This window comes from Hymenobacter sp. 15J16-1T3B (assembly GCF_020711235.1).
Lineage (GTDB): Bacteria > Bacteroidota > Bacteroidia > Cytophagales > Hymenobacteraceae > Solirubrum.
Genome location: NZ_JAJFAV010000003.1, coordinates 227,476 through 340,428 on the forward strand (window position 1 = coordinate 227,476; position 112,953 = coordinate 340,428).

At 66.2% G+C, this 112,953-nt stretch carries 97 protein-coding genes (1 of these 97 only partly in view); 49 read left to right on the forward strand and 48 right to left on the reverse strand.

Annotated features, from left to right (window positions below; genetic code table 11):
• Positions 1-193: 193 nt before the first annotated feature.
• From LJ737_RS06905 to LJ737_RS06915, 3 genes are all read left to right on the forward strand, one after another.
• Positions 194-553 carry a winged helix-turn-helix domain-containing protein gene (locus LJ737_RS06905; RefSeq protein WP_227764027.1) on the forward strand — a complete coding sequence of 120 codons (360 nt, stop codon included), beginning with the start codon at positions 194-196 and terminating at the stop codon, positions 551-553.
• Between the two features lie 194 nt (positions 554-747).
• On the forward strand, positions 748-3,345 hold the full coding sequence (locus LJ737_RS06910; RefSeq protein WP_227764029.1) for a TonB-dependent receptor: 2,598 nt from the start codon (positions 748-750) through the stop codon (positions 3,343-3,345).
• 5 nt (positions 3,346-3,350) lie between these two features.
• Positions 3,351-3,878, forward strand: a complete 528-nt coding sequence (locus LJ737_RS06915) for a hypothetical protein (RefSeq protein ID WP_227764030.1) — start codon at positions 3,351-3,353, stop codon at positions 3,876-3,878.
• 43 nt (positions 3,879-3,921) lie between these two features.
• On the opposite strand, the gene LJ737_RS06920 is transcribed toward LJ737_RS06915, so the two are convergent.
• The 5 genes from LJ737_RS06920 to LJ737_RS06940 form a co-directional block, all read right to left on the reverse strand.
• Entirely contained in the window at positions 3,922-5,034 is a 1,113-nt protein-coding gene (locus LJ737_RS06920; protein ID WP_227764033.1) for a serine hydrolase domain-containing protein, read from the reverse strand.
• Between the two features lie 48 nt (positions 5,035-5,082).
• A complete protein-coding gene (locus LJ737_RS06925; protein ID WP_227764035.1) occupies positions 5,083-7,650 on the reverse strand; it encodes a TonB-dependent receptor in 2,568 nt (855 codons plus the stop codon).
• 430 nt (positions 7,651-8,080) lie between these two features.
• Positions 8,081-10,552: a TonB-dependent receptor gene (locus LJ737_RS06930; protein WP_227764038.1), complete on the reverse strand. Its 2,472-nt coding sequence runs from the start codon at positions 10,550-10,552 to the stop codon at positions 8,081-8,083.
• Positions 10,553-10,734: 182 nt separating this feature from the next.
• Positions 10,735-11,166, reverse strand: a complete 432-nt coding sequence (locus LJ737_RS06935; protein WP_227764040.1) for a MarR family winged helix-turn-helix transcriptional regulator — start codon at positions 11,164-11,166, stop codon at positions 10,735-10,737.
• Positions 11,167-11,367: 201 nt separating this feature from the next.
• The gene (locus LJ737_RS06940) at positions 11,368-13,860 is read right to left on the reverse strand and encodes an outer membrane beta-barrel protein (protein WP_227764042.1); all 2,493 of its coding nucleotides are present in this window, start codon (positions 13,858-13,860) and stop codon (positions 11,368-11,370) included.
• A gap of 390 nt (positions 13,861-14,250) precedes the next feature.
• On the opposite strand from LJ737_RS06940, the gene LJ737_RS06945 reads away from it, so the two are divergent.
• Positions 14,251-14,565 carry a VF530 family protein gene (locus LJ737_RS06945; RefSeq protein ID WP_227764044.1) on the forward strand — a complete coding sequence of 105 codons (315 nt, stop codon included), beginning with the start codon at positions 14,251-14,253 and terminating at the stop codon, positions 14,563-14,565.
• Between the two features lie 96 nt (positions 14,566-14,661).
• Here LJ737_RS06945 and LJ737_RS06950 read toward each other — a convergent pair whose 3' ends face one another.
• Positions 14,662-15,918 (reverse strand): pyridoxal phosphate-dependent aminotransferase, encoded by a 1,257-nt coding sequence (locus LJ737_RS06950; RefSeq protein ID WP_227764046.1) that lies wholly within the window; start codon positions 15,916-15,918, stop codon positions 14,662-14,664.
• Positions 15,919-16,065: 147 nt separating this feature from the next.
• On the opposite strand from LJ737_RS06950, the gene tsaE reads away from it, so the two are divergent.
• The 5 genes from tsaE to LJ737_RS06975 all read left to right on the forward strand — a co-directional run bounded on the left by tsaE (position 16,066) and on the right by LJ737_RS06975 (position 20,755).
• Entirely contained in the window at positions 16,066-16,503 is a 438-nt protein-coding gene (tsaE, locus tag LJ737_RS06955) for a tRNA (adenosine(37)-N6)-threonylcarbamoyltransferase complex ATPase subunit type 1 TsaE (protein ID WP_227764049.1), read from the forward strand.
• A 49-nt stretch (positions 16,504-16,552) separates the two neighbouring features.
• The gene (locus LJ737_RS06960; protein ID WP_227764051.1) at positions 16,553-17,785 is read left to right on the forward strand and encodes an alanine dehydrogenase; all 1,233 of its coding nucleotides are present in this window, start codon (positions 16,553-16,555) and stop codon (positions 17,783-17,785) included.
• Positions 17,786-17,923: 138 nt separating this feature from the next.
• A complete protein-coding gene (locus LJ737_RS06965) occupies positions 17,924-18,784 on the forward strand; it encodes a GNAT family N-acetyltransferase (RefSeq protein ID WP_227764053.1) in 861 nt (286 codons plus the stop codon).
• A gap of 85 nt (positions 18,785-18,869) precedes the next feature.
• The gene (locus LJ737_RS06970; RefSeq protein ID WP_227764055.1) at positions 18,870-19,823 is read left to right on the forward strand and encodes a hypothetical protein; all 954 of its coding nucleotides are present in this window, start codon (positions 18,870-18,872) and stop codon (positions 19,821-19,823) included.
• Positions 19,824-19,831: 8 nt separating this feature from the next.
• Positions 19,832-20,755, forward strand: a complete 924-nt coding sequence (locus LJ737_RS06975) for a hypothetical protein (protein ID WP_227764057.1) — start codon at positions 19,832-19,834, stop codon at positions 20,753-20,755.
• Between the two features lie 2 nt (positions 20,756-20,757).
• Here LJ737_RS06975 and LJ737_RS06980 read toward each other — a convergent pair whose 3' ends face one another.
• Positions 20,758-21,687 carry a flavin reductase family protein gene (locus LJ737_RS06980; RefSeq protein WP_227764059.1) on the reverse strand — a complete coding sequence of 310 codons (930 nt, stop codon included), beginning with the start codon at positions 21,685-21,687 and terminating at the stop codon, positions 20,758-20,760.
• A gap of 81 nt (positions 21,688-21,768) precedes the next feature.
• Positions 21,769-23,118 carry a tol-pal system protein YbgF gene (locus LJ737_RS06985; RefSeq protein ID WP_227764061.1) on the reverse strand — a complete coding sequence of 450 codons (1,350 nt, stop codon included), beginning with the start codon at positions 23,116-23,118 and terminating at the stop codon, positions 21,769-21,771.
• Positions 23,119-23,592: 474 nt separating this feature from the next.
• On the opposite strand from LJ737_RS06985, the gene LJ737_RS06990 reads away from it, so the two are divergent.
• Positions 23,593-24,513, forward strand: coding sequence for a M28 family peptidase (locus tag LJ737_RS06990; protein ID WP_227764063.1), 921 nt, complete (start codon positions 23,593-23,595; stop codon positions 24,511-24,513).
• A gap of 8 nt (positions 24,514-24,521) precedes the next feature.
• Here LJ737_RS06990 and LJ737_RS06995 read toward each other — a convergent pair whose 3' ends face one another.
• Complete coding sequence (locus LJ737_RS06995) at positions 24,522-25,028, reverse strand: hypothetical protein (RefSeq protein WP_227764065.1); 507 nt, start codon at positions 25,026-25,028, stop codon at positions 24,522-24,524.
• Between the two features lie 352 nt (positions 25,029-25,380).
• Here LJ737_RS06995 and LJ737_RS07000 point away from each other — a divergent pair, with 352 nt between their 5' ends.
• Positions 25,381-26,874, forward strand: coding sequence for an MFS transporter (locus LJ737_RS07000; protein WP_227764067.1), 1,494 nt, complete (start codon positions 25,381-25,383; stop codon positions 26,872-26,874).
• Between the two features lie 526 nt (positions 26,875-27,400).
• The gene (acs, locus tag LJ737_RS07005; RefSeq protein ID WP_227764070.1) at positions 27,401-29,320 is read left to right on the forward strand and encodes an acetate--CoA ligase; all 1,920 of its coding nucleotides are present in this window, start codon (positions 27,401-27,403) and stop codon (positions 29,318-29,320) included.
• 295 nt (positions 29,321-29,615) lie between these two features.
• On the opposite strand, the gene LJ737_RS07010 is transcribed toward acs, so the two are convergent.
• The 3 genes from LJ737_RS07010 to LJ737_RS07020 form a co-directional block, all read right to left on the reverse strand.
• On the reverse strand, positions 29,616-32,198 hold the full coding sequence (locus LJ737_RS07010; RefSeq protein ID WP_227764072.1) for a T9SS type A sorting domain-containing protein: 2,583 nt from the start codon (positions 32,196-32,198) through the stop codon (positions 29,616-29,618).
• Positions 32,199-32,365: 167 nt separating this feature from the next.
• On the reverse strand, positions 32,366-32,920 hold the full coding sequence (locus LJ737_RS07015) for a hypothetical protein (RefSeq protein WP_227764073.1): 555 nt from the start codon (positions 32,918-32,920) through the stop codon (positions 32,366-32,368).
• Positions 32,921-32,927: 7 nt separating this feature from the next.
• Complete coding sequence (locus tag LJ737_RS07020) at positions 32,928-34,082, reverse strand: zinc-dependent alcohol dehydrogenase (RefSeq protein WP_227764076.1); 1,155 nt, start codon at positions 34,080-34,082, stop codon at positions 32,928-32,930.
• 315 nt (positions 34,083-34,397) lie between these two features.
• Between LJ737_RS07020 and LJ737_RS07025 the strand changes: the two genes are divergently transcribed.
• Positions 34,398-35,000: an SET domain-containing protein gene (locus LJ737_RS07025; RefSeq protein ID WP_227764078.1), complete on the forward strand. Its 603-nt coding sequence runs from the start codon at positions 34,398-34,400 to the stop codon at positions 34,998-35,000.
• Between the two features lie 107 nt (positions 35,001-35,107).
• Complete coding sequence (locus LJ737_RS07030; protein WP_227764080.1) at positions 35,108-36,472, forward strand: MATE family efflux transporter; 1,365 nt, start codon at positions 35,108-35,110, stop codon at positions 36,470-36,472.
• Between the two features lie 56 nt (positions 36,473-36,528).
• Here LJ737_RS07030 and LJ737_RS07035 read toward each other — a convergent pair whose 3' ends face one another.
• Positions 36,529-37,416 (reverse strand): carboxypeptidase-like regulatory domain-containing protein, encoded by an 888-nt coding sequence (locus LJ737_RS07035; RefSeq protein ID WP_227764083.1) that lies wholly within the window; start codon positions 37,414-37,416, stop codon positions 36,529-36,531.
• Positions 37,417-37,542: 126 nt separating this feature from the next.
• Positions 37,543-38,823, reverse strand: a complete 1,281-nt coding sequence (fahA, locus tag LJ737_RS07040; RefSeq protein WP_227764084.1) for a fumarylacetoacetase — start codon at positions 38,821-38,823, stop codon at positions 37,543-37,545.
• A 453-nt stretch (positions 38,824-39,276) separates the two neighbouring features.
• Here fahA and LJ737_RS07045 point away from each other — a divergent pair, with 453 nt between their 5' ends.
• Positions 39,277-40,845, forward strand: a complete 1,569-nt coding sequence (locus LJ737_RS07045; RefSeq protein WP_227764087.1) for a ThuA domain-containing protein — start codon at positions 39,277-39,279, stop codon at positions 40,843-40,845.
• Positions 40,846-40,930: 85 nt separating this feature from the next.
• On the opposite strand, the gene LJ737_RS07050 is transcribed toward LJ737_RS07045, so the two are convergent.
• A complete protein-coding gene (locus LJ737_RS07050; RefSeq protein ID WP_227764089.1) occupies positions 40,931-41,260 on the reverse strand; it encodes a NifU family protein in 330 nt (109 codons plus the stop codon).
• A gap of 57 nt (positions 41,261-41,317) precedes the next feature.
• Positions 41,318-42,415 carry an Mrp/NBP35 family ATP-binding protein gene (locus LJ737_RS07055; protein ID WP_227764091.1) on the reverse strand — a complete coding sequence of 366 codons (1,098 nt, stop codon included), beginning with the start codon at positions 42,413-42,415 and terminating at the stop codon, positions 41,318-41,320.
• Between the two features lie 220 nt (positions 42,416-42,635).
• Between LJ737_RS07055 and dnaG the strand changes: the two genes are divergently transcribed.
• The gene (gene dnaG, locus LJ737_RS07060) at positions 42,636-44,726 is read left to right on the forward strand and encodes a DNA primase (RefSeq protein WP_227764094.1); all 2,091 of its coding nucleotides are present in this window, start codon (positions 42,636-42,638) and stop codon (positions 44,724-44,726) included.
• 120 nt (positions 44,727-44,846) lie between these two features.
• Here dnaG and LJ737_RS07065 read toward each other — a convergent pair whose 3' ends face one another.
• Positions 44,847-45,323 (reverse strand): hypothetical protein, encoded by a 477-nt coding sequence (locus tag LJ737_RS07065; protein WP_227764096.1) that lies wholly within the window; start codon positions 45,321-45,323, stop codon positions 44,847-44,849.
• Positions 45,324-45,542: 219 nt separating this feature from the next.
• Between LJ737_RS07065 and LJ737_RS07070 the strand changes: the two genes are divergently transcribed.
• From LJ737_RS07070 to LJ737_RS07095, 6 genes are all read left to right on the forward strand, one after another.
• Positions 45,543-46,565 (forward strand): potassium channel family protein, encoded by a 1,023-nt coding sequence (locus tag LJ737_RS07070; protein WP_227764098.1) that lies wholly within the window; start codon positions 45,543-45,545, stop codon positions 46,563-46,565.
• A gap of 139 nt (positions 46,566-46,704) precedes the next feature.
• A complete protein-coding gene (locus LJ737_RS27085; protein WP_227764100.1) occupies positions 46,705-47,937 on the forward strand; it encodes a glycosyltransferase family 4 protein in 1,233 nt (410 codons plus the stop codon).
• Positions 47,934-49,109: a glycosyltransferase gene (locus tag LJ737_RS07080; protein WP_227764103.1), complete on the forward strand. Its 1,176-nt coding sequence runs from the start codon at positions 47,934-47,936 to the stop codon at positions 49,107-49,109. Before LJ737_RS27085 ends, LJ737_RS07080 begins: the two co-directional genes overlap by 4 nt.
• 283 nt (positions 49,110-49,392) lie before the next feature.
• The gene (locus LJ737_RS07085; protein ID WP_227764105.1) at positions 49,393-50,004 is read left to right on the forward strand and encodes a helix-turn-helix domain-containing protein; all 612 of its coding nucleotides are present in this window, start codon (positions 49,393-49,395) and stop codon (positions 50,002-50,004) included.
• A 272-nt stretch (positions 50,005-50,276) separates the two neighbouring features.
• A complete protein-coding gene (locus LJ737_RS07090; protein WP_227764107.1) occupies positions 50,277-51,533 on the forward strand; it encodes a bifunctional 3,4-dihydroxy-2-butanone-4-phosphate synthase/GTP cyclohydrolase II in 1,257 nt (418 codons plus the stop codon).
• A gap of 362 nt (positions 51,534-51,895) precedes the next feature.
• The gene (locus tag LJ737_RS07095; RefSeq protein WP_227764109.1) at positions 51,896-52,702 is read left to right on the forward strand and encodes a hypothetical protein; all 807 of its coding nucleotides are present in this window, start codon (positions 51,896-51,898) and stop codon (positions 52,700-52,702) included.
• 6 nt (positions 52,703-52,708) lie between these two features.
• Here LJ737_RS07095 and LJ737_RS07100 read toward each other — a convergent pair whose 3' ends face one another.
• The 7 genes from LJ737_RS07100 to LJ737_RS07130 all read right to left on the reverse strand — a co-directional run bounded on the left by LJ737_RS07100 (position 52,709) and on the right by LJ737_RS07130 (position 58,708).
• A complete protein-coding gene (locus LJ737_RS07100) occupies positions 52,709-53,251 on the reverse strand; it encodes a hypothetical protein (RefSeq protein ID WP_227764110.1) in 543 nt (180 codons plus the stop codon).
• 50 nt (positions 53,252-53,301) lie between these two features.
• Positions 53,302-54,069 (reverse strand): DUF2705 family protein, encoded by a 768-nt coding sequence (locus LJ737_RS07105; RefSeq protein ID WP_227764112.1) that lies wholly within the window; start codon positions 54,067-54,069, stop codon positions 53,302-53,304.
• 16 nt (positions 54,070-54,085) lie between these two features.
• Complete coding sequence (locus tag LJ737_RS07110) at positions 54,086-54,991, reverse strand: ABC transporter ATP-binding protein (protein WP_227764113.1); 906 nt, start codon at positions 54,989-54,991, stop codon at positions 54,086-54,088.
• A 79-nt stretch (positions 54,992-55,070) separates the two neighbouring features.
• A complete protein-coding gene (locus LJ737_RS07115; protein ID WP_227764115.1) occupies positions 55,071-56,834 on the reverse strand; it encodes a M14 family metallopeptidase in 1,764 nt (587 codons plus the stop codon).
• A 54-nt stretch (positions 56,835-56,888) separates the two neighbouring features.
• Positions 56,889-57,500, reverse strand: a complete 612-nt coding sequence (locus LJ737_RS07120) for a hypothetical protein (protein WP_227764118.1) — start codon at positions 57,498-57,500, stop codon at positions 56,889-56,891.
• A gap of 13 nt (positions 57,501-57,513) precedes the next feature.
• Positions 57,514-57,948, reverse strand: coding sequence for a DoxX family protein (locus LJ737_RS07125; protein ID WP_227764119.1), 435 nt, complete (start codon positions 57,946-57,948; stop codon positions 57,514-57,516).
• A gap of 124 nt (positions 57,949-58,072) precedes the next feature.
• A complete protein-coding gene (locus tag LJ737_RS07130; RefSeq protein WP_227764121.1) occupies positions 58,073-58,708 on the reverse strand; it encodes a hypothetical protein in 636 nt (211 codons plus the stop codon).
• A 194-nt stretch (positions 58,709-58,902) separates the two neighbouring features.
• Between LJ737_RS07130 and surE the strand changes: the two genes are divergently transcribed.
• Positions 58,903-59,778, forward strand: a complete 876-nt coding sequence (surE, locus tag LJ737_RS07135; RefSeq protein ID WP_227764123.1) for a 5'/3'-nucleotidase SurE — start codon at positions 58,903-58,905, stop codon at positions 59,776-59,778.
• Between the two features lie 91 nt (positions 59,779-59,869).
• Here surE and LJ737_RS07140 read toward each other — a convergent pair whose 3' ends face one another.
• Together LJ737_RS07140 and LJ737_RS07145 are read right to left on the reverse strand one after the other, a co-directional pair.
• Positions 59,870-60,142: a hypothetical protein gene (locus tag LJ737_RS07140; protein WP_227764126.1), complete on the reverse strand. Its 273-nt coding sequence runs from the start codon at positions 60,140-60,142 to the stop codon at positions 59,870-59,872.
• 73 nt (positions 60,143-60,215) lie between these two features.
• Positions 60,216-60,455, reverse strand: coding sequence for a hypothetical protein (locus LJ737_RS07145; protein WP_227764128.1), 240 nt, complete (start codon positions 60,453-60,455; stop codon positions 60,216-60,218).
• 132 nt (positions 60,456-60,587) lie between these two features.
• Here LJ737_RS07145 and LJ737_RS07150 point away from each other — a divergent pair, with 132 nt between their 5' ends.
• The 8 genes from LJ737_RS07150 to LJ737_RS07185 all read left to right on the forward strand — a co-directional run bounded on the left by LJ737_RS07150 (position 60,588) and on the right by LJ737_RS07185 (position 69,811).
• Positions 60,588-61,580 (forward strand): DUF1028 domain-containing protein, encoded by a 993-nt coding sequence (locus LJ737_RS07150; RefSeq protein ID WP_227764130.1) that lies wholly within the window; start codon positions 60,588-60,590, stop codon positions 61,578-61,580.
• 76 nt (positions 61,581-61,656) lie between these two features.
• Complete coding sequence (locus LJ737_RS07155) at positions 61,657-62,211, forward strand: histidine phosphatase family protein (protein ID WP_227764132.1); 555 nt, start codon at positions 61,657-61,659, stop codon at positions 62,209-62,211.
• A 4-nt stretch (positions 62,212-62,215) separates the two neighbouring features.
• Entirely contained in the window at positions 62,216-63,373 is a 1,158-nt protein-coding gene (locus tag LJ737_RS07160) for a hypothetical protein (protein ID WP_227764134.1), read from the forward strand.
• Between the two features lie 10 nt (positions 63,374-63,383).
• Complete coding sequence (locus LJ737_RS07165; protein ID WP_227764135.1) at positions 63,384-64,583, forward strand: hypothetical protein; 1,200 nt, start codon at positions 63,384-63,386, stop codon at positions 64,581-64,583.
• A gap of 24 nt (positions 64,584-64,607) precedes the next feature.
• Entirely contained in the window at positions 64,608-65,819 is a 1,212-nt protein-coding gene (locus LJ737_RS07170) for an RsiV family protein (protein WP_227764138.1), read from the forward strand.
• 104 nt (positions 65,820-65,923) lie between these two features.
• Positions 65,924-66,835: a universal stress protein gene (locus LJ737_RS07175; protein WP_227764142.1), complete on the forward strand. Its 912-nt coding sequence runs from the start codon at positions 65,924-65,926 to the stop codon at positions 66,833-66,835.
• Between the two features lie 80 nt (positions 66,836-66,915).
• A complete protein-coding gene (locus LJ737_RS07180) occupies positions 66,916-68,307 on the forward strand; it encodes a hypothetical protein (protein ID WP_227764144.1) in 1,392 nt (463 codons plus the stop codon).
• A gap of 112 nt (positions 68,308-68,419) precedes the next feature.
• Positions 68,420-69,811: a M20/M25/M40 family metallo-hydrolase gene (locus LJ737_RS07185; RefSeq protein WP_227764146.1), complete on the forward strand. Its 1,392-nt coding sequence runs from the start codon at positions 68,420-68,422 to the stop codon at positions 69,809-69,811.
• Positions 69,812-69,909: 98 nt separating this feature from the next.
• Here LJ737_RS07185 and LJ737_RS07190 read toward each other — a convergent pair whose 3' ends face one another.
• A complete protein-coding gene (locus tag LJ737_RS07190) occupies positions 69,910-70,353 on the reverse strand; it encodes a hypothetical protein (protein WP_227764148.1) in 444 nt (147 codons plus the stop codon).
• 162 nt (positions 70,354-70,515) lie between these two features.
• Here LJ737_RS07190 and LJ737_RS07195 point away from each other — a divergent pair, with 162 nt between their 5' ends.
• Positions 70,516-71,070 (forward strand): 2'-5' RNA ligase family protein, encoded by a 555-nt coding sequence (locus LJ737_RS07195; RefSeq protein WP_227764150.1) that lies wholly within the window; start codon positions 70,516-70,518, stop codon positions 71,068-71,070.
• Here LJ737_RS07195 and LJ737_RS07200 read toward each other — a convergent pair.
• Positions 71,067-71,501 (reverse strand): hypothetical protein, encoded by a 435-nt coding sequence (locus LJ737_RS07200; RefSeq protein WP_227764154.1) that lies wholly within the window; start codon positions 71,499-71,501, stop codon positions 71,067-71,069. The genes LJ737_RS07195 and LJ737_RS07200 overlap by 4 nt on opposite strands.
• A gap of 287 nt (positions 71,502-71,788) precedes the next feature.
• A complete protein-coding gene (locus LJ737_RS07205; protein WP_227764156.1) occupies positions 71,789-72,616 on the reverse strand; it encodes an OmpA/MotB family protein in 828 nt (275 codons plus the stop codon).
• 159 nt (positions 72,617-72,775) lie between these two features.
• Between LJ737_RS07205 and LJ737_RS07210 the strand changes: the two genes are divergently transcribed.
• The 3 genes from LJ737_RS07210 to LJ737_RS07220 all read left to right on the forward strand — a co-directional run bounded on the left by LJ737_RS07210 (position 72,776) and on the right by LJ737_RS07220 (position 76,173).
• Positions 72,776-74,605, forward strand: a complete 1,830-nt coding sequence (locus tag LJ737_RS07210; protein WP_227764157.1) for a S8 family serine peptidase — start codon at positions 72,776-72,778, stop codon at positions 74,603-74,605.
• A 99-nt stretch (positions 74,606-74,704) separates the two neighbouring features.
• Positions 74,705-75,430, forward strand: a complete 726-nt coding sequence (locus LJ737_RS07215) for a hypothetical protein (protein ID WP_227764159.1) — start codon at positions 74,705-74,707, stop codon at positions 75,428-75,430.
• Between the two features lie 137 nt (positions 75,431-75,567).
• Complete coding sequence (locus LJ737_RS07220; RefSeq protein ID WP_227764161.1) at positions 75,568-76,173, forward strand: hypothetical protein; 606 nt, start codon at positions 75,568-75,570, stop codon at positions 76,171-76,173.
• 144 nt (positions 76,174-76,317) lie between these two features.
• Here the strand turns inward: LJ737_RS07220 and LJ737_RS07225 are convergent, their stop codons facing one another.
• The gene (locus tag LJ737_RS07225) at positions 76,318-77,673 is read right to left on the reverse strand and encodes a M23 family metallopeptidase (RefSeq protein ID WP_227764163.1); all 1,356 of its coding nucleotides are present in this window, start codon (positions 77,671-77,673) and stop codon (positions 76,318-76,320) included.
• Positions 77,674-77,966: 293 nt separating this feature from the next.
• On the opposite strand from LJ737_RS07225, the gene LJ737_RS07230 reads away from it, so the two are divergent.
• From LJ737_RS07230 to LJ737_RS07250, 5 genes are all read left to right on the forward strand, one after another.
• The gene (locus LJ737_RS07230) at positions 77,967-78,677 is read left to right on the forward strand and encodes a helix-turn-helix domain-containing protein (protein ID WP_227764165.1); all 711 of its coding nucleotides are present in this window, start codon (positions 77,967-77,969) and stop codon (positions 78,675-78,677) included.
• Between the two features lie 121 nt (positions 78,678-78,798).
• Complete coding sequence (locus tag LJ737_RS07235) at positions 78,799-79,761, forward strand: hypothetical protein (protein WP_227764167.1); 963 nt, start codon at positions 78,799-78,801, stop codon at positions 79,759-79,761.
• A gap of 72 nt (positions 79,762-79,833) precedes the next feature.
• Positions 79,834-80,694, forward strand: a complete 861-nt coding sequence (locus LJ737_RS07240; RefSeq protein WP_227764169.1) for a hydroxymethylglutaryl-CoA lyase — start codon at positions 79,834-79,836, stop codon at positions 80,692-80,694.
• A 12-nt stretch (positions 80,695-80,706) separates the two neighbouring features.
• Positions 80,707-81,048, forward strand: coding sequence for a hypothetical protein (locus LJ737_RS07245; protein ID WP_227764171.1), 342 nt, complete (start codon positions 80,707-80,709; stop codon positions 81,046-81,048).
• Positions 81,049-81,050: 2 nt separating this feature from the next.
• Positions 81,051-81,788: a (Fe-S)-binding protein gene (locus LJ737_RS07250; RefSeq protein WP_227764174.1), complete on the forward strand. Its 738-nt coding sequence runs from the start codon at positions 81,051-81,053 to the stop codon at positions 81,786-81,788.
• Positions 81,789-81,910: 122 nt separating this feature from the next.
• Here the strand turns inward: LJ737_RS07250 and LJ737_RS07255 are convergent, their stop codons facing one another.
• The 4 genes from LJ737_RS07255 to dapA all read right to left on the reverse strand — a co-directional run bounded on the left by LJ737_RS07255 (position 81,911) and on the right by dapA (position 84,716).
• A complete protein-coding gene (locus LJ737_RS07255; protein ID WP_227764176.1) occupies positions 81,911-82,276 on the reverse strand; it encodes a hypothetical protein in 366 nt (121 codons plus the stop codon).
• 97 nt (positions 82,277-82,373) lie between these two features.
• The gene (locus LJ737_RS07260) at positions 82,374-83,042 is read right to left on the reverse strand and encodes a carboxypeptidase-like regulatory domain-containing protein (protein ID WP_227764179.1); all 669 of its coding nucleotides are present in this window, start codon (positions 83,040-83,042) and stop codon (positions 82,374-82,376) included.
• 263 nt (positions 83,043-83,305) lie between these two features.
• Positions 83,306-83,809: a hypothetical protein gene (locus tag LJ737_RS07265; protein WP_227764181.1), complete on the reverse strand. Its 504-nt coding sequence runs from the start codon at positions 83,807-83,809 to the stop codon at positions 83,306-83,308.
• Positions 83,810-83,849: 40 nt separating this feature from the next.
• Positions 83,850-84,716, reverse strand: coding sequence for a 4-hydroxy-tetrahydrodipicolinate synthase (gene dapA, locus LJ737_RS07270; protein ID WP_227764182.1), 867 nt, complete (start codon positions 84,714-84,716; stop codon positions 83,850-83,852).
• A 126-nt stretch (positions 84,717-84,842) separates the two neighbouring features.
• On the opposite strand from dapA, the gene LJ737_RS07275 reads away from it, so the two are divergent.
• A complete protein-coding gene (locus LJ737_RS07275) occupies positions 84,843-85,787 on the forward strand; it encodes a polysaccharide deacetylase family protein (RefSeq protein ID WP_227764183.1) in 945 nt (314 codons plus the stop codon).
• Between the two features lie 272 nt (positions 85,788-86,059).
• Here LJ737_RS07275 and LJ737_RS07280 read toward each other — a convergent pair whose 3' ends face one another.
• The 4 genes from LJ737_RS07280 to LJ737_RS07295 all read right to left on the reverse strand — a co-directional run bounded on the left by LJ737_RS07280 (position 86,060) and on the right by LJ737_RS07295 (position 90,301).
• Positions 86,060-86,440 carry a rhodanese-like domain-containing protein gene (locus LJ737_RS07280; RefSeq protein WP_227764186.1) on the reverse strand — a complete coding sequence of 127 codons (381 nt, stop codon included), beginning with the start codon at positions 86,438-86,440 and terminating at the stop codon, positions 86,060-86,062.
• A gap of 81 nt (positions 86,441-86,521) precedes the next feature.
• Complete coding sequence (ligA, locus tag LJ737_RS07285; protein ID WP_227764188.1) at positions 86,522-88,570, reverse strand: NAD-dependent DNA ligase LigA; 2,049 nt, start codon at positions 88,568-88,570, stop codon at positions 86,522-86,524.
• A 279-nt stretch (positions 88,571-88,849) separates the two neighbouring features.
• Positions 88,850-89,404, reverse strand: coding sequence for a DUF4920 domain-containing protein (locus LJ737_RS07290; protein ID WP_227764190.1), 555 nt, complete (start codon positions 89,402-89,404; stop codon positions 88,850-88,852).
• A gap of 51 nt (positions 89,405-89,455) precedes the next feature.
• Positions 89,456-90,301 (reverse strand): TapB family protein, encoded by an 846-nt coding sequence (locus LJ737_RS07295; RefSeq protein ID WP_227764192.1) that lies wholly within the window; start codon positions 90,299-90,301, stop codon positions 89,456-89,458.
• Between the two features lie 175 nt (positions 90,302-90,476).
• Between LJ737_RS07295 and LJ737_RS07300 the strand changes: the two genes are divergently transcribed.
• The 3 genes from LJ737_RS07300 to LJ737_RS07310 all read left to right on the forward strand — a co-directional run bounded on the left by LJ737_RS07300 (position 90,477) and on the right by LJ737_RS07310 (position 91,851).
• The gene (locus LJ737_RS07300) at positions 90,477-90,731 is read left to right on the forward strand and encodes a hypothetical protein (protein ID WP_227764195.1); all 255 of its coding nucleotides are present in this window, start codon (positions 90,477-90,479) and stop codon (positions 90,729-90,731) included.
• Positions 90,724-91,062 carry a hypothetical protein gene (locus tag LJ737_RS07305; RefSeq protein ID WP_227764196.1) on the forward strand — a complete coding sequence of 113 codons (339 nt, stop codon included), beginning with the start codon at positions 90,724-90,726 and terminating at the stop codon, positions 91,060-91,062. Before LJ737_RS07300 ends, LJ737_RS07305 begins: the two co-directional genes overlap by 8 nt.
• Before the next feature lie 144 nt (positions 91,063-91,206).
• On the forward strand, positions 91,207-91,851 hold the full coding sequence (locus LJ737_RS07310) for a cytochrome c oxidase subunit 3 (protein ID WP_227764199.1): 645 nt from the start codon (positions 91,207-91,209) through the stop codon (positions 91,849-91,851).
• 118 nt (positions 91,852-91,969) lie between these two features.
• Here LJ737_RS07310 and LJ737_RS07315 read toward each other — a convergent pair whose 3' ends face one another.
• On the reverse strand, positions 91,970-94,216 hold the full coding sequence (locus LJ737_RS07315; protein WP_227764200.1) for a T9SS type B sorting domain-containing protein: 2,247 nt from the start codon (positions 94,214-94,216) through the stop codon (positions 91,970-91,972).
• Positions 94,217-94,401: 185 nt separating this feature from the next.
• On the opposite strand from LJ737_RS07315, the gene LJ737_RS07320 reads away from it, so the two are divergent.
• Positions 94,402-96,471 (forward strand): M1 family aminopeptidase, encoded by a 2,070-nt coding sequence (locus LJ737_RS07320; RefSeq protein WP_227764202.1) that lies wholly within the window; start codon positions 94,402-94,404, stop codon positions 96,469-96,471.
• Between the two features lie 81 nt (positions 96,472-96,552).
• Here the strand turns inward: LJ737_RS07320 and LJ737_RS07325 are convergent, their stop codons facing one another.
• From LJ737_RS07325 to LJ737_RS07340, 4 genes are all read right to left on the reverse strand, one after another.
• Positions 96,553-97,152: a hypothetical protein gene (locus LJ737_RS07325; protein ID WP_227764205.1), complete on the reverse strand. Its 600-nt coding sequence runs from the start codon at positions 97,150-97,152 to the stop codon at positions 96,553-96,555.
• 75 nt (positions 97,153-97,227) lie between these two features.
• On the reverse strand, positions 97,228-97,683 hold the full coding sequence (locus LJ737_RS07330; protein ID WP_227764209.1) for a DUF2147 domain-containing protein: 456 nt from the start codon (positions 97,681-97,683) through the stop codon (positions 97,228-97,230).
• A 131-nt stretch (positions 97,684-97,814) separates the two neighbouring features.
• Complete coding sequence (locus LJ737_RS07335; protein ID WP_227764211.1) at positions 97,815-98,252, reverse strand: DUF2147 domain-containing protein; 438 nt, start codon at positions 98,250-98,252, stop codon at positions 97,815-97,817.
• 823 nt (positions 98,253-99,075) lie between these two features.
• A complete protein-coding gene (locus LJ737_RS07340; protein WP_227764213.1) occupies positions 99,076-99,642 on the reverse strand; it encodes a C40 family peptidase in 567 nt (188 codons plus the stop codon).
• A 189-nt stretch (positions 99,643-99,831) separates the two neighbouring features.
• On the opposite strand from LJ737_RS07340, the gene LJ737_RS07345 reads away from it, so the two are divergent.
• Entirely contained in the window at positions 99,832-101,637 is a 1,806-nt protein-coding gene (locus tag LJ737_RS07345) for a M61 family metallopeptidase (RefSeq protein ID WP_227764214.1), read from the forward strand.
• A gap of 95 nt (positions 101,638-101,732) precedes the next feature.
• Here the strand turns inward: LJ737_RS07345 and LJ737_RS07350 are convergent, their stop codons facing one another.
• Positions 101,733-103,316 (reverse strand): S8 family peptidase, encoded by a 1,584-nt coding sequence (locus LJ737_RS07350; protein ID WP_227764216.1) that lies wholly within the window; start codon positions 103,314-103,316, stop codon positions 101,733-101,735.
• A 228-nt stretch (positions 103,317-103,544) separates the two neighbouring features.
• Between LJ737_RS07350 and LJ737_RS07355 the strand changes: the two genes are divergently transcribed.
• The gene (locus LJ737_RS07355) at positions 103,545-104,003 is read left to right on the forward strand and encodes a hypothetical protein (protein ID WP_227764218.1); all 459 of its coding nucleotides are present in this window, start codon (positions 103,545-103,547) and stop codon (positions 104,001-104,003) included.
• 73 nt (positions 104,004-104,076) lie between these two features.
• Here LJ737_RS07355 and LJ737_RS07360 read toward each other — a convergent pair whose 3' ends face one another.
• From LJ737_RS07360 to LJ737_RS07375, 4 genes are all read right to left on the reverse strand, one after another.
• Positions 104,077-106,050, reverse strand: coding sequence for a KUP/HAK/KT family potassium transporter (locus LJ737_RS07360; RefSeq protein WP_227764220.1), 1,974 nt, complete (start codon positions 106,048-106,050; stop codon positions 104,077-104,079).
• Positions 106,051-106,144: 94 nt separating this feature from the next.
• Positions 106,145-106,696: a hypothetical protein gene (locus LJ737_RS07365; protein ID WP_227764221.1), complete on the reverse strand. Its 552-nt coding sequence runs from the start codon at positions 106,694-106,696 to the stop codon at positions 106,145-106,147.
• Between the two features lie 148 nt (positions 106,697-106,844).
• Positions 106,845-107,468: a BamJ family beta-barrel-assembly machinery protein gene (bamJ, locus tag LJ737_RS07370; RefSeq protein ID WP_227764223.1), complete on the reverse strand. Its 624-nt coding sequence runs from the start codon at positions 107,466-107,468 to the stop codon at positions 106,845-106,847.
• A gap of 164 nt (positions 107,469-107,632) precedes the next feature.
• The gene (locus LJ737_RS07375; protein ID WP_227764226.1) at positions 107,633-108,637 is read right to left on the reverse strand and encodes an alpha/beta hydrolase; all 1,005 of its coding nucleotides are present in this window, start codon (positions 108,635-108,637) and stop codon (positions 107,633-107,635) included.
• Between the two features lie 146 nt (positions 108,638-108,783).
• Between LJ737_RS07375 and LJ737_RS07380 the strand changes: the two genes are divergently transcribed.
• Positions 108,784-109,671: an ABC transporter ATP-binding protein gene (locus tag LJ737_RS07380; protein ID WP_227764228.1), complete on the forward strand. Its 888-nt coding sequence runs from the start codon at positions 108,784-108,786 to the stop codon at positions 109,669-109,671.
• A gap of 142 nt (positions 109,672-109,813) precedes the next feature.
• Positions 109,814-112,953, forward strand: the 5' portion of a protein-coding gene (locus LJ737_RS07385; RefSeq protein ID WP_227764230.1) for an ABC transporter permease/M1 family aminopeptidase. Its footprint extends 532 nt past the window's final position; 3,140 of the gene's 3,672 nt are visible here — the first part of the coding sequence; the start codon lies at positions 109,814-109,816; the stop codon falls past the right edge of the window.

Sequence of the window (112,953 nt, forward strand, 5' to 3'; positions counted from 1 at the left end):
AGTGGACGCAATTTGGTAATCAGCTTTAAACAGGACCACTGGCCGGCTTGAACAAGGGCAGGCGAGGCCACGCGAGTATTCGTGGTTGTCAGACGAGGCAACTCAATGCTTGGGCGGGTTGCCGTCGGCGTTGTGCGCGGGGAAGCGGCCAAGCCGTTATTTTGCCGGCCGGCCCCATCGGCCGCCGATAGTAATGAAAGACCTCTTACCCGACCCCGCCACGTTTCGCATCAACGGCCGCTTGTGGATTGAAGGCCCCGCGGACCGGTTTCTCGGTATCGGGCGGCTGGAATTGCTGCAGCGCATTCAGCAGCTGGGCTCCATTTCCAAGGCCGCGCAGGCCATGAATATGTCCTACAAGCGCGCCTGGGAATTGGTCAGCTCCATGAACGCCCAGGCCCGGGAGCCGCTGGTGAGTACCCAAACCGGCGGGCAGCGCGGCGGCGGGGCCTTTCTCACGGCCGCCGGCGTGCGCGCTGTGGTTGACTTTGAGGCCTTGCAGCTGCGCTTTCAGGCGTTTGTGGATGCCGAAACGGCCCGGCTGCACGACTAATGCAACCCCGGGCAATGGGTTTCGTTATGTTTGCTCGGGAATAACGACCTGCGCCGCAAACCTGCCGCTCCGGTGAGGCATGGCGCAGCCGGTCGTTCCTGCGCGCCCTGAACCACTGACCGGGACCCTGCATGAGTGAAACGCTACGCTGGTGGCGGCCCGCTGCCGCTCTTTCCTGCCTTGTTGCCTGGCCGATGGGAGCCGCCACGGCCCAATCGGCGCCCGCCGCTGGCAGCACACCACTTGACTCGGCCCGGCGCGCTGCTATTGCCCTAAGCGAAGTGGTAGTGGCCGCCTCGCGGGTGGAGGAGAGCCTGCTGCAGTCGCCGGTGACGGTGGAAAAGCTGAACGCGCGGGCGCTGCGCCTGACGCCGGCGCCCTCGTTCTTCGACGCCATCGAGGGCGTGAAGGGCGTGCAGGTGATTACGCCCAGCTTGGGGTTCAAGGTCATCAACGCCCGCGGTTTCACCAACACCACCAACGTGCGCTTCGCCCAGCTCGTCGACGGCGTCGACAACCAGGCCCCGCACATCGGCGGGCCGATTGGGAATGCGCTGGGGCCGAGCGACCTGGACGTGGCCGCGGTGGAAATTGTGCCGGGTACCGCGGCCGCGCTCTACGGGCTGAACGCCATCAACGGGCTGGCCAATTTCAGCACCCGCAGTCCTTTCGCTTCCGAAGGGCTGAGCGTGCAGCAGAAAACCGGCGTCAACCACCTTCGCGACCCGGGCAGCGCGGCCCGGCTGTTTTCGGAAACCAGCCTGCGCTACGCCCGGGCGCTGACGCCCAAGTGGGCGTTCAAAGTCAACGGCACCTACACCCGCGGCTACGACTGGATAGCCAACGACCCGACCGACCTCTACCCGCAGGGCAACGCCAGCGCGGGCCTGCCCGGCGGCCCCGCCAACCCGGCCTACGACCCGGTCAGCGGCTACGGCAACGAGTCGTCGAACCGCAGCACCTTTGCGCTGGGGGGCAAAGATTACACCGTGGCCCGCACCGGCTACCGCGAGCTGGACGTGGTGGATTACCGCCTGCGCAACCTCAAAGCCGACGCTGCGCTGCATTTCCGCCCCGGGGCCCGCACCGAGCTTAGCTACACCTACCGCGTGGCCGGCCTCGACAACGTGTACCAGCGCTCCAACCGCTTCCGGCTGGCCGGCTACACCCTGCAGCAGCACGCCGTGGCGCTGACCACGCCGGTGGTGCAGGCCCGGGCCTACTTCACCCGCGAAAACACCGGCCGCAGCTACAACCTGCGCTCCGCAGCCGAAAACCTGGACCGCAGCTTTAAGTCGGATGCGCAGTGGAAAACCGACTACACCGCCGCCTGGAACGCCGCCGTGCAGGCCGGGCAGTCGGTGACGCAGGCGCACGCCGCGGCCCGCCGCGCTGCCGACGCGGGCCGCCTGCAGCCGGGCACGCCGGCGTTTGAGGCCAAGCTGCGGGAGCTGGCCGGCATCAACAACTGGGACCAGGGCGCGGCGCTGCGGGTAAAGGCCAACCTGGTTCACGCAGAGGCCCAGGTAGACCTGGCCCAGGCCCTGCGCAACGGCCCCTGGTCCGCGCTATCCACCCGCTACGACCTGCGCGCCGGCCTCGACCACCGCACCTACGTCATCGTGCCCGATGGCAACTACTTCATCAACCCCGCGCCGGGCCGCGACCAGTTCAGCAACCTGAGCTACGGCAAGACCGGCGGTTTCGTGCAGGCCGGCGCCCGGCTCTGGCGGGAGCGGCTGCGCCTGACGGCCACCCTGCGCGCCGACAAAAACGATTATTTCGCCCTGCGCCTGAATCCCCGGCTGACCGCGGTTCTTTCGCCCACCGCGCGGCACAACTTCCGCCTGAGCTACCAGAGCGGCTACCGCTTCCCGAGCTTGTTCGAGGGCTTTTCGAACGTGAACAGCGGACAGGTCAAGCGCATCGGTGGGCTGCGGGTAATGTCCGACGGCGTGTTTGAGCGCAGCTACCTGCGCAGCAGCATCGACCGGTTCAACGCCGCCGTCACGGCCGACCTCAACGCCAACACCAGCGCCCAGCCCTCAGCCGAGAAGCGCCGCCTCGCCATCGAGCACAACCAAGGGCTGCTGCGGAAAAATCCCTACACCTACCTGCGGCCCGAACACATTCGCTCCCTGGAGCTGGGCTACAAGGCGGCCCTGCTGCCCGACGGCCGCCTGCTCATCGACCTGGATGCGTACTCCAACCGCTACCAAGACTTCATTGCGCAGGTGGAAGCCTACGTGCCGCTCGACGCCGCCGGCCAGCCGCTCGGCCCCGCCGCCGACCCCAATGCCGTAGCTACGGCCCTCAGCGCCCGCGCCACCCAGGCCCGCTACCGCCTCTGGACCAATTCCCAGAGCCGCGTGCGCAACTACGGCGGCTCCCTGGGCCTGCGCTACGAGCTGCCCGCCGGCCTGCTGGCCGGGGCCAACGCGACCTACGCCCGCCTGCGCCGCACCGAGTCGGGCGACGGGCTGGAAGACGGCTTCAACACCCCGCGCTGGACCTACAACCTGAGCTTGGGCCACGACAAACTGCCCGGTGGCTTGGGCTTCGGCCTGAACTACCGCTGGCAGCAGCGCTATTATTCTCAGACCTTCCTCGTCAACGGCTACGTGCCGGCTTACGGCACATTAGATGCACAGCTAAGCTACACCGTGCCCAAGCCCGACCTGCGCTTCAAGCTCGGCGCCACCAATGTGCTGAACGACTACTACGTGTCGTTTCTGGGTGGGCCAAGCGTGGGCGGCTTGTACTACCTTACGGTGACGTACGGGCTGAATTGACGCTTATGCTGCTGCGATTATTGATCTGGGCTTGCCTGCTTCCGTTAGGTGTTGCCTGCCAATCACCTGAATCACCTGTCACTGGTGCAGCACTCGTGGTACCTCCACTGTTGAAAATGGTCAGGTCGCCAGGATTGACCGTGCTGCCGTACGATTCCGCTGAGTATGGGAGCTTTCTAGAAGGCAAGGCTACCGCATTAAGTGCGCAGGATCTGAATCAAATTGAGTGGTTGCTTCAGGCTTGCATCGGGGAGTACAACCAAGCGGAAGAGCAACGGTTGCAACGACTGGCTCCTCAAGAATCGGTGGACAAATCGTCGCTTATTTGGCTTCAACACTACAACCGACAGGCAGTGCCAGTAACAAACAAGCGCGGTGAGAAAGAAGTATGGGTGAATTGTTTTTGCAAAGGGCCCCGCAACTGGCGTACTCAATTGGTCCGGGCCAAGGACGGTGGCAAATGTTACTTCAGCGTCCGACTGAATCTAGCCACGAATCAGTGGACCGACCTGCTCATCAACGGTGAAGCCTGATACCCATACGATGCCCGCGGGCTGCTCCGCGCCCCTTCATCGCCTAATCCCGCTCAAACTTCTCGATGTCCGGTTTCGGCGGCAGCTCGCTGATGTAAAACGCGGCAATGGCGCGGGCGAAGCGCGGCAGCAGCTCCCCGTCGTTGGAAAGCACAATGAAGGTGTAGCCCTGCTGGGGAAAGCGCCACACGTCGCCGAGGCCGGGGCCACCGCTGTGCCCGCCGTAGGTGGTGCCAGCCTCGGTTTCCACGGCCCAGCCCACCTGCGAGAACCCCGCGTCTGCGGCTCCGATTTTGCCCCGCTGGTAGATGTAAGTGTCGGCGAAGCTGCGCGGAAAAAGCGTGCCGTTGTCCAGGCCGGCGGCCCAGTTGGCCAGGTCGCTGATGGAAGCGAAGTAGCCGCCCGCGGGGTAGGTATACTGCGGGTAGAGGAATTTGTAGGCCTGCGGCTTGCCGTTCAGCTCGTAGTAGGTCGTGGCCTTTTGCGCCAGCACGTCGGTGCGCAGGTACTGGCCCTTCACGCGGTATTCCATGTCGAAGGCGCCGTCGCGCATGCCCAGGGGCGTGGCCACTTCGTCGCGCAGCAGCTGCACGAAGGGCTTCTGGTAAATCCGCTCCAAAATGTAGGAAAGGATCATGAAGTCGGACTGCCCGTACTGTTCCTTGGTGCCCGGCTGAAAGAGCAGGGGTGCCTGTTTGACCAAGCGCACAATGCGGCTGGTGGGCAGGTAGACGTTGCTTTCGTAGTAGTCCGGAATGCCGCTGGAGTGGCTCACCAGGTGCTTGACGCGCACCGGCTGCCACGCCGCGGGCACCGAATCCAGGTACGTACCGATGGGGTCTTCCAGGTTGATTTTGCCGGCGTGCATGGTTTTGAGCAGCAGCGTCGAAGTCAGCAGCTTGGTGCAGGAGGCAATCTGGAAGTTGGTGTGCTCGGTCACCTTGTTCTGCCAGTCCAAGTTGGCGAGGCCGTAGGTGGTTTTCTTAAGGATTTGGCCATCTTTCACCACCGCCACGGCCAGGCCCGGAATGCGCAGCTCGCGCATTTTCTGCTCCACGAAAGCATCCACTCGTTTGCCGGCGGCCCGCTGGGCATTGCGCCCCAGGCCGGGCAAGCTGAGCACGAGGAGGACAAGGAAAACTAAGGCAACTTTCATGGGTAAAATGGTCGGGGAGCAAGGAAGGATGAGGGTTGACCAGGGCCGCTAGCCGTTGCTGCCGCCGCCCTGCTTCTGGTCGTCGTTCTGGATGGTCTTCTTCGGCCGGCTCTGGTTGTCCATCTTGCCGAAGCGGTAGAAGAAGCTCACCCGGATCTGCCGGTTGTAGAAGTAGCTGTTGTTTTCGTAGTCGAATGCGGGCGACACCAGGTCGTTGCGGAAGGCTAGGCGGGCGTTGAATGGGTTGATGACGGCCACCACCACGTTGGCTTTCTTGTCCCAGAACTCCTTCTTGGCCCCCAGGCTGTAGATGCGGTAGCCCGAATTGCGGCCCTGCAAGGTTACTTGGCGCGAGTTGGCGAAGGCGAAGAACTGCGCGCTCCAACCTTTCTCAAACTGCCAGGAGGAGTTCAGGTTCAGGTTGAACATGCCCCCGCTGTTGGTCAGGCCCAGCGCCGGGCTGCTCACCTTGCGCCAGTAGAAGTTCACGTTGCCGCTCAGGCTCCATTTGTCCGTCAGCTTGGTCGAGCCGAAGGCGGAGAGGCCGTAGTTGGCGTTGCGGGCCAGGTTGCGGTAGGTGGTGTAGAGGATGCGCGTGGTGTCGGCGGTGGCCAGCAGCTCGTTGCCGGGCACCAGGCGCGCCACGCTTTCGATGGCGTTGTTGGTCTGCCGCCAATAGCTCGACAGCGTCACCGAGCTTTTCTTGATGAAAGTTGTGTAGCTCAGCTCGTAGGCGTCGGTCAGTTCCGCGTTGAGGGTAGGGTTGCCCGACGACACGTTGCGCCGGTCCGCCGTATTGACGTACGGGTTCAAATACCAGATGCCCGGCCGCTGAATGCGCCGCGAGTAGCTCAGCTTGAGCGTGTGGTCGGGCGTAACTGCCCAGGCCGCCATCAGGTTGGGCGCCAGGTTCGTGTAGGTGGTGCGCAGCGAGGTGCCGCTGCTCCGGAACTCGCCGTTGATGCGGGTGTGCTCCAGGCGGCTGCCGGCCTTGAAAGTCCACTTCTTGCCGAGCGCGAAGCCGTAGGACGCGTAGCCGGCGTACACGTTCTGGTCGTAGCCGAACTCGTTGGAGCGCTGCGGCACCGGCCGGAAGCCGCGCCCGTCCAGCACGGAGTCCGCCTCGATGCGGTAGTCGCTGTCGACGTGGCGCAGGATGGTTTTTACGCCCGTTTCCAGCGTCTGGGTGCTGTCGAGCGGCTGCACGTAGTCGGCCTGCAGGGTGATTTCGCGGTTGTGGTTGTCGTTGCGGCTCTTCTCGCGGTAGTCGGTCAGCTCGCCGCGCTGCTGGTCCAGCTGGTAGCGGGTGCGGCCCAGGTTCAGGCTGTAGAGACCGAGCACGCTCAGCTCCTGCTTGGGCTTGGCAAACTGCTTGGTGTAGCCCAGGTTCACGTCCACGTTGCCGTTGCCGTCGCGCGTGTCGATGTCGCGGTTGTAGGCATCCAGGAACAGCGGCCGCAGCGCGTCGGCCTCGGTGCGAAACAGCTGGTAGGAGGTGTACTGCGACCGGTCGTTGAGAAAGCCGCGGTAATTGCCCTGCACGCCCAAGCTCAGCACGTCCTTCGGGGTCAGGTCGTAGTCCAGCCCCAGGTTGCCCCAAAAGCCCCAGCCCATGTTGGTGAAGCGCCCGTTTTGCAGCAGCAGGCTCTGGGTCGTGTCGGTGAGGTAGTCGCGGCGGCGGGCCGCGCTCTTGGCGATGTTGTAGAAGGGGTTGGCGCCCAGCCCGGTGTTCAGGCCCAGCTTGCCGCGGCGCTGGTTGAAGTTGCCGTTCACGTAGGCGTTGCGGTTGCTCACGCCCGCCCCGAGGTTGCCGTTCTTGCCCTCCAGGTTGTTTTTCTTCAAAATGATGTTGACCACCCCGGCCGTGCCTTCCGCGTCGTACTTGGCCGAGGGCGCGGTAATCACCTCCACCGATTTGATCTGGTCGGCCGGAATCTGCTTGAGGGCCTCGGCCAGGTTGGTGGCCAGCAGGGTGGAGGGCTTGCCGTTCACCAGCACCCGGATGTTGCTGGAGCCGCGCAGCTGCAGGTTGCCGTCGAGGTCCACCGTGAGCAGGGGGGCTTTCTGCAGCACGTCGGCCGCGGTACCGCCCGAGTTGGTCAGGTCCTTGTCGGCGTTGTACACGATGCGGTCCACCTTGCTTTCTACCAGGGCCCGTTCGCCCGTTACTTTCACCTCGCTCAGCTGCGTGGCCGTGGCGGCCAGCAGCACCGGCGGCAGCTCCAGCACCAGCCGCTCGGCCGTCACCACTACCGGTACCCGCTGCGCCTGGTAGCCCACGAAGCTCACGGCCAGCGTGTACTCGCCCACCGGCACGTTGCCGAGCACGAAGGCGCCCTTTTCGTCGCAGGCGCCGGCCAGCACGGCCTTTTCGCTGCCCTGGGCCAGCAAGGCCACCGTGGCAAACTCCACGGGCTGCTTGGTGGCCGCGTTCTGCACCGTGCCCGTGATGCGGCCGGTAGTTTTGGCGGCCGTGCTGCCGGGCGCCGCGGCGGTTTGGGCCGCGGCCGGGGCGGCCGCTCCCAGCAGCAGGGTCAGCGTCAAGCCAGCCGCGCCGGTGCGCGAAACCCGGGCCAGTTGCGCCCACGGTTGGGGAAGCAGGGTAACTCTTTTCATAGCAAGTAGGGCAGGAGTTTGTACGAAGATTTTCGTATAATTTGGTCGGCGGCGGGCCAATGGTCGGTGACCAGGTGGGTTGGAGGTTGGCAAGTGAGGGAAGGGGCGGAGCCTTAACGGCGGCTCAACGCGCAATTCAGGCCAAAGACCGGGAAGTATTTTCGCCGTTGCATATAAACGACGAATAATTTCGTATTATGGGTAAAGCGTTGATTTATAGCTGTAAAAAATGAGTAGTCGGGTGCGAAAGCGCATCACAAGAGCGCATTGCCGCCGGCCTCCAAGGAAACGCCCGGCCCCCGGCCTCAACCGCCAAGCGCAACCACAGCGTCCCGTTGTTCGGGCCGCGGTGGCTGCGCTGCGGGCACTCAGTCCTGAAAAAACGACGGCCTTAAGCTGCTTGACGTCGTGCGTGTTGGCGGCAGGGCGGCTAGTTGCCGCCGGCGCGGCGCTTTTCGTCCTCGGCGCCGCCGCCGCGGCGCTTGGTCGGGGCCACCTTGTCGTTGCCGAAGCGGTAGTTCAACGACAGCGTCACCACCCGCGACTCGTAGCGCTGGTAGAAGCGCTCCACGTAGTTGTCGAAGAGCACCGTTGCCCGGGTTTTGTTGGTGAAGAACACGTCGGTGGCGTTCAGCTTCACGGTGGCCTTGTTGTGCCACACCGATTTCTGTACCCCAAACGACACCTGCCCCTGCGCCCGGCTCACGAAGTACGCGTAGCGGTTTTTGGAGTCGTAGCTCGCGTTCAGGTCAGCTTTCCAGTCGTGGCCGAGCACGAAGGTGCTGTTGGTGTTCAGGTTGAAGGCCGGGCGGCCGGCGTTGAGGCGGGTGCCGGCCAGGTTGCCCTGGAACTGGTTGTAGTAGAGCACCACGTTGTTGTACACGCTCCACCACTTGGCCAGCTCCACCGGCGCGGTCAGCGTCAGGGCGTAGTTGTACTGGCGGTCCAGGTTCTGCGTGGTCGATACCACCACCCGGCCACCCTCCGGCGCCGGCTGCACCGTGCCCACGATGGGCCGGGAAGTGACGGCGTAGCTCACCCCAAGGCTGTACTTCTGGGCGAAAGTGTGGGTCAGCTCCAGGTTGTAGCTGGTCTGCGGGCGCAGGTCGGGGTTGCCAGCCCCGTAGGTTGTCGCGTCGATGTAGCTCTTAAACGGGTTCAGCTGCCCGTAGGACGGCCGGTCGATGCGGCGGCTGAGCGAGAGGCTCGTCTCGTTTTTGTCGGAGAACGTGTGCTTCACCGCCGCCGACGGAAACAGCTGGAAGTAGTGGCGGTTGAAGCGCCCCGAGTCGGCTTCGGGCTTGCCGATGGCGTTGGTTTGTTCCCCGCGCAGGCCCACTTGCAGCGTCCACTGCGGCAGGTTCTGGCTCACGCTCACGTAGCCGGCCAGGATGTTCTCGTCGTAGCGGAAGCGGTTGGAGCGGCGCGGGTCGCGCACCAGCTCGTCGATAGCACCTGCGCGCACCGGCACTTTGAAGAGCAGGTCGTTATCGGCCAGTACCCAGCTGACCTTGCTGCCCGCTTCCAGCCGGCTGGTTTTGCTCAGCGGCCGGGTGTAGTCGGCCTTCACCGACTGAATGGTCAGGTCGTTGCGCTGGTCGCTGGTGAGGCGGTCCAGGGTTTCGGCCGGGTAGGTAAAGCGCGTGTCGAGCTGCTGGTAGCGGCTGGCCTCGTAGCGGGCGTAGTCGGCGTCGGCCGTCAGCTCGTGCGTGCCCAGCGAGTCTTTAAAGGTGTGGCGGAAGTTGGCGTTCAGCGAGTAGTTCGGCAGGTCACCGTTGCGCAGGTTGGTCGATTGGTAGCGGCCCGTGGTGCTCCCGTCGGGGGCGTACAGCTCCGAGTTGTTCGTGCCGCGGCTGTCCGTTTGCAGCGCCAGCCCGTTGGCCACCACGCCCAGCACGGTACGTTCGGTCAGGTAATAGTCCAGGCCCGCTTTCCAGGAGTGGGAGCGGCCGTGGGAGCGGCCTTCGTTGTCCTGGTACGACTTGCCCACCAGCGTTTTCACGTTATCCGGGTAATCGAAAAAGTCCCGGTTGATGGTCAGCGCGTTCCAGTTGCGGCGGTCGGCGAAGGTGTAGGTGCCAAACACGTTCAGCTTCTTGCGCCGGTGGTTCAGCGAGAGGCCCGCGGTGTATTTGCCGTAGCGCCCGTAGCCGTAGCTGGTGTTCAACGAGCCGTTGGTGCCGAGCTTCTGGTCTTTCTTGAGGTTGATGGCAATGATGCCGGCCCCGCCTTGCGCGTCGTACTTGGCCGGCGGGTTGGTGATGAGCTCGATGTTTTTGACTTGGTCAGCGGGCAAGGCGCGCAGGTAGTCGGCCAGCTCCGAGCCCGTCATGGGCTGGCGCTTGCCGTCGATGAGCACCAGCAGGCCCTGCCGCCCGCGCAAGGCCAGGTTGTCGTTGTTGTCCACCGTCACGCCCGGCGAGCGGCGCAGCACGTCCAGCGAGGTGTTGCCGGCCGACAGCGGCGAGTTTTCCACGTTCACCACCGTGCGGTCGGCCAGGCGCTCGAACTGCGGCCGGGTGCCCGTCACTTTCACCTCCTTGAGCTGGGTGGCGGCGCTGGCAACCAAGGTCAGGGCGGGCACCGCCACCTTCGCGCTGCCCACCTCGAAGGGCCGCGACCATTGCCGGGCAAAGCCTACCTGCGAGGCCGACACCACGTACTGCCCCGCCGGCGCCGCCTCAAACGCGAACTGCCCCTTGTCGTCGCTGAATTCGGTTTTGACCACGGTCGAGTCCTGGGCGCGGTGCAGCGTCACGGTGGCGTAGTCGATGACGGCGCCGGTCGAGCTGCGCACCGCGCCGCTCACCGTGGCCGCGGATTGGGCGTAGCTCACCTGGGCCAGACCCAGGCCGGAGAGGAGCAGCAAGGCGGCACGCGGGGAGGAGTAGGAAGTTTTCATAGCTGAGAAAGGTTGGAACAGGTAGGGCATGCAAGCGAAAACTGGGGCGCCATTAAAAGGGCAGGAGAAGAGGAGGGATATCTACGAAGTAATTCGTAGCAAACATACGAATGTGTTCGTATTTTCAAAACAGGTAGTGGCGGGCGGCTGCTTATTTAAGTCAGAAAGCCCAGTCCAAAGCGTTAGGGCGCCGGGGCGCAGTTCAGGGCAATGCGGTCGAGCAGGGGGCGCATCAGGGTCAGTTCCTCCTCCGAAATGCCGGCCAGGGCCTTGGCCCGGTTCTGCAGGATGATGGGATGCACCGCGTCGAGGATGCGGTGGCCTTGCTCGGTGACGCGCAACTGGGTGCGGCGCCCGTCGTGGGGCAGCGGAATGGCCGACAGCAACCCGCGACGGGTGAGCAGGGCCAGAATCCGGGCCACCGACGCTTGGTCCTTGAACACGCGCTCGGCTATTTCGTGCTGGGTCAGGTCGTCGTGCTCCAGCAGCACCCGCAGCACCAGCCACTGGTCGATGGTGATGTCGAGGCCGGCGCGGTCGATGGTGGCCTGGGCCATGCGCCGGTAGCTGCGGATGGCTTTGTCGAGGGCGTAAAAGACGATGGAAGAGAGCATGCGTAGCGGGGGTTGGAGCAAAGACTATGATATGTCATAGAGGTTGCGTGAAAAATAAAAGTTCGGCTGAATGGATGAGCGGACGAGTAGACGCAAAGCGCAGCGGTGGGCAGTATTGCGCGCCGGAATGTTGGCAGCGCACCTCTCCGCTCATTTCTATATCTACTCTTGTCTGTCGTCCGCTCATCCACTCGGCCGCTGTTAGTCGGCCCGGCGTTTTTCGTCCTCGGCCCCGCCCGCGCGCCGCTTGGTGGGGGCCACCTTGTCGTTGCCAAAGCGGTAGGCGAAGCTCAGCGTGACCACGCGCGAGTCGCCGCGCTGGTAGAAGTGCTCCTGGTAGTTGTCGTAGGTAGAGCGGGCGCGGGTGGTGGAGGTATAAAGCAGGTCGGCGGCGCTGAGCTTGAGCGTGCCCTTCCGGTCCCAAAGGGTTTTCTGCACGCCCACGGCCACCTGCCCGCGGGGGCGCAGGTTGAAAAAGCCGTACACCTCGCGCGACTGGTAGCGGCCGTTGAGCTCCACCGACCAGCCCGGGCCAAAGCCGTAGCTGGTGTTGCTGCTCACGTTGAAGGCCGTTTGACCCTTGTTTAAGGAGGTGCCGGCCACCGAGCCGGTAAAGCTGCGGTAAAACAGCACGGCGTTGTTGTAGATGGTCAGGCCCTTCACCGGCTCCAGCGGCACGGTCAGGTTCAGGGCGTAGTAGTCCTGGCGGCCCAGGTTCTGCACCGTGGCCACCACGATGCGGCTCTCGGCCGACTCGGGCTGCACGGTGTTGACGATGGGGTTGGCGGTGCGGCTGTAGCTCAGGCCCAGGCTGTACTTCTGCTTGTAGGTATGGGTAAGCTCCAGGTTGTAGGAGGTCTGCGGGCGCAGCTTGGTGTTGCCTTCCTGGTAGGTGGTGGCATCGGCGTAGCTGCGGAAGGGGTTGAGCTGGTTGTAGGAGGGCCGGTCGATGCGGCGGCCGAGCGAGAGGCTGGTTTCGTGTTGCTCCGAGAAGCTGTGCTTCACGCCGGCCGAGGGAAAGAGCTGAAAGTAGCGCCGGGCGAAGGTCGGCGCGACGCCGGGCTGCACCACTTCCTGCCGGCCCCGGGCCTCGGTGTGCTCCCCGCGCAGGCCGGCTTGCAGGCTCCAGTGCGGCAGCGTCTGGCTCAGGCTGGCGTAGCCGGCCAGGATGCGCTCCTGGTAGTGGAAGCGGTTCGAGCGGGTTTCGTCGTAGCTGGTCACCCCGTTCTGGGCCTGCCAGAAGTCCACGTCGTTGTCGGAGTCGACCCAGCTGGCCTTGGCGCCGGTTTCGGCCCGCAGCGCCTTGCTGAGCGGGTGCACGTAATCGGCCTTGCCCGAGGTGATGGTTAGCGCGCCGCGCTGGTCGCCGTCGAGCTGGTAGGGCGCGCGGCTGATGACGTCGTAGGTGGTGTAGAGGCCCTGCCGGCGCTGCCCATCGTAGCGGGCCACGTCGAAGTCGGCGCTCAGCTCGCGCGGACCGGCCGCCGGGTTCGGCACGGTGTGGCGCAGGTTCAGGTTCAGCGCGTAGTTGGCCGGCGTAGCCGTGAGCCAGTTGCGGGTGTTGAACACGCTGTCGGGCGCGGCCACGGCCGGGCGGCTGAAGGTGGAGCGGTTCGTGCCGTCGACCTCAAAGCGGTTGTACACCCCGCTGCCCACCGCCCCGACCACCGTATGGGGCGTCAGGTTGTAGTCGAAACCGGCTTTCCAGGTGTGCGAGCTGCCGATGGAGTGCTGGTCGTTGTCGAGGTCGGAGCGGCTGAACAGGGGCCGGCTCACGTCGCCGGGCCGGAAAAACTCCCGGTTGATGTCCAGCTTGTTGAACCCCTCGCGGCGGGCGTAGCTGTAGGAACCGAACAGGTTGAGCTTCTGCTGGCGGTGGTTCAGCGAGAGGCCCGCGGTGTATTTGCCGTAGCGCCCCTGCCCATAGCTGGCATTGACCGAACCGTTGGTGCCGAGCTTCTGGTCTTTCTTGAGGTTGATGGCAATGATGCCGGCCCCGCCCTGCGCGTCGTACTTGGCCGGCGGGTTGGTGATGAGCTCGATGTTTTTGACTTGGTCAGCGGGCAAGGCGCGCAGGTAGTCGGCCAGCTCCGAGCCCGTCATGGGCTGGCGCTTGCCGTCGATGAGCACCAGCAGGCCCTGCCGCCCGCGCAAGGCCAGGTTGTCGTTGTTGTCCACTGTCACGCCCGGCGCCCGGCTGAGTACGTCCAGCGAGGTGTTGCCGGCCGCCAGCGTGGAGCCCTCGACGTTGACGATGGTGCGGTCGGCCTCGCGCTCGTACAAGGGCCGCGTGCCGGTCACTTTCACCTCCTTGAGCTGGGTGGCGGCGCTGGTGGGCAGGGCCAGGGCGGGCAGGCTGACGGCCGCGCCACTCACGGCAAAGGGCTTGGACCACTGGCGCACGTAGCCCAGCTGCGAGGCCGATACCAGATACTGCCCGGCGGCCGGCGCTCCAAAAGTAAACTGCCCCTTGTCGTCGCTGAATTCGGTTTTGACCACGGTCGAGTCCTGGGCGCGGTGCAGCGTCACGGTGGCGTAGTCGATGGCGGCGCCGGCCGAGCTGCGCACGGACCCGCTCACCGCGGCCGGCGACTGGGCCTGCGCGGCGGAGCCCAGCAGCAGCGCGGGCAACAGGAAAGCCCAGGCGGCGCGGTGGCGGCGGGCTGCGGAGCGGGAGTAGAAAGCTTGTTCCATAGCGGAGAGACAAAAGGGCGGTTTGGCTTGGCAGCTGGCGGTAAGTGCCGCGGTGCATCCGGCTGAAGTGTCCGGTTTTGCGCCCTGCTGGCGGGTTCTGCTGGGTACATAGCCAAGCGTGATGCCATTTTTGCATCTAGCTATGAGTCAGTTATTTGATGAATAAAACGTCTTTTCGGACCCGCCAAATCTTGTCCGGAAGCGGACAGGGTGTTCGGTCGTGGAAAGCGGAGAGGGCGTTGCCGGGCACCGCCGCCGCGGCTGCGCGGACAGTTAGAGGTCCGGCGGCCGGCGGCTAACATCGTCTTGGCCGCCGGGCGTATTAAGCCACGTAGGCACGTTGGGCCCGCCCGGGTGCCTACCTTTGTCGTCTCTCCTTACCGCGCTGCCATGCCCGCCCACCCCGACGAAGTCCGCGACGAACACGGCTACCTCATCCGCGAACTGCACGGCGTCAAGCTCGCCGAAATCCTGAATTACCTGGTGCAGCACTACGGCTGGCAGGAGCTGGACCGGTTGATCCGCATCAACTGCTTCGCCAACAACCCCACCATCAAGAGCAGCCTGAACTTTCTGCGCCGCATGCCCTGGGCCCGGGAGAAAGTCGAGCAGCTCTACATCGACACCCGCACCGACGAGGTGCTGCGCCAGCGGCGGGAGGACGCAAAAAAAGCCGCCGACCCTGACGGGGCCGGCGGCGAGTAGTGCGGATATAAGAACTAAGAAAACAGAACGTCATTCCGACCTCGTCGAGGAATTTGGCTGCGGTCGGAATGACGTTCTTTTAAGTCCTGCTGCTACTTATTGCAGCGCGTCCAGGGCCGCTTTGAGGCGCGGCAGCGCGGCCTGAATGGACTCCAGCGAGGCCCCGCCCACCGAGGCGCGGAACCACGGCGCCGTGGGGGCCGTGCCGAAGGCGCTGAAGGGCACCAGCGCCAGACGGGCTTCGCCGATGAGGTAGGAGGTCAGCTCCTGCGTGGTGCGCAGCGTTTGGCCGGCGGGCGTGGTTTTGCCGAGCACATCCAGCTTGATGGTGAGGTAAATGGCGCCCATGGGCTCGACGGCCTGGACCGGATAGCCCTGCTGCTGCAGCGCCTGCAGGCCGTGGTAGAGCGCGTCGAGGCTGGCCTGGATTTTATCCCGGAAGCCGCTCACGAAGCCGTCGACCTGCGCCTGCTGGGGCAGGTAATGGGCCGTGGCCACCTGCTCGGCCTTGGGCGCCCAGGCGCCGATGTGGCCCAGAATGGCCTTCATCTTGTCGATGATGAGGCTGGGGCCGAAGGCGTAGCCTACGCGCACGCCGGTGGCGGCCAGGGCCTTCGAAATGCCGTCGATGTAGATGACGTACTCGCGTAGCTCGGGGCGCAGGTTTACCGGGTCGAAGTGCTCGGTGTCGCCGAAGGTCAGCAGCCAGTAAATCTGGTCGTACATGATGTACAGCGGCTTTTCGTCGGGGCCGCGGCGCTGGTTTTCGGCAATGACCAGGTCGCAGATTTCCTCCAGGTCGGCCCGGGAGAAAACTGTGCCGGTGGGGTTCAGCGGCGAGCAAAGGGCCAGCAGGGTGGCACCCGCGAGGTGCGGGGCTACCTCGGCGGCGGTGGGCATGAAGTTGTTTTCGGGCCGGGTTTCCACCAAGCCTTGCTGGGCGCCGGAGAGGTGGCAGTAGTGGTTGTTGTTCCACGACGGCACCGGAAACACCACTTTGTCGCCCGGGTCAATCAGTGCCATGTAGGTGGCGTAGATGAGGGGCCGGGAGCCGCCGGCCACCAGAATATCGTTGGGCGAGTACTGCAGCCCGAGGCGGTCGGCCAGAAACTGGCTGACGGACTGGCGCAAATCGAGCACGCCGTTGGCGGGCGGGTAGTTGGTGTTGCCGGCCTGGTAGGCGGCCGTGATGCCGGCCTCCAGCTCCTGGGGAATCGGGAAAATGCCGGAGTCGAAGTCGCCGATGGTGAGGTTGCAGATCTGCTCCCCCTTGCGGATCATGTCGTTGACCTCGTTGCCGATTTTGATGATTTCGGAGCCAATGAGGCTGCCGGCCATTTTGGAAACTTGCATGAAAATGGGTGCTGGTACGCGTTGCATGCGCGGCGGCCCCGGCCGGGCCACGGCGCCGCAAGTTAGACGCTCAAACGGTTTTCGCCGGGAAAAGTCACGCCGTGCCTGATTCGGCACCGGCGGCGTTTCCCTGATACCTTTGCGCCCATGCTTGCCGATATCGACATTCCGACGCTGGCCGCCCTGCCCGCCGCCGCCCAGCAGCTCAAAGCCGTCCTCGCCACCGCCGACTGCCCGCTGGTACTGCTGGAAGGGGAGATGGGCGCGGGCAAAACCACCCTCATCAAAGCCTTGTGCGCTGCCCTTGGCGTGCAGGACGACGTGAGCAGCCCTACCTTCTCGCTCGTCAACGAGTACCGCGACGCCCGGCAGCGCCCCGTCTACCACTTCGATTTCTACCGCATCGACTCCGTGGACGAGGCCCTGCGCATCGGGGCGCAGGAGTACTTCGATTCCGGTTATCTTTGCCTGATCGAATGGCCCAGCCGCGTCGGGCCGCTGCTACCGCCGGATCGGCTGCTCGTCACCGTGGACGTCACGGGGCCCGAGTCGCGCCGGGTCCGGGTGCAGCGCGAGGCGGACTGACCCCGACCCGTTACGCCCGCCCATCTTCGCTTCGACCACCCCCTCCGCAATGCCCGACCAGCTACCCCCCGGCTTCTCTTCGCTGACCGCGCCCGGCCGGGCCTACGTGCCCCAGGAATCCATGCTGGCCGTCGAGACGCGCAAGCGCCGGCTGTTCATCGGGCTGCCCCGCGAAACTTCGCTGCAGGAAAACCGCGTGGGCCTCACGCCCGAAGCGGTGAAGCACCTCGTCAACGAGGGCCACGAGGTGGTGCTGGAAAGCGGGGCCGGGGAGCCCAGCAAGTACTCCGACCACGACTATTCCGAGGCCGGGGCCAGCATCGTATACACGCCCAAGGAAGTGTACGAGGCCGACCTGATCCTGAAGATTGCGCCGCCCACGCTGGAGGAAATGGAGCACTTGCACGCGGGCCAGACCTTGATTTCGGCCCTGCAGCTTGGCTCCCTGTCGGTGGAATACCTGCTGGCCCTGCAGCGCAAAAAGGTCAACGCCATTGCCTTTGAGCTCATCAAGGACCCCTCGGGCGCCAAGCCGGTAGTGCGGGCCATGTCGGAAATTGCCGGCTCCACGGTGATGCTGGTGGCGGCCGAGTACCTGGCCCTGGGCAACGAGGGCAAGGGCATCATCCTGGGTGGCATCACGGGCGTGCCGCCGTCGCAGGTGGTCATCCTGGGGGCCGGCACGGTGGCCGAGTACGCCGCCCGCGCCGCCATCGGCCTCGGGGCCGACGTGAAGGTGTTCGACAACCACCTCTACAAGCTGCGCCGGCTCAAGCAGAACCTGGGCGCCCCGCAGCTGTTTACCAGCACCTTCGATTCGTACACGCTCAACCAGCAGATTCGCCGCGCCGACGTGGTCATCGGGGCGCTGAACGCCGAGGAGGGCCGCATCCCGTTTATGGTGGCCGAAGACGTGGTCAGCACCATGTCGCCGGGCTCGGTCATTATCGACGTGAGCATCGACCAGGGCGGCTGCTTTATGACCAGCGAAATGACCTCGCACGCCCGGCCCGTGTACCGCAAGTACGACGTGATTCACTACTGCGTGCCCAACATTGCCTCGCGGGTGCCGCGCACGGCTTCCAACGCGCTCAGCAACATCTTCACGCCCATTCTGCAGGAAATCAGCCAGCAAGGCGGCATCAACGAGGCCCTGTTTGCCGACGAGCATTTCCGCTCGGGCGTCTACCTCTACAAAGGCTCGCTAACCAACGCCATGATTGCGCGCAAGTACAACCTGCGCTACAAAGAGCTGGGCCTGATGATTGCCGTACGCAACTAAGCACCGCGAATTCCAGCGGCTTTTCGCGGCCCCTCGAAGCCCGCGCCAACGCGCGGGCTTTTTTGCGCACTACCGGCCCGTCGTTGCTGAAGGCAGTTGCGGGCGGCCGCAATGGCCGGGTTTGTGCAACTTGCCGCCATGACTTTCTCCGCCGACCGCCTTACCTCCCGCACGCTGCTGGACTGCTCCGCCGCCGAGCAAGCCGCGGCCATGAACCGCTCCTTCGAGCAATACATCGTGCCGTTACGCTTCGAAGTGGCCAGCTTTCAGCGCCGCTTCCGCGGGGAGCACCTCGACGCCGAAGCCAGTCGCCTCTGGTACTGCGGCGAGGAGCTGGTGGGCGTGGTGTACATCAGCCGGCGGGGCCACACGAGCCGGGTAGCCGCCATGGGCTTGGTGGTGGAAGCCCGCGGGCAGGGCCTGGGCCGGCCCATGCTGCAGACGGCCATAACCGAAGCGAGGCAGCGCGGCGACCAAAACATCATGCTGGAAGTATTCACCAACAACGCGCCCGCTATTCGCCTGTACGAGCGGCTGGGGTTTCACATCACCCGAACCCTGAGCGGCTTCGCTGCTCCAGCGGAATCCGCCGCGAGTGCCGGCCCGGTAGCCGAAAAGCTGGTGAAAGCCGATCCGGCCGTGGTGGCTCGGCACATCAGCCGGCACGGCGACGAGGCGCTGCCCTGGATGCTGGCCGGCGAAACGCTGGCCGCCACCACCGCGCCCTACGTGCAGGCCTGGCAGCTGGCCGACGGCAAGGCGTTTGCCCTGCTGCGCCCCGAGGCCGATAAGACCGTGCTGCTGAGCCTCGTGGTGCCCGCCGAACTGCGCCGGCAGGGCTGGGGCACGCGCCTGCTGCGGGCGCTGGAGGCGCAGTACGCCGGCAAGCCTTTGCTCATGCCCTGCCTGCTGCCGCCCGGTGCGGGGCAGGAATTCTTGCGCGCTTGCGGCTGGGCGCAGACTGCGCTGGAGCTGCACGAAATGGAACAGGCGCTGTAGCGCGGCTGAACTTCGGGCTTGGTGCTTCCGCCTGGTGTTTGGCAAAAAAGCTATACTGCTGGCTGAATAACCAGGTCAATTGCCGATGAGCCCTCCGCTGTTCTTTCTTCGTGCTCGTTGCCCTGCTGCGGGCCTGCTGCTCGCGGGCCTGCTGGGCGCCTGTCAGGCTGGCCCGTCCGAGGCCGAACTGCGCCAATACCAATCCTTGGACCAGACGCTGACGCTGCTGAATCGGCGGCAGCAGCGGGCCGCCCGGGCTACGGAGCAACGCTTGGCCAAGCAGGTGGAGCACAACCACTGGCTGCGGCAGGACGCGGCCGTGCTCAGCGAGGTGGAGGCCATCCGCACGCGCACCGACAGCTTGGTCGGCCAGCTGCAGCAGCTGCGGCAGCAATTGCAGGTGGGTTCGGGGAAGGCAGCCGATCCGGCGGCTACTGCGCCCGTGGAAGCCCTGCTGGGTGGCCCAGGCGCCGATACGGTGCAACAGCGTTTGAACGCTTACGCCCGCTTTATCCGGCGGTTTGTGCCCCAGGCGGCTCCGCTGGCGTTGGACGTGCGGGACGAGGCGCGCATCGACCGCGCCGCCCGCAAGCAGCTAGCAGCGTGGCGCTTCGGGCAATTATACTTTCGGGGTGCCCCGCTGGCATCCGCGCTGGCCATGCTCAGCCAGAAGGAGGCCGAAATAAGGCGTCTGGAGCATGACGCCCTGGCAGAACTCGATCAAAAGGTCGCGGCCCCGTTCATTGTCTTTGACAAGATCGGGCCCATGGCCGTGCCGGAATCCAACGAAGTACCGGTGGGCGGCACGTACCGGGCGGCTTTGTTTCTGACCAGCAGCGCGGTGGGCATACGCCCAGTGATGCAGGCCGACGGCCGGCCCGTGCCGCTGACGTTGGACGGCCGGGGCCGGGTGGAGTTTGTGGTGCCGGCAACTGCGCCGGCGGGTCCGGCATCCTGGGAAGCCAGCATTGCGCTGCGCCAGTACGGCCGCGACACCACGTTTCGGTTGCGCGTGCCCTACACCATTCAACCCCGCTAGTCCTGCTTATGACCGTCTCGTTATCCGAACTAAACCGGGCCCGGCGTATGGTGCGGGCGGCCGTGTGCGCCGGCCTGATCGGCCTGCTGCTGGCGGGCTGCCAGTCGAAGGAGCGCACGGCTACGCTGCTGCGCCTGCAGTTCATCGATGACACCTTACTCAACAGCAACGACGAGCTGTTGATTGCCAATGGCAACGCGGTGCGCGGTATTCACGCCCAAGTGGAAAAAAACCGCCGTCAGCCGGCCGACACCCTGGTGCTCCGGCAAGCCGAGGCCGTGCACGATGCTACGCGCGCCCTGGTCGACCAACTGCGCCGCCTGCGCGAGCGGCTGCTGCGCCAGACCGATAACTGGCAGCGGTTCGAGCACCTGGATGAGCGCCAGGCCGTGGCCGCGTTGCTGCAGACGGGCCCGCCCGGCGCCCGGGTTGCCGATACGCTGGCCCGCCGCCTACGCGCCCACGCCCGCCTGCTGCAGCCGCTGGTGCCCGCCGCGTCGCCGTTGCCCAGCTTCGACGAGGCTGAGATGCCGGTGGTCGGGGCCCTGGCCGCGTTGGCGGAGCGCGAAGCCCGGGCTCTGCTTCTGGAGGAAACTGCCTTGGCGTATTTAAGTCGGCAGGTATCCTCGGGCACGCTCACAACGCGTTGGCGGCCCATGGTGACGGCCCAGGCCAGCACGGTGGCGCCGGGGGCGACGTACCGGGCCGAACTGATGCTGGCGCGGGTGCTCGTCAGTGCTTCGCCGCGCCTGCTCACCATGACGGCCGATGGCCAGCCGGTGGCGCTGGATTCAGCAGGCGTGGGCCACGTGGCGTTCGGGGCCGGAGCGCCGCGCCGCGCCACCTGGCAGGGCCGCATTTCCTACCGCAACTACGGCCGCGACACCACGTTTCGCATCACAGTGCCCTACACCGTGGGGCCCGTGAAATAGCGTTACGTCAGCAGCAGCGTCTTCCAGGCGTCGAGCAGGCGGCCTTCCTCCAGGAGTTTCTGCCCCAGCAGCTGCAGCTGCCGGTGCTGTTCGGCGGCGTCGTGCTGGTATTTATGGAGCGTATAGGCCACCAGCGGGTCGGCGCGGTAGGCTTGCACGTCTTCGGCCGAGGGCAGGGCCGCCCGCTCGATGTTGGCCAAGCGGCCGAGGTTGTTGCCGGTCAGCACCTCGGAGAGGCGGATGTGGGCCGGTAACTCGTCGATGCCGATGCCCTGGTTGCGGTTGGGCTTGGGCACTTCAAACAAGCTTTCGGGAATGACGCGGCTGTACCAGTCGCCGCCGAGGCGGGCCACCGCGTCGAACTTGTGCGGGTCGACGCCGCCGTTGCCGGGCAGCAGAATGTCTTCGCGAAAATGGCTCTGCACCACCCGGCAAATGACCAAGTTACCGCCGCCGTTGGAGTCGCCGATGGCAATGACCTGCTCGACCACGCACTCGAACGACACCGGGCACTCGGCCACCCGCGGCGGGCGCACCATGTCCGACGGCAGCTCCGTCAGCCCGGCTTTGCCGAATTCGTTGACCTCGCGCGCGTACTCCGTGGAGGCCAGTGACATCTGCTCCACCAGCGGGTAGTCGCAGATGTTGATGACGCACTCGGGCACCTCGTCGCGCACGTTGTAGAGCGTGTGCTTCTGGGTGTTGTCGCGCACGCGGTTGGCCGGCGAGAAGATGAGCGTGGCGGGGTTGGAGCTGAACACGTTGAAAAACGAGAACGGGCTCAGGTTCACGTGGCCTTCCCGGTCGATGGTGCTGACGAAGGCAATGGGCCGCGGGGCCACGGCGCCGAGCATAAACTGGTGCCACTCGGGGCCTTTGAGCGTGCCGGGCGTGATGGTGCGAAACGAAGCGGGGGGAACGGGCAGGGGCATGGCAGCGGGTTGGTTCGGCGGCCGAAGTTCGGAGGTTGGCCGCAATTAGCCCACTCCGCGTCTGCCGGCGCGGCCCGCAGGCTAGCGGGCCAGGCTCAGCGTGCTGCTGCCGGCGGCCACGCGCTTGCCCGCTTTGCGCTGCCCGCGGTGCTGTTTGAGAAAGGCCTCCGCCTCTTCGGCCATGTCCGATGCCGGCTCGGCCTGGGCCCGCACCAAGCTGAAATAGCGCGCCGCCACCGGCCAGTTCTGCTCTTGCTCGGCCAGCTTGGCCAGGTTCCAGGTGGCGTGCAGGTAGTAGCCGCCCTGCGTGTCGCCGGTGCTTTCGGCGAAGACCACGCAGCGCTGGTACAGCTCCTTGGCCCGGGCCGCGTCCTTGTACTTGTACTGCGTCAGGTAGCCCAGAAAGTAGCTGGCGTAGCGGCCGCTGATGGCTTCGTAGCCGGGCAACCCGCGGTTGAGCTTGTCGAGAATGTCGCGGCTGACCTGCTCACACTCGCGGATGTAGCCCTGGTTAAAGCACAGCTGCGCGTAGAAACGCTGGAAGTAGGCGTTGTCGGGGTACTTCGTGGCCAGGGCGCGGGCCAGGGGCAGGGCCTCGTGGGCGCGGTGCTGCTCGAAGCAGGTAATCTGCAGCAGAAAGTACTGCGCTTCCTGGGCCGTGTAAAAGCCGTTGGCGGCCACGCTGCGCAGCTGCTGCAGGCCCAGCTGCTGGTTGCCCTTGGGGAAAAACAGCAGCACCGGCTTGAGCAGCGGATAGTGTTCGGCTATCCAGGGCGCGTAGTAGTTCAGCAGGCCCTGCCCGAACTGAAACTCGGGGCTGAGGCTGTTGGCTTCCTGGTTTTTGGCCAGGTACTCCAGGGCCCGCTTGCTGCTGAGCGTGGCGCGGGTCCAGTTGCGGCGCTCCGCGTTCAGGCGGGCGTCGAAGCTGTAGGCGGCAGCGAGGAAAAAGCTGGCCTCGTAGTTCTGCTCGTTTTGCTCGTAAAGGCGCTCGGCCTTGGTAATGGCCGTGTCCATGTAGGCCAGGAAAGGCCGGTCGTAGCTGCTGCTGCGCAGCTGCGAGGGCAGCATTTTCCACCACTGCTCCAGGCCCAGCAGAAAGTAGGGCAGGGGGTGCTCGGGGTAGCGCCGGCGCAGGGAGCGAAACTGCTTTTCGGCCCGCTCGTGCTTGAAGTTGTAGAGGTTGTCGACGGCGCCCTCCAGCTCCAGGCGGATGTCCGGGTTCAGCAGCAGCCAGCCGCTGACGGCCGTCGGCGCCACGTCGATGTTGGCCAGTTCTACGGGCTGGGCGGGCACTAGTGTGCTGTCGTGCTGGGCCGCCGCGGGCCGCGGGCTTAGCGCCGCCAGCCCCAGCAACACCAGCCAGACGGCGCAAGGCCACCCCTTACCAGCCAGCCAACCACGAAAAGCAACGCACGGGTAGAGTGTACTCATACAGTAACGGGTAAAGCGGGCCGGGTGGGGTAGAAGGTAGGTCGATGCGGTGCAGTTGGTATTTTACCTAGCTGGGTCTGATTGGGGTAGGGCGGAAGAGAAGCCGATAAAGGCCACTTTCGCAGGCAGCACCGTGCAGACACAGTCTTGGTTTTGCAAAGCTAATTACTTGTTTTTGATGTTGTACGGCCTGGCTTCCCCGGAAAGCCAATAAATCAGAAGTTTAAATGATTCCTATAAGTTTATAGGGTAAAAGTCCAGCAAAAGGCACTTGATTCCGCAAATGGGAAATTGCCTTATTTTGGGACAAGGAAAATAGGTTGGGCCAACGCCCGTGGGTAAATGCTCGCATTGTTGGATACTAGGCCGGCGTTCCGGGCGTTCCGCAACGAGCCGCAACCCGCCCCGCTAGCCGGCTGCCGCAGTGCTTACGGAGTTACAGCAACCGGCGGATTTACCTCTTCTACCAAACTGATGAATTGTCGTGTACTGCTGCTGGCGCTACCCCTGCTGGGGGGCCGCCTTGTAGCCCCGGCGGCCCCGGCCGATACGCTTCGCCTGCGCCGGCACCTGACGTATTTGGTGTCTACGCCGCAACCGCGCAATTACCAGCACGTGGCCGTGCTCGATTCGGTGGCGGCCTACCTCGGCCGCGAGATGCGCCGCAGCGGGGCCCGCGTAGCGGAGCAGCCCTACGACGTGGACGGGCGCACCTACCGCAACGTCGTGGCCTCGTTCGGGCCCGAGGCCGGGCCGCGCCTCGTGGTAGGGGCGCACTACGACGTGTGCGGCGACCAGCCCGGCGCCGACGACAACGGCTCGGGCGTGGCCGCGTTGCTGGAGCTGGGCCGCTTGCTGGGGCAACAGCCGGCACTGGCGCAGCGCATCGACCTGGTGGCCTACACTTTGGAAGAGCCGCCGTACTTCCGCACCCGACGCATGGGCAGCTACGTGCACGCCCAATCCCTGCACGCGGCCCGGGTGCCCGTGCGCGGCATGGTAGCGCTGGAAATGCTCGGCTACTACGACGACCGGCCGGGCTCCCAGCACTACCCCTTCGGCCCGCTGCAGCTGCTCTACGGCGGGCGTGGCAACTACGTCACGGCCGTGCGCAAGCTGGGTGGCGGGCGGTTTGCCCGGCAGTTCAGCCGCCACTATGACCGCGCCGCCGGCCTGCCCGTGAAACGCTTCATTGGCCCGGCCTGGTTGCCCGGCGTCGACTTTTCCGACCACCTCAACTACTGGCAATTCGGCTACTCGGCCCTGCTGCTGACCGACACGGCCTTTTACCGCAACCGCAACTACCACCGCGCCGCCGACTCCCTGGAAAAGCTGGACCTCGGCCGCTTGGCCCTGGCTACGGATGCCGTGCTGGCCGCTTTGCTGCGGATGTAACGCGCGGGTCAGGCCGGGGCCGTCCCTACCCACACGAGGCCGCGGTGCAGCCAGTAGAGCGTGTCGCCGTCGGGGCGGGCTTCGGTGAAGTAGCGGCGGCCCTGTAGGTGGCGCGCCAGTGCCGCGGGGTGCTCCCAGTCGGAGGCGTCGAAGCTCGGGTAGTAGTTGTCGTAGGCTTGCCAGCGCAGCTGCCCGGCGCCCGACGTGCGGCGAAGCAGTTCGGGCAGGGGCGGCTGCGGCTCTAGCGGCTCCCCGAAGAACTGCTCGTAGCGCGTCTGCTGCTGCCGAATTGCCACGAGTACTGCGGATTCGCGGAATTCCAGCTCGAACACCCAGACGGCCAGGTAATACGATTCGGGGCATTTCACCAACTCGGCCTGCCAGCGGCTGTATGTTGCCAACAAACCCTGCACCACTTCCACCTGGAACGGCAGCGGTGGGTTGCTGGCGTGCGACATGCCCCGCCACGGAGCCAGGCCTACCCGGGCGTAGTCGTGGTGGTAGCTGGACAACATTGATAGGGTTAAGGGCTGCGGCTGGCTGGCGTCCCGTTGAAACCGGCGGAAGTGACGCCGCAGCCCTCGTACTTTCTTTGGGCGCATAAGCGACAAACATAAGGCAGACCGGAACACATGGCGGTTTCAGCGGCTCGGTTTCGCTTATCTGATGAACAGGCTGCGGGTAGGAAAGCCCCGTTGGCTGACGAGCCGCTTGTAAGCGCCCGGATGCCCACGCAACATCGGCTGCGGGCCTGGCGCAACCGTTTCTGATAGGTTTTGGTAGGCCGAATAGGAGAGTACAGGCGGGTTTGGGGCGGGGCGCGTGTACATTGGTGGGCACGTCCTTTCCACCAAGCACCCGCACTCCATGCATTCCCAGCTCCCGCACCGCGCCCCGGCCACCGAGGCCCGGGCTTCCGGCGCCGCGCCGGCCGCCGCCCACGACAACAACACGGTGCCCGTCGGCAAAATCTGGCAGGTCATCACCGCCTCCTCGGTGGGCACCGTCATCGAGTGGTACGACTTCTACATCTTCGGCTCCCTGGCCGCCATCATCGGGCCGGTGTTGTTCGGCTCGCAGGGCAAACCCGAAGACACCCTGCTCGGGGCCCTGGCCGTGTTCGGGGCGGGCTTTATCGTGCGGCCGTTCGGGGCGGTGTTCTTCGGCCGCATCGGCGACATGATCGGGCGCAAGTACACCTTCCTGCTCACCCTGCTCATCATGGGCGGCGCCACCGTCGTCACGGGCCTGATTCCGAGCTACGACTCCATCGGGGTGGCCGCGCCGCTCATCGTGCTGGTGCTGCGCCTGCTGCAGGGCCTGGCGCTGGGCGGGGAGTACGGCGGCGCGGCTACCTACGTGGCCGAATACTCGCCCGATAAAAAGCGCGGCTACTTCACCAGCTACATCCAGATTACGGCCACCGCCGGCCTGGTGCTCAGCATTCTGGTCATCGTGCTGACCAAGAAAGCCATGCCCGACGCGGCCTTTAAGGAGTGGGGCTGGCGCATTCCCTTTCTGCTCTCGGCCCTGCTGATTGTGGCCTCCTACTACATCCGCCGCCGCCTGCACGAGTCGCCCTTGTTTGCCAAAGCCAAGGCCGAAGGGCGCACCAGCCAGCACCCGCTGCGCGAGTCGTTTGCCAATCCCGTCAACCGCCGCCTCGTGCTCATTGCCCTGTTCGGCGCCACCATGGGGCAGGGCGTGGTGTTCTACACCTCGCAGTTCTACGCCTACTCCTTTATGCAGAACACGCTCAAGCTCGACCTCGTCGACGCGAGCATCGTGCTCGTGGCGGCCATGGTGCTGGCCACGCCCTTGTTCGTGTACTTCGGCTCCCTGTCCGACCGCATCGGGCGCAAGCGCATCATCATGACCGGCATGCTCTGCGCGGCCCTCTTTACCGTGCCGCTGTTCTACGGCCTGCAGGCCTACGCCGGCCCGCTGACGGAAACCACGCCCGCCACGGTGGACGCGGCCGGCAAAACGGTGGCCGCCGTGCAAAAGGCCCTTACGCCCAACCTGCCGATGATGACCGCGCTGACTTTCTGCCTGGTCTTGTTCGTGACGATGGTCTACGGCCCGATTGCGGCGTACCTGGTGGAGCTGTTCCCGACCAAAGTGCGCTACACCTCGCTGTCGGTGCCCTACCACATCGGCAACGGGGTGTTCGGCGGCTTCGTGCCGCTGGTGGCCACCTGGATTGCGGTGTGGGCCAAGGCCCAGCCCGAAGGCTCGTTTTTCCAGCAGCACGCCTCGTTGTCGGGGCTGATTTACCCGGTGGTTATTGCCCTGGTCTGCTGGGTTATCGGCTCGGCGCTGATGAAGGACGTGCGCGGCGTGAAGCTGATTGAGGAATAAGCCCGATGAGACGCATTCTTGCGTCTTCTCATCGTCCACGCCGTGTAGGTGTTGACCGGACCATACCGGGTCGTTCCACGACGAGAGGCCCGGGGCGTCTCTTCATCATTCTGGTAGCCATTTACACAGACGCTTGGGCTTAGTCAACTCATCGTATGAGCCCGCTCCACCTTCTTAAGAAGCGCGCGAGACGCTCTTAGAAGCACGCGAAACCGTCTTAGAAACTGTTGAACGGACGTAGAAGCGAGCGAAACCGTCTTAGAAGCTGTCGGACGTTCTTAGAAGCCTGCGGGTCCGTCTTAGAAGCGCGCGAAACGGACGTAGAAGCATGCGAAACGCTCTTAGAAGCGTGCGCAACCTTCTTAGAAGCCGTTTGACGGACGTAGAAGTGCGCTGAACCGACGTAGAAGTGGGCGGGGCCGCCACGAGCCATTCTGCGACTTCCGCCCCACATTCTGCGACGATTCTTCACCCACGGCCCAGCCGGTTTTTGTAAACTGCCGCCCCCAATACCAATCAACGCCTCATGCCTGCCACTCATCCGCGCATCCGCTCCATCGAAGACTACCACACCGCTTACCGCCGCAGCGTGGACGAGCCCGACGCGTTTTGGGCCGAAGTCGCCGAGCCCTTCACCTGGCGCCGCAAGTGGGATACGGTGCGCGGCGGCGAGTTTTCGCCCGCCGGCCGCAGCACTTGGTTCGACGGCGCCCGCCTCAACATCACCGAGAACTGCCTGGACCGGCACCTGGCCCTGCGCGGCAACAAGCTGGCCATTATCTGGGAGCCCAACGACCCCAAGCAGCGCCACCTGCGCCTGACCTACCGCGAGCTGCACCAGGAAGTGTGCCGCTTTGCCAACGTGCTCCACAACCTCGGCGTGGAGAAAGGGGACCGGGTGTGCCTCTACCTGCCCATGATTCCGCAGCTGGCCATTGCCGTGTTGGCCTGCGCCCGCATCGGCGCCATTCACTCGGTCATCTTCGCCGGCTTCAGCAGCACCGCCATTGCCGACCGCGTCAACGACGCCGAGGCCGCCTTCGTCATCACCGCCGACGGGCTCAACCGCGGCCCCAAGCAGATTCCGGTGAAGCGCGTGGTGGACGAGGCGCTGGTGCACTGCCCCTCGGTGCGCAAGGTGCTGGTGGTGGAGCACCTGGGCTGGCCGGTGCACATGCACGAAGGCCGCGACGTGTGGTACCACGAGGAAGCCGAGGGCGTGGCCAAAACCTGCCCGGCCGAGGAAATGGCCGCCGAAGACCCGCTGTTCATTCTCTACACCTCCGGCTCGACGGGCAAGCCCAAGGGCGTGGTGCACAGCACCGCCGGCTACATGGTCTGGGCCGACTACACCTTCCGCAACGTGTTTCAGGTGGAGGAAAACGACGTGTACTGGTGCACCGCCGACATCGGCTGGGTGACGGGCCACTCGTACCTGCTCTACGGCCCGCTGCTGGCCGGTAGCACCTCGCTCATGTTCGAGGGCGTGCCCACCTACCCCGACGCCGGCCGCTTCTGGGAGGTCATCGACAAGCACTCGGTGAGCATTTTCTACACCGCCCCCACGGCCATCCGCTCTTTGATGGCCGCCCCGCTCGACAACGTGCTCAGCTACTCGCTCGACTCGCTGCGGGTGCTCGGCTCGGTGGGCGAGCCCATCAACGAGGAAGCCTGGTACTGGTACTACCAGCACGTGGGCAAGGAGCGCTGCCCGGTGGTGGATACCTGGTGGCAGACGGAAACGGCAGGCATCATGATTTCGGCGCTGGCGGGCATCACCCCCAGCAAGCCCGCCCACGCCGGCCTGCCGCTGCCGGGCGTGCAGCCGGTGCTGCTCACCCAGGAAGGCCAGGAAATCGAGGGCAACGACCAAGAGGGCTACCTGGCCATCAAGGCCTCGTGGCCGGGCGTCATCCGCACCACCTGGGGCGACCATGAGCGCGCCGAGCAAACCTATTTCCGGCCCTACCCGGGCTACTACTTCACCGGCGACGGCGCCCGCCGCGACGAGCAGGGACTCTACCGCATCATCGGCCGCGTCGACGACGTCATCAACGTGTCGGGCCACCGCTTCGGCACCGCCGAAATCGAAAACGCCATCAACCAGAACGCGCACGTGGTGGAGTCGGCGGTGGTGGGCTTTCCGCACGACGTGAAGGGGCAGGGCATCTACGCCTACGTCATCCTGCAAAACGGCGTGCCTGCCAAGGACACCGAGCGGCAGCACATCGAAGCCAGCGTGATTGAAACCGTGGTGGCCGAAATCGGCAAAATTGCCCGCCCCGACAAGATTCAGATTGTGTCGGGCCTGCCCAAGACGCGCTCCGGCAAAATCATGCGCCGCATCCTGCGCAAAGTGGCCGAGGGCGAAACCAGCAACCTCGGCGACACCACGACCCTGCTCGACCCGGGCGTGGTCGACGAAATCATCAGCGGCCGAAAATAGAAGCCGGCTCACCCCGCCGTCCTTGCGAGCGAACCGAAGGTTGACGTAGTCAAGCGCGGCACCCGCAGGAAGGCGTAGTCAATCCTTCCCCTCGCGGCACAAACGGCACGACTGGCAGGAGCAAAAAAACAGCAGCGCCCGAGACTGATGCTACAGTTTCGGGCGCTGCTGTTTTCGGTCAAGAAGAATTGCGTCGGCGTTGCTTCTAGCGGAAGGATTGGCTACGCCTTCCGGCGGGTGCTTCGGCTCCGTCTCGCAATGACGGCCAGTGCCGCCGCCACGGCGTAGCGGACGGTTAGTGCGTCACCACCAGGCGTTGCTGGTAGAGGCCCGCGGCGCCGACCACCTGCACCAGGTAGAGGCCGGCGGGCACGGTGCTCAGCTCTAGCGTCCCTTCCACTTGGCGAGCCGCCAGGTGGCGCTGCTGCAGCGTGCGGCCCTGCAAGTCGAGCAGGCGCAGCTGCTGGGCACCCGCGGGGAGTTGCACCCGCGCCGCTTGGCGGGCCGGGTTGGGGTAGAGCGTCAAGGGCAGGAGGGCGGTGCTGGTCTTGGTGGCCGTGGTAGTGGCGGTGAGGCGGGCCAGACCAATGCGCGTTTGCCCGGCCACGTAGCGGAACGAGCCGTAGAGCACGGGCTTGCCATCGGCCTGCAGCGCGACGCCGGTCAGCACGTCGTCGCCGGTGAAGATGCTGCCGGGTACGGCTACGGGCGTGAAGCTGGTATCGAGCGAGCCGTCGGCGTTCAGGCGCACCAGTTGGCTGCTGGCGTTGGCCAAGATGTTATTGCCGGTGCTAGCCAGGATCTTGCCGTCGGCTTGCACGCAGCGCGGGGTGTAGTACTCCGTCAGCCCGGAGAACGTGGCATCCACGGCCCCGGTGGGGGTCAGGCGCGTCACGCCGTAGGGCGTGTACTGCCCGTTGAAGCTGGTAAAACTCGAGTTCCAGACGAGTAGCTTGCCGTCGGGCTGGGGCAGCAGGCTGAAGAACGGATACGGCCCCGCGGCGTTGCCCGGGCCCGTGCCGATGGAGAAGGCATTGTCGACGGAGCCGTCGGCGTTGAGCTGGGTCAGGAACAGCTGACTCGAACCCGAATAGGCGCCCCATTGGTAGAGTACTTTGCCGCTGGGCAGCACAAATACCGCCGTCACGCGGCGCAGGTCGCCCAGCGTGGCCGGCAGAGCAGTGCTGGCCGGCGGGTTAAACGAGGTGTCGAGCGTGCCGTCGCCGTTGAGGCGTACCAGCCCGTTGCGCGTGACCCCGTCGTAGGAGCTGAACACGCCGTAGACCAGCAGCTTGCCGTCGGCCTGGGCGGTGGTCCCGGTCAGCAGCACTGGCCCCGAGCTGGCGGTGCCGAAACGGCTGGCCAGCGTGCGCATGGTAAAGCTGTTGTCGAGGGCGCCGGAAGGCAGCAGCCGGCGCACCGTGGCACTGGGGGTGTTGTCGAGCACGTAGGCCCTGCCGGCGTACTGGGCACTGGTCGGGGGCACGGCCAGCACCGAACCGCCCACGGCCGCCGCGTAGGTGGCGTCTAGCGAACCGTCGGCATTCACGCGGCGCGGCAGCGTGGTGGCTCCGGTCAGGGCCGTACCATTAAAGGTGCCGATGTTGCCTTGCACCAGCAGCTGCCCCGTGCTCAGCGGCACGGCCAGCTGCACGGTGCCGCGGGCTTCCACCAAGGGGGCGAAGCCCAGATCGAGCGAGCCGCTGCTGCTGAGCCGGGCCAGGGCCTGCTGGCCGGTGGCATTGTACTGGTTGAATGAGCCGCCGATGAGTACCTGCCCGGTGCTGGTTTCGGCCAGCGTCTGCACCCCGGCGTTGGCGCCGGTACCAGGGGCAAAGGCCGCGTCGAGCACGCCATCGGCCGAGATGCGGGCCACGCGGCCACGCACCACGCCGTTGTACTGCGTAAACGAGCCGCCAAGCAGCACCGAGCCGGAGCTCTGGGCCACCATGCTCGTCACGCTGCCGTTGGGGCCGGTGCCGGGCGTAAAGCTGTTGTCGAAGGCGCCGGAGGGCAGCAGCCGGGCCAGGTAGCTGATGGTGCCGGAGCTGCCCGCGAAAAAGCTGCCGCCCACCAGGATGTTGCCGTTGGGCTGGCGCAGCAGCACCCGCGCCGTGCCGCTAACCAACACGCCGACGGTGCTGAAGCTGGTATCGAGCGAGCCGTCGGCGTTCAGGCGCACTACGTTGCCGCTCGGCTGGCCGTTGAAGCTGGAGAAGGTGCCGCCGGCCAGGATTTTGCCGTCGGGCTGCAGCACCGCCGCGTATACGAAACTGCCATCGGAGCCGGTACCGGGGTTGAAGCTGGGGTCGCGGGTGCCGTCGGCGTTCAGGCGCACCAGCCCCGGGGCGTTTTGGCCGATCAGGCTAATGGAAGTGCCGCTGACCAGGATTTTACCGTCGGCTTGCAGCGCGAGGCTCATCGGCTGCCGCGGCACGTCGGCGCTGGAGCTCGAAAAGGTCGCGTCGAGCGAGCCGTTGGCGTTCAGGCGCACCAGGTTGGTGGTAGCCGTGCCGTTGAAGGTGGTGAAGCCGCCCGTCAGCAGGATTTTGCCGTCGGGCTGCAGCAGCGCGGCCGCAACGAAGCCGTTGGCGCCGGTGCCCGCGTTGAAGCCGGTGTCCACGGTGCCGTCGGCGTTGAAGCGTTGCAGCTTGCCCGTCAGCGTGCCGTTGACGAAGTCGAAGCCACCGGCGGCCAACACTTTGCCGTCGGCCTGCACGGCCAGCGTGCTCACGCCCATTTGCAGCGACGAGGTCGGCAGCGTTTTGAGCACGGATGGCAGGAAGGTGGGGTCCAGGCTTTGGGCCCGCAGGTCCGCGCCGGGGTGAAGCAGCACGCTGGCGCACAGCGCGGCGGCTAGGGTAAAGGTGTTTCGCATACTATAATGAAGAAGATAAAAGCGGCTCCGCGTAGCAGTTGAGCCCGCGCCCAGCAGGTAAAAGTACCATGCTTTATGTCAATTTCGCCGGCGGCCACCGGGCCATTCACGCACAAAGCCCGGCTGGCGAAACCAACCGGGCTTTGTGGCGGGGGAGCGGGGCGGGCCTACTGCTCGTAGTAGGCCCCGCGGTAGTGCTTTTGCTGGCGCTTGGCTTTCTTCTTGTCGCCATCCGACGACAGCCACAGCACCAAGCCGCCGGCCACGGCCGTGAAGGCGGCCAGGCGCAGCACCAGCCCGGTGCGGTCGTGCTTCCAGGAGGCGTTATAGCCCTTTTCTTTCCAGATGTTGGGGAAGGTGCCGTGGGCAATATCTTCAAGCACGCCTTCCACCACGTTCACGCGGTCGGCCAGGATGAGGGGCAGCCAGTGGTTGTACTCGTTTTCGCTCCAGCGGAAGGCCCAGCGGCGGATCATTCCGCTCAGGCCCATGGGGGGCGAGGCCGTGCCGAACACGGCCGTCAGGTTGGGCCGCTCGTTGGAGTGCAAAATTTCCACGTCGGCGGGCTGCTGGGTGGGCCGCTCCCAAGTGTAGCCCTGCTGCTCCACGTCGGTGCGGTTGGGCTTCATGGGGTAGGTCGGGTCGTTGTCCGGGTCGGCATCGATGCCCCAGCCGGGCACCGATTTCGGGTCGATGAGGTACTTGTCCATGGGGTTGGGCATAAGGAGGTTAGCGGGACGTGGGCATGGTCAGCACCGGCTTGATGCAGTTGTCGAGCTTGTCGGAGAAGAGGCGGTAGCCGTCGGCAATGTCTTCCAGCGGGATGCGGTGCGTAATCAGCTCCTTGGGCCGGATAACGCCGTTTTGCACGTGCTCGATCAGGCGCGGCAGCAGGCGCTTCACCGAGGCTTGGTTGGCCCGGATGGTCAGGCCCTTGTTGAGCACGTTGCCGATGGGCACCAGGTTGTCGGTGGGGCCGTACACGCCCACGATGCTCACGATGCCGCCCTTCTTCACCGAGTTGATGGCCCAGTGCACGGCCGTGGCCGAGCCGGCCTGCACCAGCAGTTTGCGCCCGGTGATGGTTTGCATCACGTCGCCGGCGGCCTCGGCTCCCACGGCGTCAATCACGCAGTCGGCGCCGAGCCAGTCGGTCTGCTTCTTGAGGAAGAGCACCGGGTCCTGCATGTCGGTCTTGAAGTTGTAAACCTCGGCCGGGGCGTAGTTTTTCACGAACTCCAGGCGGTAGTCGATGTGGTCGAGCACGATGACGCGGCCGGCACCGAACAGCCAGGCGCAGCGGGCGGCCATGATGCCCACCGGGCCCGCCCCGAACACCACTACCGTGTCGCCGGGCTGGATACCGGCCATTTCGGCGGCCTGGTAGCCGGTGGGCACCACGTCGGTGAGCAGCACCGCGTCGTCGGGGTCCATGCCCTCGGGTATCACCGTCGGGCCGAAGTTGGCGTAGGGCACGCGCACGTACTCGGCCTGCCCGCCGTGGAAGCCGCCGGCGGTGTGCGAGTAGCCGTAGATGCCACCCACGGCCGTAGCCATCGGGTTCGACTCGTGGCAGTTGCCGAACAGGCCCTGCTGGCAGAAGCTGCAGCGCCCGCAGGCAATGTTGAAGGGCACCAGCACCATGTCGCCTACCTTGAGCTTGGTGACTTCCGAGCCCACTTCCACTACTTCACCGATAAACTCGTGGCCGAAGGTGGTACCCACGCGGGTGTCCGGGACGTTGCCGTTGTAGAGGTGCAGGTCGGAGCCGCAGATGCAGGAACGCGTCACCCGCACAATAGCATCCTCGGGATGCTTGATTTCGGGCATGGGCTTTTGGGTGACGCGGACGCGCTTCGGGCCGCGATAATCCATAGCGAGCATAGAATGGGTGTTTTGGGTGAGGGTAGGAAGGAACGGCTGTCGGCCGGGCGCGGCGCCCACGGGGGCACGGGCCGGTCGAAGTCAAGGGAGTAGTACGCCGGGAAAGCAGTAAACGGCGTTTTGGCGGGCCGATTTACGTATTTCTCGCAGGGGCGCCTGTGGTAAATCCGTAGGCTGCCCGGCGGCGAATCAAGGGGAAGCAGCGCCGGCGCAACCGGTTGGCAGCCGCTGCGTTAGGCCCAGCAAACGGGCCGTTAGGGCCGCATCCGGCTTTTGGCTACTATTGCGTTTTCCGCCTGCTGTACTTCCCTCCCCATGATCCATCCCGACACCGAACTGCGCTTCATCTCTCCCGAAATCGGCTACGGCGTGGTGGCCACCCGCTTTATTCCCAAGGGCACCATCTGCTGGATTTTCGACGCCTTCGACCAGACTTTCAGCCCGGAGCGCGTGCGAGGGCTCGACCAGATCCACAAGGACATCCTCAACAAGTACAGCTACCGCGACGCGCAGGGCGACTTCGTGCTCTGCTGGGACAACTCCCGCTTCGTCAACCACTCCTTCAACAGCTCCCTGGTGTCGACGGCGTACAACTTTGAGCTGGCCGTGCGCGACATTCACCCCGGCGAGGAGCTGACCGACGACTACGGCTACCTCAACGTGTGGGAGCCGTTCGACTGCCTGCCCGAGCCCGGCAGCGCCCGCACCCAGGTCTTGCCCGACGACCTGCTGAACTTCCACCCCGAGTGGGACGCCAAGCTGATGGATGCCTTTCGCCGCTTCAACCAGGTGGCCCAGCCGCTGAGCCCGCTTATCGAAACCCGCTACCGGGCCAAGGTGGAAGCCGTAGCCGCCGGCCGCGAAGCCATGGACTCCATCCTGAACTGCTACTATAAAGGTGAAATTGTGAAGCTGTGAACGGGTGAGTTGACGTGCTAGCGTCGCAGCGTTGCTCCATTTGCGCATTTCGCGCCATCAGCACGGCACTCACCACTTCACAAGTTCACCATTTCACTACTTGCCCCATGCCCCGTCGCCGGCGTCCGGCGTCTTACCGCGCCATCCTCGACATTGCGGCGCCCATCATGCTGGGCAGCCTGGCTCAGAGCGCCATTTACCTGACAGATTCGGTGTTTGTGGGGCGGCTGGGGGCGGTGCCGCTGGCCGCGGTGGGCCTGGGCGGGCTGCTGTTTTACCTGCTCACCACCGTGGGCGCGGGCCTAGCCGTAGCCCTGCAGATTCTCACCGCCCGCCGCCTCGGGCAGGGGCGGCGCCGCGCCGTCGGCCGCCTGTTCGACAACACCCTGTACCTGAGCCTGGCGCTGGCCGCGGTATTGGCCGTGCTGGGCTACGCGCTGACGCCCTGGCTGGCCACGCGCCTCGTGGCCGAGGCGGCCGTGGCCGCGCAGATGCAGCTGTACCTGCGGGCCGTGGTGTGGGCCTTGCCGGCGAGTTTTTTGTGGCACTGCCTCGCGGGGTTTTTCACCGGCATCGGCCGCACCCGCATCATCAGCCTGAGCACCCTGCTGATGACCACGGCCAACCTGCTGCTTAACTACGGCTGGGTGTGGGGCGGGCTGGGGCTGCCGCGCCTGGGCATTGCCGGTTCGGCCTGGGCTTCGGTGGTGTCGGAGGCGGTGGGGGCGGCGGTGCTGCTGCTGGCGCTGGGGCGGCCGGGGCTGCGCCCGCGCTACGCCCTGCTGCGCCACGGCCCCATGCGGCTGGTGCTGCGACGCCTGTTGCTGTTCGGGGCGCCCATCGTGGGCAAGCAGCTGGTCGAAACGGCCGGCTGGTTCGGCTTCTTCGTACTGGTCGGCGAGCTGGGCAGCCAGGCCCTGGCCGTGTCCAACATCGTGCGCAGCGTGTACACGGTGGTGAGTTTGCCTTCGTTGGCGCTGGCTTCGGCCATTTACACGCTCACCAGCCGCTACCTGGGCCAGCGCCGGCCCGAGCTGCTGGCGCCCGTCATAGCCCGGACCGTGGCCCTGAGCCTGCTCATCACCTTGCCGGCGGGCCTGGCCATTGCGCTGCTGCCAGTGCACATCGGGGGCCTGTTCACCTCCGAGCCGGCCCTGAACGCCGCCCTGGTGCCCCTGGCCCCGGTGCTGACGCTGATTCTAGCCGTGTTTGCCGCCAGCAACATTCTCTACAACAGCATCATCGGCTTGGGCGGGGCCGGACGGGCGTTTCAGATGGAAGTGCTGGCCATCGGGGCCTATTTACTCGCGGCTTACGCGGCCGTGCACTGGCTGCGGGTGCCGCTGGCCGGGGTGTGGGCCACCGAGCTGGTGTACTGGCTGGTGCTGGGCGGGCTGGCCGGCGGCTTTCTGCTGGTACGCCGCTGGCGCCGGCTGCGGGCCGAGCGGGTGCCCCGGCCGGCGTTGGGCTAGGAAAAATCAGCCTCGCCCAATGCTACGTGCCGCGTGGCCTTCGCCGCGTCCGTCCGCTATTCTTTCACCGTGGCGTACAGGGCCACGGCGGGCCGCTTGCCCAACAAGGGGCCGTTGCTCTTAACCGTGGGCTTGAGCCACTGGCCCTGGCTGGCGAGGCGCACAAAAAGTTGCCCGCCCGATTCCAGAGCGCCGCCGAAGCTGATTTGCTTGGTCAGATCGGGCTGGTCCGCGGACGCAGGCACCTGCACCAGTTCCAGGCCCATCACAAAGTCTTCGTCGAGCACCACCTTCTGGGCGGCGAGGTCCACCGTGAGCACCCCGGCCTGCGGGCCGGCGGTGAGCAGCACGTCGTGGGGCAGCAGCTTGGCGGCAGTCGGGAAGCCTTGCGCATCGAGCCGGTACAGATTCAGGCGGAAGGTCAAGGGGCCGGCTTCGTTCCTGGCCACCACCACGTTCAGGCTTTGCAGCAGCGCCGGGCGTTTGGGCAGGTGCACCAGGGCCCCGAGTTCCGTGCCCAGCTGGTTGGAGAGCAGGTGGATGACAAAGCCGCGGGTCGATTTGGCCAGGCCCACGGTCCGCAGGTCGCAGTAGGCGCTATTGCCCGCCACGGCCACGTCGTCGAGCAGCACCGGCCGGGGCTTCAGCTCCAGGTCGGGCTGGGTCAGCAGGGCGCTCAGCGGCAGCAGCAAGGGCTCAAACCCCAGGCTGGACACGCGCACGGTATCGGCCGCGTACGCGGCTTGGGCCGCGAGTTGGTAGCGCCCGTGCTTGTCGCCCACGGTGCCGAGGTTGCGCCTGGGCAACCCTAGGTTGACGAGGGGCACCGGTTCGTGGGTGCTGGCGCTGCGGATGGTCCCGCTAATGGTTTGGGCTTGGCTGGAAACCGCCCCGAGCACGGTAACGGCCGCCAAGGCGGCACAAGGCAGAAAGGAAGAACGCACGTGAATAGAAAGTAAGTAAACGTGCCCACGCCGCTACTGCTGACGTGGGCACGTGCAATGATAATGCATATGGTACTGCCGACCAGCCGAAAACTGCATTTCGGACCGGGAAAGTCACAAACGGAGCTACTCTGCCGCCGGCAGCACCGTGCCACGCACCTCGCCGAAGCCGATGCGCAAGTCGTCCTTCTGGCAGAAACCGCGCATCACCACCGTGTCGCCGTCCTGAATGAACTTGCGCTGCGAGCCGTCGGCCAGCGTCAGGGGCTTGGTGCCGCGCCAGGTCAGCTCCAGCATCGAGCCGTAGGAATCGGGCGCGGCGCCGCTGATGGTGCCCGAGGCGTACAGGTCGCCGATTTCCAGCGGGCAGCCGTTGCTGGCGTGGTGGGTGAGCTGCTGGGCCATGCTCCAATACATGTCCTTGTAGTTGGTGCGGCTGATAACGGTTTCGGGGCCGCCCTGCGGGGCCAGGCTCACCTCCAGCTGAATGTCGAAGTTGTGGGCGCCGGTTTGCTGCAGATAGGCGAGGGGCTCGGGCTCCTGCGCCGGCCCGGCCACCCGGAAGGGCTCCAGCGCGTCGAGGGTCACCACCCAGGGCGACACGCTGCTGCCGAAGTTTTTGCCCAGAAACGGCCCCAGCGGCACGTACTCCCAGCTTTGCAGGTCGCGCGCCGACCAGTCGTTGAACAGAATCAGCCCGAAAATATGGTCTTCGGCCTCGGCCAGCGGCACCGTTTGGCCCATTTCCGTGGCCTGCCCCACCACCATCGACACCTCCAGCTCGAAATCCAGCTGCTGCGAAGGGCCGAACGTGGGCACTTGGGCGTCGGGCGCCTTGCGCTGCCCGTTGGGCCGGCGAATGTCGGTGCCGCTCACCACGATGCTGCTCGTACGCCCGTGGTAGCCGATGGGAATCCAGCGCCAGTTGGGCAGCAGGGCATTGTTCGGGTCGCGAAACATAGTGCCCACGTTCGTCGCGTGCTCGATGCTGCTGTAGAAGTCGGTGTAGTTCTGGGGCTTCACCGGGCGCAGCATCTGCACGTCGCGCTGGCGCAGCAGGCACTCGCGCATGGCGGCTTCCTGGTCGCGCAGCTCGCCGTTGTCGTGGCGCAAGATTTCGCTCACGCGCTGGCGCACGGCCCGCCACGCCGGCCGGCCCAGCTTGATAAACGCGTTCAGGGAGCGGCGCCGAAACACCTTGGGCTCGGTGGGCAAGTCCAACCCGCGGAAGTAGCCAAACTGGCTTACCGCGTACAAATCCAGCACGTACTCGCCAATGGCCACGCCCACGCGGGTGCCGCGCTCCTCAGTGTAAAACACGCCGAAGGGCAGGTTCTGGATGGGAAAGTCGCTGTGGGGCGGAATGTCAATCCAGGAGTGCAGGGCGGGGTCGTTGGGGTTGGCCATGAGGGTGGAAGGCGGAAAGGATGAGTAGGGCAAAGGTAGAAGCAGCCCGGTAATCACCGGAAGGGCTGCCCCAGAAGTTGCGCAGGGCTACTCCCTGTGGGCCGGGCAGCCGGCTACGAGCAACGGCTCAGCGCCGGCGCGCCGACAGCTCGGTGACGGGATTTTTAACCTGATTTTAACAAACTGATTAGTAGAACATTGTCAAGTATTATGACGTAACGATATATTGAGTAATATAGCGGATTGATAAGCACAGCCAGGAGACTTTTTTGTGCCTCTTGGTCAGAAGTAACACGTGCAATGAGTGCCGAAAAGGTAATTCTGCGTTACGCCCCGTTTGGCTATGTATGGCATTAGTCGCGTGGGGTTATTGGCAGTCAGCGGTTAATTTTTGGCTGCATGACTGATTGATCAAAAACATAGTTTCTGGAGTTGACCTTTGTTGTAATCGTCATGAAAACACAAGTCCGCATTTTTATTTTTTTAGTAGCGGCGCTTTTTCTGAATGCGTGTCATCACAAAGAAAAAGACCAAACCCCCGAGCCGAATCCTAAAATTCTGGTGTTTTACAAAACGGCCGGATTTTACCATTCGTCTATTCCGGTGGCCATTGAAGCGCTGAGGAAATTAGGCGCCGATAATAATATCAGCGTCGATACCACCAAAGTAGCGGCGAATTTTACGCGCGACAATTTAGCTAATTACAAAGCCGTCGTATTTCTGAGCACTACCGGCGACGTGTTAAACGATGCGCAGCAACGGGTATTCGAAGAATACATCAGGGCGGGCAATGGGTTTGTCGGCGTGCACGCGGCCACCGATACCGAATACGACTGGCCTTGGTACAACGGCCTCGTGGGCGCTTATTTCGATAGTCACCCGGCCATTCAACCGGCAACCATCGACGTGGTGGATAAAAACCACGATGCCACCGCGTTTCTGCCCGATTCCTGGCAGCGCACCGACGAGTGGTATAATTTCAAAAATTTAAATCCCAGCATTCAGGTCTTGGCGAATCTGAACGAGCAGTCCTACTCGGGCGGGATTCACGGCGCCTCACACCCCATTGCGTGGTACCACACCTACCAGGACGGGCGCGCTTTCTACACCGCCGGCGGCCATACGGAGGAAAGCTACCGGGAGCCGTTGTTTTTGCAGCACCTGCTCGGCGGCATTCAGTACGCCATGGGCGCCTCGCAGCGGACGCTGACTCCCAACCCAAATCCGACGTATTTGTGGACCAACCTGCTGGACCAAAACCTGTCGCAGTGGGATAAGTTTATCGGGGTGCCGCATTACACGGTGAACATCCCCGGCCACCCTAGTGGGGACGGAGTCAACGGCATTCCGCTGGGGCTGAACAACGACCCCCTGGAAGTATTTAAAGTCATTACGGAAAACGGCAAGCCTGTTCTGCAGATTTCCGGGCAGATATACGGCGGGCTGAGCACCAAGCAGGAATTCGGTAATTACCACTTCAAAGCCGAATTCAAATGGGGGACGCGCAAGTACGAACCCCGCCTAAACGACAAACGGGATAACGGCATCTTGTACCACGCCAAAGGCAGCCACGGCGCCTTCTGGAACGTGTGGATGCTCGCCCAGGAAATGCAGATTCAGGAAACCGATATGGGGGATTATTTTGCGCTCGGGCCGGGTATGGATGTAAAGTCTTCCTACCGAACCGTAGATAACGAATCGGCTTGGATGTACGACCCGACAGCGACCTTAAGACCGTTTGGCATGGGCCAGCCCGATGGCCGCTGCCGCCGGAGCCACAACAACGAAAAACCCCTGGGCCAATGGAATACCGTTGAATTGATTTGCCTGGGGCAAAAGAGCATCCACGTCGTTAACGGGCAGGTGGTGATGGTGCTGGAAAACTCGCGCGAGTGGAAGCCCGACGGCTCGCAAGGCCCGCTGACCAACGGCAAAATTCAGATTCAATCGGAGGCCGCCGAAGCGTATTACCGCAACATTCAGATCCGGCCCATTACGGAAATTCCCGCCGAATACCGCTAACAAGCACCGGGCCTCAACCAGCGCGCCCCGCCTCCGCCGAAACCGGCAGAAGCGGGGCGCGCCGCTGTTAGGATGCAACTGCTGCTTAGTTGGGCGTCGACACGGGCGCGGGCGGCTGCGGACGGCCTTCCTGCCCGGCCGGCTGCGGAGTCGTGGCCAGGTTCACCGCTTCCACGGCCCGGATTTCGGGCACGGCCTTCTTCACTGATTCTTCCACGCCGGCTTTAAGCGTCATCGGCGACATGGGGCAGGTGCCGCAGGCGCCGAGCAGCTCCAGGCGCAGCACCATATCCTCGCTGATGTCCAGCACGCGTACGTCGCCGCCGTCGGCTTTCAGGTACGGGCGGATGCCGTCGAGGGCGTGCTCGATGCGCGGCAGCAGCGGGTGTTCAAACAAAGTGGCGGTTGCAGACATACTTACGAGACACTTGACCGAAGCGCGAAGTTCGGACTTTCGCGGCACTTCGGCCGTTTACTTCATTTCGACCACCTGCGTGCGCGGGGCCACGTTGTTGCGGATGGACACGGCCCGGGCCACCGATTCGGCCAGCTGCTCGAAGATCGGGGCTACGGCCGAGGAGGTTTGTAGCACGGCCGGAATGCCCTGGTCGCCGTTTTCGCGGATGCCCTGCACCAGCGGAATTTCGCCCAGCAGCGGCACCTCGTGCTTGGCGGCCAGCGCGGCGCCGCCGCCTTGCCCGAAGATGTAATACTTGTTTTCGGGCAGCTCCTCGGGCGTAAACCAGGCCATGTTCTCGATGATGCCGAGCACGGGCACGTTGATCTGCGGCTGGCGGAACATCTGCAAGCCCTTCTGCGCGTCGGCCAGGGCCACTTTCTGCGGCGTGGTCACGATGACGGCGCCCGTCACGGGCAGCGTCTGCACCAGCGTCAGGTGAATGTCGGAGGTGCCGGGGGGCATGTCGAGCAGCAGGTAGTCCAGTTCGCCCCAGTCCACCTCGGTGATGAACTGCTTTAGGGCCGACGAGGCCATGGGCCCGCGCCACACGATGGCCGACTCGGCCGGGGCCAGGAAGCCGATGCTCATGATTTTGACGCCGAACCGCTCGATGGGCTCGATCAGGTTGCGGCCGTCTTCGCTCTGGAACACGTGGGGGCGCGAGTCCTCCACGCCGAACATCACCGGCATCGAGGGGCCCGAAATGTCGGCGTCGATCAGGCCGACTTTGGCGCCGGAGCGGGCCAGGGCCACCGCGAGGTTGGCCGTGACGGTGCTCTTGCCCACGCCGCCTTTGCCCGAGGCCACGGCAATGATATTCTTGACGCCGGGCAGCACGTCGCGGTTCTGGCGCATGGTCGTCACGCGCGAGGTCATGTTCACGGTCACCTCCGCGTCTTTGTCCACCATCGTGTGGATGGCGCGCACGCAGGCATTGTGAATCAGCTCTTTGAGGGGGCAGGCGGGCGTGGTCAGCACCACGGTAAACGCGACGTTGCGGCCGTCGATTTGCACGTCCTCAATCATGTTGAGCGTGACGAGGTCCTTGCCCAGATCGGGCTCCTCGACGTAGCTCAGGGCTTTCAGTACAGCTTCTTTCGTGATGCTCATGGCAAACTTGCGGGCGGCCAGTCGGGCCCCCATCCGGCAAAGATAACCCCGAAACGGGCGGGGACGTGCGCTGAAAACCGGAAAAGGCCGCGGGCGGTTTGGCCGTGGGCCTAGGCTGCCGGCCCGCCCGCTCCCGCGGCCCCAACTTTTAGGCGGGCGCCCTACTTTGTGGGTAGCTTTGTAGTCCCGCCGCACCTGTCACCTCCTATTGCCCCGCGTTTTGGCCCTCATCCCCAAAGAAACCATTGACCAAGTCCTCCATTACGCCGACATCGTGGAGGTCGTCGGCGACTTTGTCTCGCTGAAGAAGAAGGGGCAGAACCTATGGGCCTGCTGCCCTTTCCACCACGAAAAGTCGCCTTCCTTCTCGGTGGCGCCGGCCAAGGGCATTTACAAGTGCTTCGGCTGCGGCAAGGCCGGCGACGTGGTGCGCTTCGTGATGGACATCGAGTCGGTGAGCTACCCGGAGGCTATCAAGTGGCTGGCCAAGAAGTACGGCGTCGAAATCAAGGAAGAGGAAAAGACGCCCGAGCAGCAGCTGGCCCAAAACGAGCGGGACTCGCAGTACATCGTGTCGGATTGGGCGAAGAACCGCTACAAAACGCTGCTGCGCGACTCCGAAGAAGGGGAGAGCATCGGCTGGGCCTACCTCAAGGAGCGGGGCCTGAACCAGCAGACCATCGACACCTTCGAGCTGGGCTACTCGCTGGATAAGTGGGACGACGTGCTGACCACGGCCCAGCAGGCGGGTTTCGACGTGAAGTTCCTCGAGAAAACCGGCCTCGTGATTAAGCGCGAGGAAGACGGCCGGCGCTACGACCGGTTCCGCGGCCGGGTGATGTTCCCGATTCACAACATTTCGGGGCGCGTGGTCGGCTTCGGGGCGCGCACCCTGCGCCGCGACGAAAAGGCCGGGGCCAAGTACCTGAACTCGCCCGAGTCGGAAATCTACCACAAGTCCGACGTGCTCTACGGCCTCTACCAGGCCAAGCAGGCCATCCGGCAGGAGGAGCTGTGCTACTTGGTGGAGGGCTACCTCGACGTCATCAGCCTGCACCAAGGCGGCGTGAAAAACGTGGTGGCCTCGTCGGGTACCTCGCTCACCGAAGGGCAGATCCGCCTCATCAGCCGCTACACCGACAACGTGACGGTGCTCTACGACGGCGACGCGGCCGGCATCCGGGCGGCCCTGCGCGGGCTCGACATCATCCTGGAAAACGGGCTGAACGTGCGCGTGGTGCTCTTCCCCGACGGCGACGACCCGGACTCCTACATCCGCAAGGTGGGGGACCAGCGCTTCCGCCGCTTCGTGGAGGAAAACAGCCAGGACTTCATCAGCTTCAAGACCCGGCTGGTGGCCAAAGACGCCGCCAACGACCCGGTGAAAAAGGCCGAGGCCATTCGGGAGGTGCTGCAAAGCATTGCCAAGGTGCCCGACCCCTTGAAGCGCCAAGTGTTTCTGCAGCAAACCTCCGTCACCTTCCACATCGACGAGCAGGTGCTCATCGACGCCTACAACAAGCAGGTGAAGCAGGCCGCGCCCGGCCCGCGCCCCGGCGGTGCGGGCGGTGCCGCGGCGGGCAGCCCCGCCCGCACCAGCGGCAACAACGCTGCCCTGCGCCCGGCCAGCAGCGGCGCCTCGGTGCAGCCCGGCGGCCAGCTCACCGGCATCAGCCCCCGGCCCACCAGCCCCGGCTACGACGACTCCATGCCCGACGAGGCCTACGGATTCATGGGCGACGAGGAAGGCGAGCCCACCGGCGACGCCCTCGACCTGGAACCGGTGCCCGACGTGCAGCAGGCCTGCGAGCGGGAGGTGGTGCGCCTCATCCTGAACTACCCCGCCCAGCCCCTGGCCGACGGCGTGCCCGTGGCCGAGTACTTGCTGGGGCAGGTCGACGAGACGCCCTTCCGCACCCCGCTCTACGCCGATTTGCTGCACCTCTGCAACCAAGCCGTGCAGGCCGGCCGCTTCCCCGACGCCCGCGAGCTGGTGCGCCACGAGCGCGGCGACATCCGCGCCGCCATTACCGACCTGGTGACGGAGCTGCACGAGCTGAGCCCGAACTGGATAACCCACCAGATCTACGTGCCGCGGGAGCTGGACCAGCTGCAAACGGCCTGCGAAAACGCCATTCTGCGCCTGAACAAGTGCAACGTGGAGCGCGAGCTGACCGAGTGCCTGAACACCATGAACTCGCTCAACCCCAACCAGGTGGAGGAGTACCTGGCGCAGATGGCCATCTTCAAGAGCCTCAAGCAGCTGGACATGCAGTTGGCCGGGTTGCTGGGCACCATTATTTCGCGGTAGGAGTGAAGCGCAGCCGGCCTGGCGCTGCTGGAGGATAGGCCTTTGGATGCTCCACCGTGTGTTGGGCTGTAGCACGAGCTGCAGCCGTGTTTCTCTGCGCAGGCATGTTACCTTTACCCATCAGCGAATGGAAAAGGTGAGCGGCACGAAAACGGTATCGGCCCGGGAGGTAGGGACAAACCGCAACCGAGCTAATACCCGTTGGCCTTCTGCCTCAATCGCGGCCAGCGCGGCCTTTTCTTCGCCTGATTCAGCCAGCGTAAAGGAGCGGCGTACCAGCACTGCGGGTGGCGCTGTGCCATCAGGCCCCACCACAAGCCGGAAAGTAAACATTCCTTCGGCCTGGGCGCGCAGGGCCGGTGCCGGATACTGAATCTTCCCTTGCAAGGACTGCCAAAAGCGCAGGTGTTGTTCGTGCCGCTGCATGCTATCGGTTGCTAGCCAGAAGCGGGGTACTTCCACCAGCGGTTTAGGTGGTTGAGGGGCTTTTGCCGGCACATACGGCGGCGGTAGCCCGCGCTGCACCCGCACCGGCTTGCCCGGCGCCACGTGCACGCCCGAGGTCTGGGCCACGGCCAGCGAAGCGGGCAGCAACAACGGCAATAGGGACAGAGGGTAGCAGTGCTTCATACAGCCGTGCCAACGCGGTGCAGGGTGCAGAAATTGCCCGGGAGCTAGGTTAACCAGCCTCTGCGTACAACTGCGAAACCTCCGCGCACCGCTGCGGGAACCCGGCCCCGCGGCGCCCGCCCAAATCCGCCGAATCCTGTTCGGCATCCGTGGCCTTTGTGGTCTATCTTCGCCCCACTCGCAGCTATGTGGAAACGCGCCAACCTCAGCCGGCTCATGCTGGCCATCCTCCTTTCGGTGCTCAGTTTGGGCATCGGCATGGCCGGCTTCATGCTCATCGAAGGCTACACCTGGTTGCAGGCCTTCTACATGACTGTCATCACCATCAGCACCACGGGCTTTGAGGAAGTCAAGCCGCTGTCGGAACGCGGGGAGCTGTTCGTGTCGCTCTACATCCTCTACAACCTGGTGGTGGTGGCCTACCTCGTGTCGGTGCTCACCCAGTACCTCTTCGACGGCGAGCTGCGCAACCTCTTCAAGATGTTTATGACCGATCAGGAAATTCGCCACATCCACGGCCACGTCATCGTCTGCGGCTTCGGGCGCAACGGCAGCAAGGCCTACCACGAGCTGCGCGCCAACGGGGCCAAAGTCGTCATCATCGAGCAAAGCCAGGAACTGATGCGGGCCAACGCCGAGGCGTTGGGCAACGGGGCCGTGCCAGTGGTCTTCGGCGACGCCACGGCCGACGAAACGCTCAAGCAGGCCGGCATCGAGCGGGCCAGCGCCCTGATTTCGGCGCTGCCCAAGGACGCCGACAACGTGTTCGTGACCCTGACCGCCCGCGAGCTGAACCCCCAGCTGAAAATCATTGCCCGCGCCTCGCTCAAAACCTCGGAAAGCAAGCTGCTGCGCGCCGGCGCCGACTCGGTGGTGATGCCCGACGAAATCGGCGGCTCGCACATGGCCAATCTGGTGATGCGCCCCGAGGTCATCCGTTTCCTGGAAATGATCAGTGGCCTGGGCCCCAACCGCCTGCGCCTGGAAGAGTTGTCGTACCAGGACCTGCGCCCCGACCTGCGCGGCCGCTCCATCCGCGAGCTGGACGTCCGCTCGCGCACCGGCGCCACCGTCATCGGCCTCAAAGACAGCGCCGGCCGCTTCGAGGTCAGCCCCGCCGCCGATTTTCGCCCCGCCCAGGGCGACGTGTTGCTCCTGCTCGGCACCGACGAGCAGATCATGCGCGTGGTGCAGGAGCTGCGGCGGTGAGTGAGGGGACTAACCCCGAATCGACGACCTGCGGCCGCCCTGCCTGCGCAGCATAACGGCCGGCGCGGCGCGCTTGCCGTGCCGAATCAGCTATTCTCCCCATTATCTTTGTGGTCCATCTGCTTAGTCGCTCCGGCCTGTGAACGTTCTTCAGCTCTGTCCCCGCGTCCCGTTTCCGCCCACCGACGGCGGCGCCATTGCCATGTACGACGTGGCCGCCGGGCTCGTGCGGGCCGGCCACACCGTGACCTTGCTCGCGGCCAACACGCCCAAGCACCGGCAGGCCGCCGACGCGCTGGCCCACCTCGGCCCGAGCCTGCGCCTGGTGACGGTGGACGTGGACACGGCGCTTTCCCCGCTCAAGGCTCTGCGCAACCTGCTCTTCAGCCCGCATCCCTACAACGTGGAGCGCTTCATGTCCGAGGCCCTGGCCGCCAAGCTGGCCGAGCTGCTCACCACCGAGCCGTTCGACGTGGTGCAGATGGAAGGCACTTTCGTGGCTTGGTACGTGGACGTGGTGCGGCGCGTGGCGCCCGGCGTGCCCACCGTACTGCGGGCCCACAACGTGGAGCACGAAATCTGGGACCAGCTGGCCCGCAACGAGCGGCAGGGGCTCAAGGCCGGCTACCTGCGCCACCTGGCCCGCCGCCTCAAGCGCTTCGAAGCGCAGTACCTGCCCCGCTTTTCGGCCGTGGCCGCCATCACCGAGCCCGACCAGCGCCGCCTGCGCCAGTTGGGCTGCCAGGAGCCGGTGGTGTTCATCCCCGCCGGCGTCGACCTGACGCGCGTGCAGCCCGACCCCGGCATCAAGGCTCAACCCAAAACGCTGTTTTTCCTCGGCTCCCTCGACTGGCGGCCCAACCAGGAAGGGCTGGAGTGGTTTCTGCAGCACGTGTGGCCCGAAGCCCGCCGCAACCACCCCGAACTGGTGCTCCACGTGGCCGGCAAAAACATGCCCGACCACATCCGCGACCTGCGCGTGCCCGGGGTGCAGGTGCACGGCTTCGTGGAGTCGGCGCCGGTGTTCATGCAGCAGTACGAGGTGATGATTGTGCCGCTGCTTTCCGGCGGGGGCATGCGCGTGAAAATCATCGAGGGCATGGCCCTGGGCAAGTGCATCATCAGCACGGGGCTGGGCTCCGAGGGCATTGCCGTGCGCCACTTGCACGACATCCTGGTGTGCGACGACCCGCAGCAGTGGATTGAGGTGCTGCGCCAGTACTGCCACGGCGAGTTTTGCTACAAGGGCGTGGGCGAGCAGGCCCAGCGCACCGCCCGCCTGCTCTACGACAACGATAAGGTGGTGCAGCGCTTTGTGGAGCTGTACCGGCGCGTGGGAGCGGGCGAAGCCGTAGCTTTGCCGCCCCGATGAAGCTTCTCGTCCTGCTGTCCCGCTTTCCGTATCCGCTCGACAAGGGCGACAAACTCCGCGCGTTTCACCAGCTGCGCTACCTCGCCCGGCACTTCGAGCTATGCCTGTTCGCCCTCAGCGACGAGGACGTGACCCCCGAAGCCCACGCGGCCGTGGCCCCGCTCTGCCGGGGCGGCGTGCACGTGCACCGGCTGCAGAAGCCCGGCATTGCCGCCAACATGGCCTTGGCCGGCCTCAAAGGCCAACCCTTCCAGGTCGGCTACTTCCACGACGCGGCGGCCCAGCGCCGCCTGGCCGAGGTGGTGCGCCAGTTCCGGCCCGAGCGCGGCTACTGCCAGCTGATTCGCATGGCCGAGTACGCCCGGCCCCACGCCCGCGCCGTACCCTTCACGCTCGATTACATGGACGTGTTTTCGACCGGCATGCAACGCTGGGCCAGCAAGGCGCCCGTGTGGCAGCGCCCCGTCATGGCCCTGGAAGCCCGCCGCCTGCAGCAGTACGAGGCCCGCGCCTTCGACTGGTTCCGCCACCACACCATCATCAGCGACCAGGACCGGCAGCTCATCGACCACGAGCAGCGGCAGCGCATTCAGGTGGTGCCCAACGGCATCGACACCGAGTTTTTTCGGCCCGGCGCCGTGGCGGCCGACGAACCGTTCGAGCTGGTGTTCTGCGGCAATATGGCCTACCACCCCAATGTGGAAGCGGCCGAGTGGCTGGCCGAAGGCATCCTGCCCGCCGTGCAGCGCCGCCACCCCGCGGCCCGGCTGCTGCTGGCCGGCACCACGCCCGCGGCCCGGGTGCTGGCCTTGCAGTCCGACAGCGTCAAAGTCAGCGGCTGGCTGCCCGATATCCGCACGGCCTACGCCTCGGCGCGGGTATTTGTAGCGCCCATGCGCACCGGCACCGGCCTGCAAAACAAGCTGCTCGAAGCCATGGCCATGGGCCGACCCAGCGTCACCACCCCGCTGGCCAACAACGCCCTCGGCGGCACGCCCGGCCAGCACCTGCTCGTGGGCGCCGACACCGCCGGGCTGGCCGAGAGCATCTGCCAGCTGCTGGACCGCCCTACCGAAGCCGAGGGCCTGGCCCTGCAGGGCCGCGAGTTTGTGCGCGAACGGTACACCTGGGAAGGCACCACCGAGCGGCTGGCGCGGCTGCTGGCAGAATAGGCCCCGTTTGCTCCGCTAGGCAGCGGGGCAAGATGAGATAGTGACGCTAAAGAAATCAGGCTAGATTCTGACAAAAACAGCTTGTCACCAATGTCTACGTGCTAGCCAACAGTGTGACAAATATTGTCACACTGTTGCTCTTTCAGTGTTTAATTGTGACAGTTGTGTCACATTGTCTGTCTAGCCTTAGCCTGTTGTGACAACCTCGTATTTAGCATCGCGTAGGCAGGCATAGCCGGTAATTTTGGAAAGGAAATCTGCTGGCGGCTCTGTTTCCTTAGCTATGCCAAGTCATCTGCCGCGTACCGATTCGTTGACCGTTCTGGTGCGGGCCCACTTTGCCCTGACCCAAAGCGAGCTGGCCCGCTTTGTCGGCGTTGGGCGTACGCTGCTGGCCCACGCCGAAGCCGGCCGGCGCAATTTGCCCGAAGCGGCCTTTCGTCGCCTGCTGGTGCTGGCGCGCCAATTGCCGCCGCCGGAAGGAGAGGGGCCGTCGGCCCCGGAAACGCTTCACTTCCTGGCCGGAACGGCTGCTGCGGACACCCTCGCGCTGTTGCAGCGCCGCCGGGAAGTGCAGGCTGCCCTGGTGCAGGAGCAATCGGTGCTGGACAAGCGCGGGCTGCTGCAACTAGCCTACGAGCGTCGCCGCTGGGCACTCACGACCTTGCCCGTGGCGCTGGCTGCACCCATCGACCCCGCGTCCCGCTGGGCCGCGGCTACCCCCAATGTGGCCCAGGACCTGGGCTGGCTGGGAGAACTGGCGCGGGAAACGGCCCAGGCCACCGAGCCTTTTTCGGCTACCGAGCAAGCGCTGCGAACGGCTCGGCTGCGCGGCTTGGAAGCCGAACTAGCGGCCCTCGACGCATTCTTAGTCGGTACAGCCGGGGCCAAATAGCGCCGGCTCGGGCGTTGAGCGGCTGAATCAGAGGCCCGGGCGCGCGTAGAGTGGCCGCGGCGAACTGCCCTGGGAATTGTTGCTGCGGGCGACGCAAAGCAGGGCTGCTGCTTGGGTAGCTTCCCAATCGTGGCCGCAGCCTAACAACTGTTCGGTCACTACCGCCAACGATTCCGGCCGGGCCGTTAACTTTGTGGAGCCGCTGGCGGTTGTCAGCCCAGATTCCCACCGCGGCCCGCTTCCCCTGGCCGGCCGCCCTTTCTCCGCAAGCCATGCTTGACCCCATCGAAGACGCCATTGCCGACATCCGCGCCGGCAAAGTGGTGGTAGTAGTGGACGACGAAGACCGCGAAAACGAAGGCGACTTTATCTGCGCCGCCCGCTGCGCTACGCCCGAAGTCATCAACTTCATGGCCACCCACGGCCGCGGCCTGGTGTGCGCCCCGCTCATCGAGGACCGCTGCGAAGAGCTTGGCCTGGAACTGATGGTGGGCCGCAACACCGCCCTGCACGCGACGCCCTTCACCGTGTCGGTGGACCTGTTGAAGAACGGCGTGACCACCGGCATTTCGGCTTCCGACCGTTCCAAGACCATCCTGGCCCTCATCGACCCCGAGACCAATCCGGAAGAACTGGGCAAACCCGGCCACATTTTCCCGCTGAAAGCCCGCAAGGAAGGCGTGCTGCGCCGCGCCGGCCACACCGAAGCGGCCATCGACCTTTCGCGCCTGGCCGGTTTTGAGCCCGCCGGCGTGCTCGTCGAAATCCTGAAGGAAGACGGCGAAATGGCCCGCCTGCCCGAGCTGCGCCAGATTGCCGACAAGTGGGGCCTGAAGCTGATTTCGGTGCAGGACCTGATCAAGTACCGCCTGCAGAAGGAAAGCCTCATCGACCGCGAAATTTCGGTGAAGATGCCCACTCAGTGGGGCGACTTCGACCTGATTGCCTACACCCAGCGCAGCACCGGCGCCCAGCACCTGGCCTTGGTCAAGGGCGACATTTCGGGCGACGAACCCGTGCTGGTGCGCGTGCACTCCTCCTGCGTCACCGGCGACATCTTCGGCTCCTGCCGCTGCGACTGCGGCCCCCAGCTGCACCACGCCATGCAGCAGATCGAGCGCGAAGGCAAGGGCGTGCTCGTGTACATGAACCAGGAAGGCCGCGGCATCGGGCTGCTCAACAAGCTCAAGGCTTACAAGCTGCAGGAGCAAGGCCGCGACACCGTGGAAGCCAACCTGGAGCTGGGCTTCGGCATGGACGAGCGCGACTACGGCGTGGGCGCCCAAATTCTGCGCGACCTGGGCATCTCGAAGATGCGCCTGCTCACCAACAACCCCCGCAAGCGCACCGGCCTCATCGGCTACGGCCTCGAAATCGTGGACACGGTGCCCATCGAGGTGGCGCCCAACGAGCACAACGAGCGGTACCTGACCACCAAGCGCGACAAGCTGGGCCACACCATCCTCACCAAGGACCGCGGCCCGCACCCCGCCCAGGCTGCCGCCGAAATGCTTTCCTCCGCCGAATAGCCCGAGCTTACGGCAATCAACAAAAAGCCCGCGTCCGCACTTGGATGGGGGCTTTTTGCTGCTGTAAACATGAAATATTGGTCCGCCTGATTGAGCCGTACCGGCGCGGCTGCGGCACCGGTTTTGGTGGCTGAAACCACAGCGCGCCAACCGGTTTCTGGGATACCGACTGTGCCAGGAGCAAGGGGCTGATTGACGACCTCTCCGGCGCAGTCAAACCCCAGCCATATCTTCCGTGCGATTCTGCGAGCAGCGCAGACCAGCGGGCAGCTCGGCAAGACTAGGCAGGCAAAACAAGATGCCTGCGATACTGCCCATAACCGTGCTTATATCAACGATATTCGGCGTATCTTATTAGGGCTATGAAAGCCCATGTTGCGCGCACGTTGCTGGCCGGCTTGGCGGCCGCTTTTCTCTGGAGCCCGGGCGCCCGGGCCCAGCGCCCCCTGGTGCAGCAGTTTGCCTATAGCACCGTGCTGCTCACCTCCGGCGACACGCTGCGCGGGCCCCTCACGTACTACGCCGACCGCGACTTACTGCTGGTGCAGCAGGCCGACCGCTCGGTGCGCACGGCGTCGGCGGCTATGGTGCGGGCGTTTGCCGTGCGCGGCGAGCTGACGGGCGCGGGCGAGTACCTGGACATGCCCGCCGAGCTGCCCGAGCCGCGCCGGACGCCGGCGCTGAGCAGTGCCCAGGGCGCGCCCCTGCCCGCGCTGCTGCCCCAGCGGGCCGAGCCGAATGCCACGCGGGTATTTCGCAGCCTGCGCTGGAATCACGGGGCGGAGTACGCCGACTACCGCACGCCCGCCTTCTTCGAGCAGCTCAGCGCCGGCCCGACGCTGCTGCTGCGGCGTCAGCAGCTCGTGGAGCGCCCCGTGTCTTCCACCGACCCCATGTTTCTGTCGGCGTATCCCGCCGGGGGACTGCCGCGCGGCACGGTGGGCTACATCGTGTCGGCCCAGAGTCAATTTTTTCTGGCGACTCCGGCGGGCGAAGTGCTGGCGCTGCGCAACCCGCGCCGGCACCTGCTGGCCTATTTTCAGGCCGAGGCCGCGCAAATCGAGGAGTATGCGCGGCAGCAGCGGCTCAGCTTCAACACCTCCGACGACCTGGCGCGCCTCGTCAGCTACGCCAACGCCCTGCGCCGCCAAGCCGCCGACGCGCGCTGACCGGGCCTACTTGCGGCCGCAGCCGCAGCTCCAATTCTGCGTGCCGGTGCCCGTGGTCAGCTCGATGTCGAGCTGCCCGGCTTTGTCGACGGTGGAAAACGTCGTCTTGACCGCGCCGCGCTCGGCGAAATAGCCCGTGAGCCAAGTTACTTGCCGGGTGGCCGGGTCGTAGGTGTAGCGGCCGGTGGTGTTGCCGTCGAGGTAGCGGTAGGTGCCGTTGGCGTTGAGCTGAATGACGCCCTTGGGAATGAAGTTCAGGCGCTTGCCGCTGGCGTCCCAGGCGTTGTGGGTGCAGCTGTAGTCGCCGTAGACGAGCTGGGCCGCGGCCATGGGGCCGGCCATGCGCATGCCGCCGGCTTTGGCGGCTGCGTCGGCTTCGGTGCGGGCCTGCAGGGCGGCAGCGGCGCGGGCCCGCACGGCCGCGGCTTCGGCCTGGGCGCGCTCCTGCGGGCTCGGGGCCGCGGTGGGCGCGGGGGAAGGCGTTTGGGCGGTGGCCGCCCCGGCCAGTGCCAGGAGCGCGCCGGTAAGCAAAGTAGTAGTCAGACGCATGCGCATCGGGCGACGGCGGAAAAGCTACCGTCCGTGCGTAAAGGTAGGGGCTACAGGTCGCGGGTGCGCAACACGGCCGCACTCAGCAGCCAAAACAGCGCCGCCCAGGCCAGGGCGACGGGCACCGCCTCGCCGGGCAGCAGGGCGCCGCTCGGGCCCAGCACGGTGTCGAGGGTTTGGGCAAAGGGCGAGGGCGTGAGGATGTCCAGGGCCTTGATGGGCAGAAACCGGTCGATGGTGTCGGGCAGAAAATAGCGGATCAGGCGCTCGGCCACCCACACGTAGAGCAGCAGGGCCACGATGGCCGGCGTGCTTTTGCGAATGAGCACGGCCAGCAGCGCCGCCAGCGACAGGTAGCCCAGCAACTGCGCCGCGTAGAGCAGCAGGGGCCGCGGGGCGGCGGCCAGCACCGCCGGCAGGCTGGCCCCGGCGGCCCGCGTCAGGCCAAAATACGCGCCCACCAGCAGCACCGACAATACGGCCCAGGCCACCAGCAGGGCCGTGACCAGCAGCTTGTCGAGCACCAGCTGCTCACGCGAGGCCCCGTCGATGACCTGCTGGCGGAAGGTGCGGTACTGAAACTCGTCGGTGATGAGCATGATGAGCAGAAACGCCGGCAGCAGGGAAAAATAGCTGGCCAGGTACGTCAGGTTGGTCCACAGCCCCGGCAGCGCGTACAGCGCCTGCCCCAGCTGCTGCCCGTTGACGTTGACGCCGCCGGCGCCGGCCACCGTGGCGGCCAGCAAGCCGGTAAACAGCAGCAGAATAACCCAGGCGGTGCGGTAGGGCAGCAGCTTGTGAAGCTCGGTGCGAAGCATAAGGTAAAATGCTGAGTTAGGAATGCTGAATCAGCTGCAAAAACTGGGTTTCCAGGCTGCGCGGCTCGTTGCTCAGGTGCGCCAGCGCCAAGCCTTGGGCGAAGAGGGCGCGGTTGAGGTCGGCGGGAGTATGACCGGCGGCCAGCGTGAGCGAGCAGGCTCCGCCGGGGGCGGGCTGAACGTCGTGGGCAAAGGGCACGGCCGCCAGGGCCCGCAGCAAGCTCTGCGGGTCGGCGTCGGGGGCCAGGCGCAGGTGCACGCGGTCGGTGGCGGCCAGAATGTGGCCGACCGGGCCGGCGGCGCGCAGTTGGCCATGGTGGAGCACGGCGGCGTGGGTGCACACCTTCTGCACTTCGTCGAGCAGGTGGCTGGCCAAGATGATGGTGCGGCCCTCACTGGCGAGGCGCTGGATGAGGCGGCGCACGTCGGCAATGCCCTGCGGGTCGAGGCCGTTGGTGGGCTCGTCGAGCACCAGCACTTCGGGCTGCCCGAGCAGGGCGGCGGCCAGGGCCAGGCGCTGCTTCATGCCCAGCGAAAAGCCGCGCACCGGCTCGTGCTGCCGCCCGGCCAGCTCCACCGTGTCCAGGGCCGCGTCGATGGTGGCCGGGCTGGCCCGCTTGGTGTCGGCCGTAATCTGCAGGTTCTGGCGGGCCGAGAGGTAGGGAAAGAAGTTGGGCGTTTCGAGCAGGGCGCCCACCCGGCGCCGCGCCGCGGCCGTGGGCGCCGCCCCGAACCAGCGTACCGCGCCGCTGCTGGCGTGCAGCACGCCCAAGGCAATGCCCAGGGTGGTGGTTTTGCCCGAGCCGTTCGGGCCCAGCAGGCCGAACACGCTGCCGGCGGGCACACTCAGCGAGAGGTCCTGCACGCCGGTGGTGCGGGCGTAGCGCTTGGTCAGGTGCTCAATGTCGAGGATGGCGGACATGCGGGTAGGCAGGGAAGGAGCAGGGAAACTATGCAGTTCGGGGGCGAATGGCCGGGTGCCGGCGGCAAGAAACCATCCATTACGGCGCCGCCGTCACCGTTAGCGGCTCCTGGCCCGTGAGGCGCAGCACCGGGTAGCGGCGGTAGCCCGGCTCCGAGTACTCCGAGCGGCGGTACACCCATTCCAGCTGCGCCGCGGCGTCTTTGGCGAAGGCGGCATCGGCTTTTTTCTGCGCTTCCAGCTGCTGGCGCAGCTCCGGGTGCTGGCGCAGCACCGCCGCGGCCAGGTCCTCGAACACGTAGTCGGAAAAGTGCTCCTTGCTCTGCAGGATGCTGTCGAAAAAGCCCCAGGCGAAAAAGGAATCGACGGCCTGCGGCTCCAGCGTTTCCACCAGGTAGCGGGCGGCGGGCTGGTCGAGGCGGGCCACAAAGTCGCCGCGGCGCAAGTGCTGGGTTTGACGCACCGGGCGCAGCTCCACTTTCGAGTGCACGTAGTGGCCTTCGAAGGGGCGCGGGGTGGTCTGGAACTCCTCGATGTACTGGGCCTCGACCTCCACGGTGGCGTCTTGGCTGAGGCGCTGCAGCTGCACGCCGTTGCGCCGCAGCCGCTCGATGATGGTTTCCCAGGCCTGCGGAATCAGGTAGGCGGCCGGCTTCGCCACCGACACGCCCGGGCGGTAGGTGTTGTAGTACTTCACCGGGCGGACGTAGGGCGCGGCGCGGTCGTAGTACAGCCGGGGCTGGCCGCTGACCTCGCTGGGCTTGGTGCGGCCCTCGTAGCCGCGAAACTGCACTTCGTCCACGGCCGACTTATCCAGCTGCCAGGTCAGCGGAAACAGCGTCTGGGCCAGCAGTTGCCGGTCGGCCTCGGCGCGGGCTTTCCCCAGCTCCTCGGCGTCGCGGTGCACGAAGTGGATGACCTCGTCGAGCAGGGCGTAGGTGGATTCCACGCGCGGCTTGAAAGGCTTGAGCATGTGCGTTTCGGGCATGAAGCCGATGCAATTGAACAAGGCCGCGTAGCCGGTGGAGTAGCGTGGCGAGTCGGAAAAGCCGATCAGCCCGCTTTCCGGGGTTTGTCCGTCGAAGTCCACGTAGGGCGTCATCGGCCACTGGCGCTTGTCCATGCCGCCGTAGAGGGCGGGCAGCAGGCGCTGCTGCAGGTACTGGCCCAGCACCGGGTGCAGCTTGTCCTTCTGCGAGGCAATGAGCGTCATGGTGTACTGGTAATCAGCGCCGTTGGAGGTGTGCGTCTCCACGAACACTTCGGGCCGCCAGCGCTGAAACAGCTCGGCAAAGGAGCGGGCGTTGCGCGACTCCTGCTTGATGTAGTCCCGGTTGAGGTCGTAGTGGCGGCCGTTGCCGCGGAAGCCGTACTGCTCGGGCCCGTTCTGGTTCACGCGGGTGGTGCGGTTGCGGTTCAGCATGCCGTCGACGTTGTAAACGGGCACCACCACCAGGGTCACGTTCTGCAGCTGCTCGCGCAGCTTGTTCTGCTGCAGGTAGTCGCGCACCAGCATCATGGAGGCGTCGATGCCCTCCGGCTCGCCGGGGTGGATGCCGTTCTGGATAAACACCACGCGCCGGTTTTTGCGCCGCACCGAGGCCGGGTCCGCGTCGCCGTCGAGGGAAATGACCACCTCGTGCAGCGGCTCGCCGCTGTCGGTGGGGCCGGCCGGGCGCAGGGTGAGTTCGGAGTAGGCCGCGTCGAGGCGCTGGTAGTAGGCCAGGCATTCGGCGTAGGTGGCCGTGGTGTTGCCGTTGCCTTTCTCGAAGGGCGTGCGCCAGTCGGGCTTGTCGGCGGGTGGGGAAGTCAGGGCGGCGGCTAGCATGAGGGTAGCAAGCATGGGAAACGTGTTCGGGGCGGCAAGATGCCACGAAGCGGCGAAAGTGCGTCGGCGCTATTTGCGCTGGCCACCGACCCGGCGCGTCTGGGGCGCGGCGGGCGGTACCGTCAGCTGCAGAATTCGTCGCAACGTTTGCTCGCTGCGCAACCGGGCCGACTGGTCGCGCACGTACGAGCGCCGCGTGGCCAGCTGCAGGTAGTACACCTTGGGGATGATGTTAATCCAGGTCGAGCGGTGGCCGTACAACTCTGCCAAAACGGTCTGCAGGCTGTCCAGGGCCGGGCCGGCCGCCACCGTGCTGCGGGCCAGCTCCTGCCATTTTCCGCGGTTGCGCGCGTAAAAACGCGCGGCCGTATCGGCGAATTGTATAGGCACGTAGGCTCCCGGATCTTGGTAACGGTACCAGTAGGCGCGCACCGTTTGCGGTTCGCGCACCACCGCCAGGCACTCATGGGGCCAGTCGTGGGCGTACGACAACCGCAGCGTGTCGCCCACCGCCAGGTCGCGGACCGAAATGGTATCGAAAGCAACGAGGACGCCGTGCTCGATGGGGGCGGAAGAAATCCGTCGACCGGAGGTGCAAGACGTGCCGCTGGCGACAACGGCCAGCCCGAAGCCCAGGCATGCCAGTTGCTGAAGCCCAAACCGGTGCGCTGCCGTGGACAAACGCGCCAACGCCTTAGTACCGCAGCCGGCTGGGCGGAAACAACTGATGGTCGGCGCTGTAGCGGCCCGGCCCGATGAGCAGCAGCCCCAGGAACACAAAGCCGTTTTCCACCGCGTGGGAGTAGCCGCTGAACCCCTCGCCGGTGGCCAGGTGCGACACAGCCGCCACCACCATCGTGATGAGCAGCGCCGCGCAGGCCCAGCGAAACAGCAGCCCGAGCACCAGCAACTGCCCGCCGATGGTTTCGGCCACGGCCGCGGCCAAGCCCCAGGCGGTGGGGGCAAAGCCGACGCCGAGGTGGCGCATTTCCCCGCCCAGCGCCGTCCATTTTTCCGGGCCGCCCATCAGCTTGGGGTAGCCGTGAATGACCATCATTACGCCCAGGCCCAGGCGCAGTACGAGCAGCCCCAGGTCGGCGTAGCGGTAACGGTTTTCGAGCAGGGGCATGGCGGCGGGCTAGGAGTGGGGGTGAGGGCGGCCCGCCCAGGAGGCTGCAGGTGGGGCAATGCGGCGGGCCGGCGTCGCCAAAGTACACAAACGCCCGCTGATTCGCAGCGCCAAAAGCCAAGTTCTACTGGTAAAGTATAATGCCGGTGATGCGCGTACCGGCCGGAATGTCGTCCTTGCGCAGCACCCGGCCCAGCGGCAGGCTGCGCCGGTCCAGCAGCCACGTCATGCCCACGCGCTCCGACACGGCCGCCACGTTGCCCTCGGCCTGCTCGATGGTTTGCACCCCGTAGGCCCGGCGCACCTCGCCGTAGGTACTGCCCACGCCCAGGCCCTCGGCCGTGCGGTAGCGCGCGTCCTGCACCTGCACGCGCCAGAGGCGGTTGCCGCCGTCTTCGATGGCGCCCACCAGCTCCAGCAGCAGGGGCGGGGTGCCGGCCGGCGCGTCGTCGGGGCGGTACTCGTAGGCAGGGTACTCAATGCCCTCCAAGCGCCGCGTGGTTTTCGTCAGGCTGCTCGACGGCAGCAGCGTCAGCAACTCGGCTTCGTTCATGTTGATGCGCAGCTGGCCCGCGTAGCCCGGCTTGAGCAGCAGGTGCTCGTCCTTGGCCAGTGGAATGGCCGCCGGGGCGGGAGCCGGCGCGGGAGCAGCAGCGGCCGGCTCGGCGGTGGCCGTCGGGGCCGAGGCCGTCGGTTCGGTGGAGGTGCAGGCCGACAGCAGGGCGAAGGCGGCGGGCAGGGCGGAGGCGAGGCGAAGCATACCCCAAACCTACTGCGGAGCAGGGGCATTTGCTGCCCGCACGTCCCGGTCACCCCGCCGCGCTCCGGCGGGAAAGTTTGAAAAACACGCCGTAAAATGCCGCCAATCAGTTTGATACGAAGCACGGCTCGCCCGCAAGCCAGCCGCCGCTACCTTTGCCGCCGTATTTACTGCCGACCAACCTGATTTTGCCCGTGAGTGCCGACGCCCCCAAGCAGCCGCTGATTCTGATTTCCAACGACGACAGCATTGCCGCCCCCGGCATTGCGGTGCTCGTGCGCGTGATGCGCCGCCTCGGCGAGGTGGTGATTGTGGCCCCCGCGGCCCCGCAGTCGGGCATGGGCCACGCCATTACCCTGAGCGAACCGCTGCGCCTCGACCGCAGCCAGCTGTTCGAGGGCATCGAGGCCTACACCTGCTCGGGCACTCCGGCCGACTGCGTCAAGATTGCCAAGCACCTCGTGCTGAAAGGCCGCCGGCCCGACTTGGTCGTGTCGGGCGTCAACCACGGCTCCAACGCCTCGGTCAACGTGATTTACTCCGGTACGATGTCGGCGGCGCTGGAAGCGGCCATTGAGGGGCTGCCCGCCATCGGTTTCTCGCTCTGCGACTTTTCGCACCAGGCCGATTTCTCGCACGCCGAGCCGTGGATTGAACACGTGGCCCGCGAGGCGCTTAGCAAGGGCGTGCCCGCCGGCACGGCCCTGAACGTGAACATTCCCAAGAAATCCGACGCGCCCATCGTGGGGGCCAAGGTGTGCCGGCAGGCCCGCGCCAAGTGGCAGGAAGAATTCGACACCCGCCAAGACCCGTACCGCCGGCCCTACTACTGGGTGCTCGGCAACTTCCTCAACGAAGAGCCCCAGGCCGAAGACACCGACGAATGGGCCCTGGCCCACAACTACGTGAGCATTGTGCCCTGCCAGTTCGACTTCACCCACCACGCCGGCCTGCGCGCGCTGCAGGGCGACTGGACGCTGCAGCTGCCCGGCCGCCCCACGCCCGCCGAGCCGGCCGAGCCCACGCCCGTCAGCCCCGGCGACTACGGCCCGGCCAACCCGCAAGGCTAGCGCAATAACGGCCCGACAATGCCCCGAAAACAACGACGCGCCCCGGTCCGCAAGGACCGGGGCGCGTCGCGTTTCAGGCCAGGGGTAGGCCTTACTGCTTCACCGTCGACTTGGTCGCCGTGCTCGAGGTCTGGGTCTTGGTCACGCCGCTGGGGGTGGTATGGGTCATCGTCTTGTGGTGCTGCGACGAGGACTTGTACTGGCCCGAGGTTTTGGTCTGGCCGCTGGGCGTGGTCATGGTCTTGGTCCGCGTCGACGTGGTGCCCGACTGGGTGGTCGTGGTGGTTTTGGTCGGCGTAGTTTGGGCCGAGGCTGCGGTGCTGAGCAGGGCGCCGGCGGCAAGCAGCAACAGGTACTTTTTCATGGTCGGAGTGGGGGGAATAGTTGAGATTAGGAGTTCAACGGGCAAAGCTGCCCGCGGGATGCATCCGCGGGGCCTAGCCTTCGGTGGTGGTCGTGGTGGTCTTCTGCATGTCACCCTTCTTCATCATCTTCTTGGTGTCCTTGGCGTCTTTCTTGGGCACGCCGGCGTCCTTGGCGTCCTTTTTCATCACCTTGCCGGCCTTTTTGCCGGTTTGGGTGGTTGAGGTCGTGGTGGTGGTGCTCGGCGTGGTTTGGGCCGAAGCCGCGGCGGCCGCGCAGCAGATGGCCGCTAGGAGCAGCAGGTACTTTTTCATGGAAGAAACGTGGGTTGAGGTGACGGTTGTGGCCGAAACGTAGCGCGGCGAAGTGAAGCTGGCGTGAGGGCGCAAACCCGGCCGCCGGCGTATCTTGCCCGCCCCGATTGTTTCGCTTCAACCATTCCCGTTATGCTATTCCCCGCATTGCCGCGGCGCGGCCGCTGGCTGCTCCGCCCGGCCCGGGCCCAGCAGCTCTACCGCACCCAGGAGCCGTTTGCTCACACCTATTCCATCGTGGCCCGCGACCCGAAAACGGGCGACCTGGCCGTGGCCGTGCAAAGCCACTGGTTTTCGGTGGGCACGGCCGTGTCGTGGGCCGAGGCCGGGGTGGGAGCCATTGCCACCCAGTCGTTTACCAACAAGTCCTTCGGGCCGCGCGGGCTGGCCCTGCTGAAAAGCGGCAAAACCGCCCAGCAAACCCTCGACGAGCTGCTGCGCACCGACGAAGGCCGCGACGTGCGCCAGGTGGCCATAGTCGACAGCAAGGGCAACGTGGCCACCCACACGGGGAAAAAATGCGTCGACATGGCCGGGCACCAGCAGGGCGCCGGGTTTTCGGTGCAGGCCAACATGATGCTTTCCGACAAGGTGTGGCCCGCCATGGCCCGGGCCTTCGAGCAAAACGCCCAGCTGCCGCTGCCCGAGCGCCTGCTGGCCGCCCTCGACGCGGCCCAGGCCCAGGGCGGCGACATCCGCGGGCGGCAGTCGGCCGCGCTGCTGGTGGTGCGCGCCCAGGCCTCCGACGCGCCCTGGGACGACCGGCTGGTGGATCTGCGCGTGGACGACGCCCCGGAGCCGCTCAAGGAGCTGCGCCGCCTGCTGCAGCTGCAGCGCGCCTACGACCACATGAACGCCGGCGACCTGGCCGTGGAGAAAAACGACATGCCCGCCGCCGTGCGCGAGTACCAGGCCGCCGAGCAAGCCTTCCCCCACAACTTGGAAATGCGCTACTGGCACGCCATCACGCTGGCCAACAAGGGGCAGGTGGCCGAAGCCAAAAAGCTACTGCAGCCCATTTTTCGGCAGGAGCCCAACTGGCGCACCCTCACCGAGCGCCTGCCCAAAGTGGGCCTGCTGACCGTGCCGGAAGCCGAGCTAAAACAAATTCTAGCCCTGAAATAAGCCGCCACGCGGCCCGTTCAAGCCACGTTCGGCCCCGCGGGCGCGTCTGTGGTCTACCCGCTTTCTATTCTTGCTTATGCCTTTTCTGATTCGTTTGCTCTGCCTGCTGCCCTTGCTTGGCGCCGCCACCTTGCCCGCGCCCGACGCTGCCAAGCCCAAGGCCGTGACCGTGTATCTGGTGCGCCACGCCGAAAAAGGCCCGCTGACCGACCCGCAGAAGCCCACCGAGCAGCCCCTGAGCGCCGCCGGGGAGCAACGCGCCCAAGCCCTGCGCGACGCGCTGCGCAAAGAGCCCATCGTGGCCGTGTACTGCACCGACACCAAGCGCACCCGCGACACGGCCGCGCCCTTGGCCTCGGCCCGCAAGCTCAACCCCGAGTCGTACGTGGCCGACGCGCCCGGCCTGGCCGCGCTAGCCACCCGCATCCGCCAGGTGACGCCGGCCGGCAAAGCCGCCTTGGTGGTGGGCCACTCCAACACGGTGCTCGAAACCATCGAGGCCCTGGGCGCGCCGCGGCCCGTCAAGGCCATCGGCGACGACGAGTTCAGCTACCTGTTCGAGGTGAAGCTGCCGGCCAGCGGCGGCCCGGCCACGGCGACGGTGCGCCGCTACGGGGCGCAGCTGAAGTAGCCCGATGAACCTGCACCTGCCGTTAGTCGGCCTGCTGCTGTTAAGCGCGGCGGGTGGCCCGGGCCGGGAGGCCCCGCGTGCGGCAGTCCGGCGCGCATCCGGCCTGAGCCATTGGCTAACCTCCAACCGGCGCTGGCGCGGCACCATCGGCCAGCTGCCCGTGACGCTGCAGCTGGATTCGGGCCACCTGGGCTGCCGAGGCGAGTACGCCTACGACCGGCTGGGGCGCGCCCTGGACCTGACGCCGAAAGCCTCCGAGCCGCGCCCGCCCCGGGTGTTTGAGGAACGCGCCCCGGATGCATTCCGCGTGACGGGCTGGCTGCAGCTCGACGCGCCGGCTGGCCCCGCCATTACCGGTACCTGGCGCAGCTCCGACGGCCGCCGTTCGGTTCCGCTTGCCCTGCGCGAGAACTACCACGACGCGGCCCACTACGAGCTCGAAACCTGGCAGCTGCGTTGCCCGGTTTCCCGCCCCGACGCCACCCGCCCGGCCGGCAGCTGGACGCACTACGAGCAAAGCTACCTGCGCGTGCGCCTGCCCGGCCACCCCGCCGCCGAGCAGCGGCTACGGCGGGTGCTGGGGCCGCCCGTAGCCGCGTCTGCCGTGAAAAACCGCCTGCAGACCGCGCTGCTGGGCAAGCCGGCCGGCTACCTGCGGGAAGAGGCCCTGTACGTCGTATGCAACACCAACTACCTGCTCTCGGTGGTGAGTTGGCACAAAGAGCTAAACCCCACCGCGAATACCATTGACGAGTGGACGGACGTGCGCAACTTCGATCTGCGCACCGGCCGGGAGCTGCAGCTACCCGACCTGCTGCGCCCCGGCTACCAACCCCGGCTGCGGCAACTGCTGCTCGGGAAGCTGGCCGCGGTGTGGAAAACCGGGGGCTACGGCCGCGTCGGGGCCGATGGCAAGCTGCCTCGCAGCGGCTTCAGCGTGGTGCCCACCGGCCTGCAATTCAGCTACGACCAGCGCGACGACGCCAGACTGGTCTGGGCCGGCTCCGTGCGCACCGGCCGTCAAATCGGCGTAGCGCTGAGCTACCGGGAGTTGCTGCCGCTGATCCGGCCCGACGGCCCGCTGGCGGCTATGCTGCGGGAGCGGGGGCTGGCTGCGGATGCGGCGTCGGCCCAGGAACTAAGCCGCTCAGCGGGTAAATAACCCCCCGAGTATGCTTATTCACCGCTTGCGCTATACCGGCCTATGGTCGCTGCTGCTCGGTCTGGGCGCCTGCCAGCAGTCCGATTCCCACTCCGCCGCAGCCTCCGAAGCGCCCGCCGCCAAGATGGCAACTGCTCCTGCGGCTGCTCCCGGCGCGCCGGCTGCTACCCAAGACGCTGCCGCCCCGGCCGGGCCCTTCACCGGCACCCACCGCTACGTGGGCACGGTGGGCACCGCGCCGGTGGTGCTGACACTGACCATCACCCCGCCCGGCCCCGAGGCGCCCCAAGGTCGCCTCGACGGCGTCTATTACTACGAGCGGCAGGGCCAGCCCCTAATCCTCAGCGTCGGCAAGAACTACCGCCCGGGCCAGCCCTTGGTTCTGGAGGAAGGCGCGCCCAAGCCCGACGCTCCGGACGAAACCGTGCCCACCGGCCGCTGGCAGGCCACGCAGCCCCTCGGGCCGGAGCTCAGCGGCACCTGGCTCAGCCCCGACGGCCGGCGCCGGAAGCCCTTCCACTTGCGCGAGGACTACACCGGCGCCGTGCGCTACGAGCTGCTGCGCGAAGAAGCCCACGGCGCGACCTGCCCGCCCGGGCCCGAGGAGGAAGGCGGTGGGCCGCGCCGGCCCGAAGTGTCGCGCACCGTCCTGCACCTGCTCGGCCCCGACACCCTGCAGCCGGCCTTGCGCGCCCTGCAGTGCCCGCTGCCCGAGCAGCGCCGCAGCCAGCTGGCCGTGGAGCTGGACCAGGCCGACTGCGAAGGCACCTTCGGCTTCTACGGTGACGTGCAAGTGGCCCTGAACGGCTACGGCCTGTTGTCGGTGCAGCACAGCGAGGGCGAATACGCCGGCGGCGCCTACCCCAACAGCGCCAACGAGCTGGCCACCTACGACCTGCGCACCGGCCGCCTGCTGAAGCGGACCGCCTGGCTGCGCGCAGGGCGGGAGCCGGCTTTGAGCCGCCTGTTGCTGCGCCGGCTGCGGATGCACCCCTACGCCAGCAGCCTGGGCCTAAACGAGCCGGGCGGGCCCGCCTACCTGCCGGAGCTGGGCTTCGACAGCGAAGGCGCCTACTGCCTGCTCGGCGACTTCGGCGCCCCGCACGCCGTGCAGGGCGTGCCGGTGGTCATTCCCTACCGCGAGCTGCGGCCCCTGGTGCAGCCGGGTTCGGCGCTGGCGCGCATGCTGCAGCAGCGGGGCTTGTGGTAAACTTGCCACCGGATACTCCACGCTATGCTGAATACTTCCTGCCAACGCTTGCGCGGCGTCGGACTCGCCCTAAGCCTGCTGACTGCCTGCGAATCGCGGCGCCTGCCCGCTGACGCCGCTCCGCCCGTGGCCGGTACCCTGGCTGCCGGAGTCGATTCGACCGCGGCGGCAGCGAGCGAGGGGCCGTCGGCGCCCGCCCACCCGACGGCGGCGGGCCCCGCCCTCAGCTCGTACCGGCGCTACGTGGGCACGGTGGGCGCCGCGCCAGTGGTGCTGGAGTTGACCGTGGCCGACTCGGTGCGCGGCACCTATTACTACCAGCGCCGCGGCGGGCCGCTGACGCTGGCGGCGCGGCCGGCGGCGGGCGCGCCCCTCGTGTTCCGCGAAACCGACGGCGGCCGCCTGAGTGGCCGCTGGCAGGCCCAGCAGCCCCTCGGGCCGGAGCTCAGTGGCACCTGGCTCAGCCCCGACGGCCGGCGCCGGCTGCCCTTCCGTCTGCGCGAAGACTATGCCGGCGCCGTGCGCTACGTCCTCGAAGCCTACGAGAGTGAAATGCCCGCTACGGCCCAGTCGCGGGAGTGCGGCAACCCCGCCGACACGCTGCGCTTCGAGCTTGGCGTGGTGCACGTGCTGCTGCCTTACCCGTCCGCGGCCGTCGGGCGGGTGGCGCGGGCCCTGCTGCCGGCGCCACCCGCCCGGCTACAGCGCTACCTCGACCAGCAGCTGCGCGAAGAAGGGGAGTGCAGCCGGGTAGTCCGCTCGGCCTGGCTGACTTACAACGCCGACGACCTGCTATCGGTGGAGCAGTTCGAACTCGTGGACGGGTTTGGCGTCCACCCCAACAGCGGCTCCAGCTACCGCACCTTCGACCTGCGCGCGGGCCGGGAGCTGCAGCTGACAGACCTGCTGCGCCCCGGCTTCGAGCTGCCCCTGCGCCGGCTGCTGAGCGCCCGCCTGCGCACCGACCCGGGTTATGCCGACTTCTACCACGACGACATCGAGGGGGACACAGCGCAACTCTGGTGGCCCGCGGGGCCCGACGGCCAGCCGCTGGCGCCGCTGCCCAAGCAGGGCTTCCACCTGACGCCGGCGGGCCTGGGCTTCGGGTACAATCCCTACGAAATTGCGCCGTACGTGGTCGGGCCCACAGTTATTGAAATCAGCTACCCCGACCTCAAGCCGCTGGTGCGGCCCGGCTCGCCTTTGGCCCGGCTGCTGCGGGCGCGCGGCCTGTAGCAGCCGCGGACCTGAGCAATATCAGCCGGCGGCCCTGACGAGCGTCATGCCGGCGGCCGTGGAGGAGGAGCACTTTTACGCCGTATTCCAAACCGCTCCTTCGCATGGACACCCTCGTCGTACTGACCAACCTCTCGCCGGCGGCCGAACGCGCCCGCCGCTACGCCGCCCAGCTGGCCGGCCCCCTCGGCGCCCGCGTGGTGCTGCTGCACGTGTACCAGCCGCCCGTCGTGCCCGCCGAATCGGGCCTGGCCGTGGGCGACGTGATGTACTACGACCGGCAGCAGGTCACCGAGACCCTGCAGGGCATTGCTGCCGACATGCTGGTGCCCACCACGGCCGAGGTCGTCGACGGGGCGTTTGGCGACGCGCTGGAAGCCGCCGTGGCCCGCTACCAGCCTCTGCTGCTGGTGCTGGGCCTGAGCAGCGCCGAGCGGTATTTCGACGCGCTGCTGACCAACCGCGCCCTGCCGCTGCTGCGCCACAGCCCGTACCCGGCGCTGCTGGTGCCCGAAACCGCGGCCCTGCTGCCCCCGCGCCGCGTGGTGGTGGGCATCGACGGGGAGCCGTTTGTGGTGACGGCCGCCGCCGGTGGGATTTTGCAAGAGCTGCTGGGCACCTGGCAAGCGGCCCCGACCCTGGTCTACACCTCTACGCCCGAAAGCAGCCGGAGCCGTAACGAAGTGCTGCGCAACGTGCAGCGCAGTGGCTTGCTGCCGCTGGAGGCCGAAATTGATTTCAGCCAGCCCCTGGCGGAAACGCCCGAAGAAGGCGTGCTGAGCACCGCCTCCGCCCGCGAAGCCAACCTGCTGGTGCTGCTGGCCCGGCGCCGCAGCTTCCTGGGCCAGTTGTTTCACCGCAGCGTGACGGCCCGCGTGCTGCGCCGCGCCGCGCTGCCCGTGCTGCTGCTGCCCGTGGCCGAGCCGGTGGCCGCAACGGCCACGCCGGCCACGACCCTGACGGACGCCGCGGCTAAGGCCCCGGGTGCCGGCTTGGCCATAGACGCCGCGAGTTAGCTCGCGGCGGCTTTTTTTCTTGCGGGTGGGCCCGGGCGCCGGCGTTGCCCGCCCGTCTGCGGCGGCGTACTTTTAAGCCGATGAATTATTCCCGTATTGCTACCGTGCTGTTAGTGGCCCTGCTGGGGTGCGAGAAAAAGCAGCCCGCCGCGCCCGTCAACCCCGGCGCCGGCATTGGCTACCACCTGAAACTGACTTCCCCCAACGCGCGGGCGCCGTACGTCGATTTTCCCGTGGGCATGGGCGCGGCCGCCGACGGCAACCTGTGGCTGGGCTTTCAGGCCTACGGCACGCCCGGCGCCAGCGCCCGTTTCGACGGCCTCGGCCTGGCGTGCTACTCGCCCGCGGGCCAGCCGCAATGGGCCCGCTACCTCGGTCTCGGCCCGCTCTCGTTGGTTGCGTTCAACACGCGCCCGGCCGGCGGGGGCTGGCTGGCGGCAAGCCTGGAAAACGGCGACGTCCTGGCCGGGGTAGTGCCCGACAACCCAACGGCCGGCGCGCTGCAGCGGCTGTCCTTCGGCCCCACGGCGTGGCCGCTGGTGCGGCGGGCCCCGGTGCCGACGGCCGACGGCGGCTGTTTGGTCGCGTTTGAGCCGAGCGGACTGCAAGCGCAGCTGTTGCTGCTCAAGCTCAATGCCCAGGGGGCGGCCCAGTGGGCAAACCGGTACACGCTGCCCATTGGCCTGGAGCTGCCCGTCGTGGCCGCTACCGCCGACGGCGGCGCCTGGGTACTGGGCTGCACCTCCATGGGCGGGCCGTTTACGCTGCTGAAAATAGCGGCCACCGGCGCCCTGGAGCGGGCCCAGTTGCTGACCAGCTCGCCTCCGCCCATGAGCTTTACCATGCGCACGGTGGTGCTGCGCGCCCTGCCCAACGGCGGATGCCTGACGGGCTGGGGCACGTCGGCCGGCGCCTGCCTGACCACCTATGCCGCCAACGGCGACCAGGTCAGCAGCAAAGTCTATCAGATTCCGGGCCTGAACGTGGCGCCCTTCCAAACCCAGCACCTGGTGAACGTGGAGCGCACCGCCGCGGGCACTTGGCTGCTGGCCCTGAGCGCCTGGCCCAACGCGCCGGGCGCCACCATGATTACGCGCTACCTCTACCAGCTCACGGCCGATGGCCAAAGCAATGACCCCGGCCACGTGCTGCTGGCCGAGCCCTACGCCGGCGGCCTCAACGCCGAGCGGCTCGAACTGGTGCCCACCGGCCCCGACCGGGTGGTGGCCCTGACCGGCGGACTGCTCGGCACGGTCGATAGCCGCGAGTTCCGCCTGCTGCAAGCCCGTCCCGACGGCCTAAACGAGTGCGCCACGCCCACCGCCGACAAGCTGCAGGTCGGCGAGGGCCGCGTGAGCGTGCAACCCGTGGCGGCCGGCGCCACGGCCCAGAGCCCGGCGCCCTACACCGTCAGCAATTTCAGCTGGCAGGCCGTGCCGCTGGTGCTCGACGCGGCCCGGCAGTGCCAATAAATGCGGCGGGTTTGTTTTCTTCGCGACTCGCGGGCCGCGGCGCAACTCCCCGGCTGCGCCCGCGTCAGTGACTGCTCCGCCCGCTTGGGCGTCTACTTTTTGCTCTGCTTTCATGCTCCACCACCTTCGCTCCGCCGCGGCCGGCCTGCTACTTGCCGCCGCGCTGACCGTGCCCGCCCAGGCCCAAACCGCCGCCAAAACCGACTCGCTCAACCTGCGCAAAATCTACGACGAGGCCCTGCTGCGCGGGCAGAGCTACGACAACCTGCGCTACCTCTGCCAGCACATCGGCGCCCGCCTGAGCGGCTCGCCCCAGGCCGAGCAGGCCGTACAGTGGGGCAAGCAAACCATGGAAAAGCTGGGCTTCGACCGCGTGTACTTGCAGGAGGTGATGGTGCCGCACTGGGTGCGCGGGGCCAAGGAAAAGGCGTCGTTTAAGGCCGGCAAGGGCAAAAACCAGGACGTGGCCGTGTGCGCGCTGGGCGGCTCCGTCGGCACCGGCGGCAAGCTCAAAGCCAAAGTGGTGGAGGTGCGCAGCTGGGACGAGCTGGCCAAACTGCCCGCCGACCAGGTGAAGGGCCGCTTCGTGTTCTTCAACCGCGCCTTCGACGATAAGCTCATCGAGCCCGGCGCGGCCTACGGCGGGGCCGTGGACCAGCGCGGCCGCGGCCCGGTGGAGGCCGCCAAGCGCGGGGCCGTGGGCGCTTTGGTGCGTTCCATGACCTCGGCCAAGGACGACTTCCCGCACACTGGCACCACCCGCTACGACGACCAGGTGACCAAGGTGCCCGCCGCCGCCCTCAGCACCCTGGCCGCCGACCGCCTCAGCGCCGCCCTCAAGCAGGACAAGGACCTGGAATTTGAGCTTGAAATGGCCTGCCAGACCCTGCCCGACGTGAAATCCTACAACGTGGTGGGCGAAATCAAGGGCTCGAAATTCCCCGACGAAATCATCACCGTCGGCGGCCACCTCGACTCTTGGGACCTGGCCCAGGGCGCCCACGACGACGGCACCGGCTGCGTGCAGAGCATGGAAGCGCTGCGCCTGCTGCTGGCCAGCGGCCTGCGCCCCGAGCGCACGGTGCGGGCCGTGCTCTTCATGAACGAGGAAAACGGCAACCGCGGCGGCACCAAGTACGCCGAACTGGCCAAGGCCGCGGGCGAAAAGCACCTGGCCGCCATCGAGTCCGACGGCGGGGGCTTCACGCCCCGCGGCTTCGGGGTCGAAGGCTCGCCCGCCGTGGTGGCCAAGTTGCAGCAGTGGCGCCCGCTGCTGGCGCCCTACCACGCCGGCGATATTGCCCCCGGCCACGGCGGCACCGACATCGGCCCGCTCAAGGGGCAGGCCCAGGCTCTGATTGGCTACGACTGCGACTCCCAGCGCTACTTCGACATCCACCACACCGCCGCCGACACTTTCGACAAGGTGCACCGCCGCGAGCTGGAGCTGGGCGGTGCCGGCATGGCCTCGCTGATTTACCTGCTGAGCAAGTACGGGCTGTAGTAGGCCTAATTGAACGTGCCGGTAAAAAGAGCGGGCCGCCCACTTTGTAAGTGGGCGGCCCGATTGTTTTCAACCACCAGAAAACGAGTAGCAGAGCTTTAATTAGTGGAGAGCTGGTAGTTCAACTTCGCAGCCTCTTCAACTTCGTCGTCTAAGTTCGTGTCGAACTTAAAGGCATAAAGAAACCACTTGTCATTGGCTTTGTAGAACTGGAACGTAAAGCGCAGAGGCTGCCGGTCGTATTTGACCAAGTAAGAGCGTAGCACGAAGCTGGTGGCTACCTGCTTTTGGACGATGGGCTCGTATCCGTAAAATTTGCCAACGAATTCCGGGGTTAGCTTACTCACGCCACTCTTTAGATTCTCAATAGCGTCTTTGTTGCGTCCCGTCCAAGGGTTGGTCATGTACAAGTTTTCCACCGCTTGCACGGGTGTCTTGGCGTACTCCTTAAAGAACTTATCGATCAGGGAATCAGGGGTATCTTGTGCTTGCGCCAAGTGCGCACCAACCAGCAGAAAAAGAAAGGCGAAAAGCGGCTTCATCTCTTGTCAAATTTTGATGAATGAGTTTGTAAAAATAGTGCAAGCTGCTTTTCTACCCCGGTGCGCGCTGCCGCACGGGCTGGCATTGGGCAAGCCGCAGCCGGACTCCCGACCGTAACTACATAGCGATCCGACTGCCCCGACTTTGCGTTTGTTAGCAGTGTGAACGACGCTCAGCCCGCCTTATACCTGCTGGCCACCCTGCCGCCCGAGCCCGTCTATTCCGACGTGTGGGCCTTGAAGCAGGAAGTGCACCGCCTCACCGGCTCGCGCAACGCCGTGCGCCTGCCCCCGCACATCACCCTGATTCCGCCGTTTCGCCTCGCGCCGGCCGCGTTCGAGCCGCGGGCCCGGCCGGTATTGGCCGCGTTTGCCGCCGCGCAGCCGCCGGTGGAAGCCGGGCTGCAGGACTTTGCCTGGTTCGGCAACCGCACCCTGTTCGTGCGCGTTGAGCCGGCCGAGGCCCTGCAGCAGCTGCACGCGGCCCTGGCGGCCCGCTGCCGCGCCGCCCTGCCCGAAGTGCCGCGCGAAACGCGCCCTTTCACCCCGCACATGACCCTGGCCACCCGCGACCTGCCGCCGGCCCAGGTGCCCGCGCTCAAGGCTGATTTTGCCGCCCGCCGCTACCAGGCCTCGTTTGCCGTCACCGGGCTGGTGCTGTTTCGCCACGACGGCCGGCAGTGGCAGCCGGTGCAGGAACTCGCGCTGGGCGGCTAGGGGCGGGTGTAGGTTACCTCGTTGAGGAAGCTGTGCCCGCTGGTGCCCAGCACAATTTTGTAGCGCAGGCGCAGGGTAGTCTTGGTGTGCTCCAGAATGGCCCGCTTCTGCAGCGAGGCGCTGATGGTGGGGTTGGTAAATACCAACGTGTCCCCTTGCCGCGAATAGGCAAACACGGTCATGGGTGGCACGCCTTGAATGGATTGGTGCTCCTCGCACTGCAGGCCGTTGAACACGAGGTATTGCTCCCCGGGCTGGTACGAATAGTCGTTGTGCGTGGTGCTGTGGTTGTAGAAATCGTAGTGGTCGACCGAGGCCCGGGTGGCATCCCAGCGGCCTTCCAATTCCGGGGCGGGGTCTTCCTTACGACCACAAGAGGACGTGAGCAGCCACAGGCTGCTAACTATAACTACCGAAGCAAGGCGAAGCATGTAGGTGGGAAAGCAGAGGCGGGGAGGAGCACAAGCAAGCAGCCGAAAACCGGCGCCCGCACGCCTAACCAGCACCAACTGCACCGGCCACGACGCGTGGGCAATTACAAATAAAGGAAAATTGGGGGTGCGCCAAGCAGTTCGGGTGGCCGGACGAACTGAAAAATTTGCAACAACGGCTCCTGTTTATTGCAACGAAACAAGACAACAGGGCAGAGGCAACGCCAAAAAAGGCTCGGCTGCCGAAGCTGCCGAGCCAATACTTAGGTTGTGCGAGCGGGACGCAACTAGTTCTGTTCCAGAATCTGAAACAGCTCGTCGAGCTTGGGCGTGAGGATGATTTCGGTGCGGCGGTTCAAGGCCTTGTTCTGCGGCGAGTCGTTTTGGGCCACGGGCATATACTCCGAGCGGCCCGAGGGCGTCACCTGCCCCGGCGCCATGCCGGCTTCGGTGAGGATGCGGGTAATTTCGGTGGCGCGCAGCACTGACAAGTCCCAGTTGTCCTTCATGCCGGCCGTGCCCCGGGCAATGGGCACGTTGTCGGTGTGGCCTTCCACCAGCACGTTCACGTCCTGGTTGCCCTTGAGGGCCGCGGCCAGCTTGCGCAGCGCTTCCTGCCCGCGCGGGTCCACTTTGGTCGAGCCCGACTTGAAGAGCAGTTGCTCCGACAGCGACACGTACACCTTGCCGTTGCGCAGGTTCACTTGCAGGTCTTGGGCGTTGAAGCCCAGCAGGGCGTCGGCCACGCGCTTGCGCAGGGCCTGCACGGCTTGGTCTTTTTCCACGAGCTTTTTCTGCAGCTCGGCCAGGCGCTGCTCCCGGTCTTTGAGGTCGGTCGAGAGCTGGGCGTTCTGCGCCTCGGCCCCGCTTAGGTTCTGGTTCAGCTGGTTGACCTGCTGGCTGCGCGAGGCCAGGCGCTGGCGCAGCTCTTCTTCGGTGCGGGCTTTGTCCTGCTGCAGGGCGGTTTTCTCCACCTGCAGCTGGTCGCGCGACTTGGTCAGGTCGGCGTTTTGCTGCTGCAGGGCGGTGTATTTTTTCTGCGACACGCAGCCGGGCGCGACGAGGGCGGCCAGCAGCGAAGCGGCCACGAGGCCGCGCGAAACGGGAAGGTGCATAGTAAGGCGTGGTAAGGTCGGAAAACAGCCCGCGGCGGGCTGGGGATGCGCCGGGTTACGCAGGGCCGGCGCCGGAAGTTTTGGCCCGCCGCGGCCGGGGAGTAGCAGCGCGGCCTTTTCCGCCGTATTTTCGGCCCCGTTTCTCTTTCCCCGTTCCCGGTGCTGATTCGCCTGATGTTTGCTGGTTTGCTGGCCGTGGCCGTGGCCGCGCTGCCGTGGTGCCCGGCCGCGCCCCGGCCGGTGCCGAGTGCGCCGCCCGGCGCGGCCCCGGTCAAATGCTGGGTGTTTCTGCGCGACAAGCACGGCGTGGCGTTCGATGCGGCCACCTACTTCAGCCCCCAGGCCCGGGCCCGCCGCCGCCGCCAGCATCTGCCCGCCGCCGATTCCACCGACTTTCCGCTGCGCCTCGATTACCTGCGCCAGGTGCACGCCGCCGTCGACTCGGTGACGGGTACCAGCCGCTGGTTCAACGCCGTGGCGTGCTGGGCCACGCCCGCCCAGGTGGCGGCGCTGCGGCAGTTGCCCGGCGTCCGGGCCGTCGAAGCCATGCCGGCCCGGCCGCTGCAGGCGGCGAGCCGGCGGCAGCCCGCTGCCCCTCCGGCCGCCTTCCGCCGCGCCGCCTGGCCCGACAGCACCCCGCACCTCACGGCCGAGGAGCGGCAACTGGCCCAGCGCCAGACGCGCACGCTCGGCGGGGAGGTGCTGCGGCGCCAGGGCCTCGACGGCCGCGGCCTGCGCATTGCCGTGCTCGACGTGGGCTTCAGCGGCGCCGGCGTGCACCCGGCCCTGGCGCAGCTGCGGCGCGACCAGCGCATCGTGGCCACCTACGACTTCATGCGCCGCCGCCCCGACGCGTTTCACGGCGGGTCGCACGGCACCGAGGTGCTGGCTTGCCTGGCCGGCCGCTTGTCCGAGGGCATTCCGCTGGGCCTTGCGCCGCAGGCCGAGTACCTGCTGGCCCGCACCGAGGCCCTGCACCGCGAAACCTTCGGCGAGGAGGAAGCCTGGCTGGCCGCCGCCGAGTGGGCCGACCGCCTCGGCGCCGACATCATCAACTCGTCGCTGGGCTACACCGACACCCGCTACTTCCGCGAGCAGATGAACGGCCGCACCAGCCTGGTGGCCCGCGCCGCCAACCTGGCCGCCCGCAAGGGCATGCTGGTGGTGTGCGCCGCCGGCAACGACGGCGACGACGACCGGTGGCGCCTGGTGGGCACGCCCGCCGACGCCGACTCGGTGCTGGCCGTGGGCGCCCTCGACCCGGACACCTGGCTCACCACCGATTTCAGCTCCTGCGGCCCCGCCGTGGGCGGCCGGCTCAAGCCCAACCTGACGGCTTTTGGAGTGGTGATGACCGCCGCGCCCGGCGGCGACGTGCAGGAGCTGGAAGGTACTTCCTTCGCCAGCCCGCTCGTAGCCGGCCTGGCCGCCTGTGTGTGGCAGCAGCGCCGCGGGTTGAAGGCCATGGAGCTGTTTCGGCTGCTGGAGCACTCGGGCACGCTCTACCCGTACTTCGACTACGCCCACGGCTACGGCCTGCCCCAGGCCGGCCGCTGCCTGACCGCCGCCCCGCCGGCTCCGGTGGCGCCCACGCTTGATATCGTGGCCACAACCGGGGCGGTGCAGGTCGTGGTGCGGCCCGAAGCCACGCTGGTGCTGCGCCCGCTGCCGCTGTTTGCCGATTCGGTGGCGGCCGTCGGCACCCTGGCCGAGAGCAGCCGCAATGCCCCGCCGGTGCCGCGCCCGGGCCGCGAGCGAAGCTCCACAGCCCGCCCCGCCCCGTCGCCCGCGCCCGGCTTACCGCTCCCGCTGCCGTATCCCGATTACTGCTATTGGCACCTGGCCGACGCCCGCGGCCGCCTGCGCCGCTACGAGGTGCTGGAAGTGTCGCAGCGGGCGGTGCTGCGCTTGCCCGCCGGCAGCTGGCAGCCCGGCGACGTGCTGCGGGTGCACTACCGCGGCTACACCGCCGAAAAACCTTTGCCTTAGCGTGGTATGCCGTTACTAGTCGTGAGCAGATTGAGAAGCCTGCCGTCAGCACTCCACCCCCAGGCGCCCCGTCCGGACGCGCACCCCGCGCCGCGCAGAATGGGGAGGGCACTGGCGGGCTTGGGCTTGGCCGGGGCGCTGCTGGTGCTGCCGGCCGCGCCGGCCCGGGCCCAACGGGCGCTGCTCAGCACCGACGTGGCCGCCGATACCGCCCGGCAGACCTACGGCCCGCACCGCCGCCACTTTCGGCACCTGTACCTGGCCTACCTGCCCGTGCTGGGCCAGCCCGCCGGCCGCGGCGCCGACCTGCGCCCTTGGAACTCGGCCGAAACCGTGCTGGGCCTGCGCGAAAAGCTGCAGCTGACCCCGCTGCTGGCCGTGGGGGCCGATGTGCGCTACGTATTTGTGCGCTACGGGCTGGCCCAAAAGGCCGACAAAATGCTGCCCGACCCGCTGCTGCACCACCGCGAGGCCCTGCTGCTGCACCGCACCGACCTGGAAGGCTGGGCCCGCCTGCGCTTCGGCCGGGCGGGCAACACCGTGGGCCGCTACCTGGACGTGAGCGGCTGGGGTGGCTGGGTAGCCGCCACCGCCCACCGCACCGAGGACGAACCCAACAGCGGCCGCGCCAAACGCGTGAAAACCACCGAAACCGGCCTGCCGTACCTGCGCCGCTGGACCTACGGGGCCGGGACCCGCCTCGGCAGCCAGCGCCTGGCCCTTACCGCCCGCTACCGCCTCAGCGACACCTTCCGCGGGCCGGTTGCCGCCGCCGTGCCCGAGCTACCGCGCTGGACGGTGGGCCTGGAAATCGGTGTGCTCTGAAGCGGCCGGGCGCAACCACGACAATATCCTTGCGTACCGGGCAACAAAACAGCTTGCCGCTGCGATATTCGCGGCTCGTTGCCCGCCGCTGCCGCCGCTTGCGTATACGGCGTACTCCCCCTGACTCACCACTCCCCATGAAACACATATTGCTCCCCGCTGCGCTGCTGCTGTTGCTGGCCCAGTCGTCCTGCGTGACGACGGACCGCGAGGTAGGCACGTCGAGTAACCCCGAGCGCGTGTACACGCCCAAACCGGAGGCCGAGCGCAGCCGCCTCAACAGCCGCACGGTGCTGCGCACCGTGCAAACCCAGCACGCGTTTTCCGACCGCGGCAGCAAAGACAAGTTTGTACTGCTGCTGCAAGGCCCGAAAATCATCGACGCCAACGCCCGCTTCCTGATCATCTCGGCCAAAGGCGACACGCTGCGCAACGAGGTCATTCCGGCCAAAGCCCTGATCGATGACCGCAGCCTGCAAAACGACCCGCAGGCCTCCTCGGTGCGCACCCGCGAGCTGGCCATTCTGCAGGGCATGAACCGCTTCTTCGCCGACGACAAGTTCACCTCGCCCGCCATTCCGCGCACCGTCACCACCGCGCCGGAGGGCAGCGACCCAGAAGGCTGGAGCGCCGTGCAGGCCGACAACCGCGCCGTCGGGTTTGATTACATCGACGCCTCGGGCCGCGAAAAGCGCATTGCCTACGCCAAAAAGCTCAACAAAGCCGTCATCGTCGCGGAGTAATGCTGGTGGGGCGCTGACGGCCACGGTGCAACCGTGCTGGTCTTGCTGATCCACGCCATGCCAACAACAAAAGCCCATTCCCGCGCAGGAATGGGCTTTTGTTGTAATAGGGGTAAGGCGCAGGCGAGCCGGCCGTGCTACCGGTTAGCCATTGCGGACCCAGCCCACGCGGCCGGCCGCGTTGCGCACCAGGCGGTAGCCGCTCCATTCGCCGAGCACGGCCACGCGGCTGCGGGCGGGCAGCGTGTCCAGCGGGGCCGCCGTAGCCGTAGGCAAGCTCAGCAGGTCGGCCGGCGCGGGCAGGGCTTCGCGGCGCAGGGCTTCCGTGGCCACCGCTTTGGCCGGTACGTAGCCCAGGCGGCCGGCGGGCGTTTGTACCCGCAGCCACTCGGTCGTGGCGCCCACCACGAGCAACGGGGCGTTTTTGGGCAAGGCCGCCGGCTTGCCGTTCGCCGCGACGGGCGCGGTTAGCAAGGCGGTGCGGCTGCCCGTCAAGCGCACCCACTGGCCCAGGCGCTCGGCCGGGGTGCGCGGGGCGGCCGGCTCCCGGTCGGCGCGGCGCACAAACGGGTAAGGGTCGACGGCGCCGCGGCCACCGCGGTACACGCCGAAATGCAGGTGCGGCGGGGTGGTGCGGGCGTTGCCCGTGTTGCCCACCAAGCCCAGGGTGTCGCCCGCTTTCACCAGCGTGCCGGGGCCGACCAGCTGCTTCGAGAGGTGGGCGTAGTAGAGGTGGTTGCCGTGGGTGTCGCTGAGCCACACCACCAGCCCGCCGCGGGGCGTGTCGCCGACGCGGGTAATCATGCCGGGCGCCGCCGCTACCACGGGCGTGCCTTTGGCGGCAAAGATGTCGACGCCCTCGTGGCGGCGGGCGCCGTTGTCGCGGTCGGCGCCCCAAAACGAGCCGGCCGCCGCGTCGCTCTTGCCCTGCACCGGGAAGGCCAGCGAGGGGGCACGCTGAATGCGGACGGTGAAGCGGGCCGAGCGCAGCAGCTCGGGCTGCACGCGCAGCAGGTGCTGCTGGTCGTCGGTGGCCACGTAGCTAAAGGTGCGGGTGGCAGTATCGGCCGAGGCCAGGGGCCGCAGGCGGCCGGCCGAGGTCGGGTCCAGTTCAAAAGCGTCGAGAAACACGCGCACATCGGCCGTGGCCGGCTCCACAGTCAGGCTGATGTTGATTTTTTCGCCCGCACGCACCGCGTAGCGGTAGGACGCAGCAAAGGCCTGCTCGGCCCGGAAGATGCCGGTTTCGCGGAAGGGCAACGTCACCACCAAAGAGTCCTGCAAGGCACGGTCGGCGGCCAGCAGCCAGTCGCGGCCCAGGGCCGTGCGGTCGAGGCCCGACTGCCGGAGTTGGCGGGCGTACGCCTCGTGGGCGGTGCGGGGCTGGTTGAAAATGCCCTGCAGCGTCTGTTGCTTGCCGCAGGAAACCAGGAAGAAGGAGAACAGGAATATCGATAAAAGCCAGCCCAGCGGCCGGCGCGTCGTCGTCAATTGGCGCATACCAGGGCAGAACACCGGCAGGGGGCGCAACGTTCGGTACCGCGGGAGGCCCCGCCGTGACAGGACGCGACCCTTGATTAGCAGGTAGTTGCCGAGCCGGCTTGGGGGGTGCAGTATTGGCCGAAAGCCGTCGCGCCGGTAGCCAGGCCCGCTTGGGAAGCAGGTCGACAACCCCGCCGCCGACGGTGCTGGCCCCGTCGGCCAGGGCACCAAGGCGGCCGCCCTGGGGCGGAGGCGGGGGCGCAAGCGTGGCGGAAGCTGTAATATTGGCGTCTGCCTATCGTGTCATTGCTATGTTTTCGCCCGACCGTATTCTGACTATTCGCAAAAGCCGGGGTCTTTCCCAGGAAATGCTGGCCGAGCAATCCGGCGTGAGCTTGCGCACCATTCAGCGGGTGGAGCAGGGCGACACCGTGCCGCGCGGCCACACCCTGCAGGCCCTGGCCGCCGCGCTGGGCGTGACCCTCGACGAGTTTCGCGCGGCGCCGGAACGCGCCATGGTCCCGCCGGCGGGGCCGGCCGAGCTAGGGAGCAGCCCGCTGACGGTGCCCACGGCGGCCCAGGTGCCCGCCCTGCGGCCCGCAGCCGAGGACGAAGCGGCCCTGGCGCACGTCCGGCTGCTGGCCAGTGCGCCCGCGCTGCGTGAGGACCCGCAGTTTCTGCAGCTGCTCAACCTGAGCGCGCTCAGCTTTCTGGTGCTGCCGCTGCTCAATATCATCCTACCCGTGCTGCTCTGGCGCGCCCGCCGCCACGATACGGCGCACGTGGCCGAAGTCGGCCGGCGGGTGCTCGGCTTTCAAGTGCTATGGCAGGTCAGCAGCACGGCGGCCTACTTGGTGCTGGTGCTCATCAACTGGGTGGCGGCGAAGTACTTTCACACCAAGTTTCCCGGGACGTTTCTCGGCGTGTTCGTGGTGTCGTACCTGCTCAACGTGCTGGCGGTAGGCTACGAAGCCCTGCGCTTACGGCGCGGCCAGCTGGATATTTACCGGTTTAGCTTATAGTTAAATTGCTGGTAATAAGTTAGTTGTTGGAAATGGCGGTGAAATGGCGGCAATATGACGCACGGCCGGGCGAGGGCAGCGGGTAGGTTTGACCCAGTCTTTCAGCCCAACTCCCGGCCCCATGAAAACCCTCGCCAAAATCCTCCTTTCCGTTGTGCTGCTGCTCGTGCTCGGCGGCCTGGGCGGCTACTTCTACATGCAGCAGAAGTTTGCTCCGCCGGCCAACCAGCTCCGCGTCACCGGGCTGCCCGCCCAGGGCGTCTTCGTGTGGCAAGCCGACGCCAATGCCCGCCGCGCCCACCAGCTGGTGCCCGTGCGGGTGCCGGGCTGCGCCCGCACTTGCTACCTGCAATTCGACACCGGCGCGCCCTACACCGTGTTCTACGCCCACCCGCTGGCTGCCCTACACGCCCAGTACCCCGCCGCCGGCCCGGCCCTGCTGCCCCAGGCCGATACCGTCCGCAACCTGGCCTTCCGGCTGGCCGGGGCCCGGATGCTGGTGCGTCGGGCGCCGGTGCTCCAATACGGCGCCCACACGCTGCCCGCCGACACTGCTGCCCCCTTCATCGTCGGCACGCTCGGCGCCGACGTGTTGGAGGGCCGCGTGCTCGTCATCGACTACCTCCGCCGGCGCTTCAGCCTCTACGCCGCCGTGCCCGACAGCCTGGCCGGGCGGGCCGACTTTGTGCCCCTGGAGCTGAAGAGCCGCCGCGTGATGCTCAGCGCCACGGTGCCAGGGCAGTCGGGCCCGCTGATGTTCGACAGCGGCAGCAGCGCCTTCGCCCTGCTCACCAGTCAGAGCCGCTGGCAGGAGCTGCGCCGGCCCGCCGCGCCGGTGCGCACCACGTCGGTGAATTCCTGGGGCAAGACGCTCACTACCCACACGGCCCCCACCGCGGCGGCCCTGCGCCTGGGCGCGACGGAGCTGTCCCTGGGCACCGTGAGCTACATGACTGGCATGAACCTGATGCAGCAGCTGCTGACGCGCGTGTCGGGCCTGGCCGGCATGTTGGGCAACGAACCCTTCGCCGGCCGCACCATCATCCTCGACGCGCCGGGCGGCCGGTTCGGGGTGCTGCGCTAACCGCGGGCGGGGCCGGGCGGTTGTCGGTGGGGCCGCTACCTTTACGGCCCATTCCCACCGCTTCTGCTCCCCATGAAACTCATCGAGTGCCCCCGCGACGCCATGCAAGGCTGGCCGGACTTCATCCCGACGGAAACCAAAACCGCCTACCTCAACCAGCTGCTGCGCGTGGGCTTCGACACGCTGGACTTCGGCTCCTTCGTTTCGCCCAAGGCCATTCCGCAGCTGCGCGACACGGCCGAAGTGCTGGCCGGCCTCGACCTGAGCCAGACCCGCACCAAGCTGCTGGCCATCGTGGCCAACCTGCGCGGGGCCGAAACCGCCGCGGGCTACTCCGAAATTCAGTACCTGGGCTTCCCGCTGTCGGTGTCGGAAACGTTTCAGCAGCGCAACACCAACAAGAGCATCAGCGAGGCGCTGGCAGAAGTGGCCCAAATGCAGACCCTCTGCCAGCAGCGCGGCAAGGAACTGGTGGTGTACCTCTCTATGGGCTTCGGCAACCCCTACGGTGACCCGTGGAACCCCGAAGTGCTCGGCGAGTTTACCCGCAAGCTCGACGCGCTGGGCGTGCGCATCGTGGCCCTGTCCGACACCATCGGCGCCTCCACCCCGGAAACCATCATTCCGCCCTTCCGCGAGCTGACGGCGGCCTTCCAGCACATTGAATTTGGCGCCCACCTGCACACCACCCCGCCGAGCTGGCGCGAGAAGGTGGACGCGGCCTACAGCGCCGGCTGCCGCCGCTTCGACGGGGCCCTGGGCGGCATCGGCGGCTGCCCCATGGCCGCCGACGAGCTGACCGGCAACATGGCCACCGAAAACTTGGTGGAATACCTGCAGGAGCAGGGCGTACCCACTGGGCTAGACCTGGAAGCCTTGGCCGCCGCCCAGCGCATGAGCGCGCAGGTGTTTGGCCAAACCCTCGCGCACTAGCAACTTGCCGCTATGGAAGCCGCCACGCCCACGTCTTGGAAAACCCAGCCGCTGCCCGCGCAGCGGGAGCGGGTCGAGTATGCGCGCCAGTTCAGCGCCGCCGAGCTGATCCAGCTGCCGCTGACGCCCGCTGCGGACGGCGAGGCCACGTCCGCCGCATTTTGGGTGAGCCGCGACCCGGCCGAGTACCCCAGCACCGACGCGGCTGCCGACCAGCAGACGCTGACCTTTCTCATCGACCGGCTGCTGCTCGGCCGCCCGGTAACTTTTCCCGCGCCCGCCGCTATGCCGTCGGAGCAAGCGGCCGTGCTGCGCCACCACGTGGTCGGCCACGGCCGCTCCAATCAACCGTAACTATGCCTGCCGCCCTCGTTGACCTTTTCATCCCCTGCTTTGTCGACCAGCTCTTCCCCGACACCGCCATGAACATGGTGAAGGTGCTGGAGGCCGTCGGCTGCCAGGTGAACTACAACCCCGCCCAGACCTGCTGCGGGCAGCCCGCCTACAACGCCGGCTACCGCAAGGAAAGCCAGCAGGTGGCCGAGAAATTCCTCACCGACTTTGCCGGCCCGGCCGAGCGCTACGTGGTAGGTCCCTCGGCCTCCTGTGTGGGCATGGTGCGCAACCACTACGGCGAGCTGCTGGAAGACTCGCCGCGCTGCGCGGAGTTTCCGGCCATTCAGCGCCGGGTGTTCGAGTTTACCGAGTTCTTGGTGGGCGTGCTGGGCGTGACGGAAATTCCCGGCGCCAAGCTGCCCGGCAAGTACACCTACCACGACTCCTGCTCGGCCCTGCGCGAGTGTCAGATTCGCGAAGAGCCGCGCCAGTTGCTCGACTCGGTGGCCGGCCTGGAGCGCCTGGAAATGGCCGAAACCGAAACCTGCTGCGGCTTCGGCGGCACCTTCGCCGTGAAGTTCGAGCCCATTTCGGTGGCCATGGCCCAGCAGAAAGTAGAGCACGCTCTGGCCACCGGCGCCGAGTACCTCGTCAGCACCGACACCAGCTGCCTGATGCACCTGGACGCCTACATCCGCAAGGAACGGCTGCCCCTGCGCACCCTGCACGTGGCCGACGTGCTGGCCAGCGGCTGGTAGGGGAAGCTGCCGACCCGGGCCAAGAGCAGGCCGCGTAAACGCACAAGCCCCCAGCAACCACTTGCTGGGGGCTTGTGCGTTCTATACCTACCGCGAAAGGGCGGCAGTGGGCGGCGCGGTGCTTAGTTGAGCACGGCGGCTTGGCCTTTCAGTACCTGGCGGGCCATGGCCAGGTTGGTGTCGGCCGAGTTGACGGCCAGGTAGATGAACTTGCCGCCGTCGGCCGACAGCTTCAGCAGGTGCAGCTGGTCGGTGAGCGTGAGCAGGATGTCCTGCACCGTTTGGTTGAGTTTCAGGGCCTGGATGGCCTTCAGTTTCTGCTTGATAACCTCCGTGTTGTAAGCTGCGGCGGTTTCGGCGTCGAACGAAGCCATGTTGGAATGGTGGGCCAGCGGCATGCCGGTTTCGGTTTCCACAACGGCAACGGCAACGAGGGAGGGCAGCTCCTTCAGGATGTTCTGAACAGCTTCTTTAGGCGTAGTAGCCATGATACAAGGGAAAATGAGGAAAAAAATCGGGGGAAAGCTGCGCCTAAGCCACTGCGGGCGCCGCGCAACGTCAAACTAGGCAGGATGCGGGCCGGGGCTAGAAGAACAGGAAGCGGTGCTTTTTCTGCGGCGCTGCGTCGGTGTCGCGGGGTACCAGCGTCACGTTTTCTGTGCGGCCGCCCACGACGGTCATTTCTTCTTCGGCGTAGCCGGCATAGCCGTATTGCAGGGTGGCCGGCTGACCGGCGGGCATGCGCATGGTGTAGTTACCGTTGGCATCAGTGCTGACGCCGTTGCGGGTGCCTTTTTGCCAGATGGTTGCGCCCACCAGCGGCTTGCCGTTTTCGTCGAGGATGCGGCCCCGGACGGCCACCGTGCGCAGGGCGGTGGCTTCGGCGGCTACGGCGTCGGCGCCGGCCAGCGCCGGGGCTTTGGCCACGGGCAGGCGGTTGCCGGCAAAGACGGCGCTGCCCAGCAGTGCCCCGCCCATCACCAGCCCGGCCGCCCGGCGGCGGAACCGCTCCGGTTCGGTGCGGATCAGGTCGAACTGCCGCTGCACCCAGCCCAGGGGCTTCACGGCGTGGCCCTTGCTCTGCAGCTCGTGAAAGCGGCGCAGGGTCTCGTCGGCCGTCTGGGCGTTGGCCTTCAGGTAAGCGTCCACCAGGGCCGTGTTGGCACCCGACAGGTCGCCGCGCAGGTAGGCGTCGCGGTAGGCGGGGAGGAGCTGGCCGGAGGTGGGGTGGAAGGGCGTGGCGGAGAGTTTCATGCGGGCGGCGGTTGAGCGGTGTGGCCTGTGAGAGTGATACAAAGGTGCGGCGCCCCGCAACGGGCCGCTCGTTTACTCGCCGAATCAGGGGAAGTGCTAAACGAAGGACGGATTACGGTGGGTAAACCGCGGCCCGCGCTTCGATGGCGGCTGGGCACCCCGCCTGGCGCCGCCAGCCAGAGGATGAGCAAGGCTAGCGGGCAAAGCCGACTTTTCCCTTCCAGTCGATTGTGGTCAGCAGCACATAGGTGGTATCCGACTGCTCAGTGGCCAGCAGGCGCACGGCGCGTATAGGCTTGGTTCACACCGGGAGCATAGCCTTGGTGCTGCTCCAGCGGACCAACGGGCGTAATCAGCTCCCTCTGAATAGCGCTTAGCAAGCCCCCGCTACGGCGAATCGCGCAACGGGCGTCGGAATACTCGACGGGTTGAGCAAGCAGGGCAAAGACCGGGACAGAAACCAGCGCGAAGAAAACCCGGTCCAACAGGTAGGCGCCGGCCAGGGCCGCCGGGTAGACAAACCAGCCGCCGAAGTAGAGTTTGCCCGCCCAGCCCAACTGGCGGCGCAGCAGAAAATAGATGCTCGCCGCCAACCAGGCGGCGACGAAGGGCAGCGCATCGGCCCACTGTCCGCGTAAGGAGAGCCGGGCCACGCGGAACGCCAGTAGTTGCAGCAACGCCAGGCCCCAGCCGCTCAGGTGTATCCACCGAAGCAACTGGGGCCTAGCGTTGATTGACGGCAGCTGAGTCAGGCCAAACGTGAGCAAATAGTAACTCAGCGCCGTGCCGACAAGCCAACCGGCCTTTTTACAGCAGCGCCTTGATGCGCGCTTTCAGGCCTTCCGAGGCCTCCAGCAGCGGCAAGCGCACGGCGCCGGGAATTACGTCCAGCAGCTCCAGGGCGGCTTTCACGCCCACGGGGTTGGCCTCTTCGTACATCAGCGGGTTCAGCGGTAGCAGCTCGAACAGCAGTTGGCTGGCGGCTGGGTAGTTGCCGGCCAGCGCGTGGCGGGTCATGTCCGAGAACTTGCGCGGGAAGGCGTTGGCCAGCACCGAGATGATGCCCACCCCGCCGAACGAGATGAGCGGAGTGGTGAGCATGTCGTCGCCGGAGATGAGCAGGAAGTCGGCGGGCTTGCCGGCGGCAATCTGCATGCACTGCTCCACGTTGCCGCTGGCTTCCTTGGTGCCGATGATGTTCGGGTGCTGGGCCAGCGTGAGGGTGGTTTCGGCGGTGATGTTGGAAGCCGTGCGGCCCGGCACGTTGTAGAGCAGCACCGGCACCGGGGCCGCGTCGGCCAGGCGCTGGTAGTGGGCCACGATGCCGCGCTGCGTGGGCTTGTTGTAGTAGGGCGAGGCCGACAGGATGGCCGTAATGCCCGCCAGATCGGTGCTGCGGATGGTGCGCTCCACGGCGGCCGTGTCGTTGCCGCCGATGCCGTAGACCAGCGGCACGCGGCCGGCCACGTGCTCCTTGGCCACGCGCAGGATTTCCGCTTTTTCCTCCGTGGTGGTGGTCGGCGACTCGGCCGTGGTGCCGTTGATGACGAGGTATTCCACCCCGCCGTCGATGACAAAATCGAGCAGGCGGCGCAGGGCCGGGTAGTCAACGGAGAAGTCGGTGGGGGAGAAGGGCGTAACCAGGGCGACGCCGGTGCCGTGAAGTTTGTGCATGAGGGGCCGAATCCGTTAGTTTTGTAGGGTGAACCGGCCCGGCGAAGGTACGAAGGCGTCAGGCTTTGGCCGGTTCCGCTAGCTCGAATTCCTCCCTCAGGCCGCTCCGGCCGCTTCTTACCCCGCATGTCGCAACGTTTTTCTGCTCTCCTGCTAGGCACCGCTGCCCTGGCCGCCGGCCTCGCCGTGTCATCCTGCAACACCGAAAAGGCTTCGGCTTCGGAATCCGAAGCGCCAGCCAACGCCACGGCCGAAGCCATGTCGGGCGCGGCGGCCACGGCGGCGGAGGAAAAAGCCGCTACCCCGGCCGATGCCACGACCTCGGCACCTGACCCGAGCACCATTCCGGCCTCGGCCGTGGGCAACGCCGCCGCCATTCTGGCCCGCCCGCAGGTGCCCATTCTGTGCTACCACCAGATTCGCGACTGGCGCGCCAAGGACTCCAAAGGCGCCAAGGATTACATCGTGCCGGTGGACCGCTTCAAGGAGCAGATCAAGATGCTGGCCGACTCGGGCTACCACACCATCCTGCCCGACCAGCTCTACGCCTACCTGACCACCGGCGCCAAATTGCCGAGCAAGCCGGTCATGCTCACCTTCGACGATACCGACCTCGACCAGTTCACCGTGGCCAAGCCCACGCTCGACAAGTACGGCTACAAGGCCGTATACTTCGTGATGACCGTGTCGCTGGGCCGCCCCAACTACATGAGCAAGGCGCAGGTGAAGCAGCTCTCCGACGAGGGCAACATCATCGGCTCGCACACCTGGGACCACCACAACGTGAAGAAGTACCAGGGCCAGGATTGGGTGACGCAGGTGGAGAAGCCCACCAAGACGCTGGAAGAAATTACCGGCAAGAAAATCAACTACTTCGCCTACCCCTTCGGCCTCTGGAACCCCGAAGCCATTCCGGAGCTGAAGAAGCGTGGCATGGTGGCCGCCTTCGTGCTGGCCGAAAAGCGCGACCAGCAGGACCCGCTTTTCACCATCCGCCGCATCATCGCCTCGGGCTACTGGAGCCCCAAGACCCTGCACAACAGCATCGTGCAGAGCTTCGACGGCAAGTAAGAAGCTTGGGCTAGCACCGGTTCACCCCGTGGTCATGGCGAGCGAAGCGCGCAAGCCGTCCGCTCGCGGCAAGCCGGTGAGAAAAGCCCTTACTAAGAAACAGCAGCGCCCGAGACTGATGCTACAGTCTCGGGCGCTGCTGTTTTCGGGAAGTAGGCATTGCGTCGGCGGTGTTACTGGAAGACGGCTTGCCGCGCTTCGCTCGCCATGACAACGGGATGCCACCATCTTGCTTCCTCGCAGTGAGGGCAATGCATTCGTTGCGGAAGCTCTTACTCCACCGCCAGGCCGGCGGCTTTCAGCGCCTCGAATCCGCCCGCGTTGACCACGGTCTTGAAGCCGTTCTGCAGCATGAGGGTGCCAGCCTGGGTGGCGCGGTTGCCCGATTTGCAGTAAAGCACGTAGCTCGCGTTCGGGTCGAGCTTGGCCACTTGGTCGGCAAAGTCGGTGGAGAGGAAGTTCACGTTGCGGGCGCCGCGCAGGTGGCCGGCGGCAAACTCGGCGGGCGTGCGCACGTCGAGCAAAATCACACCGGGCTTGGCCAGCTGCTGCTGAGCCTGAGCGGGCGTCACGGTGGGGGCGGTTTGCGCCTGGGCGGCCGCAGCCGTCAGGGCCAGCATCAGGGCAAAGAAGAAGGGTAGAAGCTGTTTCATAGCGAGAATGAAAAAAGGCGGACGCGCTGCCAAGGTAACAACGCGTCCGCCCGATAACGTGCCGCCTGAGATTAAATTTTCCTACAGCCCGCCGTCGGAGACCATGGCCAGCAGCTCGGTTTCGCCGATGATGGGCACCTTGAGCGTGGTGGCCTTTTCGCGCTTGGCCGGGCCCATTTTGTCGCCGGCCACCAGGTAGCTGAGCTTTTTGCTGATGGAGCCCGTCACCTTGCCGCCGTTGCGCACAATGACCTGCTCCAGCTCCTCGCGGCTGTGCTGCTCAAATACGCCCGACAAGACGAACGTGAGCCCGTTGAGCCGGTCGCTGAGCGGCTGCGGGGCCTCACCCGTGAGCTGCAGCTGCACGCCGGCGGCCCTGAGGCGCTCCACCAACTGGCGGTTGGCTTCGTCCTGAGCCCACAGGGCCACGCTTTCGGCAATGACGCCGCCCACTTCGGGCACGGCGGCCAGCTCGTCTACCGACGCACTCAGAATCGGGTCGATACTGCGGTAGTGGGCGGCCAGCTTTTCGGCCACGGTTTCGCCCACATAACGGATGCCCAGGCCGAAGAGCACCCGGTCGAAAGGCACTTCCTTGCTCTGCTCCAGACCCAGAAACATGCGCTGCACCGATTTTTCGCCCAGGCGCTCCAGGTTCACCAGCTCCTCGCGGCGCTGGGGCAGGTCGTAGAGGTCGGCCGCGTCGCGCACCAGGCCCAGGTCGAAGAAGCGGCCCACGGTTTCGGCGCCGAGGCCGTCGATGTTCAAGGCCTTGCGCGAGACGTAGTGCTCCAGCTTGCTTTTGAGCTGGGGCGCGCAGCCCCGCTCGTTGGGGCAGCGGAAGTGGGCCTCGCCCTCGGGGCGCACCAGCGGCGTGCCGCAGGCCGGGCAGGCCGTGGGGTACACGATGGGCACCGCGTCGGCCGGGCGGGCCGAGCGGTCCACGCCAGTGATTTTGGGAATGATTTCACCGCCTTTTTCCACGAACACCATGTCGCCCAAGCGCAGGTCGAGGGCGGCAATCTGGTTGGCGTTGTGCACGGAGGCGCGCTTGACGACGGTGCCGGCCAGCGGCACCGGGTCGAGCAGGGCCACGGGCGTGACGGCCCCGGTGCGGCCCACCTGGTAGATAATGTCGTTGAGGCGGGTGCGGCCGGCTTCGGCGGGGTACTTGTAAGCAATGGCCCAGCGCGGGCTCTTGGCCGTGTAGCCCAGCAGCTCCTGCTGGCGCAGGTCGTCGACTTTGATGACAATGCCGTCGGTGGCCACCGGCAGCTCGAAGCGGCGCTTTTCCCAGTGGTGGATGAATTCCAGCACGCCCTCAATCGACGCGGCCTTGCGCCAGGTGTCCGACACAGGCAGGCCCCAGCTTTTCAGCGCTTCCAGGGCGGCGCTGTGGGTGGGGAAGTGCCGTCCGGTGCTCAGGAAGCTGTAGGCGTAGAAGCGCAGGCGGCGGGCGGCCACCTGGGCCGAGTCCTGCAGCTTGAGGGTGCCGGAAGCGGCGTTGCGCGGGTTGGCCAGCAGGGCCTCGCCGTTTTGCTCCCGCTCGGCGTTGAGGTCGTTGAACACCCCGAGGGGCATGAATATCTCGCCGCGCACTTCAAAGTCGGCCGGAACGGGCGCCCCGCCGGCCGGCGCGTGCAGGGCCAGCGGCAGGGTTTTGATGGTGCGCACGTTGCTGGTCACCACGTCGCCGCGGGTGCCGTCGCCCCGGGTGACGCCCTGGCTGAGCTGGCCGTTTTCGTAGCGCAGCGACATGGCCACGCCGTCGAACTTCAGCTCGCAGACGTACGCGTACTCGGCGCCTTCGAGGCCGCGCTGCACCCGCTCGTCGAACTCGCGCAAGTCGGCTTCGGAGTAGGTGTTGGCCAGGCTGAGCATCGGAAAGCGGTGCTCCTGCGTCGGGAACTGCTTGGTGATGGTGCCGCCCACGCGCTGGGTGGGCGAGTTGGGCTGGGCGTACTCGGGGTACTGCTTTTCCAGCTGCTGCAGCTCGCGCAGCATGTGGTCGAACTCCTGGTCCGACACCTCCGACACGTCGTTCTGGTAGTACTGGTAGTTGAGGTGGTGCAGGCGCGCGGTGAGGTGGCGGATTTTATCCTGAACGTCCTGGGAGGCGAAGAGGTCCATAGAGCAGAGGAGGGGAAAAGCGGAAGCGGCGCGGTAAAATTACCCCGAACCGCGTGGCTAAAAATACTAGCGCGCCGTCTTTTCGCGGAGGCCGACCCGCCGGCCTGAAAGCCAGTCGGTTGCCGTGCCGGGTGCCCCTGATACACGGTTAAGGGCCGCGCCGCACACAAACCGGGTGTGGTAAAAGCAGTGGTGGGGCGGCCACGAGGCGCGGCGCCACGCCGGTTCGGGTTGGCCCCAGAATCCGGGACGCCCGAACAATTCGTCTAAAGCCAGGGGCTAGTTTTTGATCAGCACGCCGTCGGCCAGGAAGTTGACCTGCTGCACGGGCTTGGTGATGGCGGCCACTTCCTTGTCGGATTTGCCGGCGTCCTTGGCGTAGTGCTGCTGGTCGGCCACCGATACTTCCTCGCGGTGCACCCAGCCGTCGATGACCACGGTTTTGCCCTTGGTGTCTTTGGGCACGAAGAAGGCGTAGTCCTTGAAGCGTACGCGCATTTGCTTGCCGTCGGCCGTGGCCAGCGTCATCCAGCAGCCCTTGGCCTGGCACACGTCGCTGGCCTCGCCGATGAGCTTCACCTTGGCCGAATCCTGGGTGCCGAGCAGCGTGGGGAGAGCCGTCATGGGATGGGCGCCTTCTTCGGTGACGGCGGCGCCGTACACCTTGCCGGCGGCGGTAGTGGTGGCTGCCGGTCCGGCCGAATGGGCTTCCGCGTCGGCTTCGGCCTTGGATTCGGTGGCCGGTGCTTTCTCAGCGGCGGTGTCGGACGTTTGCTGCTGGCAGGCAGTGAAGAAGGCCGCGGCGGCCGTCAGGGCGAGTAACGTTCGTTTCATGCGAAGTGTGGGGTGGGACAAACCGCACCAAACTTACGCATTCAGCGGCAGTTAGCGCGCAGCGCCGGCGGTGCGTTTGATGAGCACGGCGGTGTGGTCGGGCTCCTTGTCGGCGTCGTGCATTTCGGAGCGCACCATGCCCACCCCGGGCGCGTAGTAATCGACCACGCGCTTGACCGAGCGGCGGGCTATGTCGGCGCGGGCCTGCGTCACGTACTCGTAGCGCGACTCCACCTTATAGCACTGAAACGTGCCGGCGGGCGTGGTGATGCTTTCGGGCCCGCTGAGCCGGCGTTCCGACACGTCGGTGATGACCTGCGCAATGTCGACGCTGGGCGAGCTGACCTGCACCGTGAGCTTGCCGCCCGGCAGGGCGCCGGCCGTGGGCTGGTTGGGCCACGCCAAGTGCACCGGCTCGTAGGCGAAGCGCCGGTCGCGGAAGGAGCGGAGCATGGCGGGGTCGAGCAGCAGGCGGCCGTCGGTGAGCACCGTGTCGCGGCGGCAGAGGTAGACGTATTCGTCGTTGCGCTGCAGGCGGTTGCTGGCGTCGTAAAGGGAGCTTTTCAGCAGCACTTCGGTGTAGGCCGGGGCCTTCTTGGCGGCCTCGTGGGGCGTGATGCGGGCCACTTTCAGAATCTGCAGGCCTTCGGGCTTGTTCTTTTCGTTAAGCAGCTGGTACGTCAGCTCGGTGCCGTCGCTGAGGCCGAAGGGATGCTCGCAGCTGGGGGCCGCGCCGGTGGGGGCGGGCCGGGCCATGGCCGCGGACGTGTCGACGGGCGGGGTGCCGGCGGGGGCCGCCGTGGTGAGGGCCTGCGGAGCGTCGGACGAGCGGGCGCAGCCGGCCGCGAGGGCCAGCAGGGCAAGGAAAGCAGGGAAGCGGAGCGGGTGGTGCGGCATAGCAGGAGAGGAGGTCGGCAACGGACGGGCAGCGGGGCTGCCGCGCCTGCATACGCAAAAGCCAGGCTTGGGGTATGCACCACCCGCGGCCGGCTTGCGTATGGCGGTATGCGGCCGCGGTGCTTTCTTGCGCCCGGGTTGCGTCGTTGCAGCCCCGTTTTCGCCGCTACTTGCTATGGCTGATTCCACCCAATCTTCCGCCAACTGGGCCGACATGGCCGCCTCGCTGCTCTCCAAACTCTCGGGCGGCGTGGAGCTGGCCTGCACCTTCGAGCAGATGGAATTGCAGATGCCCAATCCCCAAAACCCCGCCGGCGCCCCCACCACCTGGCGACTGAACGGCTCCCTGCGCATCCGCACCAAGGGCGACAACAAGCCCGCCGGTCAGCTGCCGCCCGCCGCCAACCCGAACCCCGGCATCGGTGGCTAGCGGCCTCGAACTGGAGGCCCGCCTCGTCATCAGCTGGAACGGCCACGACATTCAGCTGGCGGCCTCCGGCACCTACATCATTCTGAATTTGCCCAGCGCCCAGGTGCTCGACGAGCTGACCGGCGCCGGCAAGCCCAAGGACCCCGCCAAGCCCAAAGGCCCCAAGGGCCCCGACCCGCTGCAGCAGCTCAACGATTTGATGCGCCGCCTCGGGCTGGTGCTCGACCTGCGCGTGGCCGGCAAAACCTGGGTGACCTTCGGGGCCGGGCGCGGGCCAAAAATCACGCTCAACGCCGTGCTGGGCAAGATTGGTTCGTTTTTCCGGGGCTAAAATTTTCGGCCGTAAAAAGCGCGGGTAACCCTGGCTACCCGCGCCCTTTTTTGCGTACCTTGGGGGAAGCGCCACCCGCTTTGCCGGCCAACCATTTGGGGTTGCGCGCGGTTGTTTGGCTTGGTGGCTTCTCCACCGTCGGCCATGAATTCGGACAAGGAACGCAAGGACAAAGTTGGCGCCGGCCGCCCCACCCCCACCTCCGCCCGCCAGGCGAGGTTGCCGCTACTCGAGCTGGTGCTCTACCTCACCCTGGCCGGCGTCACGATGATGTTTGCCGCCCTGGTGGTGCTCTACCTCTACACCCGCACCCGCGAGGGCGACGTGGGCAGCCCGCACCCGTTTCCGCGCTGGTTTTCGCTGAGCACCGTGGTGCTGCTGATCAGCAGCTACGTGCTGGCCCAGGCCCCGCGCCTCTACCGCACCGACGACGTGCCGGCGCTGGTGCGCTGCCTGGGCGCCACGCTGCTGCTCGGCTCCATTTTCGCCGGCTTGCAGATTCTGGGCTGGCGCGAGCTGCAAAACCAGGGCATTTTCTTTACCCGCGAGCCTTCCGGTACCTACGTCTACCTGATTTCGGCCCTGCACGTGCTGCACCTTTTCGGCGGCATGATCTTCCTGGGCGTGCTGCTGGGCCACGCCATGCGCGCCTCCCGCGACGGAATCCGCACCCTGGTGTTTATTCGCAATCCGTACTGGCGGGTGCGCCTGCGCCTGCTGGGCATCTTCTGGCACTTCGTCGACGCGCTGTGGGTGGCCCTGTTCACCATCTTCCTGTTCTTGTTCTGACGGCGCGGCGGCAGTTCGCGCTACGGCTAACACCAAGCGGGCCCGGCAGTATTGCCGGGCCCGCTTGGTTTTCTGGTAAAGCAGCTGACTTTTCGCACCGCGGCCGCAGCGCCGCCGCTTACGGCATCACGGTCACGGTGCCTTTGAAGCGGCGGCCGTCGGTGTACTCCACCTGATAGTAGTACACGCCCTCGGCCACGCCGCGGCCGTCCCAGCGGAAGTTGCGGTCAGGGGACTCGTACACCTTGTTGCCCCAGCGCGAAAAGATGATGATGGAGGCAAAGCGCTGCTCGCAGAAATCGGGGGGCAAGGTGGGCAGGGCGAAGTAGTCGTTGCGCGTGTCGTTGTTGGGCGTGATGATGTTAGCCGGCAGAAACTCCGGCGTCCCCGGCCGTTCCACCTCAAAGCGCACGCGCAGGTGCTGCGGCAGCGGCTGGCAGGTGTTGTCGACCAAGCTAAAGCTGACTTCCAGGGGCTCCCGCTGGGCGGCCTCGCAGCCGGGCGTCCAGCGAAAGTTGCCCGTGGCCGTGCCGGGGCCGCCGCTGCTGCTGAAGCTCATGCCCACCGCGCCCAGCTCAAACCCGGCGGGGGCGGCCGCCAGGGTCAGGCCGTCGAGGTCGGCGTCGCGGCCGGTGAAGGTGGCCGTAAACGTGTCGCCGAGCCGGCGCCTGATTACCAGCACGGAGTCGGGCCCGGTAGGCGCCGCCGGCAGGGTAGAGGTGAGTACCGGCGCCGCGTTGGCGTATTGCACCCGGATGGGCACCACCGCAACCGGACTGGTTTGGCGGTCCTGGCAGGGCGAGGCCGAGGCCACCACCTCAAACTCGTGCAGGCCGCGCGCCACGGCCCGGCAGTCGACGCGCCAGCGCAGCCGCGCCACCGTGCGGCCCGGTACCGCGCTTACTACCGAAAACTGCGCCCCCACCGAAGCCGGGGTGAAGCCGCGCCCGTTCAGCTCCAGGCTCACGTCGTCCCGGTCCAAATCAACGCCTTCCACGTCCACCTCCACCAAGTCGCCCACGCGGGCCACGATGGGAAACTGCGTGGGCGGCGACACCAGCGCCACCGTCGGGGGCTGGTTGGGCGGGCCTTGGGCCGTGAAAGCCACCCGCACCGTGTCGCGGCGGGGCAGGGAGCAGCCGTTGTCCGCCACGATGACGTCGAGCAGGTATACCCGGCCGTGCGAGTTGAAGCAGTCCGGGAAGCACACCGTGGACGTGAGGGTATCGGGCATGCCCGGGCCGCGCACCGTGCCCTGGGTCAGCGTGGCCGGTGGCACCAACGCCTGCGCAAAATTGACCGCCCGCAGCTCCACCTGCAGCTGCGACGTGGGGTCGGGGTCGGTGAAGCGCAGGCGCAGGCAGCGGTTCGGGCCGGGCAGCAGGCGCAGCGTGTCGCGGCCCGGCTGGTAGGTGCCGGCGCCGTTGCCGGGGGCGGCCACCACCAGTTGCGGCGTCTGGTTGGCCTGGCAGGCAATGACCAGCAGCTGAAAGTCGCGGCGCGTCTCGCCGATTTTGACGCCCCGGCGGTATTCCGAGCAGCGTACCCCGAACACGAACAGGCCCAGGCGGGTGGGGCGCACCGTCAGCCGACCCGTGCGCGCGTCGATGCTCAGGGTGGGCGCGCCGGGCATTTGATTGGTGCGGCTCAGCCCGGGCTGCCAGCTCACCTCAGTGTAGGGCGCCGGCGACGCTTGGGCCGGGCGGGAGGTGATGACGTTGGCGTGGCCGTTGAGCGGGGTGACCATGTCGTAGGCCAGCGAGTCGCCGTCGGCGTCCTGCCCGCCGAAATTGAAGTAAAACAGCTCGCCCAGGCAGGCGTAGTCGCTCAGGGGCGGGAAGATGCGCGGGGTGGAGTTGCGGAAGGCCTGGCCGCCCTGCACCACGGCCGGAAACTCCAAGTAGTACGCCTGCCCGGCGTCGCCCGGCGCGACGATGTTGTTGATGACGCCGTTGCGGCAGCAGCGCTCCACGGTCACGTAATACCCGTTGGGGTTGTCGTACACCGTGGCGGGCAGCGTCAGGAGCGTCGAGTAAAGCAGCTTGCGGGTGCTCAGCGACCCGATGGCGCACACCGGATTGGTGTAGGGCACGTAGCTGTTGCCGGCGGCGCTCAAGGTCACATCCTGAATGCGGCGGTTGCTGCCTTTTTCGAAGATGCCGGCCGTGGCGTCGGCGTCGATGGCGCCGGTACTGCCGTTGATGGCGTCGAAGTAGAGCGTGAGCGTGAGGCGGTAGGCGCTGCCGCTCTGGTACTGCAGGTCCAGCTCGCCGCCCACGATGTGGGTGGCCGCAGCCGGCCGAAGCAGGCCCAGGCACAGGGCCAGCACCGACAGCACGTGAATAAAGTAACCGTGTAAGCGCATAATCGTGGGGAAAACCGGCCGGTCGGCGGGCCGTACCCCTGGGAGATTGGCGCCGACGACGTAGCTTGCAAATTACAACCGAATTACCCCGATTAGACCGTCTCACGGCATTTTCCTGGCCGCGCCCGCGCGCCGGGGATTCGGGACGCGAAACGGCATCCGCAGCTCCCTTTCCCATCCATCACATGCGAGTTATTTACCAATTAACGGCGGGCCTGTTGCTGGTCGCCGGCGCGGCCCGGGCCCAGCAGGCAGCCCCGCGCCTGAGCGTGGCCGAGCTAGCCCTCGGCGGCGAGAAATGCGCCCAGGCCCACGTGCGGGCCGCCGCCCGCACGGCCACCAGCTCGGTTCGGCACCGGCAGAAAATGGACCGCTACGACGTGAAGTGGTACAAGCTGGACCTCAACCTGGAAAACAACGCCCGCACCGTCAGCGGCTCGGGCCTGATCCGGGCCCGCAACGTATCGGGCCAGCCGCTGGATTCGCTGGCGTTTGAGCTCTTCAACCGCGACGCGGTCAACAACTGGGGCTACTTCATCGACTCGGTGGTGGTGGACCGCCGCCGCAGCAGCGGCTGGCGCCGCGCCGGCAGCGACGTGACGGCCGCCCTGCCCCAGGCCGTGCCCGCCGGTGCCACCTTTGAGGCCCGCATTTATTACCGCGGCACGGCCCCGCACGGCGGCACCGCGGCCATCGGCAATGCCCTCGACACCGACTCCGATTACGGGGTGAACGTGACGTGGAGCCTGTCGGAGCCGTTCAGCGCCCACGAGTGGTTTCCCGTCAAGCAGGTGCTCACCGACAAAGCCGACTCCTCGGCCGTGTGGGTGACGACCACCAACCCCAACAAGGTGGGCTCCAACGGGGTGCTGCGCCGCGTGACGCCGCTCAGCGGTAACCGCAGCCGCTACGAGTGGCACTCCCGCAAGCCCATCGACTACTACCTGATTTCGGTGGCCGTGGCGCCCTACGTGGAGTACGTGAACTACGCCAACCCCGCCAGCGGCCCGCGCATTCCCATCGTCAACTACGTCTACAACCAAACGGCGCTCAACGACTTCCGCACCGAAATCGACCGCACGCCGGGGTTCATCGAAAACTACTCCAACCTGGTGGGGCTCTATCCCTTCGCCACGGAGAAGTACGGCCACTGCACGGCGCCCATCGGCGGGGGCATGGAACACCAGACCATGACCACCCAGGACGGCTTCTCGTTCACGCTGACCGCCCACGAGCTGTTTCACCAGTGGTTTGGCGACAACGTGACCTGTGCCTCGTGGGAGGACATCTGGCTGAACGAGGGCTTCGCCTCCTACGGCGAATACCTCTCGCTGGTGCAGTTTGGCGGCACCTCGGCGCCCCGGCAGTGGCTGGATCTGACCTTTGCCCAGGCCCAGAACAACTACAACTTCACCACCAACGCCTACGACCAGTTTCAGCCCGGCGGCTCGGTGCGCGTGCCCGATACCACCAACGTCGGCCGCATCTTCAGCTCGCGCCTGACCTACAAGAAAGGCGCGGCCGTCATCCACATGCTGCGCTACCTGCTCAACGACGACACCAAGTTCTTCAACGCCCTGCGCACCTACCAAAGCACCTACGCCGGCCAGTCGGCCCGCACCCGGCAGCTGCAGCAGGTGTTTGAGCAGCAGGCCGGTCGCTCGCTGCAGTACTTCTTCGACCAGTGGTACAGCGGGCAGGGCTACCCCTCGTTTGCCGTGCGCTGGAACCAGGTCGGTACCAATCTTTATCTGCGCGTGAATGAAACCGCGTCGATGCCCACCGTTACGCCGTTCTTTCTCACCGACGTGACCTACCGGGTGCGCTACGCCAGCGGCCAATCCACGCTGCTGCGCGTCACCCAAAGCCAGGCCACCACGGATTTCGCCACTACCGTCCCCGCCGGCCAAACCGTGGTTGGCATCGACGTGGACCCCGACCAGTGGGTGCTCGATTACAACAGCAGCGCCGCCCGCGACAACACCCTGGTGCTGGCGGCCCGCCAGCAGCAAGTGGCGGCCGCCCTGCCCGTCTACCCCAATCCTTGCCGCGACGTGCTGCAGCTCCCGGCGTTGCCCCAGCGCGCCGTCACGGCCGAAGTCAGCGACCTGGCCGGCCGCGTGGTGCTGCGGCAGGCCCTGAGCGGCACGGCCGCCGCGCTGCGCGTGCAGACGCTGGCCCCGGGCCTCTACCACTTGCGTCTGCGCCAAGCCGATGGCAGCCTCGCCGGCTGGACGCGCTTCGCCAAGGAATAGGCGCAACCAGTCCGCAATACGCACAAACCCCGGCTACCGCAAGGCGGCCGGGGTTTGGTGTTGTTGGGCGGCAGCGGGGCGCTAGTGCGGGGCGGGTTGCGGCTGAATAAACAGCGCATCCATCAGCTGGTCGAAGGAATACGCCTCGCAAAACATGCGGTCCTCGATGTGGTTGCAGGCCACGCGGATAAAGCCAGGCCGGCCGTTCAGGCTGATCAGGTCGATGGTGACGGTGCCGAAGCGCTGCTGGCAGCGGCCGGTATCGGGGCAGTCGGCGGGGCTGGGCTTGAGAAAGTGCTTGGCAATGGTTTCGGTGCAGGTCGGCAGCTGCCGGGTGCGCACGTCGGAGGCGGCTAGGTGGTAGCCCAGCGGCAGCATCCGGTCGCGCAGCAAGTCGAACAGGTGCTGAAAGTTGGTGGGGCCCAGGGCCGGGTCGTAGAACAGCAGGGCGCCGTGTTGCCCGCAGCTGTCGAGTCGTTGCACGCGCGGGCCGCCGTGGCAGGGCGGCAGGCCGGCCTTGCAGTAGTGGTAGGCTTTAAAATACGCGTCGAGCCAGGGCCGAAAGTCCTCGCGCTGCTTCCACTGCTCGTACGCCCGCAGCTCGGCCGCCGAGCGGTGCAGCGGCTGCCAGGAGGCGTCGGACCCCAGGCCCTTAAACAAGCGGCGAAGAAAATGAAGCAAGGTGGGAAAGGTGCGCGAATCGAGCGGAAAACACGCATTTCCCAAAATAGTTTCGCCCGCGGCGCCCGGCCTGCCTCAACGCACCCGCTTCCAGACCTGCGCCCGGCCCACCAAGGCAAAGCCGATGTAGCCTTTGACTTCGAGCAGATCGGGGGCTACCGAGCGCACGTAGCAGGAGTAGGTGCGCCCGTTGTCCGGATCGTAGATCTGGCCGCCGTCCCAGCGGTTGTCCTCGCGGTTGAAGCGCAGGTCTTGAATAATGGTCAGGCCCACGTGGGGTTGGGTGCGGCGCTTGGGGTCGGGGTTGTGCACGTCGAGGCGGGGCTTGCCCTCGGCGTCGGTGGGGTGCAGCAGCTGCACGATGCGCCCGCACAGCTGCTCGCCGCAGCGGTAAAACTCCACCTGGGTTTCGCCGTGCTCGTCGCTCCACACGCCCAGCGGCATGGCCGGGGTGGCAGTCGTTTGGGCCGGCAGCCCCGCGGGGCCGGCCAGCAGCAGCACGGTCAGAAACAGAAAACGGAGGAGGTGCACGGCGGGACAGGCGTTTGAGGCAGGAGGCCCAAGTTACGCAACGCCCCGCAGAACCGCCCGACCCGAAAACGAACAGCCGCCGGCTCCGTTTGGGGCCGGCGGCTGAACCAAGTAACTGGCAAACGAGGCGCTTATTTTACCCGCGTCCAGGTTTGCGAGCGGCCAATCAGCGAGAAACCAATGTAGCCTTTCACTTCCATGGTGTTGGCGTTGAGCATCTTCATGTAACAAGAGTAGGTCTTGCCGCTCTCGGGGTCGTAGATCTTGCCGTCGTCCCACTTATTGGCCTCGTCGTACTCGAAGTCCTGCATGAACACCAGGCCCAGGCGCGGCCGGCTGCGCAGCTTGGGGTCGGGGTTTTGCGAGTCGGTTTTGGGCTTGCCCGTGGCCGGGTCGTTGGGCACCGTCAAGGACACGATCTTGCCGCAGAGCTTATTGCCGCATTTGTAAATCTCAAACGTGGCTTTCTTCTCGCCGTTGGTCCACACACCCAAGGGCGAGAGGTTTTGGGCGGAAGCAAAGCCGACGGCGCCCAGCAGGAACACTAGGCACAGGAGGAGCTTTTTCATGGTCTGAAAAGGGTAGGAAGTGAGGTTGGTGGGGAAAAGATACAAAAGCAGCTCGACGGCGCAACATTGTCCGGTACGGCCGCATTGGCAAGGAGTATACCAAGCTTCCGGTAGCTTCGTCAGTAAGCCCGACGGCGCTAAAAATAATAGCGCTGATAATCAGTTTTATGCCGCTGAAACGCCGCAAAGACCGAAAAAAACCAGCTTTTTATTTTGAACCATTCGTACCACATATAACTTTAGTAACCGAAGCGAGTGCTTCAGCCCCGGCCAGCGGACCTAAGTTGCTGGTAGCGCCCCCGGTGGTTATGTGTCACCAAAAAGAAAGGAGGTACAAAATGTCTGATAGTCCCAAATCCATCCTGCCAAGCCTGAGTAATGTCGTTCGCTTCACCGCCGAACGCGCGTAACACTCAAGTGTCGCGGGGGAGCGTATGTTTCCCTGCATTACGGCAGGTCTGAACTAAGATGGCCGCACCGGTATCCCCGGTGGCCGGTCGCTTGGTAAGATGGCCCCAGGATTAGAGGCCCGGCTACCTGTGAAGGCAGCCGGGCCTCGCTGTTTTCAAGCCTTTGGACTGCGCTGAGCACGGTTCACCCCGTAGTCATTGCCAGCGAAGCGCGGCAATCGTTGCTTTCGTGGCACAGCGGTTCAACTGGCACCGACGCAAACGCCCCCGCGCGAAACCTAAGACTCGGTTTCGCGCGGGGGCGTTTTAAGCTTGTAGGGATTGCGTCGGCGCTGCTACTAGCCGAAGGATTGCTTCGCGTTACTCGCAATGACTGCCGGTGCTGCCGTTGCTTTTCGAATCGGAATGCAGATTTAGAGCACGCGGCGAATGCCGAGGAAGCGCCGCTCGTAGTCGGTGCCGTCGACCTGGCTGATTTTCACGCCCGGGTCGCGGCGCGAGGAGGAGGAGTGCACGAAGCGCAGCGGCTGACCGGGCTCGGAAATGACGATGCCGGCGTGGCCGGGCGTGGTGGCGTCCTGAGCGGTACCGGTGAAGATGATCAGGTCACCCTTGCGGGCTTCGGCGCGGGGTACGGCCGTGCCGGTTTTGTACTGCAAGGCCGAGGAGTGGGGCACGTCGACGCCGAACTGCCCGTAGACGTAGGTGAGGAAGCCGGAGCAGTCGAAGCCGCCCTCGGGGGTGGTGCCGGCGTAGCAGTAGGCCTTGCCGAGCTGGCGCAGGGCGAAGCTCACCAGCTGGTCGGCGCGGTCGGCGCTAGCGTGGCGGCGGGGGGCGGTGGCGGCGCGGTACACCACGGCGCGCACGGGCGGCAGGTCGCCGCTGGCGGGCACGGGGGCGTCGGGGCGCAGCTGCTGCCAACCCAAGACGCCCAGCAGTAAAGTCATCAGGGCTCCAAACATGAGCCAAACGGTACGCATAAGTCGGGCCAGACGGGCGCGGTGTGGAACGCTGCCGGGCTTGCGGGACTAACGTAAGGGCCGTAGCGGGCGTTGCGCCGAGCATGGAAACGGGCTTTTTCGGGCTTACCTTGCAGCCCTGCGCCGGGCGCGGCCGTCAGTGGCGGCACAGCCGCCCGGACGCGGTTTTCACTCACTCCACCGTTATTCATGCTGACTACCACTTGGCGCCACCTCGGCGCCACGGCAGCCCTGGCCCTGCTGGGCTCGGCTTCGGCCCTGGCCGCCCCCACGCTGCGCTACGTGCTGTCGATGCCGGCGCCGCAGACGCACTACTTCGAAGTTGAAATGCAGCTCAGCGGCTTCTCGGGCCGCACCACCGACGTGAAAATGCCGGTGTGGGCACCGGGCTCGTACTTGGTGCGCGAGTTTGCCAAAAACGTGGAGGGCTTCACGGCCCAGGCCGGCGGCAAGGAGCTGGCCGTCGACAAGCTCAACAAGAACACCTGGCGCATCACCCACGCGGGGCAGAAGGATTTTACAGTGCGCTACCGCGTGTACGCCAACGAGCTGAGCGTGCGCACCAGCTTCGTCGACGCCTCGCACGGCTACCTGAACGGCACCAGCGTGTTCATGTACCCCGACGGGCAAAAGCAGCTGCCCGCGCAGGTGGAAGTACGGCCCTTTGAGGGCTGGAAAGAAGTATCGACCAGCCTGAAGCCAGCTACGCAGGCCGGGCCTTCGTTCACGTTCCTCTCCTCGAACTACGACGAGCTGGCCGATTCGCCCATCGAAATCGGCAACCACAAGGTGCTCAGCTTCGACGTGAACGGCACGCCGCACCGCATTGCCATGTACGGGCAGGCCACCTACGACGAGCAGCGCGTGGTGGCCGACTTCAAGCGCATCTGCGAATCGGCGCAGAAGGTGGTGGGGCAGAACCCTTTGGACCGTTACCTCTTCATCGTGCACAACCTGGAGCGCGGCGGCGGGGGCCTGGAGCACCTGTTTTCGACCACGCTGGAAATTTCGCGCCAAGCCTACAACACGCCGGTGGGCTACGAGGGCATCCTCGGGCTGGCGGCGCACGAGTACTTCCACCTCTGGAACGTGAAGCGCATCCGCCCCATCGCGCTGGGGCCCTTCGACTACGACCGGGAAAACTACACCCACATGCTCTGGCTGAGCGAGGGCGGCACGGAGTACTTCTCCAACCTCATCGTGCAGCGCGCCGGCTTCCAGAAGCCCCAGCAGTACCTGGATCAGCTGGCCACCGGCATCACGCGCGTCGAAAACACGCCCGGCAACAAGGTGCAGTCGGCGGCCGAGTCGAGCTGGGACGCGTGGATCAAGTACTACCGACCCAACGAAAACTCGCCCAACTCGACCATCAGCTACTACGACAAGGGCGAGGTTATCGGGGCGGTGCTCGATCTGATGGTCATCAACGCCACCAAGGGCCAAAAAAGCCTGGACGACGTGATGCGCTACCTCTACGACCAGTACTACAAAAAGCTGGGCCGGGGCTTCACGGATGAGGAATACCAGGCCGCCGTGGCCAAAGTGGCCGGCCGCCGTTTCGACGAGTTTTTCCGCCAGTCGGTGTACGGCACCAAGCGCCTCGACTACGAAGGCGCGCTGGGCTACGCCGGCCTGCGCCTGGTCACGGCCACCGGGCAGGACGCTTCGCTCGGCGCCACCGTGTCGACCACCAGCGGCAAGCCGGTGGTGAGCAGCGTGCTGCGCGACGGCAGCGCCTGGCAGGGCGGCCTGAACACGGGCGACGAAATCCTGGCCGTCGACGGCCTCCGCCCGCCCACCGACATCAGCCAGAGCCTAGCCACCCGCCCGGTAGGCAGCTCGGTGCGCCTGCTGGTGCTGCGCGACGGGCAGACGCGCGAGCTGACAGTGCCGCTGCTGGCCGGCACGGCCACCCGCTACCGCATCGAAATGGCGCCGGACGCCTCGCCCGAGCAGCTGGCCGTGCGCCGCAAGTGGCTGCAGCTGGCCCAGTAACGCCAAGCTGCTGGATACCGAAACGCCCCGCCGGAATCGTCCGGTGGGGCGTTTTTGTTAAAACGGGCAATACCTACGTCTATGGCGCCACGACTCTACTGCACCAACGCGCCCACGGCCCGGGCCAGATTCAGGCGGCCGTAGCCGAAGTTTGGGTCGCGGCTGGTGGCGTTGGAGCTGGCGGCTACGAGGCGGGCTTTGATTTGCTCCCGGGTTTCCGTGGGGTACTTGCTCCAGACCACGGCCGCCATAGCCGCCATGGAGGCCGTGCTGACCGAGGAGCCGCCCACGGTGCTGGGCGCGTCGCCGCTCATGGCCAGGGAGAGGGGGCGCAGGTTGTTGCTGCTGCGCTGCATCACCACCGTGAATTCCACGTCGGAGCCTACGTGGCACTCGTCGCAGCGGGTGGTGAGGTTGTCCTTGACGCCCGTCACGGCCACGGCTTCGGCCATGCTGGCGGGGAAGATGACGCCCACCCAGCCGGCCGACCAGTCGAAGGACGTGCCGGCGGCGCAGAAAATGAGCTTGCCGCGCCCGTAGGCGTAGCGGATGGCGTCGGCCAGCTGCGAGGAGCTGGTGACGCGGCCCATGCTCATGCTGATAATGCGCACGTCCGGGCGGTTGGCGGCCAAGGTGTAGGCATCGGCAATGCCCTGCACCTCGCGGGAGGCGTCGATGAACACGTCCTCGGCGGCGCGGATGGTAATCAGGTTGGCGTTGTAGGCAATGCCCACGCTGGCGCCGTCGGTGCCGCGGGGCGCGGCGGCTGCGCCGGCCATGCTGGTGCCGTGCCCGCACTGGTCGTTGGGCGTTTCGGCCGCGCCGTAAGGGATGCCGAAAATGCTGTTGCGCGGCAGGGTGACGAGCCGCTCCACGCTGCGGCCGGCGCTCAGGCCCTGGTTGAAGGCCGCGCCGAGATTTTCCTGCTGGTCCGACGAGCCGGTGTCGATGATGACCAGTTTTACCCCGCTGCCGGTGCTCTGCGTCCAGGCCGCACGAATGCCGTGGTAGGCGTCGGCTTGGTTCCAGGACGACTTGCTGCCGTTGCTCAGCACCGCGTAATCGGAGCCGGCCACCAGGCCCGCGGTGGCGGTGTTGTTGCCGCAGCCGCTGCTGCTCAGGCTGGCGGTGGTGCGGTTGGCCACGCCGTCGGGGTGGTAGGGCTCGTAGCCCATGGGTTCGGCGTAGCGCACCAGCGGGGAGCGGCGCAGCGCTTGCACCGTGGCCAGCTCGCGCACCCGCACCGTCAGCACCGGCAGCGTCGCCTGCGGAAAGACGACGAGGTTATCGGCCGTGACGTCGGGGTGGGCGGCGCGCTCCGCAGCGAGGATGAGCTCGAGCACCTGCTGGCGGGCCTGCTGGTAGGCCGGGTCGGCAGTGGCGTTGTTGGGCAGGGGCGCGTCCTGGCCGCCGCGCCCGGCGGGGGCGTAGCCCACGCTCAGTACCTGGTCGGAGCGCTGCAGGGCGCTCCACACCACGTGGTCGGTGGCCTGGCGCCAGTCGTAGGCGCCGGTCTGGCGCACGCGGGTCCAGATCTGCTCGTCGAGCTGGGCGGCGGTCAGGGCCTCGCCGGCCAGTGCCGGCTCGGGCTGCAGCTGGCTTAGCTCCTGGTCGGCCGATTGGCAGGCGCCCAGCCACAGCAGCAAGGCCGCGGCGGGGTACAGGGTAAACTTGGGCATAAAACGGTGCTTTGGGGTGAGAATGAGAACATTCCACCAAGGCACGAAAAATCAGCGAGTATTACAACATGCATAATAAATATCCCCTTGAATGCCAGCCGCCTCCGGCACGAGGCTGTACTTACCCGAGCTGGTTCGGCGGGCTCAGCCCAGCCATTGGGGCGGGGCGTGCGTAGGAGGTAGCGCCGCCGGCGGGCCTTTCGCCGTGCCCGCCGCTTGTCTTTGCCCATGAATCCACTCTTTCGAATTGCGCTGCTGGCCGGCGGGCTGGCTGCGGCTGGTGCCGCCCGGGGCCAGAGCCGCCCGGCCATTGCTGTCAACGGGGCGCCTTTTCAGGACTGCCAGCCGCTGGCGGAGTTGCGCAGTCTGGCGTTGCCCGTCGGCCGCCCCGATACGCTGATGGTGGAGTTTATCGTCGTGCGCGGCTATCGGCCCATCGGCGTGCGGCAGTTTCCGTCGGTGGCGGCGTTCAACGCATTCGACGTGCGCACCTGGCTGAACACGCCCGGCGTGCCCCCGCCGTCGGCGGCGCAGGTGCCCCGGCGCTACGAGCTGCCCATGCGCACGAAAGTGCAGGGCGGCGACCAGCTGGTGGTGACAGTGGGCCGGCTGGCCAAGGGCCGGCGCATTATGGACGACCGGGCGCTGATTGCCGAGACCTACCACATCGTGCTCTGCGACGAGTAACCGGGGCCAAAAAGCGCCGGCCCGCTGCCCGGAAGGGGAGCGGGCCGGCGGCCGAAAAGCGTAAAGACGGGAGTTAGTACACCCGCTTCAAGGACACGTTGCGGGTGGGCGTGATGATGAGCGGCACCTTCTCAATTTTCACCGAGGAGGTGTCCAGCCCGAAGTACTTGTCCTCGGAAGCAATAAATTGCTTGATGTAGAAGTACGCCTGCATAACCAGGTTTTCCACGAACGGCAGCTCGTTTTCGACCGAGAGAAACTTCTCCAGCACCACGAAGCGGAAGTCGCCGGTCACGTGCTGCTTGCTCAAGGACTCGTAGCGCGAGGTGATGTCCACTTCCTTGTTGCGCACCAAGTCTTCCACCACTTTGCGGAAGTAAAGGTTGATGCGCTGCTCCACGCGGAAGCCCAGGCGGAACGTGACCCGGAAGGCGTCGTTCTGCGCCAGCTCGGTCACCTTGTATTCCATGGTGTAGGGCTCGTCGGTGGTATCCACGTGCACAAACCAGTAGATGTCGGCGCGCTTGGGGCGCTTCTGGAAGATCGAGTAGATGATTTTCGACTCGATTTCCGTCTGCCGCTCGGCCGAAGACATGAACACCAGGTGGGTGGCGTACTTGGGCACGGTTTCGTCGTTGCTGAGCTCCTTGAGCGCGTCCATGTACGGGTCGATTTTGACGAATTCCGTCAGGCGGCGCTTGATGAAGTAGGCCCGCAGCCAGGTGTACATCACCCCGATCAGGCACAGGCTAATGGCCACCGACACCCAGCCGCCGTGGGGGAATTTGATGAGGTTGGCCACCAGAAACGACCCCTCGATGCCGCCGTACACCAGCACGAATAGCACAATCAGGGCCATCGGGGCGCGCTTGGCCCGCAGCCACATCGAGAGCAGCAGCGTGGTCATGAGCATGGTGATGGTAATGGCCAGGCCGTAGGCGGCTTCCATGTGCTCGGAGCGCTGGAAGTAGAGCACCACCGCAATGCAGCCCAGCAGCAGCAGGCGGTTCATGCTCGGCACGTAGAGCTGGCCCTTCACGTCGGTGGGGTAGTTCAGGCGCACTTTGGGCCACATGTTCAGGCGGATGGCTTCGGCCACCAGCGTAAACGAGCCCGTAATCAGGGCCTGCGAGGCAATGATGGCCGCAATGGTGGCAATGCCGATGCCCACGAGCAGAAACCACTCCGGCATGAGGGCGAAGAAGGGGTTACGGCCCTGCAGCTCGGTGCCGACGTGGTTCATCAGCCAAGCGCCCTGCCCGAAGTAGTTCAGCAGCAGGCACAGCTTCACGAAGGTCCAGCTGATGCGGATGTTGCCCTTGCCGCAGTGGCCCAGGTCGGAGTACAGCGCCTCGGCCCCGGTGGTGCACAGGAACACGGCCCCCAGCAGCCAGAACCCGCCGGGCGTGTTGACCAGCATGTTGTAGGCGTAGTAGGGGTTGGCGGCCTGCAGAATGCTCGGGTGCTGGGCAATGCCGTACACGCCGAGCACCGCCAGCATCGTGAACCAGAGGAACATAATGGGTCCGAAAGCCTTGCCCACGATTTGGGTGCCGAAACTCTGCAGTAGGAACAGCCCGCACAGAATGGCAATGACGATGTACATCGTCGGGATGCCCGGGTACTTGGCTTCCAGGCCTTCAATGGCCGAGGACACGGAAATGGGCGGCGTAATCACGCCGTCGGCCAGCAGGGCCGCGCCGCCGATGATGGCCACGGCCGACAGCCAGGCCCCGCGCCGGCGCACCAGGGCGTAGAGCGAGAAAATGCCGCCTTCGCCGTTGTTGTCCGCGTTCAGGGTCAGCAGCACATACTTGATGGTGGTTTGCAGCGTGAGCGTCCAGAGCACGGCCGAAATGCCGCCGTATACCAAATCTTGGGTGATGACGCCGGGCACGATGGCCTTCATCACGTACAGCGGCGAGGTGCCGATGTCGCCGTAAATGATGCCGAGGGCAATGAGCAGGCCCGCAGTGGAAATGGCGGTGTGCGAATGGTGAGCCGCGGCGGTGGTTTTGCCGTCGGCCAGGGTTTTGGTGTCACTCATGAGGACGCGACAACGAAGAATAGGTGGACCTCTGAAAATGAGGCGCGCAAAGGTAAGGATGCAAGCCGAACCGCGCCGCAGGGCCAGGACGTCGTTAGAACGCGTCGTCCGGCGCCGGCGCGTCGTCGGCCAGGTCTGAGTCGGGGGCGGCCCGCATGGCGGCTTCGGCCGCCTGCTGAGCGGCTAGCAGGGCCAGGGCTTCGGCGGCGGCGCGCTGGTGGCGCCGGTGAATGCGCACGTTGGTTTCGGCCGCTAGCTTCTGCCAGGGCGCCAGCTCGCCGGCCAGGGCGTGGTGGGCCGCTTCCTGCCCCAGCCGGGCCAAGCGTACCCGCACGGCCCCGCGCTGCCCCCAGGCCAGCATCAGCGCGCCCGTGGCCATGCCGAGCATGGCGGTGAGGGTGCGGATCCAATCCTGCAGAAACGCCAGCGTGAAGCCGCCCAGGGTGAAGGCCCCCAGCATGATCCACAGCAGCCAGCGCACCCGCTGCACCGCTACGCGCTCCAGCTCCAGCAGGCTGTAGTGGCGCCCGTCGATGCGCACCTCGTCGTCGGTGAGGTGCCAGCGGCCGTCTTCGCTCTGCACGGGCGGGGCGGGCGGGGGCAGCAGCGGCGGGAGGTAGTAGCCGGCGAAGTCGGGTTGTTCCATGGAGGGCGGGCCGGGGGATACGTGACAAGTAACAGGAAGTGGCGGGGCGGGCGCGGCAAGCCGTGTGCCGCTTCGCCCAACGCGTCATTCAGTCAGGGCCGCACTCGGGCCGCTTGCCTGCTACTTGTCACGCGGTTCAGGTCCCGGCTTAGTTGACTTTCAGCAGCTCCACGTCGAAGACCAAGGCCGAGTCGGGGCCGATGTCGCGGCCGGCGCCGCGGGGGCCGTAGGCCAGGTTCGAGGGAATGTAGAGGCGCCACTTCGAGCCCTCGGGCATGAGCTGCAGGGCTTCCGTCCAGCCGGCAATTACCTGGTTGACGCCGAAGGTAGCCGGCTCGCCGCGCTGGTAGCTGCTGTCGAACACCTTGCCGTTGATGAGCGTGCCGTGGTAGTGGGTCGTCACCGAGCTGCGCGGGCCCGGCTTGGGGCCGGTGCCTTCCTGCAGCACCTCGTATTGCAGGCCGCTGGGCAGGGTTTTCACGCCGGGCTTGTTTTTGTTTTCGGCCAGGAAGGCTTCGCCAGCGGCCTTGTTTTCGCCGGCGGCACCGGCATCGGCGGCCTCTTCTTCTTCGCCGCCCATCAGCTGCTGAAACTGCTGCATGGCCTGCTGCATTTGCTCGGGCGAAAGTTGGCTGGGCTTGCCGCCGAGGGCGTCTTTGAGGCTGGCTGCCAGCACGTCCACGTCGAGGTCGAGGCCCTGCTGGGCGAAGTTACGGGCCAGGTCGCGGCCGATGATGTAGCTGATTTGCTGCTTGAGCGAGGTCAGTTCCATGGGGTTGGGGTTGGATGAATACGGGCAGCCGCAGCCGCCAAACGGTCGGTTATACGACTGAGGGCGCGAAGGTGCGGAAAAAACGCGGGCTGCGGCGGCGAAAACCCGTGGGCACGAACCGCGCCAGCACCCCGGTCCGCCACAATGGCATGGCTACACGGCTGCTACCGGCCGAACACTTTGTTCAGGAAGTTCACCGTGTAGAGCAGCGTCGGCTCAAACCAGGGGTTGAACAGCGGAAACGGGTGCGGGGCCTCCGGAAAGCTCTGCACCTCGCTGTAAATACCCAGCGCGTCGAGCTGCCGGCGCATGTCGTCGCGGCCGGCGTGCATGCGCGCCACCCCGCTGTTGATGAAGAGAATAGGCGGCGTTTGGGCCGAGACGTGGTTGAGCGGGGCGGCCTGCTGCCACAGCTCGGGCTTTTCCGTCTTCGAGGCTCCAAACCAGAGCGTGGCCGCCGAAGGGCCCTTCCGGTCGTCGCCCTCGCCCGACTCGGGGTGAATGAAAGCCAGCGTGCCGTCGGCATCAATGATGGCCTGCACCGCGCTGCTGCGGCTGCGGTAGCAGGAGCCCGCCTCGAAGAGTGGGTCGCCGGCCGTGGTGCCGACCAGCGTAGCCAGCTGCCCGCCCGCCGAAAAGCCCCAGATGGCGACCTTGGTGGTGTCCACGCGGTAAGTGCGGGCGTTGGCGCGCAGCCAGCGCAGGGCCGTTTTCAAGTCCTGCACCGCCGCCGGGTAGGGCGCCTCGGTGCTCAGACGGTACTCGGCCGTGACGGCCACGTAGCCCCGCGCGGCCAGCTGCTGGGCCAGCGGCACGTGCTGGCTTCGCTCGCCCGAACGCCAGCCGCCGCCGTGCACGATGAGAACGGCCGGATACGGCTGCCGGCGCTTGGCTTTGGGGTAAAATACGTCGAGCTGCAGGGCCCGGCCGCCGGGGAGCGTGCAGTACGTCTGGTTCGGGGCCGTGCGGATGGTTTTCGGCACGGCCGGCCGGGCCACGGTGATGGTGGGGTGCTGCTTTTTGGCCTTAACGTAGGCGCTGTGGGTCGTAAAGGAAGTGTCGCGCGGGGTGGGGGCGGGCTGCTGGGCCAGGGCCGGGCCGGCCAGGATGCCGAGGAGGCTGCCCACGAGCCAGCCGCGCCGGCCGAGAAACGATAGGAAAAAGCGCATGTGCGGGCGAGCTAGATCAAACACACGCCAAAGCTACGCGACCGGGACCGAAGCCGGGTGAGGTGGGTCACTATCACCCAGATATGTGATTGCGCCGCGTTGCCGGACTGCAGTTATTGACCCGACATCATAACTTCCTCAGCCGCATGGAACTACGGATACAGAACCTTTCCAAAACCTACCCCAACGGCGTGCGCGCCCTGCGCGACGTGAGCCTGACCATCCCCAACGGCATGTTCGGCCTGCTCGGGCCCAACGGCGCGGGCAAAAGCACGCTCATGCGCACCATCGCCACCCTGCAGGAGCCCGACAGCGGCAGCATTCAGCTGGGCGACATCGACGTGCTGCGCGAGAAGGAGCGGGTGCGCCGGGTGCTGGGCTACCTGCCCCAGGAATTCGGGCTGTACCCCAGCGTGTCGGCCGAGGTGCTGCTCGACTACTTCGCCGGCCTCAAGGGCATCCGCGACGGGGCCGAGCGCAAGGCCGCGGTGGAAAGCCTGCTGCAGCAAACCAACCTGTGGGACGCCCGCAAAAAGGCCGTGGGCGGCTACTCCGGCGGCATGCGCCAGCGCTTCGGCATTGCCGTGGCCCTGCTCGGCTCCCCGCAGCTCATCATCGTCGACGAGCCCACCGCCGGCCTCGACCCCACAGAGCGCAACCGCTTCCTCGACCTGCTCAGCGAAATCGGCGAAAACGTGGTGGTGATTCTCTCGACCCACATCGTGGAAGACGTGACCGAGCTCTGCCCCCACATGGCCATTATCGCTCAGGGCGAAGTGGTGGCCACCGGCTCGCCCAACGATGTCATCGGCGAAATCCGCGGCAAGGTGTACCGCACCAAAACCGAAAAGGCCGCCCTGGCCCAATTGCGCGAGCAGCACGAGGTCATCAGCTCCAAACTGGTGGCCGGGCAGCCCATCGTGCGCGTGTTCAGCGAAACGCCCATTAACGGCATTTTCCAGCCCGCCGAAGCCACCCTGGAAGACGTGTATTTCCACCGTCTGGCGCGGAAAGCAAAAGGAGTTGAGGCCTAAATCTAGCACGTCATGTCGAGCTTGTCGAGACATCTCGCGTGCTGAGGTGGGATAGTAAATTACTCGTTCAACGACAAGTTTACTGCCCGAGCGTGATGTCTCAGCAAGCTCGACATGACGGCCTATTCCAACCCGGATCATCATGTTCACGCATATTTTCAAGTTCGAGCTGCGGTACCGGTTTACCCAGCCGAGCACGTATCTGTACTTCGGGGTCTTCGCCCTCTTCGGCTTTCTGTCGCAGACCGTCGACGACTTCGGCTTCGGCTCGGCCAAGGTGCACGTCAACGCGCCCGATGCCCTGGCCGAGCTGCATACTATTGCCTCCATTCTGGGCATGTTCGTAACGGCGGCCGTGCTGGGCACGCCCATCTACCGCGACGACAAGGATGGCATGACCGGGCTGGTGTACACCACGCCGCTGAGCAAGCCCAGCTACCTGGCCGGGCGCTTCCTGGGCTCCTTGCTGGCCATCTGGTTTGTCATCACCGGGCTTTCGGTGGGGGCGCTGCTGGGCATGCTCATGCCCTGGGTCGAAGCCTCGAAGCTGGGCCCGGTGCAGCCGCTGGCCTTGCTGGTGCCGCTGTTGGGCGCGGCCTGGACCAACGCCTGGTTTGCCGGCTGCATTTTCTTCGCCGCCTACCTCGTGTTCCGCTCCCCGCTGGTGGTGTACTTGGGCGGCGTGGTGCTGTTCGTGTGCTACCAGGTGGCCATGAACTTCATTTCCCGCATCAGCTCCGACCACCTGTTTTCCCTACTCGACCCCTTCGGGCTGGCCGCCAAGCGCATCGACACCAACTACTGGACCATTGCCGAGCGCAACACCCGGCTCATCAATTACCTGGGCGGGGAGCTGGTGCAAAACCGCCTGCTCTGGTGCGGGGTGGGGCTGGGGGTGCTGCTGGCTAGCTGCGCCTATTTCCGCCTCGGCCTGCCCCGCGTGCGCCAGAAAAAACAGGCCGCCGACACCGCCCCGCTGGCCGCGGCCGGGGCCGGGCTGCGCCGCTCCCCGCAGGACTTCAGCCGCGGGCTAAGCTGGTGGCAGCTGCGGCGCCTCACGCGGGTGCAGTTTCTGAACGTCGTCAACGCCTGGCCGTTCCGGGCGCTGGCGTTGCTGGGCGTCGTGTTCGTGCTTTTCAACGCCTACTGGACTTACCAGGACCCGCGCGGCATTCAGATGCCGGTGACCTACCTCATCCTGAACCTGGTCAACGACAACTTCACCCTGTTCTTCCTCATCATCACCACCATCTACGCCGGGGAGCTGGTGTGGCGCGAGCGGGACGTGCGCCTGCAACTGGTGTTCGATGCCTTGCCCTACGCCACCTGGCTGCCCTTCGTGAGCAAGGTGCTGGCCCTGCTGGGCGTGCAGCTGCTGCTGAGCCTGGTGCTGAGCCTGGTGGGCGTGGGCATTCAACTCTACCGCGCCCCCGAGCTGGTGGAACCGCTGCTCTACCTGAAAAACTTCGTGCTGCAAGCCGCCAACCTCGCCGTGCTCAGCACCCTGGCCGTGGTGGTGCAAACGGCCGTGAACCACAAGTACGTGGGCCACGCGGTGATGATGCTGTACTACGGGGTGGTGTTTCTGCTGGCCGACGCGCTGGGCCTGCACCACGTGCTGCTCAAGTTCGGGGCCGGCATCACCTACACCTACTCCGACATGAACGGCTACGGGCACATGGTGGCTCCGCTGCTGGCCCTCAACCTCTACTACCTGGCCGGGGTGCTGCTGCTGGCGCTGCTGGCCTCCCTGCTCTGGGTGCGCGGCAACGACACCCGTCTCGGCAGCCGGGCCCGCCTGTTCGGGCAGCGCCTGCGCACGCCCGGCGTGCGGCCCGCCCTGGCCGGGGCCCTGCTGGTACTGCTGACGGCCGGTGGGTGGGTCTTCTACAACACCAACATCCTCAACGAATACCTCACGCCCAAGGACCTGGAAGCCCGGCAGGCCGCTACCGAGCGGCAGTACAAGCGCTACGAGCGGCTGCTGCAGCCCAAAATCGTGGCCATTGACCTCGCCGCCGACCTGTTTCCCACGGCCAGTCCCCGTGGCTACCGGATGCGCGGCACCTTCACCCTGCGCAACAAGGAAGCCCGGCCCCTCGACACGCTGCTGATCAACTACGACCCCAGCCGCAGCGTTACGAGCCGGCTCAGCCTGAGCCGTCCCGCCCGGGTGCTGCGCGACGACCCCGGCAGCGGCGTGCGCCTCTACCGCCTTAAGCAGCCGCTGCAGCCGAACGACTCCCTGGACCTGCGCTTCGAGGTGGGCTACCGGGCCAGCGGCTTCACCTCCCGGCTCAAGGGCACCGGCGTATTCGACTGGGCCAATATCTCGCCCGAGGACCGCCTGACCGCCAACGGCACCTTTCTCAGCGACGCCGGCCTGCGCATCGGCTACCAGGTGGCCGGCGAGCTGGAAGACGACGACGTGCGCCGGCGCTACGGGCTCAAGCCCAAGGACCGCGCCCTACGCCTCAACGACCCGCGCGGCCGCCGCATCGCCGACTTCGGCCCCGACGCCGACTACGTGCGCTACCAGGCCACCGTCAGCACCGACGCCGACCAGATTGCCGTCACGCCGGGCTACCTGCAGCGGGAGTGGACCCAGAACGGCCGCCGCTACTTTCAGTACCAGATGGACCAGCCCATGATGCCCATGACCGGCATCCTCTCGGCCCGCTACCAAGTGCACCGCGAAACCTGGCAGCCCCGGGGCGGCGGCCAGCCCGTGGCCATCGAAATCTACTACGACCCGCACCACCCCTACAACGTGCGCCGCATGGCCCAGGCCCTGCGCGACGCCCTGCCGTACTACTCGGCCGCCTTTGGGCCCTACCAGTACCGCCAGATCCGCATCTTGGAGTTTCCGCGCTACAAAAGCTTCGCCCAGAGCCAGCCCAACACGGTGCCCTTCTCCGAAGCCGCCGGCTTCATCGACGACCCGCGGGACACGAACGCGCCCGATTACACCTACTTCATCACCAACCACGAGCTGGGCCACCAGTGGTGGGGCCACCAGCTCGTGGGGGCCAACGTGCAGGGCAGCAGCATGCTCATCGAGTCCTTGGCCGAATACTCGGCCCTGATGACCTGCAAGCACCGCTTCACGCCCGCCCAGATGCAGCAGGTGATGCGCCGGGAGCTGGACCAGTACCTGCGCGGCCGCCGGCAGGAGCGCAAAAAGGAAATGCCCCTGATGCTGGTCGAGAGCCAGCCCTACATCCACTACTACAAGGGCGGCATGGTGTTCTACGCGCTGCAGGACTTCATCGGGGAGCAGAA

What these genes read in the sequence shown, in the direction of transcription:
- LJ737_RS07335 (WP_227764211.1), bottom strand. Translation starts at nt 98,252, where the DNA reads ATGAAAAAGCTCCTCCTGTGCCTAGTGTTCCTGCTGGGCGCCGTCGGC.
- LJ737_RS07340 (WP_227764213.1), bottom strand. Translation starts at nt 99,642, where the DNA reads ATGCGTACCGTTTGGCTCATGTTTGGAGCCCTGATGACTTTACTGCTG.
- LJ737_RS07200 (WP_227764154.1), bottom strand. Translation starts at nt 71,501, where the DNA reads ATGCTTCGCCTTGCTTCGGTAGTTATAGTTAGCAGCCTGTGGCTGCTC.
- LJ737_RS06910 (WP_227764029.1), top strand. Translation starts at nt 748, where the DNA reads ATGGGAGCCGCCACGGCCCAATCGGCGCCCGCCGCTGGCAGCACACCA.
- LJ737_RS07360 (WP_227764220.1), bottom strand. Translation starts at nt 106,050, where the DNA reads ATGAGTGACACCAAAACCCTGGCCGACGGCAAAACCACCGCCGCGGCT.
- LJ737_RS07355 (WP_227764218.1), top strand. Translation starts at nt 103,545, where the DNA reads ATGAATCCACTCTTTCGAATTGCGCTGCTGGCCGGCGGGCTGGCTGCG.
- LJ737_RS07255 (WP_227764176.1), bottom strand. Translation starts at nt 82,276, where the DNA reads ATGGCTACTACGCCTAAAGAAGCTGTTCAGAACATCCTGAAGGAGCTG.
- LJ737_RS07090 (WP_227764107.1), top strand. Translation starts at nt 50,277, where the DNA reads ATGCTTGACCCCATCGAAGACGCCATTGCCGACATCCGCGCCGGCAAA.
- LJ737_RS06930 (WP_227764038.1), bottom strand. Translation starts at nt 10,552, where the DNA reads ATGAAAACTTCCTACTCCTCCCCGCGTGCCGCCTTGCTGCTCCTCTCC.
- LJ737_RS06925 (WP_227764035.1), bottom strand. Translation starts at nt 7,650, where the DNA reads ATGAAAAGAGTTACCCTGCTTCCCCAACCGTGGGCGCAACTGGCCCGG.
- LJ737_RS06965 (WP_227764053.1), top strand. Translation starts at nt 17,924, where the DNA reads ATGACTTTCTCCGCCGACCGCCTTACCTCCCGCACGCTGCTGGACTGC.
- bamJ (WP_227764223.1), bottom strand. Translation starts at nt 107,468, where the DNA reads ATGGAACTGACCTCGCTCAAGCAGCAAATCAGCTACATCATCGGCCGC.
- LJ737_RS07160 (WP_227764134.1), top strand. Translation starts at nt 62,216, where the DNA reads ATGAACCTGCACCTGCCGTTAGTCGGCCTGCTGCTGTTAAGCGCGGCG.
- LJ737_RS07015 (WP_227764073.1), bottom strand. Translation starts at nt 32,920, where the DNA reads ATGCCCAACCCCATGGACAAGTACCTCATCGACCCGAAATCGGTGCCC.
- LJ737_RS06985 (WP_227764061.1), bottom strand. Translation starts at nt 23,118, where the DNA reads ATGAGTACACTCTACCCGTGCGTTGCTTTTCGTGGTTGGCTGGCTGGT.
- LJ737_RS06905 (WP_227764027.1), top strand. Translation starts at nt 194, where the DNA reads ATGAAAGACCTCTTACCCGACCCCGCCACGTTTCGCATCAACGGCCGC.
- LJ737_RS07375 (WP_227764226.1), bottom strand. Translation starts at nt 108,637, where the DNA reads ATGCGCTTTTTCCTATCGTTTCTCGGCCGGCGCGGCTGGCTCGTGGGC.
- LJ737_RS07230 (WP_227764165.1), top strand. Translation starts at nt 77,967, where the DNA reads ATGTTTTCGCCCGACCGTATTCTGACTATTCGCAAAAGCCGGGGTCTT.
- LJ737_RS07110 (WP_227764113.1), bottom strand. Translation starts at nt 54,991, where the DNA reads ATGTCCGCCATCCTCGACATTGAGCACCTGACCAAGCGCTACGCCCGC.
- LJ737_RS06920 (WP_227764033.1), bottom strand. Translation starts at nt 5,034, where the DNA reads ATGAAAGTTGCCTTAGTTTTCCTTGTCCTCCTCGTGCTCAGCTTGCCC.
- LJ737_RS07000 (WP_227764067.1), top strand. Translation starts at nt 25,381, where the DNA reads ATGCATTCCCAGCTCCCGCACCGCGCCCCGGCCACCGAGGCCCGGGCT.
- LJ737_RS07050 (WP_227764089.1), bottom strand. Translation starts at nt 41,260, where the DNA reads ATGTCTGCAACCGCCACTTTGTTTGAACACCCGCTGCTGCCGCGCATC.
- LJ737_RS07260 (WP_227764179.1), bottom strand. Translation starts at nt 83,042, where the DNA reads ATGAAACTCTCCGCCACGCCCTTCCACCCCACCTCCGGCCAGCTCCTC.
- LJ737_RS07170 (WP_227764138.1), top strand. Translation starts at nt 64,608, where the DNA reads ATGCTGAATACTTCCTGCCAACGCTTGCGCGGCGTCGGACTCGCCCTA.
- acs (WP_227764070.1), top strand. Translation starts at nt 27,401, where the DNA reads ATGCCTGCCACTCATCCGCGCATCCGCTCCATCGAAGACTACCACACC.
- LJ737_RS07235 (WP_227764167.1), top strand. Translation starts at nt 78,799, where the DNA reads ATGAAAACCCTCGCCAAAATCCTCCTTTCCGTTGTGCTGCTGCTCGTG.
- tsaE (WP_227764049.1), top strand. Translation starts at nt 16,066, where the DNA reads ATGCTTGCCGATATCGACATTCCGACGCTGGCCGCCCTGCCCGCCGCC.
- LJ737_RS07250 (WP_227764174.1), top strand. Translation starts at nt 81,051, where the DNA reads ATGCCTGCCGCCCTCGTTGACCTTTTCATCCCCTGCTTTGTCGACCAG.
- LJ737_RS07185 (WP_227764146.1), top strand. Translation starts at nt 68,420, where the DNA reads ATGCTCCACCACCTTCGCTCCGCCGCGGCCGGCCTGCTACTTGCCGCC.
- LJ737_RS07310 (WP_227764199.1), top strand. Translation starts at nt 91,207, where the DNA reads ATGAATTCGGACAAGGAACGCAAGGACAAAGTTGGCGCCGGCCGCCCC.
- LJ737_RS06950 (WP_227764046.1), bottom strand. Translation starts at nt 15,918, where the DNA reads ATGCAAGTTTCCAAAATGGCCGGCAGCCTCATTGGCTCCGAAATCATC.
- LJ737_RS07070 (WP_227764098.1), top strand. Translation starts at nt 45,543, where the DNA reads ATGTGGAAACGCGCCAACCTCAGCCGGCTCATGCTGGCCATCCTCCTT.
- LJ737_RS06995 (WP_227764065.1), bottom strand. Translation starts at nt 25,028, where the DNA reads ATGTTGTCCAGCTACCACCACGACTACGCCCGGGTAGGCCTGGCTCCG.
- LJ737_RS07315 (WP_227764200.1), bottom strand. Translation starts at nt 94,216, where the DNA reads ATGCGCTTACACGGTTACTTTATTCACGTGCTGTCGGTGCTGGCCCTG.
- LJ737_RS07150 (WP_227764130.1), top strand. Translation starts at nt 60,588, where the DNA reads ATGCTATTCCCCGCATTGCCGCGGCGCGGCCGCTGGCTGCTCCGCCCG.
- LJ737_RS07085 (WP_227764105.1), top strand. Translation starts at nt 49,393, where the DNA reads ATGCCAAGTCATCTGCCGCGTACCGATTCGTTGACCGTTCTGGTGCGG.
- LJ737_RS07300 (WP_227764195.1), top strand. Translation starts at nt 90,477, where the DNA reads ATGGCTGATTCCACCCAATCTTCCGCCAACTGGGCCGACATGGCCGCC.
- LJ737_RS07240 (WP_227764169.1), top strand. Translation starts at nt 79,834, where the DNA reads ATGAAACTCATCGAGTGCCCCCGCGACGCCATGCAAGGCTGGCCGGAC.
- LJ737_RS06915 (WP_227764030.1), top strand. Translation starts at nt 3,351, where the DNA reads ATGCTGCTGCGATTATTGATCTGGGCTTGCCTGCTTCCGTTAGGTGTT.
- LJ737_RS07080 (WP_227764103.1), top strand. Translation starts at nt 47,934, where the DNA reads ATGAAGCTTCTCGTCCTGCTGTCCCGCTTTCCGTATCCGCTCGACAAG.
- LJ737_RS07105 (WP_227764112.1), bottom strand. Translation starts at nt 54,069, where the DNA reads ATGCTTCGCACCGAGCTTCACAAGCTGCTGCCCTACCGCACCGCCTGG.
- LJ737_RS07275 (WP_227764183.1), top strand. Translation starts at nt 84,843, where the DNA reads ATGTCGCAACGTTTTTCTGCTCTCCTGCTAGGCACCGCTGCCCTGGCC.
- LJ737_RS07145 (WP_227764128.1), bottom strand. Translation starts at nt 60,455, where the DNA reads ATGAAAAAGTACCTGCTGCTCCTAGCGGCCATCTGCTGCGCGGCCGCC.
- LJ737_RS06980 (WP_227764059.1), bottom strand. Translation starts at nt 21,687, where the DNA reads ATGCCCCTGCCCGTTCCCCCCGCTTCGTTTCGCACCATCACGCCCGGC.
- LJ737_RS07365 (WP_227764221.1), bottom strand. Translation starts at nt 106,696, where the DNA reads ATGGAACAACCCGACTTCGCCGGCTACTACCTCCCGCCGCTGCTGCCC.
- LJ737_RS07380 (WP_227764228.1), top strand. Translation starts at nt 108,784, where the DNA reads ATGGAACTACGGATACAGAACCTTTCCAAAACCTACCCCAACGGCGTG.
- LJ737_RS06990 (WP_227764063.1), top strand. Translation starts at nt 23,593, where the DNA reads ATGAATTGTCGTGTACTGCTGCTGGCGCTACCCCTGCTGGGGGGCCGC.
- LJ737_RS06945 (WP_227764044.1), top strand. Translation starts at nt 14,251, where the DNA reads ATGCCCGCCCACCCCGACGAAGTCCGCGACGAACACGGCTACCTCATC.
- LJ737_RS07205 (WP_227764156.1), bottom strand. Translation starts at nt 72,616, where the DNA reads ATGCACCTTCCCGTTTCGCGCGGCCTCGTGGCCGCTTCGCTGCTGGCC.
- LJ737_RS07215 (WP_227764159.1), top strand. Translation starts at nt 74,705, where the DNA reads ATGGGGAGGGCACTGGCGGGCTTGGGCTTGGCCGGGGCGCTGCTGGTG.
- ligA (WP_227764188.1), bottom strand. Translation starts at nt 88,570, where the DNA reads ATGGACCTCTTCGCCTCCCAGGACGTTCAGGATAAAATCCGCCACCTC.
- LJ737_RS06940 (WP_227764042.1), bottom strand. Translation starts at nt 13,860, where the DNA reads ATGGAACAAGCTTTCTACTCCCGCTCCGCAGCCCGCCGCCACCGCGCC.
- LJ737_RS07345 (WP_227764214.1), top strand. Translation starts at nt 99,832, where the DNA reads ATGCTGACTACCACTTGGCGCCACCTCGGCGCCACGGCAGCCCTGGCC.
- LJ737_RS07295 (WP_227764192.1), bottom strand. Translation starts at nt 90,301, where the DNA reads ATGCCGCACCACCCGCTCCGCTTCCCTGCTTTCCTTGCCCTGCTGGCC.
- LJ737_RS06970 (WP_227764055.1), top strand. Translation starts at nt 18,870, where the DNA reads ATGAGCCCTCCGCTGTTCTTTCTTCGTGCTCGTTGCCCTGCTGCGGGC.
- LJ737_RS07165 (WP_227764135.1), top strand. Translation starts at nt 63,384, where the DNA reads ATGCTTATTCACCGCTTGCGCTATACCGGCCTATGGTCGCTGCTGCTC.
- LJ737_RS07130 (WP_227764121.1), bottom strand. Translation starts at nt 58,708, where the DNA reads ATGCTTCGCCTCGCCTCCGCCCTGCCCGCCGCCTTCGCCCTGCTGTCG.
- LJ737_RS07030 (WP_227764080.1), top strand. Translation starts at nt 35,108, where the DNA reads ATGCCCCGTCGCCGGCGTCCGGCGTCTTACCGCGCCATCCTCGACATT.
- LJ737_RS07020 (WP_227764076.1), bottom strand. Translation starts at nt 34,082, where the DNA reads ATGCTCGCTATGGATTATCGCGGCCCGAAGCGCGTCCGCGTCACCCAA.
- LJ737_RS07190 (WP_227764148.1), bottom strand. Translation starts at nt 70,353, where the DNA reads ATGAAGCCGCTTTTCGCCTTTCTTTTTCTGCTGGTTGGTGCGCACTTG.
- fahA (WP_227764084.1), bottom strand. Translation starts at nt 38,823, where the DNA reads ATGGCCAACCCCAACGACCCCGCCCTGCACTCCTGGATTGACATTCCG.
- LJ737_RS07140 (WP_227764126.1), bottom strand. Translation starts at nt 60,142, where the DNA reads ATGAAAAAGTACCTGTTGCTGCTTGCCGCCGGCGCCCTGCTCAGCACC.
- LJ737_RS07115 (WP_227764115.1), bottom strand. Translation starts at nt 56,834, where the DNA reads ATGCTTGCTACCCTCATGCTAGCCGCCGCCCTGACTTCCCCACCCGCC.
- LJ737_RS07220 (WP_227764161.1), top strand. Translation starts at nt 75,568, where the DNA reads ATGAAACACATATTGCTCCCCGCTGCGCTGCTGCTGTTGCTGGCCCAG.
- LJ737_RS07125 (WP_227764119.1), bottom strand. Translation starts at nt 57,948, where the DNA reads ATGCCCCTGCTCGAAAACCGTTACCGCTACGCCGACCTGGGGCTGCTC.
- LJ737_RS07155 (WP_227764132.1), top strand. Translation starts at nt 61,657, where the DNA reads ATGCCTTTTCTGATTCGTTTGCTCTGCCTGCTGCCCTTGCTTGGCGCC.
- LJ737_RS06935 (WP_227764040.1), bottom strand. Translation starts at nt 11,166, where the DNA reads ATGCTCTCTTCCATCGTCTTTTACGCCCTCGACAAAGCCATCCGCAGC.
- LJ737_RS06960 (WP_227764051.1), top strand. Translation starts at nt 16,553, where the DNA reads ATGCCCGACCAGCTACCCCCCGGCTTCTCTTCGCTGACCGCGCCCGGC.
- LJ737_RS07350 (WP_227764216.1), bottom strand. Translation starts at nt 103,316, where the DNA reads ATGCCCAAGTTTACCCTGTACCCCGCCGCGGCCTTGCTGCTGTGGCTG.
- dapA (WP_227764182.1), bottom strand. Translation starts at nt 84,716, where the DNA reads ATGCACAAACTTCACGGCACCGGCGTCGCCCTGGTTACGCCCTTCTCC.
- LJ737_RS07290 (WP_227764190.1), bottom strand. Translation starts at nt 89,404, where the DNA reads ATGAAACGAACGTTACTCGCCCTGACGGCCGCCGCGGCCTTCTTCACT.
- LJ737_RS06975 (WP_227764057.1), top strand. Translation starts at nt 19,832, where the DNA reads ATGACCGTCTCGTTATCCGAACTAAACCGGGCCCGGCGTATGGTGCGG.
- LJ737_RS07010 (WP_227764072.1), bottom strand. Translation starts at nt 32,198, where the DNA reads ATGCGAAACACCTTTACCCTAGCCGCCGCGCTGTGCGCCAGCGTGCTG.
- LJ737_RS07175 (WP_227764142.1), top strand. Translation starts at nt 65,924, where the DNA reads ATGGACACCCTCGTCGTACTGACCAACCTCTCGCCGGCGGCCGAACGC.
- LJ737_RS07055 (WP_227764091.1), bottom strand. Translation starts at nt 42,415, where the DNA reads ATGAGCATCACGAAAGAAGCTGTACTGAAAGCCCTGAGCTACGTCGAG.
- LJ737_RS07280 (WP_227764186.1), bottom strand. Translation starts at nt 86,440, where the DNA reads ATGAAACAGCTTCTACCCTTCTTCTTTGCCCTGATGCTGGCCCTGACG.
- LJ737_RS07025 (WP_227764078.1), top strand. Translation starts at nt 34,398, where the DNA reads ATGATCCATCCCGACACCGAACTGCGCTTCATCTCTCCCGAAATCGGC.
- LJ737_RS07320 (WP_227764202.1), top strand. Translation starts at nt 94,402, where the DNA reads ATGCGAGTTATTTACCAATTAACGGCGGGCCTGTTGCTGGTCGCCGGC.
- LJ737_RS07095 (WP_227764109.1), top strand. Translation starts at nt 51,896, where the DNA reads ATGAAAGCCCATGTTGCGCGCACGTTGCTGGCCGGCTTGGCGGCCGCT.
- LJ737_RS07045 (WP_227764087.1), top strand. Translation starts at nt 39,277, where the DNA reads ATGAAAACACAAGTCCGCATTTTTATTTTTTTAGTAGCGGCGCTTTTT.
- LJ737_RS07180 (WP_227764144.1), top strand. Translation starts at nt 66,916, where the DNA reads ATGAATTATTCCCGTATTGCTACCGTGCTGTTAGTGGCCCTGCTGGGG.
- LJ737_RS07245 (WP_227764171.1), top strand. Translation starts at nt 80,707, where the DNA reads ATGGAAGCCGCCACGCCCACGTCTTGGAAAACCCAGCCGCTGCCCGCG.
- LJ737_RS07225 (WP_227764163.1), bottom strand. Translation starts at nt 77,673, where the DNA reads ATGCGCCAATTGACGACGACGCGCCGGCCGCTGGGCTGGCTTTTATCG.
- LJ737_RS07100 (WP_227764110.1), bottom strand. Translation starts at nt 53,251, where the DNA reads ATGCGTCTGACTACTACTTTGCTTACCGGCGCGCTCCTGGCACTGGCC.